Source organism: Pseudomonas fluorescens (genome assembly GCF_001623525.1).
Lineage (GTDB): Bacteria > Pseudomonadota > Gammaproteobacteria > Pseudomonadales > Pseudomonadaceae > Aquipseudomonas > Aquipseudomonas fluorescens_Q.
On the sequence record NZ_CP015225.1, the window covers coordinates 4901800 to 5017142 of the forward strand.

Genomic DNA, 115343 nt, shown 5'->3' on the forward strand with positions numbered 1-115343 from the left:
AGCAATCGACCATCGCCAACGTGGTTCGCAAGCTGGAAGAAAACGGCGCCCTGGCCAACACGATCATCGTGGCTGCCAGTGCTTCGGAATCTCCAGCGCTGCAATTCCTGGCACCGTACTCCGGTTGCACCATGGGTGAATTCTTCCGCGACCGCGGTGAAGACGCGCTGATCGTTTATGACGATCTGTCCAAGCAGGCAGTGGCTTATCGCCAGATCTCCCTGCTGCTGCGCCGTCCACCAGGCCGTGAAGCCTACCCAGGCGACGTGTTCTATCTCCACTCCCGTCTGCTGGAGCGCGCATCCCGCGTTTCGGAAGAGTATGTAGAGAAGTTCACCAACGGCGCAGTGACCGGCAAGACCGGCTCCCTGACCGCTCTGCCGATCATCGAAACCCAGGCTGGCGACGTTTCCGCGTTCGTTCCGACCAACGTGATTTCCATCACCGACGGTCAGATCTTCCTGGAATCGGCCATGTTCAACTCCGGGATCCGTCCTGCTGTGAACGCCGGTGTTTCGGTATCCCGTGTGGGTGGTGCCGCTCAGACCAAGATCATCAAGAAGCTGTCCGGTGGTATCCGTACCGCCCTGGCCCAGTACCGTGAACTGGCGGCATTCGCCCAGTTCGCTTCTGACCTGGACGAAGCGACCCGTAAGCAACTTGAGCATGGTCAGCGCGTTACCGAGCTGATGAAGCAGAAGCAATACGCACCGATGTCGATCGCTGACATGGCGCTGTCGCTGTATGCCGCTGAGCGTGGGTTCCTGACTGACGTTGAAATCGCCAAGGTCGGCAGCTTTGAACAAGCGCTGATTGCTTACTTCAACCGCGATCACGCCGACTTGTTGGCCAAGATCAACGTGAAGGGTGACTTCAATGACGAAATCGACGCGGGCATGAAAGCCGGTATCGAGAAGTTCAAGGCCACCCAAACCTGGTAAGCCGCAGCGGGAGTCGCAAGGCTCCCGCTTGCTAACCTGATAGGTGTTACATGGCAGGCGCAAAAGAGATTCGCAGTAAGATTGCGAGCATCAAAAGCACGCAAAAAATTACCAGCGCCATGGAAAAAGTGGCGGTCAGCAAAATGCGCAAGGCACAAATGCGCATGGCTGCTAGCCGCCCTTATGCGGAGCGCATCCGCCAGGTGATTGGTCATCTGGCCAACGCCAACCCGGAATATCGCCACCCGTTCATGATCGAACGCGCCATCAAGCGCGTCGGTTACGTCGTGGTGAGCAGTGACCGTGGTCTGTGCGGTGGCTTGAACACCAACCTGTTCAAGGCCCTGGTCAAGGACATGGCTGTAAACCGCGAACAAGGCGTCGAGATCGATCTGTGCGTGATTGGTAGCAAGGGTGCGGCTTTCTTCCGTAACTTCGGCGGCAACGTCGTCGCTGCTATCAGCCACCTGGGTGAAGAGCCGTCGATCAATGACCTGATCGGCAGTGTCAAGGTGATGCTGGATGCTTACCTGGAAGGCCGGATTGACCGTCTGTCCGTGGTATCCAACAAGTTCATCAACACCATGACGCAGCTGCCAACCGTGGAGCAATTGGTCCCACTGGTGGCGACCCCGGAACAGGAACTCAAGCACCACTGGGACTACCTCTACGAACCGGATGCCAAGGAGCTGCTCGACGGCTTGATGGTCCGCTACGTGGAGTCGCAGGTCTACCAGGCGGTGGTCGAGAACAACGCAGCTGAACAAGCAGCGCGGATGATCGCGATGAAGAACGCTACCGACAACGCCGGTGATTTGATCAGCGATTTGCAGCTGATCTACAACAAGGCGCGTCAGGCTGCGATCACCCAAGAGATCTCGGAAATCGTCGGCGGCGCTGCCGCGGTTTAACGGTTCAAATATTCAGAGGATCCAGCTATGAGTAGCGGACGTATCGTTCAAATCATCGGCGCCGTTATCGACGTGGAATTTCCACGCGACAGCGTACCGAGCATCTACAACGCGCTGAAAGTACAAGGCGCGGAAACTACCCTGGAAGTTCAGCAGCAGCTGGGCGACGGCATCGTTCGTACCATTGCGATGGGTTCTACCGAAGGCTTGAAGCGCGGTCTGGACGTTGTCGACTCTGGCGCTGCCATCTCCGTACCGGTCGGTAAAGCGACCCTGGGCCGGATCATGGACGTACTGGGTAACCCGATCGACGAAGCTGGTCCGATCGACACCGAAGAGCGCTGGGGCATTCACCGTCCTGCGCCATCCTTCGCTGAACAGGCAGGCGGCAACGACCTGCTGGAAACCGGCATCAAGGTTATCGACCTGGTTTGCCCGTTCGCCAAGGGCGGTAAAGTCGGTCTGTTCGGTGGTGCCGGTGTGGGCAAGACCGTAAACATGATGGAACTGATCCGTAACATCGCCATCGAGCACAGCGGTTATTCCGTGTTCGCCGGTGTGGGTGAGCGTACTCGTGAGGGTAACGACTTCTACCACGAGATGAAGGATTCCAACGTTCTGGACAAAGTGGCACTGGTCTACGGCCAGATGAACGAGCCGCCGGGAAACCGTCTGCGCGTAGCCCTGACCGGCCTGACCATGGCCGAGAAGTTCCGTGACGAAGGTAACGACGTTCTGCTGTTCGTCGACAACATCTACCGTTACACCCTGGCCGGTACCGAAGTATCCGCACTGCTGGGCCGTATGCCTTCGGCAGTAGGTTACCAGCCGACCCTGGCTGAAGAGATGGGCGTTCTGCAAGAACGTATCACTTCGACCAAGGAAGGTTCGATCACGTCGATCCAAGCGGTATACGTACCTGCGGATGACTTGACCGACCCGTCGCCAGCGACCACCTTCGCCCACTTGGACGCCACCGTCGTTCTGTCCCGTGACATCGCTTCCCTGGGTATCTACCCAGCGGTTGACCCACTGGACTCGACTTCGCGCCAGCTGGACCCGAACGTGATCGGCCAGGAGCACTACGACACCGCTCGCGGCGTCCAGTATGTGCTGCAGCGCTACAAAGAGCTGAAGGACATCATTGCGATCCTGGGTATGGACGAGCTGTCGGAAGCCGACAAGCAGTTGGTATCCCGCGCTCGTAAGATCCAGCGCTTCTTGTCGCAGCCGTTCTTCGTGGCTGAAGTCTTCACCGGTGCCTCGGGTAAATACGTTTCCCTGAAAGACACCATTGCTGGCTTCAAAGGCATCCTCAACGGTGACTACGACCACCTGCCAGAACAAGCGTTCTACATGGTCGGCGGCATCGAAGAAGCGATCGAGAAAGCCAAGAAACTGTAATCCCGGCGCCCGGTAACGGGCGCTAATTTAGGTTGAGGCAATCAGATGGCTATGACAGTCCATTGCGATATCGTCAGTGCGGAAGGGGAAATCTTCTCCGGTCTGGTCGAGATGGTGATTGCGCATGGTGAGCTGGGTGATCTTGGTATCGCTCTGGGTCACGCACCGCTGATCACTAATCTGAAACCGGGTCCGATCCGCTTGATCAAGCAGGGCGGGGAAGCCGAGGTGTATTACATCTCCGGTGGTTTCCTCGAGGTTCAGCCGAACATGGTCAAGGTCCTTGCCGACACTGTGCAACGTGCTGCCGACCTGGACGAAGCCTCCGCTCAGGAAGCCGTCAAGGCTGCCGAGAAGGCCCTGCACGAGCGAGGCGCGGAGTTCGATTACGGTTCTGCTGCTGCACGTCTGGCCGAGGCCGCAGCCCAGCTGCGCACCGTCCAGCAGATCCGCAAGAAGTTCGGCGGCTAAGCCGTCTGCTTTCTGTGCGATTGATTAAAAAGGGTAGCCTCGGCTACCCTTTTTTCTTTTCCCGACACTCATCATCTGGTCGCAGCCGCTGACCACCCAGGATTGGTAGCCAGTCATGTCTCTCGAAATCGTTATCCTCGCGGCCGGTCAAGGCACCCGCATGCGTTCGGCGCTGCCCAAGGTCTTGCACCCGGTCGCCGGCAATTCCATGCTCGGCCATGTTATCCACAGCGCCCGGCAACTTGATCCACAGCGCATTCACGTGGTGATCGGCCACGGTGCCGATGCTGTGCGCGAACGCCTGGCCGCCGATGACCTGAATTTCGTCTTGCAGGACAAACAACTGGGCACTGGCCATGCGGTGGCCCAGGCAGTGCCATTCATCACGGCGGATACGGTGCTGATTCTCTACGGCGATGTGCCGCTGATCGAAGTCGACACCTTGCAACGCCTGCTCAAGCATGTCGCGCCACAACAGTTGGGCCTGTTGACCGTCGAGCTGGACGACCCCACCGGTTATGGCCGCATCGTGCGTGACGTCGACGGCCAAGTGACCGCCATCGTCGAACAGAAGGACGCCAACGAAGCCCAGCGCGCGATCACTGAAGGCAACACTGGGATTCTGGCCGTGCCGGCTGAGCGCCTGGGTGACTGGATGAGTCGTCTGTCGAACAACAACGCCCAGGGTGAGTACTACCTGACAGACGTGATCGCCATGGCGGTCAGCGATGGACTGGTGGTCGCCACCGAGCAGCCGTTGGACGCCATGGAAGTGCAGGGCGCCAATGATCGCCGGCAATTGGCCGAACTGGAGCGCCACTATCAATTGCGCGCCGCCCGCCGCCTGATGGCCCAAGGCGTGACCCTGCGCGATCCGTCCCGTTTCGACGTGCGCGGAGAAGTCAGCGTGGGTCGCGATGTGGTCATCGATATCAACGTCATCCTCGAAGGCAAGGTTGTCATCGAAGACGATGTGGTCATTGGCCCGAACTGCGTGATCAAGGACAGCACCCTGCACAAAGGCGTGGTGATCAAGGCCAACAGCCATCTTGACGGTGCGATCATGGGTGAAGGCAGCGATGCTGGCCCGTTTGCCCGCCTGCGTCCAGGCTCTGTGCTGGAAGCCCGTGCCCATGTGGGTAACTTTGTTGAACTGAAGAATGCTCACCTGGGCGAAGGCGCCAAGGCCGGGCACCTGACCTACCTCGGTGACGCTGAAGTCGGCGCCCGCACCAACATTGGCGCCGGGACCATCACCTGTAACTACGACGGTGCCAACAAGTGGAAAACCGTGTTGGGTGAAGATGTGTTCATCGGCTCGAACAACTCCTTGGTGGCACCTGTGGATATCTCCAGCGGTGCGACCACGGCAGCCGGTTCGACCCTTACTCAGAATGTGGAAAAAGGCCAATTGGCAGTCGGACGCGCCCGCCAACGCAACATCGACGGCTGGAAGCGGCCGGAGAAAATCAAGAAGCCCTAAAGTTATCCACAATCCCCCTGTGGGAGCGAGCTTGCTCGCGATAGCGGTGTATCAGGTAAAGCAGCATTGCCTGACCAGGCCCCTTCGCGAGCAAGCCCGCTCCCACATTGATTTCATGATTTCTGAATTTTTCTTCTCCCGCCTTGACGATCTCCCTGCAATAGGTTTTGATTAGTTACGTTATCTTTCGAATCGAAACTTACCTCGCCATGTCAAAGCGCAACACACCACAACGACGTCACAACATTCTTGCCTTGCTCCAGGAGCAGGGTGAGGTCAGTGTGGATGAGTTGGCCAAGCGCTTCGAAACCTCGGAAGTTACGATTCGCAAGGATCTCGCTGCCCTGGAAACCAATGGCCTGCTGCTGCGTCGCTACGGTGGCGCGGTGCCGATGCCGCAGGAGTTGGTGGCCGATAACGGGCAAACCGTCTCCAAGTACAAACTGGCCATTGCCCGGGCCGCCGTGAAGCGGATCCGTGAACATGCGCGCATCATCATCGACAGCGGCAGCACCACGGCGGCCATGATTCCGCAACTCGGCCAACAGCCGGGCCTGGTGGTGATGACCAATTCCCTGCACGTCGCCAATGCCCTGAGCGAACTGGAGCATGAACCGGTGCTGTTGATGACCGGCGGTACCTGGGATCCTCACTCCGAGTCGTTCCAGGGCCAGGTGGCCGAGCAGGTCCTGCGTTCCTATGACTTCGACCAGCTGTTCATCGGCGCCGACGGCATCGATCTGGTTCGAGGTACGACCACCTTCAACGAACTGCTGGGCTTGAGCCGTGTGATGGCTGAGGTTGCCCGGGAAGTAATCGTCATGGTGGAGGCCGACAAGATCGGCCGGAAAATCCCCAACCTGGAACTGCCGTGGAGCAGCGTCCATACCCTCATTACCGATGATCGCCTGCCCGTAGAGGCCCGCGATCAGATTCAGGCGCGCGGCATTACTGTGATCTGCGCGCCTGTCAGCCAGGAGAAATAGCATGTGTGGAATTGTCGGCGCCGTTGCTGAACGCAACATCACAGCAATCTTGCTCGAGGGCCTCAAGCGTCTGGAGTACCGCGGTTATGACAGCGCCGGTGTGGCGGTGTTTACCAACGACGAGAAGCTCGAACGCATGCGTCGTCCGGGCAAGGTCAGCGAGCTGGAACAGGCGCTGGAAGCCGAACCGCTGCTCGGTCGCCTGGGCATCGCCCACACGCGTTGGGCCACCCATGGCGCGCCGTGCGAGCGTAACGCTCACCCGCATTTTTCCGGCGAGCTGGCGGTGGTGCACAACGGCATCATCGAAAACCACGAAGCCCTGCGTGAACAGCTCAAGGCGCTCGGCTATGTGTTCACCTCGGACACCGACACCGAAGTCATCGCCCATCTGCTCAACCACAAGCTCAAGGACCTAGTGGACCTGACCGTCGCCCTCAAGGCCACCGTCAAGGAACTGCACGGTGCCTATGGCCTGGCGGTCATCAGCACAAAACAACCTGACCGCCTGGTGGCGGCCCGCAGCGGCAGCCCATTGGTTATCGGCCTGGGCCTGGGGGAAAACTTCCTGGCGTCCGATCAGTTGGCGCTGCGCCAGGTCACCGACCGCTTCATGTACCTGGAAGAAGGCGATATTGCCGAAATTCGCCGCGACAGCGTGCAGATCTGGGACCTCGACGGCAATGACGTGGTACGTGAAACCGTCCAGTACCGCGACGGTGCCGATGTCGCCGACAAGGGCGAGTTCCGCCACTTCATGCTCAAGGAAATCCACGAACAACCGGCCGTGGTCCAACGCACCCTGGAAGGCCGCATGAGCCAGAACCAGGTACTGGTCCAGGCGTTCGGTCCACAGGCGGCCGAGTTGTTCGCCAAGGTCCGCAACGTGCAGATCGTGGCCTGCGGCACCAGTTATCACGCCGGCATGGTCGCCCGTTACTGGCTGGAGGAACTGGCCGGTATTCCGTGCCAGGTCGAAGTGGCCAGCGAGTTCCGCTATCGCAAAGTGGTGGTGCAACCCGATTCGCTGTTCGTCACCATCTCCCAGTCCGGCGAAACCGCCGACACCCTGGCCGCCCTGCGTAACGCCAAGGAACTGGGTTTTCTCGCCAGCCTGGCGATCTGCAACGTCGGCATCAGCTCGCTGGTACGCGAATCCGACCTGACCCTGCTGACCCAGGCCGGTCGCGAAATTGGTGTGGCGTCGACCAAGGCGTTCACCACGCAACTGGTGGGCCTGCTGTTGCTGACCTTGTCCCTGGGCCAGGTACGCGGCACGCTGGGCAAGGGGGTCGAGGCAACGCTGGTGGAGGAACTGCGGCGCCTGCCAGCCCGCCTGGGCGAAGCCCTGGCCATGGACAGCACCGTGGAAAAGATCGCCGAGCTGTTCGCCGAGAAGAACCACACCCTGTTCCTCGGGCGTGGCGCGCAATTCCCGGTGGCGATGGAAGGGGCCTTGAAGCTCAAGGAGATCTCCTACATCCACGCCGAAGCCTACCCGGCCGGTGAACTCAAGCACGGCCCGCTGGCCCTGGTGGACAACGACATGCCGGTGGTCACCGTGGCGCCGAACAACGAGCTGCTGGAAAAGCTCAAGTCCAACCTGCAGGAAGTGCGCGCCCGTGGCGGCCAGTTGATTGTCTTCGCTGACGAAAAGGCTGGCATGACCAATGGCGAAGGCACCCACGTGGTGCACATGCCGCACATCCACGACATCCTGTCGCCGATCCTCTACACCATCCCGCTGCAACTGCTGTCGTACTACGTCGCCGTGCTCAAGGGGACTGATGTGGACCAGCCGCGTAACTTGGCGAAGTCTGTGACGGTGGAGTGAGTCGTCTCCAAGAGCCAGGCCTCTTGGTGTCGGTTTGGAATAAAGTTTTTGCGTGGTCTGACGTCCAGGTCTGGACGTCAAGCCCCTTCAGGACACGGCATCCTCTGAGGGCTGGAGCTGTTCACCAGCATCCAATCAGAACACGTTTATAGAGTAATCAACGATCACCCGGGTTTCATCGAGGTCGCTGTCCAGTGCGCTCGAGCGGTTGGTAGCGTGGTGCACCTGGGTTCATCTGCTCGCTGCGTTTGGCACACTTCAATCGTTTGAGCTGTGCAATCTCGTGAGTCAGTTTCTCGATGATCTCAGCACATCCCTACGGTCCCTCACGCATAAATTGCCGTCTCTGTTCGGGTGGTAACTTTTCCGCTATGTCCAACAACATAACCTGAGCCGCCGTTTGCAGTTGCACGGTGGCTTCGCGTTGTTTGGCGAAGCTGGTTTGTACCTGCTGCCTATCGATGCTGTCGGCGCTCAGTTGGGTAAGTATTACCTGTCGGTTGCTGCGTGCTTGCGCCGCCAGCGTGCGCAAGCCGGGCGCGTGTTGGCTGATAACGGCGCGGACGTCCTGACGTTGCGCGTCGGGTAAACGCAGTACCTTGCCAATCAGTTCCCTCACCGGCTGGTTCTGCCCCAGGTCGGCGAAGGGCGCCGTGTTGGGGCGGCTTAGCAGCCAGCCGCCGAAAAAGGCGTTAGCTCCGAGGGAAAGCAGCAGGGCACCGCTCAGTAGCCAGGTTTTGTTCATAGCTCGTCTGTCCATAACAGGCCGCCCATGACGTGGGCAGCGATTTGCATATCGTCGTCGGTCGTAGGCGTCGCCCAGTGGCCGGCTAACACGCCCAGCACTGCGCACAAGGCCAGGCCGGCGATTTTCACTGGCCACCCATAGCGCCACCGTTGCACGGCGCGATACCACGGCTGGCGTTGCGGCTGAGCTGTGGCGGCTTGCACGATGCGTGCGGCTAAACCGTGGGGCGGGCGCGGGAGGGGTTGATTGGCCAGTTGCTGGCGCAGCTCGTCGTCGGCGTCGTTCATCGCTGTTGATCCTCGTGGCGCGGGCTCGAGCCTTTGGGCAGCCAGCGCCTTAGTTGTTGGCGGGCACGGCCGAGCAGGCCTTCCAGCGCTTTCGGGTGCAGGCCCATCAACGCAGCGGCTTGTGTGTTGCTGTGTTCGTCGAAGTAGCAGAGCAGTACCGCCATGCGTTGTTTTTCCGGCAGGCGTTGCACGACTTGTTGAATCTTCGCGGCTTCACGGGCGCGCTCGACATGAGCGGCGGTGTCGGCCTTGGGGTCGAGCAACTCGTGCAGCAGGCTGTCGATATCCTGCTCAGCACGATGTTTATGTCGACGCAGATTGTCCAGGCACAGGTTGACCACAATACGCTGCAACCATGTAGTGAACTGCGCCCGGCCGGGTTGCCAAATGGCGGCATGGGTCCATACCCGCGTGAACGCCTCCTGGGCAATGTCTTCGGCGTCGGTCTGCTGGGCAAAAAAACGCCGAGCAATGGCATAGGTGCGCGGCAGGTGACGCGCCACCAACGTGGTAAATGCATACTGATCGCCTCTGGCAATGGCGGTCATTAGCTGCTCGTCGGTGGGCGTCATGGCGTGGGCAGCGCCTTAAGGTGTGGGGGTGACGGTGATGCTGCCCGAGCGGGTATTGCCTTGGCTACCGGTTACACTGCGGTGAAGTGTGTTACTGACTTGATCATAGCTGTAACTGGCGTCACGGCTGAGGGTTTTGCCATCGGCGCCGGTAATCGTTTGCTGGCGATTTAACCCGGCACCACGCTGACCGCTGACCGTGGTTTGATAAGTACCGCTGTGGCCACGGCTGGTGGAAAAACCACCGCTGCGCTGGCGTTCAGCGGCTTCGCTGGCAGCGGTGCACAGCAAGGTCAGACACAATAGGGCAGGGACGGTGGTGAACAATGGACGGCGCATGGAAAACCTCGAGGTGCTGGGAAGGATCGAGGCTTAAACGCTGAACTGATCGAATCCCCTGCGTTTATTTTCGTTGTCTGTACCTCTGTCAAACGTGATCGTTTATCCGATTGCAAGCGAGTGTTGCCCGAGTCTTTCAGTGAGTGAGCTTTGGCAAACAGGGATTGCAGGAAACCGCTGGCCATCGTTGCATCTCGTTGATAGGCGCTACACGCAACGCGGCGCCAGTGCACTCGCCGTTAGCGGCCCAAGCGTTTAGCCACGTCGATATCCAGTCTCGCCATAAAGCGTTCAACCTCCTCGGTGTAGGCGCCGGGGGTGCCGAGCAGTTGGTTGATTTCCTTATGGGTCATGCCTAGCTCCAGCACGTTGACGCTGACGGTTAGCGCGGTGGCATGGGTGGCAAACAGGTGCGCCTGCTCGCAGGCCACGTCGCGCCGGGTGGAGCACACAGCCAGCATCGGCGCCGCGCCATTCGCCAGTACGTAGGACGGCGAGGTTTGTTGCCAGTAGGTGGGGTCGCTGCCGAAGGCTTCGTCGTAGAAGGGCATATGCCGCGCTTGCATGATCTTCTCCACGTCCAGTGCGGCGCTGTCCAATGCGACGGTGCCGAGCCACGGTTTGACGCCTTGTGCGGCTGCCAACGAGGGGGAGGCCGCCAGGAGCGCGACCAGATGCGCGCCGGCCGAATGGCCCATGACGATCACATGGTTCGCCGAGCCGCCCCAACTCGCGGCGTTGGCTTGCGTCATGGCTAGCGCCTTTGCCACTTCCTGGGCTTGTTGCAGGGGCTTGGTGTCCGGCAGCAGCGGGTAATTGGCGGAGACGAAGATAAAACCCTTTGCCACCCAGCGGCTGACCTTATTGCTCACCACTTGCTGGGCGTCTTTGTCGCCGGTTCGCCAGGCGCCGCCATGTACCATAAAAATGATCGGGGCATTGCTGGGCTTGGGGGGCAAGTAGACATCCAGGCGTTCCCGGTTGTTGGGGCCGTAGGGGAGATCTTTTAGTCGCGTAGCGCCGGCGGGGAGTTTCAGTGGGGCGCTGTCTTGCTGGCGTTCGGCGCGGCGCTCTTTGATGGCTTCCATCAAAGGACCAGCAAGGGCGATTTGCGACAGCAAGAGAAGGGCGCAGACGCGAAGGATTAATGACATACAAGGCTCCGAGTGGATAGGGCAGTGCTTATACGCTGTGGCCCACTTAACCCTGCGAATAATCACCAGCATTTGCGCTGGCCCGCTAAGCGCTACTCCAGAAAACAACGATCAAAAAGATAAACGTTGGCCGGCTTGAGGTTTTCCACCGTGCGTTGCGGGCGGCCGCCGTCGCCGCTTTTCTTGCGGCCAGTCTCCTGTAGGTAGCCCGCCTCGGTCATCTTCAGTAAACGCTGGCGCATGCTGGTCTTGAGCACCGGGCGATCGAGCACCACGGAGAAAATGCTCACCGCTTCCGGCGCGCTGAATTCCGGGCCCAGGAACATCAGCGGCAGGCTGCTGTAGAGGGCTTTGGACAGCAACCGCTCCTGGACGGCGGCCACCAGGCTGTTGTGATCGAAAGGGAGTTTGATCGAGGCGTCGGCGACATCCTTGAGAGGGAAAAAACCCTGGTGTTCGGCAAGCTGGACCGCCTCGCTGACAATCGCCAGGTAGAACGTTGACGATGACCAGCAGCGCGGGTCGCGGAACGCGTCGCCGACGGTGCCGACCTGTTCGATCCAGGCCAGCGGCATGCCCACTTTGCTTGAGCTTCGCAGGCGCTCCACGGCGTCGTTCAGCGTGAGATCTTCGACGTCACCATTGACCACGATCCCGGGCAGCGCCCAGTGACCGGCGAACGGCTCGGCTTCCCGGCGGTTCAAGAGGATTTCCAGCGCCTGGGTCTCCCGGCACAACCGCAGCACACAGAGGTCGATGGTGTGCAGATAGTCGCGCGCGGGGGCTGTGCTAGTGGGCATGTCGATTTCCGTGGGTCGCATAAAGGTCATAGTTTAACGGGTTCATGCCGGGAGCCATCCAGTCGGAGGGAAGCGGCTCGCCCAACGCCAGTCGTTCGCGAACCACCGTGCTGCGTACGTGGATCTTTTCCTCCACGCAAAGAATGGAAAAACGCTCCAGCAATTCCTGGCCGCGATAGAAGGTCGGCAGCCGATCCGCCACATCCCGGCCCACCACCAATGCAATCCGCTTGCCGTCCAGGGCCAGGCTGTCGGCGAGGTGGGCGAGCAGGGTGTAGCTGTAGATTGCGCCTTCAACGCCACGGGCCACGACCTGTTCCACCCGGCTTGCACGCACTTCGGCGCAGCACAGTGGCTGCACCTTTTCGACGATCGATTCCAGCCAGTTCAGGCGAACGTCATAGTCGACCATTTGTTTGCCGTAAGGATGCCGGAAGCTGGGGACCACCAGCACGCGTCTGGCCAGGCGTGAGGCCTCGATCATTACCTGGGCGTGACCGGCGTGCGGAGGATTGAAGGCGCCGCCATAAAGGGCAATCTCGAACATGGCACATTCTCTTTTGGTACATGACGTGTACTATATCAGCAAAATCTTTTTAGTGAAAACATGATTTGTGCTGAGCCATAGCCATTGTTAAGGAGAGTTCGTCAAAAATATTTTCTGTGAATGGCTTGTTATGAAAGTACACCTTATGTACTCTCGTCGCCATGAAGAGGAGAAACCCAGCATGAACAGCCTGACCCGGAAAACCGCTTCCTTCGATGTCGATGCGCAAAAGAGCTTTACGCCGCTATGCCCCGATGAGCTTCCGGTGCCGGGCGGTGACCAGATTGCCGGTGAGCTGAACTTCATCGCATCCCTGGCCAGCCTCCGCATCGGCAGCAAGGACGCCCATTCGCCCCTGGCGCCGTGGATGGTCGCCGATCACGCACAGATGTTCGTGCCGACCGGGCTCGAGCATGCCGATATCACCTGGGTCAGCCACTGCGTTCCCGGCACCGAAGGTTTCGCCCTGCTGGATCAACTGCCGAGCCCCTATGACTACGACTATTTCGTCTGGAAGGGTGTCGAGCCGGATTTGCACCCCTACGGCGCGTGCTACCACGACCTGCACGGCAAGCTGTCCACCGGGGTGATCGAGTACCTGAACGGCCTGGGTGTGCAGCAGGTGATTGTTGGCGGGCTGGCGTTGGATTTCTGCGTCAAGACCACCGCTCTGCAACTGGCCGCCGCTGGCTTCGAGGTGATCATTCACCTCCCGGCCTGCCGGGCCATCAGTGAGGAGGGGGCCATCCAGGCCATCCAAGACATGCAGCAAGCGGGGATTTCGGTGGCCTTGACCCGCGAAGAAACCATCCGCCTGGCAAACGCATAAGGAAGAGCCATGGACAGCGCATTCGATTCAAACAGCGGCACCATCCAGAGTCTTCTGGATACCGACTACTACACCTTCACCATGATGCAGGCGGTCTTGCACCAGCACCCGAATGTCGAGGTGGAATACCAATTCATCGTCCGCTCCAAGGAGCGCCTCGGTCACCTGATCCCGGACATTCGCGTGGAGTTGGAGAAGCTCGCCGGGCTGCAGCTGCGTGAGGGAGAGCAGCGGTTTCTGTTCAACAAGCGTTTTCGTGAGTACCTGACATCGGACTTCGAACAGTTTCTCGGCCTGTTTCGCTTCAATTTGCGCTACATACACGTTTCGGAAGTCGACGGCCAACTGCACATCCGCGTCCGGGGGCCGATGCTGCACTGCATCATGTTCGAGCAACCGGTATTGGCGATGGTCAGCGAACTGCGCAACCGCGAGAAATACCCCGAGGTCGAGTTGGCCGACGTCACCCGCAAGCTGTACCAGAAGTTCGAATGGCTGGAGAAAAACGCCAGCCGTGAAGAACTCGCCGAGTTTCGCGTTTCAGACTTCTCCACCCGGCGGCGGCTGTCGTTCAGGGCCCAGCGTGAAGTGGTGAATATTATGCGCAGCGATTTTCCTGGGGTCTTTGTCGGCACCAGTAACGCTCACTTGGCCTACGAGTTCGATCTCCCGCTGATTGGCACAATGGCTCACCAATGGCTGATGGTGCACCAGCAACTCGGGCGCTTGCGCGAGAGCCAGAACGCGGCGTTGGAAAACTGGGTGCACGAGTATCGCGGCCGGCTCGGCATCGCGCTCACGGACTGCATCAGCACCGACTTCTTCCTCAAGGATTTCGACCTGTACTTTGCCAAGCTCTATGACGGCCTGCGCCAGGATTCCGGTGACCCGATCGTCTGGGCGGACAAGGTGCTCAAGCGTTACCAGGAACTGGGCGTCGATCCGCGCACCAAGGACCTGATGTTTTCCGACGGCCTCAATTTCGAAAAATGCCTGCCGATCCTGCGCCATGTTCGCGGCAAGGCCAGATTCGGTTTTGGCATGGGCACCAGCCTGGCCTGCGATGTCGATGGCGTCGAACCGCTGAGCATCGTCATGAAACTGGTGCGGGTCCACGGCGAGCCGGTCGTGAAGTTCTCCGACGACCCGATCAAGAACGTCTGCGAGGATGCCTCGTTTCTGCGGTACGCCGCCCAAGTGTTCAACGTCGCCCTGATCAATCCACAGCTGGGAGCCTGATATGACTACGCTTGTGCAAGAACGCATTGCCCGGGAACTGGGCATCGACCGTCAACTCACACGGGGTGGCGAAGCAACCGAGATTGCCCGCCGCATCGAATTCATCAAGCAGATCTTGCGCGAGTCCGGTTGCAAGTCCCTGGTCCTGGGGATCAGTGGCGGCGTCGACTCTCTCACCGCCGGCCGCCTATGCCAGTTGGCCGTGGAGCAATTGCGAGAGGAAGACTACGAGGCGCGTTTTATCGCAGTCCGGTTGCCCTACAAGGCCCAGGCCGATGAGCAAGACGCCCAGGCGTGCCTGGACTTCATCCGGCCGGACGTGATCACCACCAGCAACATCGCCGCTTGCGTTGACGGGTTGATGGGCAGTATCGCCATCGATGGCTTGCAGCCTTCGGCCGAACTCACCGACTTTGCCAAAGGCAACGCCAAGGCCCGGGCACGGATGCTGGCGCAATACGCCATTGCCAATCTGAGCAATGGGTTGGTGGTTGGCACCGATCATGGGGCGGAGGCGGTGATGGGGTTTTTCACCAAGTTTGGCGACGGCGCGTGCGACCTGGCCCCGTTGTCCGGGTTGACGAAGACTCAGGTGAGATTGTTGGCCGATACGCTGGGCGCCCCCGCCAACCTGGTGCGCAAGGCACCGACCGCCGATTTGGAAGACCTGGCACCCGGTAAGCTCGATGAAGTGGCGTATGGCTGCAGCTACGAGGAAATCGATGGGTACCTGATGGGCGAAGTGGTATCGCCGCAGGCGCGACAGATCATTGAACGCGCCTACCTCAAGACGGCCCACAAACGCGCATTGCCCCGCGTCCCGCCTACCCGGTTGTGAATGAGCCTCAGATCTTGAAGGTGTTGACCATTTGTTGCAGGCGGCGTGACTGGTTTTCCAGTTCTGTGCAGGCCTGCAAGGTGGATTGCAAATTGCCGACCATTTCCTGGTTCAGGTCATTGATGTGGCTGATGTCGCGATCCAGATTGTCCACCACCGAGGTTTGTTCTTCGGTGGCGGTGGCTACCGACAGGTTGATCTCGTCGATTTCGCCGATGCCCATCAGCACGCGATTGAGTCGCTCGCCTGCGAGCCTGGCGGTAGTGACGTTGTCGTCGCTGTGACGCTGGCTTTCGAGCATGGCGCTTACGGCGCTGCCGGCACCTGCTTGCAGTTCCTCGATCATGCTGTGGATTTCCTGAGCGGACTGTTGGGTGCGATGGGCGAGCGTACGGACTTCGTCCGAGACCACTGCAAAACCGCGCCCGGCATCTCCGGCGCGGGCGGCCTCGATGGCAGCGTTAAGGGCCAGCAAGTTGGTCTGGTCGGAAATGCCTTTGATGACGTCGAGAATACGTCCGATCTTCAGCGTTTTCTCATTCAGGCTTTCGATGTCCTGGCGGGTATTGACCACCTGCGACGAGAGTTGCGACATGGCGCTGATACTGCGCTGCACCACCGACTGGCCTTCCTGGGTCTGATCCCTGGTATCAGAGGCGCGGCTTGAAGCATGAGCGGCGCTGCGAGCGATTTCCTGGGCTGCGGCCCCAAGCTCATTGATAGCCGTGGCGACGTTATGGGTCAGCGCCGCTTGGGTGTCAGAGCTTTTCAGGGATGCGTTTGACGCCTGGCTGACCTGTGCCGCCAATTGGGTGAGCTGGACACTGGACGCCAGGACTTCCCGGATCGACTGCTGGATACGTTCGACGAAGCGGTTGAACCCCCCGGCCATCATGCCGAACTCGTCCCGGGAGAGGCTGTGCAGGCGCTGGGTCAGGTCGCCTTCGCCATCGGCTATGGATTGCATGGCCGAGCCCATGCTGCGTAATGGTCGCATCAGGGCATTGATCAACAGGCCGAGCAAACCGACGGTCACCAGCATGGCGATCAATGTGGCGACCAACGCCGAAGCGCGAAACGCGTGGAGTACGGCGTAGGCCTTGTCTTTATCCACTGAAAGTCCGATGGACCAATGCAGCGAGGGTAGGCCGTTGATGGGTGTAAAAGTGACGATCCGCGTTCGGCCGTTTTCCTGCACTTCATTCAAGGCGCTGTTGATGCTCGGCGGGCCTTCGGGGAACGCTTGGGCGAGTGTCTTGGTCACTCGTGTGTTGTCCGGGTGCACCAGGATCTTGCCGTCGTCGCTGACCAGGAAGGCGTAGCCTATGCCGTTGAGGTCCACGGCATTGATGATTTTGGCGAGTTGCTCCAGGCTCAGGCTCGCGCCCAGCACACCCACGGCCTTGCCATCGACCTTGATCGGCGCCGCTTGGGTCATGATCAGGTAATCAATACCGGCACCGATGTAGGGTTCGGTCAGCACGGGTTCAAGGCTGCGAGCCGCGTCTTTGTACCAGGCGCGCTGGCGAACATCATACCCGTCGGGCATTACCCGCTCGGGATGGATAAAGAAACGACTGTCTTCAAGGCCGACGTAGCTGGCGATGAAGGTCTTTGTAATGATGTCCTGGGAGAGAATTGCGCCGATGGTCTGCGGGGTGGGATCGGCGGCGATGGTTTCGGCGGCACCTTCGATCAATAGGATGCGGCCGGCCAGCCAGCTGTCGAGGTTCGCGCCCAGCAACTGGCCGGTGGCCTGTAGGTTGCGGTGCAATGCTTCGCGGGTGCTGGCTTGCTGGCGATGGTCGTTGAACAACGAGAAAGACAGGAATACCGCCATCACGATGACGCAGGCACCCAGAAGAATCTTGTGGCCGAATTTCAGATTGATGCCCATGAGGAATTCTCGTCCGGTTTCTTTTTTATTGATGGAATCCCCGCAGGCTCAGGGCTGGTCGAAGATTTAATGAGCGGACAGATTTTGTCGAACTAGAAAAAACGATGGGCCATCGTGAGTTTTCTTGTGAGCCTGAAAGAGGTGCGAATGGAGTTTTCAAAGGGGACCTCGGGTCCCGAACGGAGTGGTCAAATGACACAGGCAATCGGCATCAAGGATCGCGTACGCATCAAGCACGTCGAAGTCCTCTCGGATGATTGGTACGTGCTGCGCAAGACCACCTACGACTACCTCGGCCGCAACGGCCAATGGCGCGAGCTGACGCGCGAGACCTACGACCGTGGCAACGGCGCCACCATCCTGCTGTACAGCAAGGCCAAGCAGACCGTGGTGTTGACCCGGCAATTCCGCTTCCCGGCCTTCGTCAACGGGCACGACGACTTGTTGATAGAAACTTGCGCCGGCCTGCTGGATAACGACGACCCGCACACCTGCATCCGCAAGGAAACCCAGGAAGAAACCGGCTATATCATCCAGGACGTGCGCAAAGTGTTCGACGCTTTCATGAGTCCGGGGTCGGTGACTGAGCGGGTGCATTTTTTCGTCGGCGAGTACTTCGATGAAGACAAGCAGCACGCAGGCGGCGGCCTGGAAGCCGAGGGTGAAGAGATCGAAGTGCTGGAAATGTCGCTCGATCAGGCCCTGGACATGATCGAGCGCGGTGAGATTTGCGACGGCAAGACCATCATGCTGTTGCAGTACGCCAAGTTGCATCGGTTGCTGGATTAGCCTTCAGGGCTGCCTGGGGACTGGCTTCACGTCTGCCAAACCGTTCACGGTAGGTGGAGGGTGGCAAACCCACAGCGTTGCGGAAGGCTGCGCGGAAACTTTCCACCGAGCGATACCCACAAGCCTGGGCAATGCTGGCTGTGTGCTGGTCGGTGCTTTCCAGCAGTTCCCGTGCCCGGTTGAGGCGCTCCTGTTGCAGCCAGGCCTTGGGTGCAAGGCCTGTCGTCTCGATGAAGCGTCGCAGGAAGGTGCGCTCGCTCATGGCGACGCGGGCGGCCATGTCGCCCACGCTGGGGGATTGATCCAGGTTTTCGCGAATCCATTGCAAAACACCGCTTAGTTCATTGCGTGGCGACTTGCTCACGGGCGCGACGATGAATTGGGCCTGGCCGCCGGTGCGTTGTGGGGCCATGACCAGGCGCCGGGCCACCGAGTTGGCGACGTGGGTGCCGCAGTCGCGGGCAATCAGATGCAGGCAGGCGTCGATGCCCGCCGCGCTTCCGGCTGAAGTGATCAATTGCCCGGCGTCCACATACAACACGTTCGGGTCGACGTTGATCAGCGGGTAGTGTTCGGCAAGCTCTTGGGCAAATTGCCAATGGGTGGTTGCGGTTTCGCCGTCGAGCAGGCCGGTGGCTGCGAGGACGAATACTCCCGAACAGATCGATAGCAAGCGTGCGCCGCGGGCATGGGCTTTGCGCAAGGCCTGCAACAGGGCTTCGGGAGGCGGCTCCTGACGGCTGCGCCAACCGGGAACGATGATGGTGCGTGCGGTTTCGAGTGCCTCGAGCCCGGCGTCGACGCCAATCTGCAGGCCGCCGAACGCACGCATCGGCCCCTGATCGACGGCCACGACTTGATGGGTGTACCAGGGAATGTCCAGTTCCGGACGCGGCAGGCCGAATATCTCCAGGGCGATACCGAATTCGAATACGCAAAGGCCTTCGTAGGCGAGGATGGCCACTGTTCCTGGAGGTGTCAGCATTTGGCGTAAAGCTACCGTTTATTGTCGTCTGCCGCACTGTAGCGGACTGTCCCGCCCTCCTACAATCGCTGGCAACACCCAGGCTGGCTGCGCCTTGTGACGGTGGCAGCAGCATGACCGATGTCGGCCCGGAACGGGTGGCTGCCAAGGCACGCCTTGTCAGTTTCCGTCGTTCCTCGGCTGCCGAACAACCGACAATCACGCGCATTCTTCTCCCCAATAGTTGTGGATAACGCTATGCGCGCTTTCAACACCGAGGTGGCCCATGACAGCCAGAAATGAATCCGGACAAGGCGTGGCTTTCGGGCTCGGCGCTACGCTGCTTTGGGGATCCTACCCGCTTTGGTACAAACCGCTGGCCGGGCTCGACGCGTACCATCTGCTGTCTTGGCGGGTGGTGTTTGCCGAGCTGTTTCTCGTTGCACTGGTCTTGCTGACCGCACGAGTCTCAACCTTGCGTTCCACGCTTAAGACGGTTCGCCCGGTCAACGTGCTGACGGTCTCTGCGGTATTAGGGCTGTGGTGGCTGATGTACATCTACGCAATCATGACGGGGCGAGTGCTGGAGGTTGCCTTCGGCTATTTCCTCAGCCCGATCATGAGCATGTTGGTGTCACGCCTGGTCTTCAAGGAACGCCTCAGCGTCTTGCAGACCTGGGCCATTTTCCTGGCCGTGGCGGGCGTGACGCTGATGGCGTTCGAGTTGCTGAACCTGCACTCCTTCCCCTGGATCGCCCTGGTCATCGGTTTTTGCTATTCCTTCTACGGCCTCTTCAAGAAGAAGGTCCCGGGCGACCCGGTGGTTATCCAGACGCTCGAGATCGCAGTCCTGCTTCCGTTTGCAGCGGTATTCCTGCTGCTGGCACAGGCCCACGGCGTGGGCCATCAATTCCTGCAGTCAGGCACTCGCGACCTGTTGCTGGTCGCCACGGGGCTGATCACGGTACTGCCCCTGTGGTGGTACAGCCTGGCCGCCAAGCAGCTGTCGATGATCGCGCTGGGCTTCCTGCAATTTGTGCCGCCCATTTGCAACTTCCTGTTGGCTGCGTTCGTTTATGGCGAGCCGGTTTCAGCATTGAAACTGGCGGCATTTTCGTTCATCTGGCTGGCGCTTGCGTTGTTTACCTGGAACTCCATCCGGGCCCAGCGTGCAGCGGCAGCCGCCAACGTGTCCGCGCAGTTGCGTACGGCATGACATACCCGCAGCGCTGTCACTTTCCGGGAATGGCGCAGGTTTTTCAGGATAAGGAATCGAAATGAAGAAAGTCGCCGTGGTGGGCTGCACCGGTGCAGTGGGCATGACCATGCTGCAATTGCTTGAAAATACCGATTATGAAGTGGTGTGCATGGCCTCTGGCCGTTCGGCGGGCAAGCGCCTGAAGGTGGGTCAGGTCGAGCACCTGATCGAAGCCTTTTCGGTCGAGGGGTGCGCCTCGTGCGATATCGTCTTCCTGTGTGTCTCCGGGGCCTTCGCCCTGGAGTATGGCGAGCGTCTGGCTGAAAATGCCTACGTCATCGATAACTCCTCGGCCTTCCGTTATCACCCGGCGATTCCGCTCCTGGTGCCGCCCATCAACGGTCAGCGTTACATGGGCGAAAAACTGATCGCCAACCCCAATTGCTCCTCGGCTATTGCGCTGATGGTGCTAGGGCCGCTGCATCAGGCCTTCGGGTTGGAGAGTGCGATCATTTCCACTTATCAGGCCGCCAGCGGTGCGGGGCAGCCGGCAATGCTGGAACTGCGAGAGAAAGCCAAGTCCTTCAGTGATTATGGCGACCGTGATGACAGCGAGCACTTCGCCCATAACCTGGCTTTCAACGTGATTCCCCAGGTCGATTCGTTCGAAGCCAATGGTTACACCCGTGAAGAAATGAAAGTGGTCTGGGAATTGCGCAAGGTACTCGATGAACCGACGTTGGCGATCAGCACGACCGCGGTCCGGGTGCCGACCTTGCGCTCCCATGCCGAGAGTCTCAGCCTGCGGTTCAACACACCCATCCAGTCGCTGGAGCAGGTGCGCGAGTTATTACGTAGCGCACCGGGAGTTGAAGTGGTGGATGAGCCCGAGTTCGGCGCTTATCCGATGCCCATGACCTCCACCTACAAGCATGCGGTGGAAGTCGGGCGGATTCGCTACAACCTGATCTATGGCGAGCACGGGCTGGACCTGTTCATCAGCGGCGATCAGTTACTGCGGGGTGCGGCATTGAACGCATTCGAAATCATGCAATTGATCAAGTCTTGATCAAGCACGAGCCGGACATTAGAACGCGCAGCCATGGCTGCGCGTTTTTTGTTCAACTGGATTGGGCCTCGCGGTCTTCCTGCATATCGTCCAGGTATTGCGGCTGGTCGGTCTGGTCCGGCAGTTCGGTCACGACGCTGAAGTCGCTGATCTCGATGGCGCCGACGCCATGACCGAGCAGATGGAAGGAAAACGCCTTGCGCTGCTGCGGGTTGTCGAAACGGAGGTTCATCACCAGCGGCTGGTCGGGTGTCACCGCCACGTCTGTCGGCAGGTCCATCGACACATCCTGCTCGAACTCCTTGGCCTTGAGGGAGATGTAGGCGGCATGGTCAGCGTCCACGGCGCGGATGGTCAGGCTGACGCGGGTCTGCGAACCCTTGGGCATTTCCAGGTACTGGGCACCGATCAGGTTGTCGGTCCAGTCGTTGGTGACCTGGGCCGGCAGCGGGATTTTATCCGTACTGCCGAATTGATAGTGCTGGTTCAAGGGAGTGCGCAACAGCGTCTGGTCCAGGGCCGTGGCCCGGGCGCCGATCAGCCTGGCGCGCTGGCCGCTGTATTGCCCGCCATAGGTGGCACGGTCGGCGATGAAGCCTTCGCTGGTGTAGTAACGGCAATGCTGGAGGAAATCGCACTCGGTGAACGTACCCTTGCCGTCGTGGTAGCGCAGCTTGCCGTTGGTGAACGACATGATTTCCCGACCCGTCGGGTAGTCCCTGAACATCGAGCGACCGGATAACGACGTGGGCACCGTAAAGCCGAAGTAATCGAGGATCGAGGCGGTCAAGTCGACGTGGCCGTAGGTGCCTGACTTGATCCGGGGCAACGGCTCCGGCGCCAGCGTCAGGTTGAATCCCCAGGACGAGGCCAGCCGCACGTCGTCGATGCCATGGGATTCGTCCGAGGTGATGACCACCAGGGTGTTGTCCAGGATGCCCTGGCGCTCCAGGCCCGCGAGGAAGTTTTCCAGGGCATCGTCCAAGTAACCTACCGCTGCCTGCTTGGCGGTGTCGTAGCGTTGCAGGTAGTCATCCGGCGCCGAGTAGGGCTGGTGCGTGCCCACGGTCAGCAGGGTCAGCATCCAGGGTTTGTCCGCTTGTTGCAGTTGCCCGACGTAGTCCAACGCGCCTTCAAAGAAGGTCTTGTCGTCCATGCCCCAAGGGAATTCCAGGTAGGCGGGGCGAGTGAACCACTCCATGCCCAAGGTCGTGTCGAAGCCGATGTGCGGCATGATCCGGTCCTTGGCCATGAACCGCAGGCCCGCGCCCTGGAGGAAATGCGTGGAAAAGCCGTTCTGGCGCAACTGGGCCGGCAGGCACGCCTGGTTGCGCTGGGTCTGGTTGAGCATTTCGACGCCTTTGGGCGTGCCGTTATCGAGCTTGTCGTAGTCGCCACACAGCATCGCGTAGAGGCCGCGAATGGTCTGGTGGCTGTGCAGGACGTAATCGGGTGTGTTCATGCCGCGCTCGGCCCAGGCACTGAGGTGCGGCATCAGGTTCTCCTGATAGCTGCTTTTCAAGGCCTGGCGGTTGGCCCCAACGTAGGCACCGGGAATGCCCTCCAGGGCGATGACCAGGACGTTGCGCGCACGGCCCGGTTCGGCCAACAGTCTGTTGCCATCGAGGTCCAGGCGGGTCAGCCCCTCCATCGGTGGGGCCGGGTCCACCGCATCGCCGTCGAGCCATTGCCGGGCCTGGTCCTGCCCGGCGGCGATACCTGCGGTGATGAGTTGGTGAGGCAGGTTGAACACGTTCCATTGGTCCGCCTCGCTGGGGCGCCAGGCTTGCAGCGCGCCGTGGCCCAACAGGAGCAACACGGGCACGGCCCAGGCGTGGCGAAGCAAGCGTGGCGCCTGGCGTGGGCGGCTGGTCCATTGAGTAACCAGCCAGAATACCAGCGCGGACAGCTGGAGCGCGGCCAGCCAGGGATGGGCGAAGCCACCGCTGCTGGAGTTTTCAACGAACTGTGGGTCGGTCAGGTAATGCACGTCCGAAGGATTGGGCATCCGCCCGACCGCACTGACCAATTCGATGCTGGCCAGGGTCAACGCGCTCCAAGCCAGCAATACCGGGAACGCCAGCCACCCGGGACGGCGATGGAGCAGCACGATCAGCAACCCGCCGATACCCAGGTCCGAGAGATAACCTAGCGGGTCGGACCAGCCCAGGGCGAGACGCAGGCCCATGGGGACGAGTAGCACGCAGCCAATCAGGGCGATGAGGGTGGCGCGGGGGTGGTTTAAAGCGCGGTAAAGAATATTCACAAGAAACAGGCCTTTCGTTGAAGCCAATCCATTGAACAACACACTCACCCTGTGGGAGCGAGCTTGCTCGCGATAGCGGTGTGCCAGTCCATAGGGTGTGTGACTGACTGACTGACTGACGCCATCGCGAGCAAGCTCGCTCCCACAGAAGGTTTCTTCCTTTGGTCATGAAATTGTCATGCAGAGGAATGGTACCAAGGGCCATTGCCCTTGGCCGAGCCAATGTCCCGGTGTCTGGCTGCGCTACGCTGTGGTTCACTGGCCCAGGCCTCTACAATGGCCGTGTAGCGCTGCTTTGAGACGCGCAGAAAACTTGTATCAGGATTTCTCATCGGGGGATGGATGGACAGGTTCCAGGAAATGCAGGTTTTCCTCGCCGTGGCCCAGGAGTCGGGATTTTCGGCGGCAGCGCGGCGCTTGGGGCTGTCGGCGGCCAGCGTCACGCGGGCGGTGGCGGCGTTGGAGCAACGCATCGGCACGCCATTGCTGGTGCGCACCACCCGCAACGTGTACTTGAGCGAAGCCGGCCAGCGCTTTCTCGAGGACAGTCGCCGGATCCTGAGCGACTTGCAGGAAGCCGAGGATTCAGCGGCCGGCAGCCACGTCCAACCCCGGGGGCAGTTGACGATTACCGCACCCGTGCTGTTCGGTCAGTCGTTCGTCACGCCGCTGCTGGTGGATTACTTGCATCGGTTCCCTGAGGTCAGCATCAACGCTTTGCTGTTGGACCGCACGGTCAGCCTGGTGGAGGAGGGCATCGACGTTGCCCTGCGCATTGGCGAACTGCCGGACAGCAACCTGCACGCCGTGCGGGTCGGTGAAGTACGGCGAGTGGTGTGCGGCTCCCCGGATTTCTTCGCACGCCACGGGCGGCCCCGGCATCCGGAGGATTTGGAGCGAATGCCCGTGGTGGCATCATCGGCCATTGGCCAGGTCAAAAGCTGGACCTTCATCGATTCAGGCCAACCGTTGGCCGTCCGGCCCGCGCCTCGGCTGGTGGTGACGGCCAACCAGGCCGCGATCACCGCCGCCTGCCAGGGGTTGGGGATGACGCGGGTCCTGTCTTACCAAGTGGCAGGCAACGTGGCGGCCGGGGAACTGGAAATCGTCCTGGCCGATTTTGAATTGCCGCCTCTGCCGATCCATGTGGTGTACCAGGGCGGGCGAAATGCGCCGGCGCGGGTCCGCAGTTTTGTCGATTTCGTCGTCGGTGCACTGCGCGAGCATCCGGCCTTGAGCGGTTGAAGCATTGTTTCGCTGGCTGAAACAATGGATTGCATTTCTGGGTGATTCTCTTGGTTTTGCCTGGAGCGGAAGATGACCCCATCGACGCCGTTGTGCTGATGGCGTCACTTCCTGCGGAGTCGACCATGAACCCTATCAAGCACTATCACTTCCCGCTGTCCGGCCATTCCCATCGTGTTCAATTGATGCTTTCGTTGCTCGGGCTACCGGTCGAAGAGGTCTTCGTCGACTTGGCCAAGGGCGAGCACAAACAGGCGGACTTCCTGGCGCTCAATGCGTTTGGCCAGGTACCGGTCATTGACGATGACGGCGTGGTGCTGGCGGACTCCAACGCGATCCTGGTGTACCTGGCGCACAAATATGGCAAGGGCCGCTGGCTGCCGACCGATCCTGTTGGCGCCGCCCGGGTGCAGCGCTGGTTGTCGGCGGCGGCTGGGCCGATCCATGCGGGCCCGGCCACGGCGCGACTGATCACCGTATTTGGCGCGGCCTACAACGCTGAGGACGTGATCGCCCGTTCCCACAACGTGCTGAAAGTCATTGATCAAGAGTTGAGCAACCGTGCTTATCTGGCGGGTGACGCTGCGACTGTCGCGGACATCGCCGGCTACAGCTACATCGCCCACGCACCGGAAGGCAATGTGTCGTTGGAGGACTATGCCCATGTGCGGGCCTGGTTGGCGCGGATCGAAGCCTTGCCCGGGTTCGTGGGCATGCCGCGTACGGTTGTCGGGTTGCAAAAGCATTCATGAGCCGTTGAATAGGCAACCCGCCCAAACAGGGAATCCATTGGAGGATCAGGCGTAGGAAAGCGCCTTTTCCTCCAGCAGTTCCTCGTATAGCCGCACCCACTTGCGGCCCATCTCTTCAGACGTGAACAACTGTCGGTAGCGGGCTTCGGCTCGGGCGCCCATGGCCTGGGCTTGTGCCGGGGTTTCCCACAGGGTGCGCATCGCCTCGCGAAAAGCTTCGGGATTGCTCGGTGGCACTACCAGGCCGGTTTCTTCGTGGACATTGATGTAGCTGGTGCCGGTGCCAATTTCGCTGGAGATCATCGGCTTGCCGAACATCGCGCCTTCGAGCAGCGAGATGCCAAAGGCTTCGGAGCGCAAGTGCGAAGGGAACACGATGGCATAACTCAATTCCAGCAGCGCGACCTTGTCCTCGTCCCCCAGGCGTCCGAGGAAATGCAGGTTGCGCAGGCCCAATGCCGCCGCCTGGGCATGCAGTTGTTTTTCCAGCGGGCCGGCGCCCACGATGACCACGGGGTAATCCACGCCTTTGAGGGCGTCGAGCAGAATGTGCAGGCCTTTGTAGTAACGCATCACCCCCACGAACAAAAAGAAACGCTCGCCCAGTTTTGCCTTCCACCCCGCCATGCGCTCGGCGTCAGGCTGTGGATAACTGGTCTTGTTCAGGCCGTAGGTGATGATCCGGGTCTTGGCGGGATATTCCTTGAGCACGTCGCTGGTATGAACATAGTTCGGCGACGCCGCGACGATGCGCTCGGCGCCGTCCAGAAAACGCCGCATCAAGGGGCGATAGAGCTTGAGCAGGTGCCGCTGGCGAACGATGTCCGAGTGGTAGGTCACGACGTAGGGTTTTTTCACGGCGGTGAAAAAATGCACCAGGTCCATGAACGGCCAGGGGAAGTGGTAGTTGATCACGTCCGCTTCGGCGGCCAGCTCACGGAATTTCTTGAACACGCTGTAGGAGAAGCCGGTGGACGCCAGTAGGAAGTCCAATCGCGCCTGATGAACGACATGTTGTCGGATCTTGATTGGCTCGGGCGCCGGCTGCCTGCTCAGGGCCAGCACGGTGTTATCGATACCCAACCGGTCAGTGCTGTCGCACAGCTGGAAAATGACCTGTTCGATGCCGCCCATTGAGTCGGGCAAATAGGTTTTGTAAAAGTGCAGGACTCGCATTCAACCTCCCAAGACCTGGCGATACGCTTGGGCGGTGACCTTCGCACAGCGTTCCCAGGAAAAAAGCGCCGCTTGTTGCAGCCCCGCTTCGCGACACGCTTGCCAGTGCTGGGGGTCTTCCATCAACCGGCCCATGGCATCGCGCATGCCTTGCGGATCGTCCGGCTCGCAGTAATTGCCGGCTGGCCCCGCCACCTCGGGCATCGCCGAGCAGCGGGTGGTAATCACCGGTGTGCCACTGGCCATGGCTTCAAGCACCGGCAGGCCAAAGCCTTCGTAGTAGGACGGGAAAATCAATGCCCGTGCCCCCGCCAATAGCTGGGCGACCTGTTCGTCAGGCAGGTAACCCGCCAGACAAACATGACCGCCAGCCAGGGCGTCTTTCAACTCATCATTGAGCTGTGCCTGTTGCCATCCGCTCATTCCTACGATGAACAAAGGAAAGGTCTGACGTACGGATTCAGGAAGCCCGGTGTGGGCACGCAGGGCCAGTGACAGGTTCTTGCGCGGTTCCAGGGTGCCGACACATAGGAAGTAACGGCCGTGCTCCAGGCCATGGGCCTTGAGTACGGTGTCGATGGCTGCGGGTTCGCGCGGATGGAAACGCGTCGACACGCCCAGCGGCGCGACGCGCAGGCGCTCGGCGGGGAGGCCGAAATGCTGTTGCGCTTCATCGGCGATGAACTGCGAAACAGTCATGATCAACTGCGCCTGTTCCACCGCCCGGGCCAGCCGTCGCTCGATTTCTTTCAGGCGCGCGGGTGGTTGCGTCTCGGGATAACGCACATGCGTCAGATCATGCAGGGTCATCACCGTCGGGCCGTCAAAGGCCAGCGGCCACAGGCTGGGGTCGTGATACAGGTCGATGGCCTGGGGACGGCCCTGGTCGAAGCGCTTCTGTTCCAGCCAGCGTCGCGCCTGATAGGCGCCCGGCACCCGCCGCAACAAGGGACTGAATCTCGAATAGCCAGGCGTGGGCGCTTGTGGTAGCTGCGAGTTCCAGCCCCAGCCGTGGAACAGCGATAACTGCACATCAGGCTCACGGGCCAGGGCGGTGGCCAGTTCCGACACGTATTGGCCGATGCCGGTGCGTGGCGCCTGGAGGATGCGTGCGTTGAGGGCTATCCGCATGCTGTTTCCCGGTCGACGATGACTTCGCTAACGTGGCTCTCGATCCGTTCTACCAGTTGCGCACTGGCTTGGCGCCAGCTCAGCCATTGCCAGTGATCCAGGTTGCGCCTGGCCGGGAATACCCCGGTATGTTCCATGTCGGTGACCAGGTCCGCCAGGCTTTGGGGTTCGTCGAGATCGAAATAGGCCATGAAATCACCGCCGATTTCCCGAAACACTTCAATGTCGCTGCCCATTGCCGGCAAGCCGCGCTGCATGGCCTCCACCAGTGGCAGGCCGAAACCTTCCACATAGGACGGGAACACCAGCGCAGTGGCGTGTCGATAGGCGTGTTCCAGGCTTTGGTCCGAGAGGTTATTGAACATGAATAGGCGGCTATTGAATTGTGCATGACGCTCGATACGTTCGATCAGCGCCTCGCACTTCCAGCCGATCTTCCCGACGATGCACAGCCGCGCCTGGGAACCGGCAGCCCAGGCCCGCTCGAATGCATTGAGCAGATAGGCGTGGTTTTTGCGCGGCTCGATGGTGCTGACCATCAGGAACACCGGCTCGGGGCGCTTGAACAACCGCAGCAACTTCGGGTCGACGGCGTGGGCGGCGTTAATCTGGTCCAGTTCGCTGCCCAGGTGGAAATAGTCGAACCAGCGTTCTTGTACCTGCTGCTCGCCAATGCGCCGGACCATTTCCTGGCGCAGCTGGTCACGGATAGTGGCGGAGATGGCGATGTAGCCGTCGGCGGTGCGGGCAATCCAGTCGAACCAATGGTTGAACACCTTGACCAGCCCGGCATCGCAGAATTGTGGATGAGACAGGGGGATCAGGTCGTAGACCACCGAGATGATCCCGACGCCATCGCGCTTGAGCTGTTCGGCCAGGGGGAAGATATCCGAGTGCCAGGATGAATCGAGCAAGATCAGTTGATCGCCGGCCCGATGCTCCAGCGGTACGCAACGCTTAGGCAGCTCTTGGCCTTTCAGGGCGCGGTCGAACAAACGTATCGGTATGCTCAAGAAGCCGAAGGCGAACAGGCGGCAGCCAATGTACAGGAGGCGACGGGCCCACAATGATCGGCTGAAGGGCCACTGCCGTGCGAGCGTCCGATGCCAGAACCAGAACAGGTTGGCCATCTGTTCCCAGCGTATCCTCAGGCTGACCAGATCCAGTTTATCGATCGACAGCGGGGCCAGGCTCTTGGCCTCGTATAATTTGCCCTGCAGCATGACCACGGGAATGCATTCACGCTCGCCATCCTTGGCCGGCAGTTCGCGAATTACATTGCGCACGACGCGCTGAATGCCGGAATTGATTTCCGGGTGTTCGAATACGTAGGTGCATTCCACCAACAGGCGGCTCATGGCAACTCCTTTTGCGGTAACGCCTCGACGGCAGTCTGGCTCGAACGCTGGATGCAGGTCTGGGCCTGGAGCCAGGAACAGCCGACGAAATCTTCCTGGCGATTATTGATCACGTGAAACACCAACCCGTAGTCGCGCCATTCGAAATTACGGTCCAGGTGCGAGTCCAGCCGCGACAGGCTGAGCGCAACGGAGTAATTGCCCTTGCCCAGGCGCATGTCGAAGCTGAAGCGGAAGGTGATCTGTTCGCCGGCCTTGAGGTCGGTCACGGCTTTGTCCTGGCGATGGGTATTGATGCCGTACATGGGCTGGCCAAGACGGTCCTTGATTAGGAAGCCCAGCACCAGCCGCTCGATGTCCTGGCGGATTTCAACCCGCACTTGCAACACCATCGGCTGGCCGATCTCGGCCACTTCCACCGGCTGTTCCTGACGGTTGAGCAGTTGTACATCGATGATGCCGGCTTCGCCGGTGCCGGAAATCGTGCGCACCTGGCCGTTGGCGAGCATTTCCTGGCGGACCACCTGGCCTTCGCGCTGGGCCAGCATCGCGTTGTAATAATCCATCACTTCTTCCGGCTTGCCGCGCATGGCCATGCGCCCATGTTCGAGCAGAATGGCGGTGTCGCAGATCGACTGGATCGCCGAGCGATCGTGGGACACGATCAGCAGCGTGGTGCCGGCCTTGCGGAAGCTGCGGATGCGCTCGAAGCTTTTGTGCTGGAAGTAGGCGTCGCCCACCGACAGCGCTTCGTCGACGATCAGGATGTCCGGACGCCGGGCGGTGGCGACGCTGAAGGCCAGGCGCATCTGCATGCCGCTGGAATAGGTGCGTACCGGCTGGTCGATGGCCTCGCCGATTTCGGCGAACCCTTCGATCTCGGGCATCAAGGCTTCGATTTCCTCCACCTGCATGCCCAGCAACTGACCGGCCATGAACGCGTTCTGGCGACCGGTGAAGTCCGGATGAAAGCCCATGCCCAGTTCCAGCAGCGCGGCGACACGACCTTGCAACTGGATGTGGCCGCAGGTGGGTTGCGTGGTACCGGTGATCATCTTGAGCAACGTGCTTTTGCCGGCACCGTTGACCCCGACGATGCCGACGGCTTCCCCGGGTTGGATCTCGAAATCCACGCCTTGCAGGATCCAGTGCAATTGATGACGCTGGCGGGAAAAGGGGATCAACCATTCGAACAGCCGGCTCCAGCGGTTCGGATACTGTTTGTAGGCCTTGCCCAGGCCACTGACGCGCAAATGTCCCATCAGAGTTCGTCCACCATTTCACCGCCGCGCCGACGAAACATGCGCAAGCCCAAGGTGCATAACAGCAGGCCGACCACCAGCAACGGCACCAGCGAGCTCCAGACCGGCCATTGGTTGTAGAGAAACAGGTTCTGGTAGCTCTGCATCAGGGCGGTCATGGGATTGAAGGCGAGCAGTTGCTGGATCGGCGGCGGCAGGATCGTCATGGGATAAACGATCGGCGTGAGCCAGAACCAGAATTGCAGGCAAATGCCGAACAACTGCCCGACATCACGGAAAAACACATTGAGGATCCCCAGCAGCATGCCCAGCCCGGCGGCGAACATCACCTGCAGGGCCAGCAGCGGCACCAATGCCAGCAAGGTAATGCCCGGCCAGCGCCCGGTGATCAACAGGAAACCGAGGAACAGCCCAAGGATGATCGCGAAGTTGATCCCGGCGTTGAACAGCACGATCACCGGCAGGCAGATCCGGGGGAAGCTGATCTTCTTCAGCAGGTTGGCGTTTTCCAGGAACATGCCCTGGCTGCGGGTGGTGATTTCCGCGAACAACCCCCAGGTCAGCAGCCCGGCGCAGAGGTAGACGCTGTAGGCCATGCCGTCTTCCACCCCGGGCAGGCGGGCACGCATGATGTGGGAAAAAATCACCGTGTAGACGAGAATCATCGACAGCGGGTTGAGCACTGTCCACAACGCGCCGAACAGCGAGTTGCGATAGCGCGATTGGAATTCACGCTTGACGCTGCCAAGGATAAAACCGCGGTAACTCCATAATGAGTAGTGCAAGCTCAGCAACATGAGTCAGCCCTGCCATAGTGATCTTCAAAGCGAACGATGTCGTCTTCCCCCAGGTATTCGCCGCTTTGCACTTCGATAATCACCAGATCGATCACGCCGGGATTTTCCAGGCGATGCTTGTGGCCGGCCGGGATAAAAGTCGATTCGTTCTTGGCGACCAGGTGCGAACCCGAGCCGTTGTTGGTGACCTTGGCCATGCCTTCGACCACCACCCAGTGTTCGTTGCGATGGTGGTGCATTTGCAGCGACAGCGATGCGCCAGGCTTGACCACGATGCGCTTGATCTTGAAGCGTGGACCCTCTTCGAGCACGGTATAGCTGCCCCATGGCCGGCTGACCGTACGGTGCAGGCGATAGGCTTCGTGATCCTTGTCCTTGAGTTGCCGGGCGACGCGACGAACATCCTGGGCGCGGTCGGCATGGGCCACCAGCACGGCGTCGGCGGTGTCGATAATGATCAAGTGTTCCACGCCCAGGGCGGCCACCAGGCGGCCGTCGCTCTGGACGAAGTTGTTCTGGCTGTCGATAAACAGGGCCTCGCCGGTGGCGCGGTTGTTTTGCGCATCGGCGGGCACCAGGCCGGCGACGGCGCTCCAGGAGCCGATATCACTCCAGTCGAATGCCGCGGGAATCACCACGACATTGGCGGAGCGTTCCATCAAGGCATAGTCGATGGAGATGTCTGGCATTTCGGCGAAATGCGCCGCGGACAATTCCTGCTGCACACACCCTGAGGTTTCCACCGCCGTACTGGCGGTGACACAGGTGCGTGCCTGTTCCAGCAGCTCGGGGGCGTGGGCTTGCAGCTCCGCCAGCAGGGTCTTGACCGAAAAGCAGAACATCCCCGAATTCCACAGGAAGCGGCCGCTTTCCAGATATTGCGTGGCGGTCTGCAGGTCGGGTTTTTCGACGAAGCGCACAACCTTGGCCGCGCCCTTGGTGTCCAGGGGCTTGCCCCGTTCGATATAGCCGAAGCCGGTTTCCGGCGTCGAGGGCAGTACGCCAAAGGTCACCAGGTGGCCGTTTTTGGCCAGTTCCACGGCGTGCGCCACGGCGGTCTGGAAGGCGGCCTCGTCCTGGATCAGGTGGTCGGCAGGCATGACTACCAGGATCGGATCGTCACCGTGCAGCGCCTGCACCGCGAGCGCGGCGGTAGCAATGGCCGGCGCGGTGTTGCGACCTGTCGGTTCGAGCACGAAGTGACCGCGATGACGCTCCAGGTGGGCGCTTTGATAGTGGTCGCGGCTCTGGAAGTAGTACTCGCGATTGGTGACGGTGACGATGTCGCCCCGGCCGTCGAACAACCCCGCGGCACGCCGATAGGTCTTGCCCAGCAGCGACTGGCCATCGGGTAGGAGCATGAAGGGTTTGGGGTGGCCTTCGCGGGACACCGGCCACAACCTCGTCCCGGCCCCGCCGGAGAGAATCACTGGAATGAGCACGGCCTACTCCTTGGCGACGCGTTTCATGTCCGCATCCATCATCATGCGGATCAGGGTGTCGAGGTCGGTCCTGGGCTTCCAGCCCAGGACGCGTTGTGCCTTGGCCGGGTTGCCGAGTAGCGTTTCGACTTCGGCCGGGCGGAAATACGCCGGGTCGATCTTGACGAAGTCACGGTAGTCCAGGCCCACGTGTTCGAAGGCAATCCTGCACATCTCGCGCACAGTGGTGGTGACGCCGGTAGCCACTACGTAATCGTCGGGGATGTCCTGTTGCAACATCAGCCACATGGCCTCGACGTAATCGCCGGCAAAGCCCCAGTCGCGCTTTGCGTCGATATTGCCCAGGCGCAGTTCCTGCTGCTTGCCCTGCTTGATGCGTGCAGCGGCGTCGGTGACTTTGCGGGTGACGAACTCGATGCCGCGTAGCGGTGATTCGTGGTTGAACAGGATGCCGCTGCTGGCATGCAGGCCGAAGCTTTCCCGGTAGTTGACGGTGATCCAGTGGCCGTACAGTTTCGCCACGCCATAGGGGCTGCGTGGGTAAAACGGGGTGTGCTCGTCCTGCTGTTCGGCCTGGATCAGGCCGAACATTTCGCTGGTGGACGCCTGGTAGAAGCGCGTATGCACGCTGAACTGGCGAATGGCTTCGAGCAGGTGGGTGACCCCCAGCCCGTCGACGATGCCGGTGGTCACCGGCTGGTCCCAGGAGGCCGCGACGAAACTTTGCGCGGCCAGGTTGTACACCTCGTCTGGCGCCGACTTGATCACGGCCCGTTGCACGGAGCAGGCATCGGCCATGTCACCGTCCAGGTAAACGATGTCCTGTTCGATACCCATCTCTCGCAGTCGCCAGCGCGAGTCGCTGCTGCGTCGCGCCACCAGGCCGTGGACTTTGTAACCCTTGTCGAGCAGCAACTTGGCCAGATACGCGCCGTCTTGACCGGTGATCCCTGTGATCAATGCACTTTTCATTCTTGTTGTACCCGTATCTCCCAGTCGGACAGGATCGCCCGCAAGGATTGTTGTGTTGTTGTTTCAGGCGTCCATCCGGTGGCCTGTCGTAGCTTGGCTGGGCTACCACAGACGCGACGCTGTTCTGCGCGGCGAAGACGCGCAGGGTCCTGGATCAGTTGCACGTCGACCTGGGCGATATCGCCCAGTTGTTCGATCAGGCTGCGAATGCTCTGCTCGCGGCCCGAGCAGATGTTGTAGACCTGTCCCGGGGCGCCTTTGTCCAGCAGGGCCAGGTAGGCCGAAATCACATCGCCGACATCGAGGAAGTCGCGGGTCACGTCGATATCGCCCACTTGCAGCCGAGCCGGTTGCAGGCCCAGCTTGATCCGGCTGATTTGCCGGGCGGCGCTGGCAATGACGAAGCTGTCCTTCTGCCCGGGACCGATGTGATTGAACGGGCGGGCCACCAGCACCGGCCAACCTTCGCTCATGCCCCATTGCAGGCTCAACAGTTCGGCCGACAGCTTGCTCACGGCATACGGGTTGCGGGGGGAGGGCAGTTGCAGTTCGGTAATCGGCAGGTGGTCTTCGCTGATCTGGCCATAGACATCACCGGAGCTGACATACAGGAATGTGCCGGTGAAACCCCGGGCCTTGAGGGCCTGGAGCAGGTTCAAGGTGCCCAGCAGGTTGATGTGCAGGGTGCGTGCCGGATCGCGGAAGGCTTCGGGGACAAAGGTCTGTCCCGCCAGGTGGATCACGGCGTCGGGAATCTCGGGCCAGAGGCCTTCCAGGGTCTTGGCATCCGTCAGGTCGTAGCGGGCAGCGACAGGCATCACCTGCCACGCCGAATCATGACCGTTCAGTCGAGATTTGAGGTGACGTCCAACGAAACCGCTGAGGCCCGTAACGAACAGACGTTTTTTCAAGCACCAGCCCCCTTCGACGGCTGCTTCGTCTAGCGCGAACTGAGTGGGAAATTTCCGTAAGATCGGGGAAAAATCACTCAACGATCGATCTGGAGAAGCGTTTGTTGTAGTTGTTTGGTTGCCAATCTGTGCCAATTTCGAGGTAATTTCAACAGTGCAAACCGTGACCGGTCAGTTCTCATATTTATAGCGGGTTTATTCTCGCCGAGCGGTTCACGAACCCTTGGTGGATGTGTTTAGAATGCCGCTCGTCACGTTGCTCCTGGTGCTGATCTTTGAGTCGGATCGCTAGGGCCGGACTACAAAAAAACAAGAACGAGACGGGTAGCAAGACGAACGACGCGTGGCGGCCCCGGGCCGGCTCGATGCGTGACTCGACCGTCATGAAGTGGGGCTGCCGGGATGGCGGCGCCATGATGGGATCCCATGAACTTCATTCTTTACTCGGACGTAAACGATCACTCCATCAGTCAGAGCCTCGGCCGCCCTGAGTACAGCTATTACTTCGTGCTCAAGGCTTATCGTCCCGTACTGGAAAGCCTGGGGCCGGTGCATGTGGTGTCGTCGGTCGCCGAGGTCGATCCGCTTTACCAAACTTTGCAGGCGGCTGGGCAGGACTGCTTGTTCCTTTCGTTCTCACCTCCGCACAAGACGCCGCTGGACCTGCTTTGTCCGATGGTCTGCGTGGTGGCCTGGGAGTTCGATTCGATCCCGGCCGAGCACTGGGACGACGACCTGCGCCATGACTGGAGCCGCACGCTGGCTCGGCATGGTCGAGTGATTACGCTGTCCAGCCACACGGCCGAGGCGATCCGTCGAACTTTGGGCGAGGACTTCCCGGTGTTGGTATTGCCCACGCCGCTGTGGGAGCGTTTCGCGGCGGTTCGTGAGCAACACCCAAGCTTGCCGGTGAACCCGGGAACGACCTTGCAGATCAAGGGCTGCATCATCGACAGCCGGCCCCTCGGGCTTTCGGCGGACGGCTTGATCGCGCCGATCATCGAAGAGGCGCCGGAGCCAGAACCGGAACCAGAACCGATCATCGAGTCAGTCATCGAGCCAACGCCCCTGACTTGGCGGCGGCGGGCATTCATTTCCCGCCATTACCTGCGTGAAATGATTCGTGCCTTTACTGGCAAGACCGAGCAGGGCCCTGTGTGGCTGTTCAAGCACAACCTGTTGTGCTGGTACCGCGAAGCGGTCCGCGACTTGATACCGGTGCCGATGCGCGTGGCGGTCAGCAGGATCCTGAGGGGGCCGACACCACCGCCGGTGATCGTCGAGGCCGTTCCAGAGCCTGTTCTTGCACCCATTCCAGAGCCCGCGCCACCGGAGCATCCCCAGGCCGTCCTGCCGGACACCAGCCAGATGGTGGAGACCGACGTCAGCGGTGTGGTGTATGTCAGCGTGTTCAACCCCGATGACGGTCGCAAGAACTGGCATCACTTGATCACCGCATTCTGTTGGGCCCTGCGCGACGTCGAGGACGCCACGCTGGTACTGAAAATGACTCAGAACGACCTGTCGACCTACTACGTCGAGCTGCTGACGCTGCTGTCCCAGCTTTCGCCATTCAGTTGCCGGGTGGTGGTGATGCACGGTTACCTGGAGGACGAACAATTCGCCCGGCTGTATGGCGCGGCGAGTTTCTACGTCAATGCGTCCCGCTGCGAAGGCCTGTGCCTGCCATTGATGGAGTTCATGTCCTGCGCCCGTCCAGTCATCGCACCGGACCACACGGCGATGCGCGACTACATCGACGCCGAGGTTGCCTTCATCGTCAAGTCCAGCCGCGAACCGACCATATGGCCGGAAGACTCGCGCATCTTGTACCGCACCCTGCGCCATCGGCCCGACTGGGGCTCGTTGAAACTCGCCTACCAACAGAGCTACGCCATGGCGAAGCACCAGCCGCAGGCCTACCAGGCCATGGCCGTTGCCGCGAACGAGCGGATGCGCCGCTATTGCGCGTTCACCCCGGTGCAGCAGCGCCTGGCGGATTTCCTGGCTGTGCCCGGCTGTGACGAAGGGCTGCCGTTGGTGCTCCAGGCAGGTACCGCCTCATGTTGATCATCATTTATTCGGAAACCAACCAGAGCAACATTCTGGAAAACCTCGGCAAGCCCGAGTACAGCTATTTCTTCGTGCTCAAGGAGTTTCGCCCGGTTTTGGAGCGGTTGGGGCGGGTGGTCGAAGTGACTCGGCCTGACGACGAGGTCGATCAGCTGTACGCCGATTGCCTGGGACGTGGCGAGGATTGCGTATTCCTGTCGTTCTCCCCCCCTCATCGTACCGCTGCCCACTACGCTTGCCCGACAATTGCGGTATTCGCCTGGGAATTCAGCACCATTCCTACCGAAAGCTGGCAGGGCGAGCCGCGGCACGACTGGCGGGTGGTCCTGGGCGCAACCGGCATGGCGATTACCCACTCCAGCTTCACCGTTAAAACCGTTCGTGAAGTGATGGGAGAGGACTTCCCCATCACTGCCATCGCGGCGCCGGTGTGGGACCGCTTTGCGGCGCGCGGCGCGGTGCTGGCCCAGCGGCCGACGGTGGATCACATGCGCCTGCAATTGCGTGGTCTGTTGATCGACAGCCGCGCCACCGACCTGCGGCCTTATGGTCCGCCGGCGCATCAGGCTGGTACGCCGCTGGTGCTGGACGGCCCGGCGCAGGATTGCGAGTTGCTCCTGGACGGTGTGATCTATACCTCTGTGTTCAACCCTTATGACGGCCGCAAGAACTGGAAGGACATGATCAGTGCATTTTGCGCGACGTTCCGCGACGTTTCCGACGCGACTCTAGTGCTCAAGCTGACGCATCACGACGTCACTGCCGCGCTTACCGACATGCTCCATCACGTCTACAAGAACCAGTCGTACCGCTGCCGCATCGTGCTGATCCATGGATACCTGGCGGACGCGGATTACGAGCGGCTGGTGGAAGCCACCCGATATGTGGTCAACAGTTCCTATGGCGAAGGGCAGTGCCTGCCGTTGATGGAGTTCATGTCCTGCGGCCGTCCGGCGATTGCGCCGCTGAACACGGCGATGGCCGACTACATCGACCACGACAATGCGTTCGTGGTGGAGTCGACCGAGGAGTTGACCGCCTGGCCCCACGACCCCCGGGCCGCGTACCGAACCCTGCGTTATGTCACTGATTGGGACTCGCTGTGTTCGGCCTACCGAGCCAGTTATGACGTGGCCAAAAACGACCCTGAGCGTTACCGTCGCATGTCGGCCCACGCCGTGCGCAGCCTGGAGAAGTTCTGCAGCCAGGCCAACGCCGAGCAGCGTTTACGGTTTTTTTTCGAAGCCATACCTGAGCGGCGTCGGAACGCGCAGGAGTCATGATCCGCCGATGGCTGACGGGGCTCAGGCCTGCGGTGGAACCTTCACCACCGCAGGCCACAGCCGTTTCGCCCCGGGATGCCGGCCTCTACGACGCGATGCTCAACGGCTGGTTTCGCAGTGAAACCGGCGAATTGCTCAAAGGCTTTGCCATCACGGCCGACGACACCTTGCTGGATGTCGGCTGCGGCGAAGGCGTGGCGACCCTGTTTGCAATGCGCCAGGGGGCCTCCGTGATCTTTACCGACAGCGAACAAGACAAGGTGCGTGAACTGGCCCGCCAGGTCGAGGCCCAGGCCGGTGCGCCTTTCCTCGGCCTGGTCAGCAACAGCCTGCCGCTGCCCCTGGCCGATGGCTGTGCGAACAAGATCGTCTGCATGGAGGTGCTCGAGCATATCCATGAGCCGGAGCCGTTCATGGCAGAACTGGTGCGCATGGGCCGGCCAGGGGCGCAGTACTTGCTCAGCGTGCCGGCATCGGTGGGCGAGCATTTGCAGCAAGGCATCGCGCCGCCGGGCTACTTTCAAGCGCCCAATCATGTGCAGATTTTCAGCGCCGAACGATTTGCCGCGCTGGTTGAGGAGGCCGGGCTGGTAATCGAGCATCGCCAGGCCAGCGGATTTTTCTGGGTCATGGGCATGATTTTCTTCTGGGCGAGCGAACAGGCGGCTGGCCGGGAACTCGAGGGTGCCGTGCGCGACCGTATCCAGGCGCCATATCCAGTGTTGATGGAGCGCTGGGCGAGCCTCTGGCAGGACTTGCTGACGCAACCCGACGGTCTGGCGATCAAACAGGTGCTGGACCGGTTCATGCCCAAGAGCCAGGTCATCATCGCGCGTAAACCCGGTCCTTTCTCCGAGAGCACTTCATGAGCAGCAAGCGGATCATGGATATCGAATTGCTGCGCGCCGTTGCGGTGATGGGCGTGCTGTTCCATCACCTGCAAGGCATGCCGTTTCCTGGCGGATGGCCGGGCCTGGCAGCCCTGGCCGACAGCTTCCAACTGTGGTGGGGCGTGGACCTGTTTTTCGCGATATCCGGGTTCGTCATCGGACGTAGCCTGATCCCGCAATTGCGTCGCTGCGACAGCCCTCGGCAATTCTGGATCGTCACCCGGGATTTCTGGATTCGCCGGGCGTTTCGCCTGTTGCCGGCGGCCTGGCTCTGGCTGCTGCTGGTGTTGTTCGCGGTGTTCTTCCTGAACCGTTCCGGCGCGTTCGGCAGCGTGCAGGCCAACCTGCAGGCGACCCTGGCTGGTCTCCTGCAGTTCGCCAACCTGCGTTTTGCCGATGCATTCATGCACTATGAATACGGCGCAAGCTTCGTGTACTGGACGCTTTCCCTGGAAGAGCAGTTCTATTTGATCCTACCGCTGCTGGTGTTTGTCTCGCGCCGCTATCTGGTCTGGGTGCTGTTGGTGGTGGTGCTGGTGCAGTTTTTCACCTGGCGGGCGCTGTGGCTGTCGGTGATCCGTACCGATGCCTTGGCGTTGGGTGTGTTGTTGTCGATCTGGAGCCTGCGGCCAAGCTACTGGCGGTTCGAGCCCACATGGTTGCGCCGCCCGCCCTTGGGGGGGCTGTTGGTGGTGGGCCTGGGCAGCGTGATGGCCTGGATCGCGACCGAGCACTTCAATTTGTCGTTCTATCGTCTCGGGGTCATTGCAGTGCTCAGTGCTGTGCTGGTTTGGGTGGCCTCGTATGATCGGGATTACTTGTTGCCTCGCAGCCGTTTTAAAACGGCGCTGACCTGGGTGGGCAGTCGTTCCTACGGGATCTACCTGATCCACATCCCGGTGTTTTTCCTGTTGCGCGAGCTGTGGTTTCGTTTCGCACCCTTGGGCTCGCCGGATCCGGCAAGCCATCCCTGGCTGGCCCTGGCCTGTGCCTTGTCGCTGATCGGGCTGTTGAGCGAACTCAACTACCGCTGGGTCGAAATGCCCATGCGCAATCGTGGCGCCCGACTGGTTGAACGCCTGGCCGCCAACCGAACCGTCCTTCCTGCCTCTGGAGCCCCGTCATGCTGAGCCTTTTGAAGAAACTCACCATGGGCACGCCCGCGCCCGCTGAGCCGATCGCCGACAAGGTCGACCCGTACATGCTCGGGTTGCACGATGCGGTGCTCAGCGGCTGGTTCAACCAGCAAACTGACGAGCTGTTCACCGGTTTCCCGGTGAGCCCTGGAGACACGCTGCTGGACGTGGGATGCGGCGATGGCGGTAACGTGCATTTTTGTGCGATGCGCGGGGCGAAGATCATCATCGCCGACATCGACGCGGCCAAGGTCGAGGCCACTCGCCAACGCTTGAGCGACACCCCTGCGCGCGAAGTCGAGTGCCACGTGACCGACTGCAACCCGCTGCCGATTGCCGATGCCACGGCCACGCGGGTGGTGTCCACCGAAGTCATCGAGCATGTCGACGACCCGGCGCAGTTCCTTGCCGAACTGGTACGGGTCGGCCAGCCCGGGGCGCTGTACCTGTTGAGCGTGCCGCACCCCAGCTCCGAAGACCTGCAGAAAGACATTGCCGCGCCGGAGTACTTCCGCAAGCCCAACCACATTCGCATCATCAGCGAAGAGCAGTTCAAGGCGATGGTCAGCGAGGCCGGGCTTACGGTGTTGAGCCACAGCCAATACGGTTTCTACTGGTCGATATGGATGCTGTTGTTCTGGGAGGCCAAGGTCGATCTCAGCAACGCCGACCACCCGTTGCTCAATCATTGGGCCGACACCTGGCAAGCGGTGCTGAACTCACCGCGTGGGGCGCAGATCAAGCAGGCGCTGGACGCGGTGGTGGCCAAGAGTCAGGTGATTATTGCGCGTAAGCCGGGTGGGCTTTCATAGCGCCTGTGGCGAGGGAGCTTGCTCCCGCTTGGGTGCGCAGCGCCCACCAAAAAGGGGTCGCTGCGCAACCCAGCGGGAGAAAGCTCCCTCGCCACAGGTGTTCGCCGGGATCCGGGTGGCGTAATCTGCCGGGCTTTATGGGTGGAAGGCTTCATGACTGTTTTTTTCCGGCTCTCCCTGGCCCTTGCCGTGTTGCTTTTGGGGGGCTGCGAACAACCTCCGGCCCCGGCCCTCGATCAACAGCTCTACATCTGGCAACGCCAATGGATCCCGGCCCACGCGCTGGCGCTGCGCCAAAGCCGGGGAGATTTTTCCACGTTGCGGGTGCTGGCGTTGCAGGCTTTTCCCGGGGCGGGCTGGAGCCGTGCGCGGATCGATCCGGCCTTGCTCAAGGCTGATGGCCGTCCGCTGATCGCTGTGATTCGTCTGGACGGTCAGCTCAAGGCTTTGGACCAGGACGAGGTGATCGCGCAGATCCAGCAGGTGCTGGGCGATTGGCAAGCCCAAGGCCTGACTCCGATAGGGGTAGAAATCGACCACGATGCGGGCAACGCGCGGTTGCCGGCTTATGGAAAGTTCCTCGGCCAACTGCGGCATGTCCTGCCGGTCAACGTGCGGCTGAGTATTACCGCGCTACCGGCCTGGCTCGACAGCCCGGCATTGCCTGGGTTGTTGGAAACGGTGGACAGCAGCGTGCTGCAGGTCCACGCGGTGAGTGACCCGAGGCAGGGATTGTTCGATCCGAAACAGGCCTGGCACTGGGCGCAACGCTGGAGCGATATCACCACACGGCCGTTTTATCTGGCCCTGCCGGCATACGGCGTGGCGCTGCTGACCCAGGAAAGTGGCGCGCCGGTGGTGGAAAGCGAAGTGCCGATCGATCGCGGTGGCGAGCGGCGGGAGTTGCTGGCCGATCCGCAACAAGTGGCCGGGCTTGCGGCAGATTTGCGTGCCGATCCGCCGAAACATCTCGCTGGATTGATCTGGTTTCGCCTGCCGCTGGCCGGCGACCGACGTGCGTGGAGCCTGATCACGCTCGGCGCCGTCGCCCGGGGAGATAACCTGGACAGTCGCTTGGCGTTGCAGTGGGGGGAGCAGGGTGGTTTGTACGATATCCGCCTGGTTAACCAGGGCAATCTCGACAGCCCCTGGCCCCAGCGCCTGACGCTGGCTGTCGGCGCGTGTGACGGCGTCGATGCCTTGGCCGGTTATACGTTGCAACAAACCCCCGGACTGCTTACCTTCACCCGCATTCAGGAAGGCCGCTTGGCGGCTGGCAGCCAACGGGCAATCGGTTGGGCGCGCTGTACGAAAATTGACCAAGGAGGTTTCAATGTTTACCCGTAAGTGGCCTCGTCACCTGCTGTGCCTGAGCCTTTGCCTGCCGCTGGGCCCGGTGCTGGCTTGCGGGCCGGATTTCCCGATGCGCCTGCTGGATAACCGCGCCCAGTCGCTGGCCGAATTACCCGAAGGCAGCTTTCGCTTCGAGGTCAGCCGCCTCGGCCAGGCGATTGCCGGGCTCAAGCCGGCCACCGAGGCGACACGCAACCCGGACTACAGCTATGACGACCCGCCTTCCTACGTTGAACAGCGCAACCAGGCCGAGCAGATCGGCCTGACCCCGCCGCAGCAAGCGGTGGTGGAGCGCCTGCGAGCCCTGACCGATGTTGACCAGGTGGCAGCCGAAGCGGCCAACCTGCCTGATGAGCTGCGCTTGTATGCGATTGGCGCGGCGGCTTTCAACATCGGTGAGCATCAGCGTGCTGTGGAGGCGTTCCAGCAATTGCTGGCGTTACCAGCTGACCAACGTCGGTTGCGCAGCACCTGGGCCGCATACTCCCTTGGCCGGGCGTTGTTCGCCGTGAGCACCGAGGCCGGCAGCGGCGACCCTGTGGTCTTGCAGGACCAGGCGCGAGCGGCGTTTCGCCTGGCCCGCGAGTTGAGCATTGCCGGCTTCAGCGATCCGCTGGAACTGGGCGTCGCCAGCCTTGGCGAAGAAGCCCGGGTGGCCTACACCGCTGACGATTGGGACAGTGCCATCGGCCTCTATGCGATCCAGAACCTGCAAGGGTCTCCGGTCGGCTACAGCTCGTTGCTGCAATTGGCCGGTGATTTGAGCGTCCAGCCGGATGAGCGTTTGAGCCAACTGCTCAAGACTCCGTTGGTGCAGCGATTGGTCACCGCCTACCTGCTCAGCCGCGTCGGCTGGTGGGACGGTGAAGAACCCTCGGGCGAGAAAAGGCTGTTCGAACTGTTGCAAGCCAGCGCCCAGGACAATCTGGACGATGCCGACCGTTTGGCGGCGGTGAGTTACCAGCACGGCGATTACGCCAGTGCCCAGGCTTTTGCGCAAAAGGCTGCCGACACCGGCCTGGCCTGGTGGGTGCGTGCCAAGCTGGCCTTGCGCGACGGCGACAAAGTGGCCGCGGCGGCGGCTTATGCCAAGGCTGCCCAGGCTTTCCCGAACGATGAATCCTGGGGCAGCCGGCGGACACCGGATTGGAACTTCGAGTCGGTGCAGCCCAAGTGCCGGGTCGAAGGTGAAAGCGCGATCCTGGCCTTGCAGCGCGGCGATTACCTGCAAGCCTTCGATCAGCTCTATCGCGGCCAGAGCAACTATTGGTACGACGCTGCCGCAGTCGCCGAGCGTGTGCTGACGGTGGATGAGCTCAAGCAGTACGTCGACGCCCAAGTTCCGGCGCCACCGGCGTTGAGTCAGGAGGATCGGGACAACTACGTGCCGCTGCCGGTGGCTGCGAGCCTGCGCAATCTGCTGGGTCGTCGCTTGCTGAGGGAAGGGCGCTTTGATGAGGCACCGGCTTATTTCGATAACGCAGACTTGCAGAACAAGGCCCGCGCCTATGGGCAATTGCGCCAGGACGCGGAGTCCAAATGGTGGCCAACCCGACGGGCCGAGGCCTATTTCAATGCGTCCTGGATGGCGCGCAAATGGGGCATGGAGTTGCTTGGCTATGAGATGGCGCCGGATTACGCCAGCCTGGGAGGCAATTACAGCCTGGAACCGGTTGAGCTGAAGGTCGGGCCGCTGGTGGCCGAAGGCGAAGTGCAACGCCAGCAGGCCAGCGCCGCGCAGCCGGATGTGCGTTATCACTACCGGTTCGTCGCCACGGCGCTGGCGAGCCAGGCGGCGGATCATTTGCCGCATACCAGCCAGGCGTTTGCGGCGGTGCTGTGCAAAGCGGTGGGGTACAACTCCAGCCTTGAGGAGCAAAGCGCGCTGTATCAACGCTATGTGAAGGAAGGTCCGTATGTGGATTGGGCCGGGGATTTCGGTCATCAATGCCAGGAACCGGACTTCAGCAAGGCGAACAAACGCTACGTGACCCAGGCCTTGGACCCGATGCGTTCGGCACTGCGACCTTACAAGGCCTGGTTGGAAGTGGGCGGGGCGGTGCTGGTGGTGGCAGTGGCGTTGGGATTGATCAGTCGGCGCCGGCGCAAGGCGCGGATGTCGGCTAGCTAACGGGCGAACACCGATTGTGGTGAGGTAGCTTGCTCCCGCTCGGCGGCGAAGCCGTCGTAGAATCGGCTGATGCGATTTGCCCGAAAATCGCGTCAGCCGATTTGGGGCGGCTGCGCCACCCAGCGGGAGCAAGCTCCCTCGCCACAGGTGTTCATTCCCGCTTTGCGTTGTTCCTACATCTGTGTCGCCATCCCCTCCACATCCATGGCCGCCTGGCGCAACGCCTCCGAGCGGGTAGGGTGTGGGTGGCAGGTCAGGGCGATGTCCTCGGCTGAGGCGCTGAACTCCATGGCCACGCAGTATTCACCGATCATCTCACTGACGCTCGGGCCTACCAGGTGCACGCCAAGGATCTCATCGGTGCGTTCATCGGCCAGGACCTTGGCGAACCCTTCGGTCTCATGGTTGATCTTGGCTCGGCTGTTGGCGGTGAAGGGGAACTTGCCGACCTTGTAGGCACGGCCTTCGGCCTTGAGTTGTTCCTCGGTCTTGCCGACGCTGGCCAGTTCCGGACGGGTGTAGATGACGCTGGGAATCAACGCATAGTTGACCTCGGCGGCCTTGCCGGCGATCTGTTCGATGCAGGCCATGGCTTCGTCTTCGGCCTTGTGGGCCAGCATCGGTCCGGACGTCACATCACCGATGACCCAGACGCCGGGCGCTTCGGTCCGGTGATTCTGGTTGGCGAGCATGCCGCGCTGGTCAGGGCTCAGCCCGACGTTCTCCAGCCCCAGTCCTTGCGTGTAAGGCCGACGACCGATGGCGACCAGCACGTAATCGGCATCCAGCGGCTGTGCTTCGCCGCCCGCCGCCGGTTCGATCTGCAATTGCACGCCGCTGGCCGAGGTCGTGGCGCCGGTGACCTTCGAACTCAACTTGAACTGGATACCTTGTTTAGCCAAGGCCCGCTGCAAGGTCTTGCCGGCCTCGCCGTCCACGCCCGGGCAGATGCGATCGAGGTATTCCACCACGGTCACCTGGGCACCCAGGCGCCGCCAGACCGAGCCCAGCTCGAGGCCAATGACGCCGGCGCCGATCACCACCAGATGCCGGGGCACCTCACCCAGGGACAAGGCGCCGGTGGAGTCGAGGATGCGCTGGTTGTCGATTGGCACGCCTGGCAGCGGCATAGGTTCCGAGCCGGTGGCGATGACGATGTCCTTGGCGCTGAGTTCGGTCTTGGCGCCATCGTCGCCGGTAACGATCACCTTGCCGGGCCCGTCGATGTGGCCCCAACCTTTGATCCAGTCGACCTTGTTCTTGCGAAACAGAAACTCGATGCCCTTGGTCAGGCCGGCCACGCTTTCGTCTTTCTGCTTCATCATCTGCGCAAGGTTGAGGGTGGGGCTGACTTCAATGCCCAGGTTGGCGAATTCCGCTCCCGTGGCGGCTTCGTACAGTTCCGAGGCATGCAGCAAGGCCTTGGAGGGCATGCAGCCGACATTCAGGCACGTGCCGCCCAGGGTGGCTCGGCCTTCGACACAGGCGGCTTTCAACCCCAACTGCCCGGCCCGAATCGCCGCGTTATACCCGCCGGGTCCGCCGCCCAGAATGATCACGTCGTAGTTGCTCATCGCTGCTCTCCTGCTTGGCCTGATAGAAAATTATGCTCGTAATATGAGCGTTTCCGCAGATTTCGGTCAAGGCTTAAGTCAAGAGGCCTGCGCTGGCCTTGTCATGAAGAATTCAAAACGGAAATTTCACAGGAATCGTTATAAGGTAACGGTATATAACGCAGCCTCAGTGGCATTTGTCCACGGGCCGGATTTTGATCGCCACGAGTGTTGGGGTGGTATGCAAGTCGATCTTGATGTCGAAGGGGCACAGGTGGCCGAATGGCCGCGTTTTCAGCAAGCGTCCTTCCAAGGGCGCCGCTTGAAGCAGATCGCCTTCGCCCTGGGAAGCGTGGCGGGTTTGGGGTTGGTACTGGCATTTTTTATCGGGGTGTTTTCGCCGCAATCGCTGTGGCCGGTTCTGCTGGTCAGCCAAGGTGCGGGACTCTTGGTGTTGGTAGCGGGTTTGCAATCGGCCTGGTGGGTGACGCAATGGCGTAGCAGGGCGCTGCTGCCAGCTGTGGATAACCTGCCTGTGGAAAACGAACCGGTTGATAACCTGGGTTGGTATGAGCGGCTGCTGGAGCGAATTGGCGCACGCGGGGTCGGTCTGCTGAAACAGATCGGTGCGCCTGCGTTGTGGCTGGCCGGTTGGTCAGTGCTGGTATTGCTGGGCCTGGAGCAAGCCTGGAACTTGCAACTGCCGGCTGCCGCCCTCGGTGTCTCCGCCAGTGTGGGGGCGGTGTTGTCGTTGTTGTTGGCATTCGGGCTATTAGTGTTCGAGCGGCAATTGGCCCAGCAATCTCCTGTGGAGTGGCCGGAAGCGCCGCCGCTGGCGCAACTGACGCGGGTGGCGATCATCGTGCTGGTGCTCGGCGCTTTGTGTTTGTTGTTCGTCGCAGAAACGTCCATTTGGCCGCTGCGCCTGGCCGTGCTGATGGGGCTGTTGCCGGGCGTGGTGGCGGCCGAGTTTTTGCTGCGTGCTGTGCTGTCGTTATTCATCCCGCGCCGAGACGCCCTGGAACCGACGCTGCTGGGCCGCAGTGTCATCGCCGATCTACTGCGCTGGCCGCCGCAACCGTTGCTGGCCTTGCAACATGAACTGCACAACCGTTTTGGCATCGACTTGCGCCAGATTTGGGCCTTCAGCTACATGCGCCGGGCTTTTTTGCCGGTGTTGGCGCTGGTGGTGCTGGTGGGCTGGTTGTTGACTGGCGTGCACGAAGTGCCGCTGCAGGGGCGTGGCATCTATGAGCGCTTTGGCAAACCGGTAGAGGTGTTCGGCCCGGGCTTGCATGTCGCATTGCCTTGGCCGTGGGGCAGGGTGCTCAACGTCGAGAATGGGGTTGTGCATGAACTGGCGACCAGCGTCGCGGAGAGTCGGGCAGTGGTCGAGGCTGAACCGGCGGAGGGACCGGCGCCGGCAATCGCCAATCGGTTGTGGGACGCCAGCCATGTGAACGACAAGTCCCAGGTCATTGCCAGTCGTCGTGCCGACCAGCAGAGCTTCCAGATCGTCAACATGGACGTGCGCTTTGTCTACCGCATCGGCCTGACGGACGCCGCGGCCTTGGCGGCGACCTACAACAGCGCCGATGTGCCGACGCTGATCCGCAGCACCGCCAGCCGCATCCTGGTGCATGAGTTTGCGTCGCGCACGCTGGATGGTTTGCTGGGGGCTGACCGTGTCAGCCTCGCCGATGAAATCGGTCGCGCCGTCCAGGCTGATTTGCAATCGCTCGATAGCGGTGTGGAAATCCTGGCGACCGTTGTGGAGGCGATTCATCCACCGGCCGGTGCGGCCAATGCCTACCACGGCGTGCAGGCGGCGCAGATCGGTGCGCAAGCATTGATCGCCCGAGAGCGCGGCGCGGCGGCCGAACAGACCAACCAGGCACAGTTGCAAGCCAGCGTCGCCCATGACCAAGCCACGGCCACCGCCCGGGAAATCAACGCAACCGCCCAGGCCGCCGACCTGCGCTTCAGTGCCGACCGCAAAGCCTACGCCACGGCGGGGCACGCTTTTGTGCTGGAGGATTACCTGGGCCAACTCAGCCAAGGCCTCGCCAATGCCCGGTTGCTGATTCTCGATCATCGCCTGGGCGGCAGCGGCAACGCGCCGACCATCGACTTGCGTACCTTCACGCTGCCGGCAGACCCTGCGTCGCCGCGTAACCCTGTCCCGCCAGGAGCTGCCCATTGAGCCAGTCCTCTTCACACGATCACCACGACCACGCTGGTCACGATCACGGCCATCCCGGTCATCAACATGGTCATCATCACCACCATCATGGCGATCCGCAGCAGGCCGGTCCGTTCCCGTGGCGGCGCATGGGTTGGGCAGCGTTGCTAGTGGCGTTTGCCGTCGCGGCGGCAAGCCTGGTGCAAGTGCGCTCGGGGGAGGCTACGGTCATCACCCGTTTCGGCAATCCGGCGCGGGTGCTGCTGCAACCTGGCTTGGGTTGGCGCTGGCCGGCACCGTTCGAGGCGGCGATTCCGGTGGACCTGCGGTTGCGCACTACGTCCAGCGGTTTGCAGGATGTCGGCACCCGTGATGGGCTGCGGATCATCGTCCAGGCCTACGTGGCGTGGCAGGTGCAGGGTGACCCGGAAAACGTGCAGCGTTTCATGCGCGCGGTGCAGAACCAACCGGACGAAGCCGCACGGCAGATCCGCACCTTCGTCGGCTCGGCGCTGGAAACCACCGCCGCCAGTTTTGACCTGGCGAACCTGGTTAACACCGATGCCAGCCAGGTGCGCATCGCCGATTTCGAAGCTCAGCTGCGTCAGCAGATTGATCAGCAGTTGCTCACCACTTATGGCGTGCGCGTATTGCAAGTCGGCGTTGAGCGCCTGACCTTGCCCTCGGTGACGCTGACGGCGACGGTGGATCGCATGCGCGCCGAGCGTGAAACCATCGCCACCGAACGCACCGCCATCGGCAAGCGCGAAGCGGCGCAGATTCGCTCCGCCGCAGAACGTGATGCGCGAGTCTTGCAAGCCGATGCCACGGTGAAAGCCGCGGATATCGAAGCGCAGTCGCGAGTAGAAGCGGCTGAGATCTATGGTCGGGCATACGCCGGCTCCCCGCAGCTCTACAATCTGCTCCGTTCGTTGGACACCTTGGGCACCATTGTCAGCCCAGGGACGAAGCTGATTTTGCGCACCGATGCGGCACCATTCCGTGTCCTGGTGGACGGTCCGGTTTCCGTGGACGGCAAAGGTGGAACACAACCATGAGTTTGGTTCCACGTGGAACAAACGAGTTATCCAGCCCGTGGATCCAGGCCGGACGCCTGGCATTTCTTGCGCTTTACGCCGTCACGGTGTTGGCGGCGTTGGCCTGGGTCTTTTCCAACGTGCGGCAGATTGATCCGCAGAATCGCGCGGTGGTGCTGCACTTTGGCGCCTTGGATCGCATCCAGAATGCCGGTCTTTTGTTGGCGTGGCCTCGTCCTGTGGAACAAGTCGTCTTGCTGCCCGCTGCGGATCGGGTGCTTGAGCGGCGGGTGGAGAATCTGCTGCGCTCGGATGCGGCCCTGCAGGCTGATCGTGTGGCCAGTTTCGCCACGCCGGTTAGCGATGCTTTGGCCGGCTCTGGTTATTTATTGACCGGTGATGCCGGCGTGGTGCAACTGGATGTGCGGGTCTTCTACAAAGTCACCGACCCTTACGCCTTCGTTTTGCAAGGTGAACATGTCCTGCCGGCACTGGACCGATTGGCGACCCGCAGTGCCGTGGCCCTGACCGCAGCCCGGGACTTGGACACCATTCTGGTGGCTCGCCCCGAACTGATGGGCAGCGACAACCAGGCGGCCGAACGCCGCGAACGCTTGCGTGGCGATCTGGTGCAGGGGCTTAACCGGCGCCTGGCTGACCTGGCGGCGACGGGGCAGGGGTTGGGCATCGAAGTGGTTCGGGTCGATGTGCAATCGAGTTTGCCGGGGCCGGCGGTGAGTGCCTTCAACGCGGTGCTGACGGCCGGCCAGCAGGCCGATAAAGCCGTGGCCAACGCGCGCACCGAAGCTGAAAAGCTCTCCCAGTCCGCTCGCCAAGACGCCGACCGTGCCGTGCAAGTTGCCCATGCCCAGGCCAGCGAACGACTCGCCAAGGCTTCGGCCGACACGGCCACGGTGCTGGGTTTGGCGAAGACCCAAGGCAGCGATCCACAAATGCTGCTGCGCCTGTATCGCGAACGCATGCCTGCCATCCTTCGCCAGGCTGGTTCAGTGACGACGGTCGACCCGAAAGACGATGCCCGTCTGATCATCCAGGGAGCCGGACAATGACCGCCCAAACCAGCGCTGCACCGATGTTGTCCTCGACGGAACAACGCATCGCCGCCCGGCAACTGACCTTGGCGATGCTTGCCCTCGGCTTGCTCGCATTGGGGCTGGTATGGCGCGGCTGGTCGCCAGAGCAGAGCGGTGTCAGCCAACTGCTATTGGGGTTCGCCTCGCTATTGGTGGCGGTGCCGGTGATGCGTTCGGCCTGGTACAGCTTGCGTTACCCAAGCCTGCACGGGATTACCGACCAACTCATCGCTCTGGCGATGCTCGGTGCCTGGGCCACTGGCGACCTGCTGACGGCGGCGTTGTTGCCGATCATCATGATCTTCGGGCATGTGCTGGAAGAGCGCAGCGTCATTGGCTCTCAGGAGGCGATCCATGCCCTTGGCCAACTGACCCGCAGCCAAGGTCGCAAGGTGCAGGCCGACGGTTCGATCATCGATGTCGACAACGCGACACTCCAGCCCGGCGATGTCGTGGAGGTGCGCGCTGGCGATCGAGTGCCGGCCGATGGTCGGGTGTTATCCGGCCAGGCCAGCCTCGACACCGCACCCATCACGGGTGAGTCGGTGCCGTTGGAGGCTGTGGTCGGCACAGAAGTCTTTGGTGGCGCGATCAATCTGGATGGCCTGCTGCGCCTGGAAGTGACCCGGACCGGCGAAGAATCAACCCTGGGCAAAGTCATCGCCCTGATGCAAAACGCCGAACGCTCCAAGCCACCCATCACTCGCTTGCTGGAACGCTACGCCGGCAGTTACCTGGTGCTGGTGTTGCTGCTGGCGGCGGTGACCTGGTTCGTGACCAACGATGCCCAGGCGATGCTGGCGGTATTGGTCGCCGCCTGTCCTTGTGCGTTGGTGCTTTCGGCGCCGGCCACCGCCATTGCCGGGATCGCGGTGGCGGCGCGCCACGGGATCCTGATCCGCAGCTCGGCCTTCTTGGAAGAACTGGCGGACCTGACGTCGTTGGTTGTCGATAAGACCGGTACTTTGACCTACGGCGTCCTGCGCCTGCAATCCATCGAACATGCCCAGGATGCTCCCTCATCGTTGCTGTTGCCTTTGGCTGCCAGCCTCGGTTCGGCCAGCAGTCATCCGGTCAGTCGTGCGTTGGCAGGGCTGGCGGAACAGGAAGACAGCCTGGCGCTGACGGACATCCATGAGCGCCAGGGGTTGGGGGTGGTCGCGATGACCGCCCAGGGCGAAGCGGCGCTCGGGCGACCGGAGTTGTTTGCACAACTGGGCATTCAAACGTCAGCGGTCCCGGAGCACGACGGCCCGATTGCCGGCCTGGCCCTGGACGGGCAGTTCCTCGCCTGGCTGTTGCTGGCCGACAGCGTCAAGCCGGAGGCACGGGTTGCCATGGCCGAGCTGCGCGAGCTGGGCCTGGGACGTCAGTTGCTACTGACCGGCGACCGCCAGAGCGTGGCCACGACCCTGGCCCGGGATGTCGGCATCGGCGACCTGCAAGCCCAGGCCCTCCCTGAAGACAAACTCAAACGGGTCATGGCCGAAATCGACCATGGGTTCCGCCCCATGGTGGTGGGCGATGGCATCAACGATTCCCTGGCGCTCAAGGCCGGAGTGGTGGGTGTCGCAATGGGCGCAGGCGGTGCAGACATCGCACTGGCGTCGGCAGACATCGTGCTGATCGGCAGCGACTTGCGCCGCCTCGGCACCTGCGTGCGATTGAGCCGCCAATGCAGGCGCACGTTGCAGGTCAACGTGATCATTGGCTTGGGCTGGACACTGGCAATCGTCGCCTTTGCCGCCTTCGGCTGGCTCGGTGCGGCGGGGGCGATGATCGCCGCGCTGCTGCATAATCTCAGTACCCTGCTAGTGTTAGGTAATGCGGGGCGATTGCTGCGGTTCCAGGAGCCACTCCTGAAAATCCAAGCGAAGGGAGCCGTTGGATAACCCTTGGCGAACTGTGCGTCACCCTTGCAGTCTCTGTTGGAGAGGGCGTACCCATACTGGCGTTACCCGGCACAAGGAGTGAATTTGGGACAGTGATAGAGAAAGGCTATAAATTCGATAGCCTGCTATTTTTCTATGATGGTCTACCCTCATTTCAGACGTCTGAAACAAGGGGGATTATTCATGCTCGCGCAACTTCCACCGGCCTTACAGAATCTGCATCTACCGCTTCGGTTGCGGCTCTGGGATGGCCATGAGTTTTCACTGGGTGACGACCCCAGTGTCACGATCGTGGTCAAGGACCCACAAATGGTCGCGCAATTCACCCATCCGAGCCTGGATGCGCTAGGAGCGGCATTCGTTGAAGGCAAACTGGAGCTCGAAGGTTCGATTCACGAAGTCATTCGTGTCTGCGATGAATGGAGCCAGGCCTTGGTCGAGGATGACGCCGACAACCCGCCGGTACGATCGCTCCACGACAAGGAAACCGACGCCAAGGCCATCTCCTATCACTACGATCTTTCCAACGCGTTCTATCAGCTATGGCTCGACAGTGACATGGCCTATTCCTGTGCCTATTTCGAGACGGGCAGTGAAACCCTCGAACAGGCCCAGCAAGCCAAATTCCGCCACTTGTGCCGCAAGCTGCGATTACAGCCGGGTGACTACCTGCTGGATGTCGGTTGTGGGTGGGGCGGCCTGGCCCGTTACGCGGCACGCGAGTTCGGTGCCAAAGTCTTCGGGATTACCCTGAGCAAGGCGCAGCTGGCACTGGCTAGGGAACGGGTCAAGGCAGAAGGCCTGGAGGATTCGGTCGAGTTGCAATTGCTGGATTACCGCGACCTGCCCCAGGACGGTCGTTTCGACAAAGTGGTCAGCGTCGGTATGTTCGAGCATGTTGGCCACGCCAACCTCGAGCAGTACTGCAAGACGCTGTTCGGCGCGGTGCGTGAGGGCGGGTTGGTGATGAACCATGGCATCACCGCCAAGCACACCGACGGTCGTCCGGTCGGTCGTGGCGCCGGTGAATTCATCGAGAAGTATGTATTCCCCAACGGCGAGCTGCCGCACCTGTCGATGATCTCTGCCGAGATCAGCGAAGCGGGGCTGGAGATCGTCGACGTGGAAAGCCTGCGCCTGCATTACGCGCGCACGCTCGATCATTGGAGTGAACGCCTGGAGGACAATCTCGAGGCCGCCGCGAAGGAAGTGCCGGAACAGGCGTTGCGGATCTGGCGTCTGTACCTGGCCGGCTGCGCCTACGCGTTCGCCAAGGGCTGGATCAATCTGCACCAGATCCTGGCGGTGAAGGCCCACGCCGACGGTAGCCATGAGTTGCCCTGGACCCGCGACGACATCTACACCCCTTAGAGAATCGGGGAAATAAGCCGGGCGATCCGCATGCCGATCTTTTGCAGGCGGTGGGTCTCCCGGCTTTCCTGTTTGTCGATTTCCACGGCTTGGGCGAAGTCCTGCTCAAGCATCTGCTCGACCTCGGTGGCGAACGGGATATCCACCGTGAGCAGCATGACTTCAAAATTCAAGCGGAACGAACGGTTGTCCAGGTTCGCACTGCCAATGGCGCTGATTTCCCGGTCGATCAACACCACTTTCTGATGCAGGAAGCCCGGTCCATAACGGAACATCCGCACACCGGCCCGTACCGCTTCAAACGCGTACAGGCTGGACGCTGCGTAGACGATCTTGTGGTCGGGCCGCGAGGGCAGCAGGATGCGCACATCCACGCCGCGCAGTACCGCCAGGCGCAAAGCTGCGAACACCGCTTCGTCGGGGATGAAGTAGGGCGTGGTGATCCAGACGCGTTCGCTGGCGGCGTGAATGGCCTCGACGAAAAACAGCGAGCAGGTTTCATAGGCGTCGGCCGGGCCGCTGGCCAGCAACTGGCAAAGCACGCCGTCGTCCGGGTAGCTGTCCGGCAGGATCAGCGGGGGCAGGGAACGGGCCGCCCAGAACCAGTCTTCGGCGAACGACTCTTGCATGCTCGCCACCACCGGCCCGCACACTTGCACATGGGTGTCGCGCCACGGCGCCAAGGGTGGTTTATCGCCCATGTATTCGTCACCGACGTTGTGCCCGCCGACGAACCCTTGCACGCCGTCCACCACCACGATCTTTCGATGGTTGCGAAAGTTGACCTGGAATCGGTTGAGCCAGCCGCTGCGGGTGGCGAACGCTTTTACGTGGACGCCACCGTCGCGCAAGGCTTGCACGTAGCGGTGGGGCAGGGAGTGGCTGCCAATGCGGTCATAGAGCAGGTACACGGCCACGCCTTCGGCGGCTTTCTTCAAGAGCAGCGAGTGCAAGCGTTGACCGAGGCGGTCGTCATGGATGATGAAGAACTGGATCAGCACGGCCTGTCGTGCCTGTTCGATGGCCTGGAAAATCGCCTCGAACGTGGCGTGGCCGTTGACCAGCAAACGCACCTGATTATTGGCCAGGCACGGTGTGCGTCCCAGTTTCGGCATGGCCCGTAACGAGGCATAGGCCTGGGAGGCGCGAGCGGTCAGGGCTTCTTCGACCCAGGGGCGCCAGTTCAACTCGGAGATTGCCTTGCGCATTTCTTCGTTGGCTTGCCGGCGAGCCTTGATGTAACCATCGAACGTGCTGCGGCCGAACACCAGGTAAGGAATCAACGTCAGGTAGGGAATAAAGGTCAGCGACAGGGCCCAGGCAATCGATCCTTGGGCGGTGCGCACCGTCAGCACGGCGTGGACGGCGGCAATGGAACCCAGGGTGTGGAGCAGCGCGATCAGGTAACCGAAAACATGCGGGCCGAAATAATCCATGGGGCAGCCTTGCTCCTGAAGTTTCAATGCTTAACAGACCATGTTCCGTGACGAATGTCGCTATTTAATTCACAGGTCCGGGCTCTGAACCGAAGCCGGCGGACGGCGTCTAACGGCCACTTGTCCTCTGGAGTTCGTGTAATGAATGTTCGTCTGCTGGGTGTGGCCTTGGCGATGGGTTTGTCGGTTCCGATGGCGGCTCAGGCGCAGATGCTCCAGCCGGGTTTGTGGGAATTGACCACCAGCAATATGAAGGTCGATAACCAGAACCTGCCGGACCTGCAACTGATCCTTGGCCAGTTGCAAACCCAGATGACCCCGGAGCAACGGGCGATGCTGGAAAAGCAGGGGATTACCATGGGGGGTAAAGGCATTCGCGTGTGCCTGACCCCGGCGCAGGTGCAAACCAATGACATTCCGCTGCAAGACCCGCAATCGGGTTGCAAGCAGCAGATCACCGAGCGCACCGGCAATCAGTGGAAGTTCCGCTTCAGTTGCCCGAAAGCCCAGGGTACTGGGGTCGCGACATTCCAGAGTGATCGTGAATTCACCACCAAGGTCAACGGCACGTTCAATGCCACCGGCATCCAGCAGAACGGTAGCCTCGACACTCGCGCGGTCTGGCTGGGGCAGGATTGCGGGACGGTCAAACCGAGGGCTTGAAGCTCATTTGAAGTAATCGCTTGGTGAGCCTGTGGGAGCCAGGCTTGCTCGCGATGCAGACAATTCGGTGAGTCGCCAAGGGCGTCACCGTTCATCGCGGGCAAGCCTTGCTCCCACAAATGCTCTAAGGCCGACTCAGCGCCTCGTACAACGTATTGAGGTTGTATTCGAACAGGCCGGTGAACGTGCTCGCCGGTCCGCTGGCGGCGAGTGCGTCGGAGTACAGCGTGCCGCCGATGTGAGCGCCGCTCTCGTCGGCGATCTGCTTGAGCAGGCGCGCGTCCTTGATGTTTTCCATGAACACCGCTTTGACTTTCGCCTGACGGATCTGGGTAATCAGCGCCGCGACTTCTGCCGCCGACGGTTCACGTTCGGTGGATAACCCCTGGGGCGCCATGAACTCGATGCCATAGGCCTGGCCCAGGTAACCGAATGCATCGTGGGACGTCACGATCTTGCGATTACCGGCAGGCAATGCGCCGAGCTTGGCCTTGGCTTCGGCGAGTAGGGCGTAGATTTTCTTCAGGTATGCCTGGCTGTTGCGTTCGTAGTCGGCCTTGTTGGCCGGGTCGGCAGCTTCCAGTGCCTTGGTGATGTTGCTGACATACAGCTCGGCGTTCGCCAGGTTGTGCCATGCGTGCGGGTCGGGGATGGTCTCACCGTCCTCATCCAGTGACCGGGGGATGACGCCACGGCTGGCGCTGATCACCGGGACGCTGGTTTCGGTGCTGGTCACCAGGCGGTCCAGCCACGGCTCGAAGCCCAAGCCATTCTTGATGATCAGTTTTGCCCTGAGCAACGCCTTGGCGTCGTCTGGGGTAGGTTCGTAGGTGTGTGCATCGGCGTCCGGCCCGACCATGTTGGTGATTTGAATATGCTCACCACCGACCTGTCGGGTCATGTCGGCGAGGATACTGAAGCTGGTCACCACCTGGAGTTTTTCGGCGGCGGACAGGGACATGGACAGCATCAGACTGATTAGCACGAGCAGTACGCGCATCGGGAAACACCTCATTGGGATGTGAGCAAGGGCGGGCGGCGCAGCAAACCGTGCACCGGCCCGAATACCACCGACAGCAGATACGACACGCCCGCCACCAGAACGATGGACGGTCCGCTGGGCAGTGAGTAATAGAACGACAACAGCAGGCCAAGCCAAACCGAGAGGCAACCGAGCAGCGCGGCGATCAGCATCAGCAGCGGCAGGCGACGGCTCCAGAATCGCGACGCGGCGGCCGGCAGCATCATCAGGCCGACGACCATCAACGCGCCGATGGCCTGGAAACCGATCACCAGGTTCAGCACCACCAAGGTCAGGAACACGCCGTGGGCCAAAGGGCCGAGACGACTGACGGTTTGCAGGAACAGCGGGTCGAGGGTATCGAACAGCAGCGGTCGATAAATCAACGCCATCGCCACCAGGCTGGCGCCGGAAACCCACAACATGCCGGTGAGTGTGGGGCCGTCCACCGCCAAGGCCGAGCCAAACAGCAGATGCAACAAGTCCAGGCGTTTGCCGGCCATGCCGAGGATCAACACGCCGGCCGCCAGGGAAATGGGATAAATCGCCGCGAGGCTGGCGTCCTCTCGTAGGCCAGTGCGCCGGGTAATCCAGGCGGCGAGCCCGGCCATGCTCAGGCCCGCGCCCAGGCCGCCCAGGGTCAAGGCCGGCAGGCTCACCCCGGCAAACCAGAAGCCCAGGGCGGCGCCGGGCAGGATGCCGTGAGCCACGGCGTCTCCGATCAGGCTCATGCGCCGAAGAATCAGGAACACCCCCAACGGCGCCGTGCTGCACGCCAACACCAGGCCACCCAGCAAGGCCCGACGCATGAAGACAAACTCTTGGAAGGGTTGCCAGAAATGCGTGGCCGCGAGCATCAGGCCACCCACGCATGGGGTTGTTGGGCGATCAAATCGACACTGCGGCCCAGCACGCAGCCGGTGTTTTTGATCAGCAGCGTATGGGGGACATGTTGGCGTACCGCTGCCAGATCATGACACACCACCACGATGGTCCGGCCTGCCGTGTGCCAGCGATGGATGTGTTTCCACAGTAGCGCCTGGCCTTGTTCGTCGAGGGCGGCGTGGGGTTCGTCGAGCAACAGCAAGGGCGCTTCGGCCAGGCTCAGGCGAGCGAGCAGGGCGCGTTGCAGCTCGCCTCCCGACAGCGCCATTAGCGGACGCTGCTCAAGGCCGTTCAATGCCCAATCGTCCAGTACGGTCTGCAGTAACTGTCTACGCATGGCTGGCGTGTGGCGATTGCCCCAAGAACCGGCCGCCACCAGGTCTTGCAAGTTGATGGGGAATTGCCGATCCAGATGTTGCTGCTGGGGCATGAATGAGACGCCACCACGTCGTGGAACATTCAAGGCGACTTTGCCGGCCAGCGGCTTTTGCAGCCCCGCGAGCACTTTCAATAGGCTGCTTTTGCCCGAGCCGTTGGCACCGATAATGGCGGTGAGGCTGCCTGCCGGTCGCTCCATGGCGAGGGGCGGGGTGAGGGGTTGTCCGGGGGCACCCCAGCGCAGTGCTTGGCAGTCGATCATGAAGCCTCCCGGGTCCAGCGGCTTTGCGCCACGGCGTCATGGGCATGAAGGCTTTCGGCGTGAACGACGCGTACATCCAGGGCGGTGATCTCCGATGAGCGGGCGAGGGCCGTGCTCAATCGCCGCGCGGCGTCTTCGCAGAACATCAGGTTTTGCCCGTTGGCCAGGGCGAAGGCTTGCTCATCGGCGCGTTTCACGGCGGTCTGCACGGCGGTGCCGAGGGCTGCCTCGGCTTGGTTGATGAACCACTGCAGCGGCAATTCGTCGACAGCGGCGTCCAGACGTAGAGTCAAAGTCGCCATGCTGCGCTGGCTATGCGGGGTGGCAACAATGCCGTTCGATGAGCCCAGCCAGGCGAGAATTTCGGCATGCTCAAGTTTCTTGTTAGCAAAGTCGTCGACAAATTGCTGTTGGATCAACTGCCGGGCAAGGGCTGCCGAACAAGGGCAAGTCGAGGAATAGGGGATCTGAATTTTCAGTTCCACGTGGAACATTGTGTTTTTTAACTGAGCTTCGATGCTCACCGGATAACCTTTCCAGCCTGCCAACGGGCTGATTAACGCCGGACGTTTGAGCAGTAGATTGGTATGCACGCTGAGCGAAGCCGCATGGGATAAGCCTTCATGGCTGTCGAGGAATTGCTCCAGGATTCGGCGCAATAGCGCTGGCGAAAGTGGCGTCTCTTCCAGCAACCCCAGCGCCAGATATAAACGCGACATATGAATGCCGCGTGCCTCGCTGTCATCGAGGCTCACACCGGCGTCGACCGTTGCGCTGAGGCGCTGGCCATCAATCAACACCGGCGTTGCGATACCACACATGCCTACCCAATCAAGGGGCAGGGTTTGATGTGAAACCTGCGCAGCCACATCGGGCAGCGTTAACGCATTCATGGTCAAGGCCCATCGAAGGTTAAAATTAGATGTTATAGTATAACAGTTAATTTCAAGAAGCCTTTTCCATGAAAGGAGTTTCATCTCCCTGAATGTTCACGTTCCACGTGAAACATTAACGCGATGAATCCTGGCATCCGTTCATGCGGCCGCATGTAAATGCGCCGGTGCTACCGCCCGAGCTGGAAAAACGATTGAGGGTTGTCCAGCCCACACGCTGGCTGTATCCAACCCAACTTTCCCCATCCGACGCCAGTCCGGTAAAGAACGTGAGCTGACCGTAACGGCTGTTCGTTTGCGCCCAATAGCGGCGAGTGGTGGCTTCAAAACCACGTAAATAAATAGTGTTTCCAGCCGTCGCAACGCTATAGGCATTGCCTTGCATATCCACACACGCCAGCAAATTCGCGCTACGGGTGCAGTTTGCCAAGAGCGGACTCTGGGCCGCAGCGCCTGACGCCCACAGCAACAATGAGCCCGCAAAAACAAATTTCAGAGGATTGCGCATGAATGGATCTCAGACCAATGAGGAGCGGCGGGGCTGGTTGAACTGCGTTGTTATACTATAACATAAAGACAACCAAGCCCTGAAAACGAGCCGTCATCGAAGCGGCCGCCCGATGAGGATATACCTGATGCCCAATCGTCTTCCCGTAACCGTGCTTTCCGGATTCCTCGGTGCCGGTAAAAGCACACTGCTCAACCACGTTTTGCGTAATCGCGACAATCTACGAGTTGCGGTGATCGTCAACGATATGAGCGAGATCAACATCGATGGCAGCGAAGTCCAGCGAGATGTCACCCTGAGTCGTTCCGAAGAAAAACTGGTGGAAATGAGCAACGGCTGCATCTGCTGCACGTTGCGCGAGGACTTGCTCAAAGAAGTCGGGCAACTCGCCAGGGAAGGGCGTTTCGATTACCTGCTGATCGAATCCACCGGTATTTCCGAACCGTTGCCAGTGGCGGAAACCTTCACGTTTCGTGATGAAGAAGGCCGAAGCCTGGCCGATGTGGCGCGACTCGACACCCTGGTCACGGTGGTCGATGGGGTGAATTTCCTGCTGGATTACCAGGCTGCCGAAAGCCTGGCGTCACGGGGCGAAACCCTGGGTGAGGAGGATGAGCGCTCGATCACAGACCTGCTGATCGAACAAATCGAGTTCGCCGACGTGATTCTGATCAGCAAGATCGACCTGATCAGTCAGCATGAGCGGGAAGAGTTGACGGCGATTCTGCAGCGTCTCAACGCCCAGGCGCAGATCATTCCGATGGTCATGGGGCAGGTGCCACTGGGCAGAATCCTCGACACAGGCCTTTTCGACTTCGAACGCGCCGCCCAGGCACCTGGCTGGCTACAGGAACTGCGTGGCGAGCATGTGCCAGAAACCGAGGAATATGGCATCGCCTCGACCGCTTACCGAGCACGCCGGCCATTTCATCCCGAGCGGTTCTTCAATTTTATCGACCGTCCGTGGCCCAATGGCAAACTCCTGCGCTCCAAGGGGTTCTTCTGGCTGGCCAGCAAACCTGAAGAAGCGGGCAACTGGTCCCAGGCTGGCGGCTTGATGCGACATGGCTTCGCCGGGCGCTGGTGGCGGTTCGTGCCGAAAAACCAATGGCCCCAGGATGAAGAGAGCACAGCGGCGATCATGAAGAACTGGCTGGCTGCCACAGGCGATTGCCGTCAGGAGCTGGTCTTCATTGGTCAGGACATTGATTTTGGCCAACTCGCCGCTGAACTGGACGCTTGCCTGCTCACCGATGCGGAAATGGCCCTCGGGGTCGAAAATTGGCGGCTGTTGCCGGATCCGTTCGGCCCGTGGCATGACGAGGTCGCGGCGTGATGCTGGCGCCCAGTCTGAAAAGGGCTACGCAGGCACGACAGGTCCAAGGTGATACGCCAGGGGTACTCACGCAGATCCTGGACGACGGCACCAACCTGGCGATCTGGCAGCGTCAGCTTCCTGCGCACATCAGCGATTTTGCGGCCATGGTGTTGGCGATGGACCAGTCCTTGGCCGAATCACGCGTGCTTGAGTTGCCGGAGGAAGACTCGCAGCCGGCGTTGCAGGGCCTGGCTGCAGGTTTCAGCGACCTGCAAGGCTATGAAGGCTTTATCGCCGATGTCTCCTGGCTCGTCAGTGCATTTGCCTGCCTATTGGGTGCCCAACGTGTCGGCCTGCGCCTGCGCACGTTGGACAAGGCGATGTGCCCACGTTTCCACGTTGACCACGTACCGGTGCGGCTGCTGACCACCTATGCGGGTGTCGGCAGCCAGTGGCTCGAGGAAGGTGTCATGGACCGTCGACGACTGGCCGAGCCTGAGGCTGAGCCCAGTGACCCACGCGTGATCCAGCAGTTTCGTTGCGGTGATGTGGGTTTGCTTAAAGGCGAAAAATGGCGCGGTAACGAAGGCCTTGGCCTGATTCATCGATCACCGGAGCCGGCGCCGGGAGAGCGTCGATTGATTCTAACGCTGGATTGGCTGGCTTAAGGCTTGAGCCAGGTGCCTTGGCTTTGCCCTTCGCAAAATGGCTGCAGGTACGCGGCATCGGTCGCCACGCCGTAATAGTGAATATCCTGGCGGTAAGGCATATTGGCGACCTGGGCGTTGCTGCAGATGCCGAACGCGCCGCCAGGGCATTGATCGACGTATTGCACCTCGACTTTCTGGCCGGCAAGGTTTGGCTGGCAGAAACCATCGGCAAACAGCTTCTGCGGGATGTTGCGGTTCTGCTGGCAGACCTTCACATCCAGCCGTTCCGCCTGACTGTGCACCACACAGGCCTGGGCCAGTGCCTGGTTGGAAGTCAGTGCCAGTAACAACCAGCCGATCATTCGCATATTCACCTCCATCGAAAGTCGTCGATTATGTTGCAGCACATTCCCACCCATGTCATCGCCGGTCCCTTGGGCGCCGGCAAGACCAGCCTGATCAGGCATCTGCTGGCGCAGCGCCCGGCCAATGAGCGCTGGGCGGTGCTGATCAATGAGTTTGGCCAGATCGGCCTGGATGCCGCGTTGCTGACCCAGGCTGGCGATGGTATCGCACTGGGCGAAGTGGCCGGCGGCTGCTTGTGCTGTGTCAACGGTGCGCCATTTCAGATCGGTCTTGGGCGTTTGCTACGTAAGGCCCGGCCGGATCGGCTATTCATCGAACCCTCGGGCCTGGGGCATCCGGCACAGTTGATGCGACAACTGAGTGAAGCGCCATGGCTCGGTGTGCTCGCGGTGCAACCCTGTGTGCTGGTGCTGGATGCCCGGGCGATGGCGGACGGCAAGCCTTTGCCCGACGCGCAGCAACAAACCCTGGCGGCTGCCGGACTGCTGGTGCTGAACAAGTCCGAGTCCCTCACACAAGCCGATCGTGAATGGCTGACGGCGCAGTTGCCAGGGCGTGCGTTGTACTGGACGCAACAGGCTGCGTTGCCGATCGATCGATTGCCAGGCCTTGCGGCTCGGGGCAGTGGGGCTGTGGATAACTTGAATCTACCAAAGCGCTTGGGCCAGATGCCGGCCATTTGGTCCGACCCGACGCTGCCGATCTGCTTGTATCAGCAGCAGGACGGTGGTTGGAGTATTGGTTGGCGCTGGCATCCCAGCCAGCAATTCGACGCAGCGGCATTGACGCGATGGCTACAAGGCCAAGACTGGAAACGGGCGAAAATGGTTATCCACAGCGTCGACGGTTGGATTTCAGCCAATGCGCTGGAAGGGGCGGTGCTGGGTTGGCAAGCCAGTGAGTGGCGCCAGGATTCTCGGATCGAGCTGATTTTCGATCAGGTGCAAGATGTCGATCGCCTGCAGGCCGAGCTGGCGAACTGTCGGTGTCGCTGAGTCAACGCTGTTTCAAGGCTTCCACTTGTTGTGTTCCTGGCGCCACTGGCTCAATTCGATAACTTCAGCCCTGGGCCTGGTCTGGGCCGGTTCGATGGGCGCTGGCGGTGTTTCTTCAAAGGGCATCGGGTAGGGCGCCAGCTCTATGTGTGCGCTGTGGGCACCAAATTGGGTGATGCTGCCCGAATGGCGGCTTTCGCCGGTGACGGTGAACTCGAAGGTGTAGACGCGAGCCAGGCGTCGCCGACCATTGGCGTCCTTCATGAAGCCGATTTTTTTTAGCGCCACGTTGCCGTCCAGCAGTTCGATCTTGAGGTTGGTGCAATGCTGCATGACCCTCGCCAACGCCCGTTCGCGCAAGCCATGGTTGTGCCACAGCCAGGCGCCGCCGGTAGCCAGCAGCATCAGCACGAAGATGTTTCCAAGGGTCAGCATGAACGAAGTGCTCCAACAAGTTGCTGTCAGCTTAACTGCCTCGCCGGTCTGTCGTACAGGCTGCGTTTAGTCGCATACTGCGCGGCTTGAATTTCAATCGTTTTACGGAAACTTCCCGCATGAAACGTACGCCTCATCTGCTTGCCATTCAGTCCCACGTGGTGTTCGGTCACGCTGGCAATAGCGCCGCGGTGTTTCCGATGCAGCGGGTCGGCGTGAACGTCTGGCCGCTCAATACCGTGCAGTTTTCCAATCACACCCAGTACGGCCAATGGACCGGTGAGGTGCTGGCGCCGGAGCAGATACCGGCATTGGTAGAAGGCATTGCCGCTATCGGTGAGCTGGGGCATTGCGATGCGGTGTTGTCCGGTTACCTGGGCAGCGCGGCTCAGGGGCGGGCGATTCTGACGGGTGTGGCGCGGATCAAGGCCGCCAATCCGAAGGCGCTGTACCTGTGTGACCCGGTTATGGGGCATCCAGAGAAGGGCTGTATCGTGGCGCCCGAGGTGAGTGAATTTCTCCTGGAAGAAGCCGCTGCCGTGGCGGACCTCATGTGCCCGAACCAACTGGAGCTGGACAGTTTTTCGGGACGCAAGGCGCAGTCTTTGCTCGACTGCCTGGCCATGGCCCGGGCGTTGCTGGCCCGTGGACCGAAGGCGGTGCTGGTCAAGCACCTGGCCTACCCTGGCAAGCCGGATGACAGCTTCGAAATGCTGTTGGTGACCGCCGATGGCAATTGGCACCTGCGCCGTCCGCTGCTGGCTTTCCCGCGCCAGCCGGTGGGTGTGGGTGACCTGACCTCGGGGTTGTTCCTGGCGCGGATACTATTGGGGGACAGCCTGGTGGCGGCACTCGAATTCACCGCGGCGGCGGTGCATGAAGTGCTGCTGGAAACCCAGGCCTGCACCAGCTATGAGCTGGAACTGGTCCGTGCCCAGGACCGGATCGCCCATCCACGGGTGCGGTTCGAGGCTGTGCCAATCAGTCTCTGATCAATGCAGCCCCTTGTGGGAGCGAGCTTGCTCGCGATGAGGGCATCACATTCAACATAGAGGTTGGCTGTGACATCGCCATCGCGAGTAAGCTCCCACATGTCGGTTAAGGCCCGTCTGCCTTGATGTCCTGATAACGCTTTTCCAGCTCCTGGCGAATCTGCCGGCGTTGCTGGGCTTGTTCGTAGCGGCGTTTTTCTTCGCTGTTTTGAGGCTGCAAGGGCGGCACGGCTGCGGGTTTACGCAGGTCATCCACCGCAACCATGGTGAAGAAGCAACTGTTGGTGTGGCGCACCGAGCGTTCGCGAATATTTTCGGTCACGACTTTGATGCCCACTTCCATCGACGTGTTGCCGGTGTAGTTCACCGATGCCAGGAAGGTCACCAGTTCGCCGACATGAATCGGCTCACGAAAGATGACCTGGTCAACCGACAGGGTCACCACGTAGCGTCCAGCGTAGCGGCTGGCGCAGGCGTAGGCGACTTCGTCGAGGTATTTGAGCAAGGTGCCGCCATGGACATTGCCAGAGAAGTTGGCCATATCGGGGGTCATCAACACCGTCATCGACAGCTGGGCGTTTCCGGGTTCCATAACGTACTCACGGTTCAAGGCAGCAATTCGGGAGTGCACCTCTGCGGGTGCTGGTGGGTGGCCTGCAACAGGTCACCATGTTTTAAAAACCACCGATATCGGGACGCTGCGCCTGTGGTTGCCGTCACGCGCCGATGGATCTGTTTCCATATATTGCACCGTCTTTTTGTCGGAAGTCGCGGTGTTACCCTTCAAAAGCCCGTTGCGAGGGCAATTCCTACAGAGGAAACGGATTTCTCCAGCTCTGCAGTGCGTCATTTGAACAGGGAGCCCCGACATGCATGCCATCAGTTTCATTCAAGACTTGGCGATCATCATGATGGCTGCGGGGCTGGTGACCGTACTCTTTCATCGTTTCAAGCAACCGGTGGTACTGGGCTACATCGTGGCCGGCTTCATCATCGGCCCGCATACGCCGCCGTTCGGTTTTATCCACGACGAAGACACGATCAAGACCCTGGCCGAGCTCGGGGTGATCTTCCTGATGTTTTGCCTGGGCCTGGAGTTCAGTCTGCGCAAACTGTTCAAGGTCGGGGCCACCGCCTTCATCGCGGCGTTCCTCGAAATCGTGCTGATGATCTGGATCGGTTATGAAATCGGCCGCTGGTTCGAGTGGAGCACCATGGACTCGCTGTTCCTCGGCGCGATCCTGGCCATTTCCTCCACCACCATCATCGTCAAGGCCCTCAACGACCTGAAAATGAAGAACGAGCGCTTCGCGCAGCTGATTTTCGGGGTGTTGATCGTCGAGGACATTCTGGGCATTGGCATCATCGCCTTGCTGTCGAGCATTGCCGTCAGCGGCACCGTGAGTTCCGGCGAGGTGTTTTCCACCGTGGGCAAGTTGTCGTTGTTCATGATCGTCGCGTTGGTCATCGGCATTCTGCTGGTGCCAAGGGTGCTGGCCTACGTGGCGAAGTTCGACAGCAACGAAATGTTGCTGATTACCGTGCTGGGCCTGTGTTTCGGCTTCTGCCTGCTGGTGGTGAAGCTGGAATACAGCATGGTGCTCGGGGCGTTCCTGATCGGTGCGATCATGGCTGAGTCCCGGCAACTGCTGAAAATCGAGCGGCTGGTGGAACCGGTGCGCGATCTGTTCAGCGCGATCTTCTTCGTCGCCATCGGGCTGATGCTCGACCCGGCGATATTGCTGCAATACGCCTGGCCGATTGCGGTGATCACGGGTGCAGTGGTGCTCGGCAAGATGTTGTCCTGCGGCCTCGGGGCCTTTATCGCCGGCAACGACGGACGCACCTCGCTGCGCGTTGGGATGGGCCTTTCGCAGATCGGCGAATTCTCCTTCATCATCGCGTCGTTGGGGATGACCCTGCAGGTCACCAGCGATTTCCTCTATCCGGTTGCGGTCGCCGTCTCGGTGTTGACCACACTGCTGACGCCGTACCTGATCCGGGCCGCCGACCCGCTGTCCGTCAAGTTGGCGACGATCATGCCGCTACGGTTGACGCGGGTGCTGGGGATGTATGGCGAATGGTTGCGCAGCATCCAGCCCCACGGTGAAGGAGCGATGATGGCGTCGATGATCAGGCGGATTTTGCTGCAGGTTGGAGTCAATCTGGCGCTGGTCATCGCGATTTTTGTCTCGAGCGGTTATTTCGCCGAGCGAATATCGGCTTACCTGCAAGCGTGGATCAGCGACCCGAGCTGGCACAAGGCATTGATCTGGGGCGGGGCATTGCTGGTGTCGCTACCGTTCCTGATCGCCGCCTATCGCAAGCTCAAGGCGCTATCGATGCTGCTGGCGGAGATGGGCGTGAAGACGGAGATGGCTGGCCGCCACACCCAGCGCGTGCGTCGGGTGATCGCCGAAGTGATCCCGATTCTCTCGTTGCTGGTGATTTTCCTGCTGTTGGCAGCCTTGTCGGCCAGCATTTTGCCGACCAACAAGTTGCTCGTACTGATCGCCGTGGTGGCGACTGCCGTGGCGGCACTGCTCTGGCGCTGGTTCATCCGCCTGCATACGCGGATGCAGGTGGCCTTGCTTGAAACCCTGGACAACCATAAGGAGTCGTCCGGGCATTGACCGGCCATGGGGCTCAGCTTTCCAGCCAGACGTCCCGCGCCCAGTGCCAGACCGATTCCCAGGTTTCTTCGGCGATCAGCTCTTCGTCGGCCTGCCACAGCACCACAGTGCCGTCTTCTTCGACGCAATAGTAATCGTCGCCGTCCTGGCATATCGGGATCAGGCTGCGGTCGACACCGGCATCCCAGGCATTGGCGGCCACATCCGGCAGGTAGGTGTGGGATTGTGGATCGGTGACGGTCACCGGCTCCAGGCTGCCATAGACGACATCGCTGACGGTCAGCAAAAACTCCCTGAAGACGAATGGAATATCGATGAACAGCTGCTCTTCGATCTCTACCAGCAAGTCTTCGTCGGGCAACTCCAGCGGGACCGGTACGGGCTCGTTGGCTTCACGCAATTGTTCGATGATTTCTTCCACGTCCGGGGATCCTCTTTCTCGATGGCGCGGTTTTATATGGAGCGGTTTATACAGTAGCTCGCTATAGATGCAACCGCGAAATAGAAAACCCCGGCCTGAGCCGGGGTTCTTTTATTTCAACATGCAAAACGGGCAAAGGTTCAACCGTTCTGGCGGATACCGGCCACCAGCCAAGGCTGGTCATCGCCCTGGGCACGTTCCATGTTCCAGCTTTCGCTGAACGCTTCGCCCTTGTCGAAGCGAGAATCCTTCGACACACCGCTGAAGGTCAGGGTGGCGATGGTCTTGTCGGCGCGATCGTCGACGCCGTCCAGCTGCACGTGCAGATTGTCGATGTAGGTGGACTGGAAGCCATCACCCAGCTCGGCCCGCTCGCGCTTGAGGAACTCCAGTAGTTGCGGAGTCACGAACTCGGAGATCTTGTCCATTTCGTTCGCGTCCCAATGCTGCTGCAGGGCCATGAAGTGGTTGCGCGCGGCTTCGATGAAGCGTTGCTCGTTGAACCAGGCCGGCGCATTGATGACCGGACGAGCGGCCGCAGGCGCTGCCGAACCGCCGAAGATCGAACCACTGGCAGCAGGCTGCTGGTTGAACACCTCACGCTGCATCGGCGCATGGCCGGCTGGAGCGAATTGCTCCTGCTGCTTGCGACGACGAGCGGCAATGAAGCGGAAGACCAGGAAGGCGATGACCGCCATGATCAGGATGTCGAAGATCTGCATGCCCTGGAAGCCGTCGCCCATGAACATGGAGGCGAGCAGGCCACCGGCGGCGATGCCGGCCAGGGGGCCGAGCCAGCGCGAAGCACCGCTTGCCTTGGTGGCAGCGCCCGCGGCACCGGCAGCACCTGCGGTGGCAGCGCTAGAGCCGGCGGCAGAGGACGGCGCCATCTGGCTGGTCTGGTGAGTCGGGGCTGCCCCCGAGCTTTTACCACCGCCAAAGCGCTTGGCGGCATTGGCGTCGATGGCCATCGTCAGGCCAATGCACAGCGCCATGGCGATGCTAAGAAAACGTTTCATATAAAGGCATTCCCATTTGTGGATAGCACGCGGGCCATGTTGCACAGGTGAAGTGTTGCTGGCTAGCGGCAGAGTGTTTCGGGCTTTTGCGTGACAGGTTAGGTTCAGCTTCAACCGCGCAAGAGGGCTTGTTCGATTTGGGCTGTAGGAAAAGTAAATAAGTTCGGTCGGAAACTAATGTGGGATGGGAGAAATACTTGTGGGAGCAAGGCTTGCCCGCGATAGCGATCGGTCTGACGCACCTGTGTTGAATGTGCCACCGCCTCGTGGGCAAGCCTTGCTCCCACAGCAAGGTGCTTCTTACGAAATCTTTAGATCGCTTCCAGCTTGGCATACCCCAGCATCAGCCACTTGCTGCCTTCGCTGAAGTTCACCTGCACCCGCGCCTGGGCGCCGGCACCCTCGAAGTTGAGGATCACGCCGTCGCCGAATACCGAATGCCGTACGGTCTGGCCGAGGCTGAAGCCGGTTTCCGGGATGTCGCTGCCGCCGAACAGGCTGCTGGTGCTTTGCTGCTGGCCGCCACCGAACGGACGGCTGACACTGTTGGACAGCCGCACTTCCTGGATCAGGCCCTTCGGTACTTCACGTACGAAGCGCGACACCTTGTTGTAGGTCTCGCTGCCATACAAACGTCGGGTTTCGGCGTAGGTCAGTACCAGATTCTGCATGGCGCGGGTGATACCGACGTAGGCCAGGCGCCGTTCCTCTTCCAGGCGTCCCGGTTCTTCCAGGCTCATCTTGTGGGGGAACAGGCCTTCTTCCATACCCACGAGGAACACGTAGGGGAATTCCAGGCCTTTGGCGCTGTGCAGGGTCATCAGCTGGATGCTGTCTTCATGTTCGTCGGCCTGGGTGTCGCCGGCTTCCAGGGAGGCGTGACCCAGGAAGGCCGACAGCGGTGTCAGGTCTTTGTCTTCTTCGGTACTTTCGAAGTTGCGCGCGGCGCTGACCAGTTCTTCAAGGTTTTCCACCCGGGCCTGGCCTTTCTCGCCTTTTTCCGCTTCGTGGTAGGCGATCAGGCCGGACTGCTCGATGACGGTCTGGGTCATCAAGTGCAGCGGCATTTCCCCGCACTTGGCGGCCAGGTCCTCGATCAGGTCCATGAAGGCCTTCAGGGCGCCAGCGGCGCGACCGGTCATGCCTTTGTTGACGACCAGTTGGTGCATGGCTTCCCACATGGACACATGGCTGTGGCGCGCGTGATCGCGAATCGCTTCAACGGTTTTTTCACCGATGCCCCGTGTTGGCACGTTGATCACCCGTTCCAGGGCCGCGTCGTTGCCGCGTCCTTCGATCAGGCGCAGGTAGGCCATGGCGTTCTTGATTTCAGCACGCTCGAAGAAGCGCTGGCCGCCGTAGATACGGTACGGGATCCGTTCGCGCAACAAGGCTTCTTCCAATACCCGCGACTGGGCGTTGGAACGGTACAGGATGGCGATGTCGCTGCGGGCGAGGCCGGTTTTCAGCGCGCTTTCGATGGTTTCCACCACGTAGCGGGCTTCATCGTGTTCGTTGAAGGCGGCGTAGAGATTGATCGCTTCGCCTTCGCCGCCATCGGTCCACAATTCCTTGCCCAGACGCCCGGTATTGTTGGCGATCAGGGCGTTGGCGGCCTTGAGGATGCCGGCGGTGGAGCGGTAATTCTGTTCCAGACGGATGACTTCGGCGTCCGGGAAGTCCGCCGAGTACTGGTGAATGTTTTCGATCTTGGCGCCGCGCCAGCCGTAGATCGACTGGTCATCGTCACCCACCACCATCAGGCTGTCGCCGCCCTTGGCGAGCAGGCGCAACCAGGCGTATTGCACGGCGTTGGTGTCTTGGAATTCGTCCACCAGTACATGCCGGAAGCGCTTCTGATAGTGAGCCAGCAGACCTGGGTGATCGCGCCACAGGTCCAGCGCCCGTAGCAGCAGCTCGGAAAAATCGATCACCCCGGCACGCTGGCACGCCGCCTCGTAGGCCTCATAGATGCTGCGCATGGTCGCCAGGAACAAGTCGCCGCTGGCCTGGATGTGCTGCGGGCGCAGGCCTTCGTCTTTCTGGCCGTTGATGAACCACTGGGCCTGACGGGCCGGCCAGCGCTGCTCGTCCAGGCCCAGTTCGCGGATTACCCGCTTGACCAGGCGTTGCTGGTCGTCGCTGTCCAGGATCTGGAAGGTCTGGCTCAGCCCGGCCTCCTGCCAATGCGCCCGCAACAAGCGGTGTGCCAGGCCGTGAAAGGTGCCGACCCACATGCCGGCAGGGTTGATGCCCATCAGTTGTTCGATGCGATGGCGCATCTCGGCCGCGGCCTTGTTGGTGAACGTCACCGACAGGATCGAATGGGGCGAGGCGTTCTCGACCTGGATCAACCAGGCGATACGGTGCACCAGCACTCGGGTTTTACCGGAGCCGGCACCGGCCAGGACCAACTGACGACCCACGGAGGCAGCTACGGCCTGACGTTGGGCATCGTTGAGGGAGTTCAGCAGAAGGGAGAGATCATCGCGCATCGGGGCATTCTAGGGGGCGGCGTCATCCCGGGCAAACCGAGCTTTGCATCAGCCGATAAAAGACCGCTTGATGATGACCGGTGGGTCATGGGCTACAGGCGTTGGCGGGACTCGCTCGAAAGGGGCGCCACCCAATGAAACAGCGACTTTTTTCCGTTTTTTTATGAGCTGGGGCAGTGTGGGATGCCCCGTGGCTTGTGTATGCTCGGTGCTTGTTTCGGGTTCTCCACGCTCCACTGAATAAGAACAAAAACAGTGCCAATAACCCTCAATTCCGATCCGGCGGGTCCCTGTGTGGAGCCGCGGGTCATCTGCAAGCAGTACGCCATGGAGATGGCGGTCGAGCGCACACGTCTGTTGTATCAAGGCTCGCTGCTGCCTACGCTGTTCATGCTGCTCAATGGTCTGGTCTGCGCCGCGCTGTTATGGGAGCCGCGGCGCTATTTCCTGGTCAGCGTCTGGCTCGTCTGGTTGTTGTCGCTGGTGGCCTTACGGGTGATCCAGGTGGCGGCTTTCGATTCGGCGATGCCGAGCCGCCAGGCACACCCGATCTGGTTGCGTATGTTTTTGCTGGGCTCGGCGATGACCGGCCTGACGCTGGCTGGGGCCGGTATCGCGCTGGTCCCGGCTGACAGTTTCCAGCAGCAGGCCTGGGTGTTCGGCCTGATTGGCGCGGCCGCCCTGTCGGCCAGCGTGGCTTACGCGGTGAGCCTTCCCGCATTCCTGTCCTTTACCTTGCCCTGCCTGTTACCGGCCATCGGCTACCTCTTCTGGGGCGGCGACGAGCAGCAACGCGGGTGGGGCTGGCTTGGGCTGATCGTGCTGGTCTCGCTGAGCGTGGTCGCCTGGCAAGTCAACCGCTTGATCCAAAGCGGCCTGTTGCGGCGCTTCCAGAACCAGGCGCTGATCGAGCATCTGCAGCAAGCACAAACCCGCAGCGCCCAGCTCAACGACGCGCTGGCCCGGGAGGTGGAGCAACGTCGTTCTGCGGAGGAAAAACTGCGAGCGGCCCAGGTTGGCCTGGAGGCGCGGGTCGCGCAGCGCAGTCTTGAACTGGAGGTCGCCAGCCAGGCCCTGAGCAAGAGTGAGGCGCGTCTGGCCCTGGCGCTCAAGGCCAGTGAGTTGGGGTTGTGGGATTGGAACCTGCAGACTGACGAAGTCCATCACACTCAGCTCAAGGAACTCTTCGGCCTGGAGCCCGAATACATCACGGCGATGCTCACTCACCTCACTCCGCGCCTGCACCCTCAAGACCTGCCGGCGCTCAAGCGGGCCTTGGTCGAACACCTCAAGGGCCGAAGCGAGGATTACCAGATCGAATACCGCGTGCGTCACGGCGATGGCCACTGGGTCTGGATCGAAGACCGCGGTCGGGCTGTGGAGCGCAGCGTCAGCGGACGGGTGCTGCGTATGGTCGGTACCCGGCGAGACATCAGCACCAGCAAGGAACTCGAGCAGCAACGGCAACTGGCGGCCACAGTGTTCGAAGCCGCCAGCGAAGGTATCGTGATTTTCGACCCCCACTACGTACTACTCGCTGCCAATCAGGCGTTCACGCGGGTCACCGGTTTCAATATCGATGACATGCTCGGGCGCAACGTGGTGGACCTGCCGTGCAGCCGCGATGCGCGCCGGCACTACCCCGTCATTCGCCAAGCGCTCAAGCAGCACGGCACCTGGCAGGGCGAGTTGGTGGAGGCGCGGGCCAACGGCGAGCTGTATCCGCAATGGCTGCAACTGAACGTCGTGCGCAATGCGCGGGGAAATGTCAGCCATATCGTGGGCTTCTTCGCCGATCTTTCGGCGCGACGCGAATCCGAAGAGCGGATGCGCTACCTGACCCATTACGACGAATTGACCGGGCTGGCCAATCGCTCGCTGTTTCGTGAGCGCCTGCACGAAGCTCATCAGCGTGTGCGCCAGGGCGGACGGCGCAGCCTGGCGTTGCTGCATATCAACCTGGACCGTTTCAAGTTGCTCAACGACAGCCTCGGCCATGACATCGCCGACCAGTTGCTGCAGAAAATGGCACGACGCCTGATCAATGCGCTGCCCGAGGCGGATACCATCGCGCGGCTATCGGGCGATGAGTTTGCGGTGTTGTTCGATGCCTATGGCAACCTTTCGAGCCTGGCGCGGGTGGCGACTCGGCTGGCCGCCAAGCTGCGTGTGCCACTGACCATAGAGGGCCATGAACTGGTGCTCAGTGCCTCGATCGGCATCAGCCTGTTGCCCGACAACACGCGAGAAGTTGCCATGCTGGTCAGCCAGGCGAACATGGCCATGCAACATGCCAAGCATTTGGGCGGCAACAATTTCCAGTTCTACACCGACAGCCTCCAGGCCAGCACGCTGGAGCGCCTGCAACTGGAGAATCAGCTGCGCAAGGCCTTGGAAGAGCAGCAACTGAAGGTTTTTTATCAGCCAAAACTGTGCCTGGCGACCGGACGCCTGAACGCCGCCGAGGCGTTGGTGCGTTGGGATCATCCGGCCATGGGTCGGGTACCGCCGGGGGATTTCATTGGCCTGGCCGAAGAGACCGGGTTGATCGGGCCGATCGGCGAATTCGTATTGCGCCAGGCTTGTTGGCAGGCATGCGAATGGCAGCGCCAGGGGCTCGCGCCGATCAGGGTGTCCGTCAATCTGTCGGTGCATCAATTGCGCCAGGGCAAGCTGGTCAGCCTGGTGCGACAGGTACTGGAGGAAACCGGACTGGCGCCTCAATACCTGGAGTTGGAACTGACCGAGAGCCAGTTGCTCGACAGCGTTGAACACATCATCGCTACGTTCCAGCAATTGCGTGACCTTGGGGTCAAGCTGGCGATCGACGATTTCGGCACTGGCTACTCATCCCTGAGTTATCTCAAGCGCATCCCGGTGGATTACGTGAAGATCGACCAGGCGTTCATTCGCGGGCTGGGTGAGGGCAGCGTGGATGCGGCAATTACCCGGGCAATCATTGCCATGGCACATGGCTTGTCGCTCAAGGTCGTGGCCGAAGGCGTTGAGCGGCAGGAGCAGCTCGAATTCCTCAGGAGTGAACGTTGCGATGAGGTTCAAGGGTATCTGGTCAGCCGGCCGGTGGAGGCTGAAGGGTTGGCTGGGTTGTTGCGGGCGCAACACCTGGTTGAATGAACCTGAACCACGACGATATCTTTCCGTCAGACAATGAAGTCGTCTGACGGAAAGTTATCGGTTCTACGCTTAGTTAGTTACTAGCACTTCATCGATGTGGTGCAGTAACTGGCCGTCGAAAAAGATACTGACGCCAGTGACGTTGGAATTGCCCAGCTCTTTATATTCAACGAACTTGTCTGTCAGTGCCGGCAGTGAAACTCCGTCGGAATGTTCAAGTTTCAATTCCAGTCGCAGGTCAAAGGACTTGTCCTGTAGGTCGCTGCGTACCAGCGTCGGGGTAACGCCGCTATTGGCTACAGTGACCGTGCCAAAGGTGCGGAAAGACGCCGAACCTGGCATGCGGTCGATTTGTGCGGTCCAATCTTTAGTCGTGATTTTCATAATAGTAACTCCTGTAGTTAAGTTGATTGCGTCCTGCGGGAGCCAATATATCTACTTTGCCTGAATAGTGTCTGCTCAACTTGTAAGGAGAAATGAGTTATCGATCGCTTACTTGGTTCCCTCTTAAGATTTACTGTCTGTAGTTGCAGGGATATATTGTTGGAGGGGGCAAGTTATTGGGTGGTTGGCTAATGACCGATAGACGATTTCCCCTGCGTTGCAAGCTCAGGACGGACCTGGAAACCAGTGGATCGGCAGCGTTGAAGGTTTGCTATGCGGCACAAGCTGCTACATCGAGGGATCCTCGGCCAAAACCAAGGGGCAGCGAGGCAATCCAGTTACGTTTTGGACGGGCAAAAAGCCAATTCTTGTAGTATAACTACAAGCTTGCTACATCCCGGCACCTGCCCATAACAAGAGTCCAGCCCCTTGAACCTGTTGCAACACATCGCCCAGTCACGCCACTTGCTGCGCAAGTCGGAGCTGAAAGTCGCCGATCACGTATTGCTTGATCCGGCGGCCGTGATGCATAGCTCCATGGCCGATCTTGCCCACAGCGTCGGCATCAGCGAACCGACCATCGTGCGTTTCTGCCGAGCCATCGGTTGCTCGGGTTTCCAGGACCTGAAACTCAAGCTGGCGCAAAGCCTCGCCGCCGGTGCGAGCTTCGGTCAGTTTGCGATCCACGAAGACGATTCAGTGGCGGACTACAGCCTGAAAATCTTCGACACGACCCTGCATACGCTGATGGAGGTTCGCGAGAAGCTCGACCCGGTGGCGTTGCAAAAAGCCGTCACGGCCATGTCCCAGGCCCAGCGTGTCGAGTTTTATGGCTTCGGCGCGTCGGGCGCGGTAGCAGCCGATGCCCAGCACAAGTTCTTCCGGTTGCTGCTGACGGCTGCAGCCTATTCCGACCCGCACATGCAGGCCATGTCAGCGGTGACCTTGAAACCCACCGATGTGGCGATCTGCATTTCCCAGTCGGGACGTTCCAAGGACTTGCTGATCACCGCCAACCTGGTGCGCGAAAGCGGCGCCTCACTGATCACCTTGTGCCCGAGCCAGACGCCATTGGCGGAACTGTCCACGGTGAACCTGGCCATCGACGTGCATGAAGACACCGAGATCTACACGCCGCTGACCTCGCGCATCGCCCACCTGGTGGTGATTGACGTATTGGCGATGGGCGTCGCCATGGCTCGTGGTCCAAGCCTGGTCAACCACCTCAAGAGTGTGAAGCGCAGCCTTCGCAGCTTGCGGCTGTCGCCCAAGTCGGTGAAGGCGTTGGATGACTAAATCCCAAGTCAGTAGGGCAAGCGCTCTTGTGGCGAGGGGATTTATCCCCGTTGGACTGCGCAGCAGTCCCAAGCTGTCCTCAGGGGTATCTATTTGAAGTGGGGGCTTCTCGGGAGGACTGCTTCAGCCCAACGGGGATAAATCCCCTCGCCACAGGCTTACCCTCCAAAAGATCCCATCGCCCGAATTCATCGTTCTGTAACCCCCGCGCCGCCAAACCGTCATCCCGCGCCGTCATCGTAAAGCTCCCGTATACGTCTTGGGAGTCTCGACATGACCCAGTCCTACGAAGAACGCAGCGCCGTCAAAACCCGTCGTCAGCAGGAAGACCAGCGCCGCATGGCGTTCCGTCGTGCCATCGAAGACCGCTATGAACAGCGCCAGCTCCTGGCCGAAATCAGCGAATTTCCTGACGCGGCAGAGTTCAATTACTGGCAGGCAACGCCGGCGGCTTCCCGTCGAAGCGCTCAACCAGGCCGATGATCTGAGCGCGCTCACCGCGAACGAACGCCAGGAAGGCGTGAGCCACCGGTGACAGGCGTTTGGCCCGGGCTTGCACCAGGCACCAACTGCGATACAGCGGCAACTCCTCCACCGGCAGCTCGATGAGTGCGCCGGACGACAATTCCCGGCTCACGGCGTGGCGCGTCAACAGTGCCACGCCCAGCCCGGCCACCACGCACTCGCGCTGGGCCTCCGCCGAGGCCACTTCCAGTGTCTGGGTGAAATGCACCCGTTTCTCCTTGAAATACTCCTCACAGGCCAGCCGCGTGCCTGATCCCGGCTCACGCAGCAGTAGCGTATAGGGCTCCAGGTCCTGCAAACGCAGCGGGCCCATGTGGCACAGCGGATGATCCGGCGGTGCCACGGCCACGATTGGATTGTTGAGGAACGGTAGGAATTCCAACCCCATGTCCTGAGGCACCATGGACATGATCACCAAGTCGTCACGGTTGTCCGAGAGCCGACGGATGACCTGGCCGCGATTGACCACCGTGAGGTTCAGGTTGACCTCTGGATGCTGGCGCTTGAACGCGGCGAACAGGTGCGGGACGAAGTACTTGGCGCTGGACTCCACCGCCAGCTTCAATTGGCCTTGCAGTGAGCCCTGCATGTCCGAGAGCTGCATGTCGAGGTTTTCCAGGCGCCCGAAGATGTCCCGGCTGGCGCGTTGCAGCGCTTCGGCGGCCTCGGTCATGTAGAGTTTTTTGCCTACATACTCAAACAGTGGCTGGCCAATCAGCTCTTCAAGGGATCGAATCTGTAGGCTAACGGCTGGTTGTGTGAGAGACATTTCATCAGCTGCACGGCTGTAGGACCTCAGGTCGCACACCTCGTTGAAAATCTGCAATTGACGCAATGTCATACGCATCAATGACTTACGCATTTTCTAAGCACTCTCGACGGGGACGATTAGCACAACTATAAGTCTTTGCTTATGCATGACCCAATAAATATTCATTTTTGTTAATCAACAGCCAGGACTAGTGTGGGGCTGCGACCAATTGTTACATCTGGTCACGCGTCGGCCTGGACCCCAGGCCGTGGTATCACCGGCTCAAGGGAACCTCCAATTGATAACAAAGATCCTGATCGCCAACCGTGGTGAAATTGCCGTTCGAATCGTGCGCGCCTGCGCCGAGATGGGCATTCGCTCGGTCGCGGTCTACTCCGACGCGGACCGCCATGCGTTGCATGTCAAGCGTGCGGACGAGGCCCACAGCATCGGCGCCGATCCGCTGGCCGGCTATCTGAACCCGCGCAAACTGGTGAACCTGGCAGTGGAAACCGGCTGTGATGCCTTGCACCCCGGCTACGGTTTTCTCTCGGAAAACGCCGAACTGGCAGACATCTGCGCTGAACGCGGAATCAAATTCATTGGTCCGTCGGCGGAAGTGATTCGCCGCATGGGCGACAAGACCGAAGCGCGCCGCAGCATGATCAAGGCCGGTGTACCGGTCACGCCCGGCACCGAAGGCAACGTATCGGGCATTGAAGAAGCGCTGACCGAAGGTGATCGGATCGGTTACCCGGTGATGCTCAAGGCCACGTCCGGCGGCGGCGGTCGTGGTATCCGTCGCTGCAACAGCCGCGAAGAACTCGAACAGGCCTTCCCGCGGGTCATTTCCGAAGCCACCAAGGCATTCGGTTCGGCGGAAGTGTTCCTGGAAAAATGCATCGTCAATCCCAAGCACATCGAAGCGCAGATCCTCGGTGACAGTTTCGGCAACGTGGTGCACCTGTTCGAGCGTGATTGCTCGATCCAGCGCCGCAACCAGAAACTGATCGAGATCGCGCCCAGCCCGCAACTGACGCCCGAGCAGCGCGCCTACATCGGCGACCTGTCGGTGCGCGCGGCCAAGGCCGTGGGCTACGAGAATGCCGGCACCGTGGAGTTCCTGCTCGCCGAAGGCGAGGTGTACTTCATGGAGATGAACACTCGGGTGCAGGTGGAACACACCATCACCGAAGAAATCACCGGTATCGACATCGTTCGCGAACAGATCCGCATCGCGTCCGGGCTGCCACTGTCGGTCAAGCAGGAAGACATCGTGCACCGGGGTTTTGCGTTGCAGTTCCGTATCAACGCCGAAGACCCGAAAAACAACTTCCTGCCCAGCTTCGGCAAGATCACCCGCTACTACGCCCCTGGCGGCCCGGGTGTGCGCACCGACACGGCGATCTATACCGGCTACACCATTCCGCCGTTCTACGATTCGATGTGCCTGAAACTGGTGGTCTGGGCGTTGACCTGGGAAGAAGCGATGGACCGTGGCCTGCGGGCCCTGGATGACATGCGCCTGCAGGGGGTCAAGACCACCGCCGCGTATTACCAGGAAATCCTGCGCAACCCGGAATTTCGCAGCGGTCAGTTCAATACCAGCTTCGTGGAAAGCCATCCGGAACTGACCAACTACTCGATCAAGCGCAAACCCGAAGAGCTGGCCCTGGCCATCGCCGCCGCCATTGCCGCCCACGCAGGCCTGTAAGGAAAGTATGACCATGTCCAAGAAGATCTTTGTTACCGACACAATCCTGCGCGACGCCCACCAATCGCTGCTTGCCACCCGCATGCGCACCGAAGACATGCTGCCGATCTGCGACAAGCTCGACAAAGTCGGCTATTGGTCGCTGGAAGTCTGGGGCGGCGCGACATTCGATGCCTGCGTACGCTTCCTGAAGGAAGACCCGTGGGAACGTCTGCGCCAACTGCGCGCGGCACTGCCCAACACCCGTCTGCAAATGCTGCTGCGCGGCCAGAACCTGTTGGGCTATCGCCACTACAGCGATGACGTGGTCAAGGCGTTCGTGGCCAAGGCCGCTGTCAACGGCATCGACGTTTTCCGTATTTTCGATGCGATGAACGACGTGCGTAACCTGCGGGTCGCCATCGAAGCGGTGAAGGCCGCCGGCAAGCACGCCCAGGGCACCATCGCCTACACCACCAGCCCGGTGCACACCATCGACGCGTTCGTGGCCCAGGCCAAGCAGATGGAAGCCATGGGTTGCGACTCGGTGGCGATCAAGGACATGGCCGGCCTGCTGACCCCCTATGCCACTGGCGAGCTGGTCAAGGCGCTGAAGAGCGAGCAGTCGCTGCCAGTCTTTATCCACTCCCACGACACCGCCGGCCTGGCCGCGATGTGCCAGCTCAAGGCGATCGAAAACGGTGCCGATCACATCGACACCGCGATCTCCAGCTTCGCCTGGGGCACCAGCCATCCCGGTACCGAGTCGATGGTTGCGGCCCTTAAAGGCAGTGAGTTCGACACCGGCCTGGACCTGGAACTGTTGCAGGAAATCGGCCTGTACTTCTACGCCGTGCGCAAGAAGTACCACCAGTTCGAAAGCGAGTTCACCGCGGTGGACACCCGCGTCCAGGTCAACCAAGTACCGGGCGGGATGATCTCCAACCTCGCCAACCAGTTGAAAGAGCAGGGCGCGCTGAACCGGATGAATGAAGTGCTAGCGGAAATCCCGCGGGTGCGCGAAGACCTCGGCTTCCCGCCGTTGGTGACCCCGACCTCGCAGATCGTCGGTACCCAGGCGTTCTTCAACGTGTTGGCCGGTGAGCGCTACAAGACCATCACCAACGAAGTGAAGCTCTATCTGCAGGGCGGTTACGGCAAGGCGCCAGGTTCGGTGAACGAGAAATTGCGTCGCCAGGCCATCGGCAGCGAAGACGTGATCGATGTGCGTCCAGCCGATTTGCTCAAGCCGGAAATGACCAAGCTGCGCGGTGAAATCGGTGCGCTGGCCAAGTCCGAAGAGGACGTGCTGACCTACGCCATGTTCCCGGACATCGGTCGCAAGTTCCTGGAAGAGCGCGAAGCCGGCACCTTGACTCCGGAAGTGCTCTTGCCGATCCCTGAGGCGGGTAGCGTGAGCTCGGTGGGCGGTGAAGGCGTGCCGACCGAGTTCGTCATCGACGTTCACGGCGAAACCTACCGCGTCGACATCACCGGGGTGGGCGTCAAGGCCGAAGGCAAGCGTCACTTCTACCTGTCCATCGATGGCATGCCCGAAGAGGTCGTGTTCGAACCGCTCAATGAGTTTGTCGGCGGCGGCAGCAGCAAGCGCAAGCAAGCCACTGCGCCGGGCCACGTCAGCACCACCATGCCCGGCAACATCGTCGATGTGCTGGTCAAGGAGGGCGATGTGGTGAAGGCCGGTCAAGCCGTACTGATCACCGAAGCCATGAAAATGGAAACCGAAGTGCAGGCGGCCATCGCCGGCAAGGTCACCGCGATTCATGTGGCCAAGGGCGACCGGGTCAACCCGGGCGAGATCCTGATCGAGATCGAAGGCTGAGTTAACAGCCTCGATACACCGTTTTAACCTCGGGGGGGCATGTGCTCCCCTTTTTTTTTGCCTGTCAGAACATCATCCGCCACTGCCCCATCAGCGCACCGTTGTGGTTGTCCTGGCCGGTTTCACCCTTGTAGCTCACCCCCAATGTGTGTCGTGGCGAAACGGCCAGGTCCAGTCCGGCTTCCAGCAGCAAGCTGTCCCGGTCCAGCTCGATGCCCTCGACGGTATAGGTCATGCCGCCGTCGACCAGACGTTGCCGGGAGCTGCCTCGGACGTCGCCATAGAGGTGTTTCCAGCCGACATTCAGGCGCGGCGTCAACCGCGCTCCCTGGTCAAGAACGAAAGGGCGGGCGAGGTGCAGGCCCAGCTCGCTGGTGTAGTGGTCTTGGGTCTGGCTCTCGAACTGCAGCGCCGCGTCGCCACCTTTCTCCTTGAAGTGATCGCGTTGGTAGTGCTGGTAGCCCAGTTGGACGTAGGGCTCGATATCGAAATGCCCGACGTCCAGGTTGTAGCCGACTTGCCCGAAAACCTGCTGCGTGTTGGCGTCGTAACGACCTTTGAGTCGATCGCTGAAACCGTTGAAAGCCACGTGGCGCTTGGTGCTGCCGTCGTGATCGCCATACACCGCGCCCAGGCGTAGCGCCAGCGGCCCATCCTGACGCAAGGCATAGGCGCCGACATGCCAACTGTCGAGCCGGCCCTCGAATCGATGGCCGTCCAGCCGCGTCTCGCTCTTGGCGCCGATGATTCCTATGCGCCAAGTCGGGTTGATCGCCCAGTCGGTTCCCAACAGCAAACCTGTTGTCGAGTGCTTTAGCGCGTAATCGTCCAGATGCTTACCGACGCGGCCACTGTTGCCGATGGCCTGGACCCAGACCTGCCCATTGCCATGGGCGCCCTGCGAAGTGTTCTGGCCCATGGCCGCGAGCATGCCGGTGCTGATGGGCGCGACACTGCTCAGGGTAGCGTTGCCCAGGTCGGCGGTGTCGTAGCCGCTCAACTGGTCGAGGGCATCGGCGGCGGTGACCAGGTTGCTGCCGAGCAGGGCGTTGATGGCGGCGTTGGGTTTCGCGACGGGGATGTTGTGCGGCAGGCTGGTGGGTTTCGGTTCAATGCTGGCGACTGGCGACGCTTGGCGGGGGCGTTGTGCCGGATCATCGACTTTTGCTTGGGTTGTAGGTGCCTCAGCAGCCGCTCCATTGTCGACAGGCTTGGGCGGCAGTGGCGTGGCCGTTTGCGGTTCTTTGATACTGCCGGCGAGTCTTTCTGCATTTTCGTTCTTTGCTGCAGCGTTGAGTGGAACGCCATTGCGCGCATACGTCAGGCCAACCTCCGTCCCGCTGTAGTGCGGGGTCGCGGTCATGAAGGGGAGATTGTTGATGATCGTGCCGAACGCCCCCTCGATCTGCTTCGCACGGATCACGGTGTGCTCGCTTGTGCCCATGTCCTCAACCTGTACGGCGTCGATTCTCAGGGTCGCATCGTTCAGCGTCGCAGTGCCTGCGACATTGATCGTGGCGCTGGCGCCCGCAGCATCGATGCCGTAGATCAACTCAGCGCCTTTCAACAGTTCAAGGTTTCCGCTGATCGAGGGTGCACCGACTTCAGGACCGACCTTCAGCTGGCCTGCCACGCTCAGGAACCCTACAGATCCGTTGCCGCTGAAGCTGGCCTTCTCAAGTACATGGACTGCGCCATTCACGGCACCTGAGTTGCTCATGCCTGCGTCTTGCTCGACGATCACGTTGTTGGCGACAACGCCCTTGTTATCGAACGTACCGAGAACCCCGATTTGTCCGTCGATATGGCCGGTGTTGATCAACGTGGTTTCCGGCTCGATCACTCCCCAGCCAGTGAAATTCCCGGTGTGTTCCCATTCGCCTTTTGCGACATGCAAAGCCTCAAAGTTATGGGCTCCTTCCAATTTTCCACCTTTGCTGGCTTCCAATCGCAGCATGTTGGTTCCTCCGCCACCATCAACAGCGCCGTTGAACTTCCCGCGTCCGCCGACGAGGGCCAGATCGTTGGTGTCATCCAGTTTCTCTACGCCTTTGTGGGGCTTGGTGACTTTGGGCGATGTGGTATCCACTGCTTCGGCGAACGTTTTGAGTTGAGCTTGCAAGTCGGCTGTTGTCTTGGGGACGACGGGCGGATCAGCAGGTTGCCCTGCCATCGAAACGTCGGTGCAACCGAGCACCAGGGCAATTGTCAGGGCCAGGCGTTGGGGTGGGTATAGGTGTTGGATAGACATCGAATGCGGCCTCTCATTAAAGGAGTCCGCACTTTAAAAATTCAGCCGGGAGGGCGATGCCAGCCATCTCCTGGCCGTCGGCAAGACACGACAGATCGAATCTGTAGGCTGTGGGTCGGGGGGGCAGCGTATCGTCGTGCTGGCTTCCATGACAGAGAGCTTTGCCCTACAGCATCCTCGGAAATGTCGATTTGACCAGCCGTGGTTTCTCAGCTGCGCTTGAGATACGCCTTCCCATAATGCCGCTCCATCCGCGCCTGGATCAGTTCCAACGCAATGGACATCAACCAATAGATAATCGCCGCCGTCGTCAGCATCTCGATATAGCGATAGCTGGAACGACCATAGGACTGCGCCAGGAACATCACTTCCCAGACGCCCATCACCGAGATCAGGGAGGAGTCCTTGAGCATGGAGATGAACTGGTTGGTGGTCGGCGGGATGATGGTGCGCATGGCCTGGGGCAGGGTGACGCGCCAGAAGATCACGGTTTCGCTCAGGCCCAGGGCGAGGGAGGCTTCGCGTTGGCCGTGGGGGACGCCGAGGATGCCGGCGCGGAAGATCTCGCTCAGGTAGGCGCCATAGTTCAGCGACAGCGCGATGATCCCGGCGGCGATGGCGCCCGGGACCACGCCCAGTTGGGGCAGGCCCAGGTAGATCAGCAGGATCTGGATCAGCAGCGGCGTGCCGCGAAAGAATGACGCGTAGAAACTGGCAATGCCGAACGCCACCGCGCTGCTGGACAGCCGCGCCAGAGCGGTGATGAAACCCAGCAATGACGAGGCGACGATCGAGCACAGGCACAGGAACAACGTCAGCACCGCGCCCTGCAAAAAGCCATTGGGCGCCAGGTGCACACCTAGCAGGTTCGGCAGTTTGTCGAGGATGATGGAGAACTTCAGGTCGAAGCTCAGGAAGAAACTCGCGAACAGCACCAGCATGGCCGCCCAGGTCAGGTACAGCCGGGTGCGAAAACCGAAGATTTTTTGCAGGCGAGACTCAGCCACCGTTGGCGGTGGCTGAGGGGGTGGAAAAGAAGTCATTGGGTGATGTCGGCGCCGATCCATTTTTGCGAGAGTTTGCTCAAGGTGCCGTCTTGTTTCAACTGGGCGAAGACTTCACGCACCTTGTTGTCCCACTGGGCATCGCCTTTTTCGATGGCCACCGAGTTCGGTTCGGAATAGAGCGGTTCGCCGGCCAGCTTGAAGCGCTTGTCTTCGGTCAGGCGCGGCTGTGCGGTCACCAGGTTGGTCAACACCGCGTCCAGGCGCACCCCGGCGCCCAGGCCGAGGTCTTGGAACGCCACGTTATCGGTATCGTACGGGGCGACCTGCACGTCCTCGAAGGGATAGCTCAGTTGGGTATCCTCGGCGCCTTCGATCACCAGGTTCTTGTTCAGGTAACTTTCATAGCTGGAGGCGCTGGTGAGGCCGACTTTCTTGCCGCTCAAGTCCTTGGCGCCGTGGATACGGTCATCCTTGGCGTTGACCACGATGACGGCTGGGGAGGCGTAGTACTGCACCGGGAAATCGAAGACTTCGGCGCGGGCCTTGCTCGGGGTCATGGAGCAGATGCAGATGTCATAGCGCCCGCTCCAGTGCCCGGCCGCGATTACGTCCCAGGAAGGGGTTTCCAGGCGCAGCTTCACGCCCAGTTTCTGCGCCACGGCCTTGGCCACGTCGACGTCGAAACCGTCGAGCTGGTTCTGATCGTTGAGGAACGAGAAGGGCGGATAGCTTTCCATCAACACGCCGACCAGTTCTTTTTTCTGTTCGATGCGATCGAGCGTGGCGCCGGCGAACGCCTGCGACGAGGCGGCCAGCAGAGTCAGGCCCAGGGCCAGCAATGGTTGTAATTTCACGTGAGATCCCTGGGGTAGAAAAATAAGTTGTAGTGAACTGAATGGTGCGTATTAAATAGTTATAAGAACAACTCCGGTAGTGAGTATTTTTCATAAGCTTATGAGTGAATCGCATATGGGCGCAGCAACGACAGTCATTCTCGATGGCGGCATGGGCCGCGAACTGCAACGCCGTGGCGCGCCGTTCCGGCAACCCGAGTGGTCGGCCCTGGCCTTGAGCGAAGCGCCCCAGGCGGTAGAGGCGGTGCACGCGGCTTACATCGCCAGCGGCGCCAGCGTGATCACCAGCAACAGTTATGCCGTGGTGCCGTTCCATATTGGCGAGGCGCGTTTCGCCGCGGAAGGCCAGGCGCTGGCCGCCCTGGCTGGAGAGCTGGCGCGGCGGGCGGTGCAGGCTTCGGGCAAGGCGGTACGGGTGGCCGGGTCGCTGCCGCCGTTGTTCGGTTCCTATCGCCCAGACCTGTTCGACGCTTCCCGCGCCAGTGAACTGTTGGCTCCCCTGGTGACCGGCCTGGCGCCCCATGTTGACTTGTGGTTGGCCGAGACTCAAAGCTCTACCGTCGAAGCGCGGGCGATTCACGCCGGGCTGCCGCAGGACGGCAAGCCGTTCTGGCTCTCGTTCACGCTGAAAGATGAAGACACCGACGAAGTGCCGCGCCTGCGCTCCGGCGAACCGGTGGCGGACGCGGCGGCGGTCGCGGCCGAGCTGGGCGTCGAGACGCTGCTGTTCAACTGCAGCCAGCCGGAAGTGATCGGCGCGGCTGTTGATGCGGCGCGAGAAACCTTCAAGCGGCTGGGGGTGAAGATCCACATCGGTGCCTACGCCAACGCCTTTCCGCCGCAACCGAAGGAAGCCACGGCCAACGACGGACTGGATCCGCTGCGCGAAGACCTCGATCCACCGGGGTATCTGCAGTGGGCGGCTGACTGGCAGAAGCGCGGGGCGAGCCATTTGGGCGGCTGCTGCGGGATCGGGCCAGAGCATATTGCGGTGTTGGCGCAACAGCTACCCTGATTGGCTGGAATCTTTTCGGGTCGTGGGACCCCTGTGGCGAGGGAGCTTGCTCCCGCTGGGCTGCGCAGCAGCCCCAAGATTTTTGCGGTCGCTGCGCAACCGAGCGGGAGCAAGCTCCCTCGCCACGAATGAATCTCTGCAAGCAGCACCCCAAAGGTGCTGGCTGAGTGCAGGGCTTGGAGGACATCCCGGCTTACGCTTTTCTCCGAGCCTGCCAGCCACCCCTATACATATGTATGTCATTTCCGGTCGAACGGCGCGATAGGGTCCCAGTCCTCATCACAACCGGGACACTTCAATGCCTGTCTTCTCCGAACATGAACCTAGCGCGCCGTCGCCTCTTCCTGCCGCGCGCTTGAAACCCATCAGCCTGTTAGCCAACGGGGTTCGCTTTCAACCGCATGTATTCGCCGATCAATGGCTAGGTCAATGGGGCCTGACTGGCGATGCGCAGGTCAACGTCACGTATCAAGAAGTCGAGACTATCGACTCGGCCGCCGTCACCCAGAGCACCTCGGTGCCTTTGCGTGACGCCGTGACCCAAGGCTTTCTGATCGCCCATCAAAGCCGCGGATCTTCCTCTGGTCACTCCCCGCGCGAGGGCTGGATTTATCCCCACATCAGTCACATGTCCCTGGACTTCACGGCGCTGCGGGTCAACGGCAAGGCCCTTGCGCCAGACGTCCTGCAGCAATTGCGCGCCGGCATTGCACCCGGCTACCAGGGCATCGGCCAGCCCGTCATGACTGAGGTGGATGCCCAGGGCAATCTGCTCGGTGCCCGTGAAAAGGAACAGGCCAGGCAATTGGCGTTGCTGGACACCAATCAGGTGAAACTGGCGCGCTTGTTTGCCGCTCTTCCAACGTTCGACTCGGTGCTCAAGAGCCTGCTGGCCAGCCGGATCAAGGCGAAGATCCCGCAGAAAAAATTCCGTGGATCGCTGCTTCAAGACATCGACCCGGATCACTGGTACGTGAATCACTTTACCGTTGACGCGACGGGCAGCCGTTCATTGACCTCGTCGCAGCGTTTTTCCGACGTGATGCTGGACTGCCTGGTGACGGATACACCGCCCACTTACGCGGTCGGCAGCGTCGGGTTCTTCAGTCGCCCAGACTCGGTGGAGGAGGCCGACAGCGTCTTTGCCAGCCCGCTGGACACGAAAACGGCAGCGACCCTGGAGGCCGTGTTCTATATCGCCCAGCCCACCGGCAATGAAGAATTGAAACAGCAATGGCGCGACGATCTCACGCGCTTTCGTAACAGCAGCGGCGCAGACGTTCTCGATACGCCAACCCCGGCGTCCACCACGCACGCGGCACTCGCTCATCTGCTGTCCCGACGTTTTTTGCATTTCTTCGACCTGTACAGGATCGATCGCGATCCAGGCACCCAATCGAGCCCGGACGCACGAACCCGGCAGGCAGAGGAAGATCGCCTGTTGGACCTCATCACCACCCATCCTTCCATGGCCGACAGAAACCGCTTGCTGCGGGCCCCCATTCCCCATGTCTACGCCGTCATGCTCGATATGGGCACCGCAGCGCCGAAAAAATGGCCGGCGGCGATGGTGATCAAACGGACCGATCAACCCTATCTGTTCCTGTACTCCCTGGAAGGCGGAATAAAGCGATTCAGTTCTGTCCAAGACCTGATCAATAAAGTGAGCCCCATCTACGAAGGGCAGAAACGTGCGATCCGGGATATTGCCTCTGAATTGTCCGGGTCTGTGTTTGAAGTGGCGGCAGATGACCTGTTGCAGATTCAAAGTACTGCCCTGGAAAGGTATTTGAATGCTCCGGGAAACGAGACGGTCGCTTTGACGGCTTTTGCCCTGAACGTTGAGGATGCGCTGGACTTGCCCATGTTGTCGCTGGCCGGGCCGCTGGCGGTCCGTCAGGAAATCCTGGTTGAAAACAGCCGTGGCGATTTCTACAAGACCGCCACGCGTACGGAGAAATCGACCTATCGCAGCCTGGAAACCCAGGTCTTGGAGGCGGCCTATCAGTTGGGCAGTAGCGATATCCAGACCTTGTTGCAGTTCACCCGCCAGAAGGTCAAGGAGTACCTGCAAAAAACCGTGCACCCCGGCATCGATCCCGACCCTGACCAGAGCCTGGTCACGTTTTTCTATGGCCAACGCGCCAATCCAAGGCAGTCGCGCAGCACCAGCCTGACCCAACTGTTGCTCGACAACCTGCGCCCGGCTCAATACCCGAACGGCATGCGCGAAGTGTTGAGCGTTTACCTGGTCGATGAGGACGGCCAACGCATCCGGAATCCGGCCAACGGCTATTTCATCACGTTGACCGGGCGCGAACTCGCGCGGATGGTGACGAGCATCGATGCCGGTGGCAGTTATCAAGCCATGCTCAAGGAGGAGATGAATAAACCGGACTATAAAAAGACTTGGCAGACCGCGTACCTCGCCAATTTGAAATTCAAAGGCTACGAGGCCTCGCTCAAGGGCGACGAGGTGTTCAAGGCCAGCCTGATCGATAAGGCTTTCAATCCTCCAAAACCGGCAAAGAAGCTCGCCCTCTGGCTCGACGCCGTCCTGCGCTCGCCATCAGCCGCGCGTCGCGCACCGGTCATGGGGCGCGCGGTGCACGTCTACGGTCTTTTGCTGGGTGGCAGCATGGCGGCGGGCGGGCAGCAGGCCAGGCAGAGCAATGCGACCAGCATCGATGGCGCGCTGATCTTTTCCGATCAGGCGGGGCCGGATATCAAGGGCACCGTTGGCGTTTATTTCCCGGATGCGCCCGAGGGGGAAGACTTCCATGAGTTTGCCGATCTGAGCGATGGCATTGCGCAGCTGTTGCCCCGTGAGGACTGGCAAGAATATTTCCGGGCGCGCATTTCCACCAGCAACCCGGTAGAGATCAAGCGGACACTGGGGCAGCAGGGTGGTCGTCCATTGATTCGCGGCGCGTTGATCACCGGCGACCTGTTCGAGGCGCTGCATCGAGCGCACGTGTACTTTCACAGCGCCCATGCCGATCACCGCTCCAATAGCAACCGGGATGTTCGCCATCAAACCTATGGCCGGTTCGGACAGATGGTGATCGAGATTGTCCTGGAGCTGGCCGGACTGTTCCTGGCGCCCGGTATCCAGATGCTCAAGAGCGCCATCAAGACCGGTTTGCTGATATTCAGGACCGGGGCCATTCCGCTGAACTTGAGAACCCTGGCGCTGGTGCACACCATAGCGAACCACGGTGGATGGCGCCTGTCCGCAGGCGTGGCGGTACCCACGCGAAGCCAGTCGTTTTTCCGCGCGGTGACGGCACGCCAGAGTCCGGAGGAGGCGCTGACCGGATTGCCGTTGGATAGCGCGATCTACGGCCGTTATGCCGTGGCGGATACCTCGGTGATACAAGGTCTGGCAGCGGACGCCCGGGGCTTCTATCGTGCGACGGTCAGTGACGTGGCGACAGGGCGCGTGACTGCCCGCCCCGTGTACGTACGCCAACCCGATGGCACGGTGTTCCGCGTGCACGACGCGACGAAACTGAACGCGACCGATGCCATTCTGGTCGACCCGATAACGGGATTGAGCCTGCGCTCCAGTGGGGTGATGAGAAGTACCGTGGCGCGGACGTCCGATGGCGAATGGCGTGCCGTAGGATTTGGCCGGGGCGGTGGAAAACGGCCGGGGGATTTGAACCCCCAGCCAGGCCCTTCGAAACCCAAGAAAGCGGCCATCTCGTCTACCGCGCTTTCCTCGTTGGTGCGCACGCCAGGCCGTTGGAACAACCAGCTCATGGACCTGGTTCCGTCAATCATGACGCGTCTGCGAAGTTGGCCACAAAACCGCAGCTTGCTGATTCTCAACGAACAGACACCTGAGCATGTCTGGTCGGTGCGCTTTACCCCCGGGCAAGACGAAACCATCTATCCGGCGAGCAACCATCCGGACAGGACCGACACCGATGTGGTCCTGAGCCGCCCGACCCAGGACCATTACAGCCTGGTGTTGGGGGAGGAGGTCGTGGAGATCCCTGCCGACGGCGATTGTTTCTTCAATGCCGTCACCCGCGGGCTGAATGAAGGACAGGCCCAGGAAACGTTCTCGATGCAAGGCTTGCGAAATGAAGTGGCCGACTACATCGACCAGCATCCACAGATCGAACAATACGTGGCACCGCCACCCACTGGGACACAAGAGGCGCTCTTCGAGAATGCGTCTTCGCTGGACAACCTGTTGGGTTCGGCGGCGGTGCTCGATCTCACCCGGATCGTCTATGGCGCGCCCAACCCGCATCGCCTGTTCCAACCCACCTTGCGCTACCTGGAGTTGCATGCGAACAGTTCGGTGCGTACGGCGATCACGGCCAATCCGGCCTCCAGATTGCCAACCGAAATCCTCCAACAAGTCGGACGCCTATTGTCGCAGCGGCCGCCGGCGAAATTGGTGGCCAGCGTTTATGCGCCGTATTCCGGGGAAGAGCGACAAACCATGCAGCAACTGTTCGAGGATCTCTTGGTGGGGCCCGTTGAGCCTGAACTGATCCAGAAGCTGCTTGATGACCAGTTCCTGCTGATCACCCCTGACGTGGCCCATATCCTGCTGGAGTACGGCGTGACCGCAAGGCAACTGGTCAATCACCATCCCAATAACAGTTCGGCTTATATCCTGTATGACGAAGCGCTGCACGGGCATCTGGACGAAGACCAGATTGAAGCCCTGCTCGATGGGGCCTACCTGGTCAATAGCGACGATCTGGATGATGCCAAGAGTCTGTTGGTGGCCGATGCCGGCAAGTACGTCGATGATACTTCGGAGCTGTTCGATCATTTCATTTACACGGACAGGGCCGATAGGACTGTCAATTTGTTCAAGACCGCTCTCGGGCGTTTTCCCGTCTTGCTGAGACGGGCGAATTTTCTGTTCAGGTCGCCGATCATCGCGCATAACCTGGGCGGTTTGTTGCGGGTCGGCGAAGTGGCCCGGTGGCTACGTAACCCGGCCTTGTCCGATAGGCGTTTCCAGCTTCTTGCGGAGTATGCGAGCACCCGCTACAGCGAATTGCAGCGCACCGAAAGCATCGATGTCGACTGGATGCAGTTGTTTGACGACCGGAACCTGCACAACATTGTCATGCATCAAGAGGAGCTGGCGGATTTCCTGGAATTTCTGGGAGGCGCGTGGGGGAACATCATGGACAATGACATCCCCGCGGTCGCAAAACTGTTCAGCTTTGCGGGGCAGCCGCCGTCCAACGCCAGGGTTGCCCTGTTATTCGAGACCCCGAATCTGTGGAGCTCTCTGCAGAAACTCCGAAAGGATTACGCCAGCCAGATCTGGGCCGACCTGATCGGGCCGCACTTCAGCGACGCCACCATCCGAAAGACACTGGCCGAACCCCGGGCGCTGAATTCCGAGTTGCATCTTGCCCTGGCCTTGAGAGGCAGCCTTGCACCGGAAGAATTCCGCGCAAACCAGATTATCCAGCGGCTGCTGTCCATCGGCCAACGGCGGGCCCAGCAGTATCTGTACAACTTCGATTTCCCGACCGATCGCCTGGGCCATAGCCGCCTGGATTTTGCCGTGTATGTGGAAAGTCACCTGGCCATTCCGGACTGGGCCTGGCAGTACGCAAGGCGGGGCGTAACCCCGGAATCACTCAAGAAGATTGGTGAGGTGAAGCCTAAACCGGAGTGACGGTGAGGTGCTCGTGATGGTCGGACGGTGATGTTGATTGTGCCGCCGCCATCGCGAGCCTGCTCGCGATAGCGGCCCCTCAGTCACCCACAACCGACGACCGACACTCCACCAACCCCAGCACCTGCCCACCCTCGCGCTGGTTCTCCTCACTCAGCCACCGCTCGAATCCTGCCCCAATCGCCGGCCATTCCGAGTCGAGCATCGAGTACCACGCGGTGTCGCGGTTCTGCCCCTTGACCACCATGTGCTGGCGGAACACGCCTTCAAAGGTGAACCCCAGCCGTTCGGCGGCGTATTTGGAGCGGGCGTTGCCGTTGTTGCACTTCCATTCCAGGCGGCGATAACCCAGGGCGAAAGATTCCTTGGCCAACAAGTACACCGCCTCGGTGCTCTTCGGCGAACGCTGCATCGGCGCGCCGAAGGTCACGTGGCCGATCTCGATGCGACCCTGGGCCGGGACGATGGACATCAGGCTGAGAATGCCCTGCACGTCGCCACTGGCGCGGTCGATCACGCTGAAGAAGTACGGGTCGGTATTAGCCGCATGATTGTCCAGCCAGGCATCGAAAGCGCCGCGGTCCTTGAACGGGCCGTAAGGCAAGTAATCCCAGAGCTTCGGGTCGGCCCCGGGACCTTCAAGGGCTTGCCACAGGCCGTCGGCATGGCGGGCCGGGTCGAGTTTTTCCAGGCGGATGAAACGCCCTTCGATCAGTTGCGTAGACGGCGCCGGGACACCTTTCCAATCGGCGAGTGAAGTCGACATGCTGCGCTCCTTACAGGGCTTTGCGAAATTGAATGAAGCCAGGACGTTCGGCGATGCGCTCGTAGAGCTGGATCGCGGTGGCGTTGGTTTCGTGGGTCAACCAGTGCACCTTGCAGCAACCATCGGCCTTGGCCGTGCGGTAGACGAACTCGATGAGCTGGCGGCCAATACCGGTGCCGCGGCTCTGTTGCGTCACCAGCAAATCTTGCAGGTAGCAGGAGTTTTCGATGCTCCAGTTCGAGCGATGGTAGATGAAATGCACCAGGCCCACCGCCGTGTCGCCATTCCAGGCCAGGGCGCCGTGGGTTGGCTCGCGGTCGTCGAGTAAACGCTGCCAGGTGCTTTGGCTGACCGCGTCCGGCAATTCGGTGTTGTAGAAACGCAAGTAGGCCTGCCACAACGGCAGCCACGCGGCGTGATCGTCTGCGCTGACGAGGCGGATTTCAATCTGGCTCATATTCACTCCTTGGACGATGGATCAGGTATCAGCCGCGCGAGCGTCTGGTCCTGCGGGTCGGGGCTGGCGGCGAGGCCGTTGCGCACGCCAGCGACATCCGCCGGGCTGCGGTTCTGGCTGAGTTTGCGTTTGCCCTCCAGGCGCTGGATCGGCAGGGCGAAGCCGACGATGGCCTTGAGCATGCTGTCGATGTACTCGGCCGGTGCATCGTCGATTGTCCACGGCTGGGCGCGACCGCTTTCGTGGCGATCGGTGAGGGCGCCGACCAGGTCGCGCAGACGATGAGGGTCGCTGAACACCTCGGCCGTGCCGTAGGCGTGTACCGCCACGTAGTTCCAGGTCGGCACGACTTTGCCGTGTTCGGCCTTGCTGGGGTAGAAACCCGGGCTCACGTAGGCATCGGCCCCGGCGAAGATCACCAAGGCTTCGGCGCCGGCTTGCAGGTCGCGCCATTGTGGATTGGCCCGGGCCAAGTGTCCGTAAAGGCTGCCATTGGGGCCTTGCTGGGTGTCCAGCAACAGCGGCAAGTGGCTGGCCTGCAAGCCGTGTTCACCGTGCGTGATCAATACGGCCAGACGGCAATCATTCATCATGCCATGCAGTTGGGGCAGGTCTTCGACGGCAGAGGCTTTTGGGTTGTACATGACGATTTTCCTTGGCGAATGCGAGCATCCTAGGCAGGCTATTGGTCTGTTGTAAGAGCCACTTATGACCAATTCGATAGGTCCATTTGCGAGGATCATCATGAACACCGCCGTGCCCCCCCTGTCGTTCAACCCCGCCGGAATCGAACTGGACCGCCGTCAGGGGCTCAGTCGTCAGCTGTATCAGGCATTACGCGCCCGGGTACTAGACGGGCGCCTGGCCAGTGGCACGCGTCTGCCCGCCAGCCGTGACCTGGCGGCGGCCTTGGCGATTTCCCGCAACAGCGTGGTGCGGGCTTACGACCAGCTCTATGCCGAGGGCTTCATCGAAGGGCGCGTGGGCGATGGGACTTATGTGGCGAAACTGTCTTCGACGACACTGCCGCTGAAAAACATATCCACAAAAGTATCCACAGGGTTTTCAACAGGCTTACCCACAGCCTTATCCACAGATTGGCTCGATTTGCCTGTGGGCCCATCCAGTAAAGTTATCCACAGCGATGCCTTGAACCGCGTCGAAAAACACCATTTGCCCCAGCCGCCCAGTGGCCCACCCAAGGCGTTCAGGGTCGGCGTTCCGGCGTTCGATTTGTTCCCATTCGACGTCTGGGCCAAGCTGAATGCGGCTTTCTGGCGCAAGCCGGATCTGCAGCAACTGTGTTATGGTGACGCGCAAGGTGACGCACGCTTGCGCGGCCTGATCGCGGCCTACCTGCGCAGCTCCCGTGGCCTGCACTGCACCGCTGAACAAATTGTGATCACCAGCGGCGCGCAGCAGGGCATCAGCCTTTGTGCACAGCTGTTGGTGGACCCCGGCGACGTCGTGGCTGTGGAAAACCCGGGCTACCGCGCGGCCGGGCATGCGTTCGCCGTGGCCGGTGCCGACGTCAGAGGCGTACCGGTGGACGGTGACGGTCTGGACTGCACGGTGCTCGGCTCGTTGAATGACTGTCGGCTGGCCTATGTCACCCCTTCGCATCAATACCCGACCGGGGTAGTCATGAGCCTGCCGAGGCGACTGGAACTGTTGGACTGGGCCGAGCGCAATAACGGCTGGATAGTCGAGGACGACTATGACGGCGAGTACCGCTACAGCGGCGCGCCGCTGGCGCCGTTGGCGGCGCTGGATCGCCAGGGGCGCGTGCTGTACGTCGGCACGTTCGGCAAAGTCGCGTTCCCGGCCTTGCGCCTGGGCTACCTGGTGTTGCCGCCGGGCCTGGTCAATGCGTTCGCCCGCCGCCGCGCGGTGGATGTGCGCCATTCGGAAGTCAGCACCCAAGCGGTGATGGCCGAGTTCATGGCCGCCGGACATTTCCAGCGGCACATCCGGCGCATGCGCCGCGCTGCGCTGGCCCGGCGTGACGCGCTGTTGGCCGGTTGGCCGAAATCGTTGAACGGCGTCGGCGCCATGCCCACGGTCGTCGCCGGATTGCACGTCACGGTGCCGGTGGACAACATCGAGCGCGAGCGCGAGCTGATCGCCCGGGCCACCGAAGCCGGCGTCGAGGTCAATGGCTTGAGCAGCTACTGGTTGCCTGCCACTGCCCCGACGCAGGTACGGGCGGGGCTGGTTCTGGGGTTCGCGGCGGTCCCGCCAGCGACGATCGATGCCGCGCTGGCGCGTCTGGCGAAGGCCTGGCCGACATGAGCGCCGGGCGTCGACAGACGCCTGGCTTTGTCCGTCACGACAGTCGTTTTGGAAAGAACACCTCCTTGGCCTGGTCCACGGCGATTTCGCTGCGGTAAAGATCGATCAGTTGCCGCTGGGTCAACTCCTTGGTCGAGTCGGCGGCCCGGCCCAGGCTGACTTGTTCCGGTGTTTTCAAACGCGCCGACAGATAAGCATGGGCAGGCGCCCAGTCAGTGGAATAACGGAAGTCGGCGAACCACAGCGTTTTGTTCTCTTTCAGGTCCTTGATCTCGTACCGGTCCAGATAGCCATAAACAGGACCTCGGAGGCGTTGCCGGTTCTTTTGCCGAGTGATGGAAATCTGGTTCCGGCTTTTAAGCCATATCAAGCCACTCATGGTCGGTGGCCGTTGTTTGATGACCTTGAGGATGCCTTCGAACCCTTCCTCATAAAGGGTCTTGGACGCCTGCTTGAGTGCTTTGCGGGTGGACTCGGCCAACTGCCGCTCTTGGGCCGACACACCCACCGTTTCGTTAGAGGCATTGTCCAGCGCCTTGGTGATCGCCACGGCGACTTTCTCCATGCGGCCTGCGTGTGCATTCAGAATCATCCCGATGCCGGTGGGTGATCGACTGGGTTTGTTGGCGTATTCCTGGATTTGCGTCTTGAACGCTGCCAGCCCGTCAATCAGGGCCTTGCCCTTGGTGATGCTGGTTGCCAACGCAGGAACGGGCGCCGGCGTTTCGGCGATGACGTGAGGCACCCACTCACCGGTTTCCTTGCGATGAAACGTGGCAATGATTTTTTCTGAAAGCGGGTTTTTCACATCGACCCAGCCCGTCTCTTCCTTGGTTTTCGAGAGCCGGGGTTCGCCACTGACCAGACCCCAGAAACGCGCCCTGATGAACTTTTTCCGAGGCCGGGGGCGCTGCTCGTACGGGTTGCCGAGGCTGCGCCGGTTGCTTCGCTCATCGAGGGCCCAGGCCAGGTGACGGACTGCGCGCTTCTTGGTCTGGCCAATCTGCTTTATCAGTCGATTGAGTTCTGCCGGGCGCACACTGGCCTTATATTCATCGCCCAGGTATGCGAGATGTTCTTCGATGGCGGTGAACTGTTCCGTCAGGCTGCCAAATGCATCGATCTGTTCGTCCAGCCTGATCACACTTCGCTCCTCGATGGCGTCGTGCAGGCTTTGGAACGCAACCGTAATGTTATCGACCACTTGGTTGAGATCTGCCCACCCCTCAGGCACGGTGTGGATGCTGTCGAGCGACAGGCAGAGGTGGCGATACATGTCCAACTGGATCAGGCGGATCGCATCGCTTTTGTAGGCCGGCATTTTCCCGCGGTGCTGGCGCAGGAATTCAAAGCCTTCGCGCCCCTGCTTCTTGAGTCGGTAGAAGCGGGTCTCCATGTAATCCAGGCGCTCGATCATGTCGTCACCGACCCGGATCATGGCATCGGCAGCATCGACGTGTTGCTGCTCGATTTCCTCGATCGTCGAAGTGGCCATGTCCAGGGCTTCTCTCAGGGCGGGGGTGAAGCGAGCCTTCAGCGCGTCTATTTCCTCGAACGTAAAATTGATCTGCGCGTTCAAGTAGCCGAGTCGGACTTGAGGCGCGTCGGGCCTTGATTGAAAGACCGGCCATTCGGTCAGGATCTTCAATGCTTCTTCGTAGCTTTCCCGTTGGGTCTTCAACGTACTCAAATAGATGATGCGTTTGAGCTCCTTGGCAGAGCCGGACGCCTTACCCAGCTCCTTGGCATCCATGGTCAGCAACTTCTGGCCTTCGATTTTCTTTTCTTCGAAGCGAGTCAACTGGGCCAGCAGCTGAGTGCCACGGCGTCTGGCATCGGCGATGACCTCCTGCCGGGCACCTTTCGATCCACTCCCGCGCAGACGCAGGCGCGTGTCGACATGCCATTCGCCGTGGGCATGGCGCATCAGCGCCGGGCCTGGGTGGGAGGGGTCTTTTTCGTCGACGATGGACACATGGTCCCCTTCAACCTTTACCTTGAACCACTTGTCGGCCATTTTGGCGAACCAGTCATCGCCCTGTTGGTAGAGGCCCTTGAGCGGGCCTTCGCTCTTGAGCTGTTCGGCGTGCTCGGGCTTGTTGACGCTCAAGGGCCTGAGCAGCTTGGCATGCTCGCCGGACTTGCCCGCCAAGGCGCCACTGGAATGAATGGTGTCGTAGTGCTCGGCGGGCAGCCTGGTGTCCTTGGGCGGTATGAATTGCTCGATGATGGGCGCAGGCTTGGCCAGTTTTTCCAGCTCGGGCACGACCGGGGGGGCTTCTGTCACGCGGCTGCCAGTATTCTCCCGGGCGCGCTCGATGGCGTGTGCGGTAATCGCCATGGCCATGTTCAGCAACAGGTCGACAAACGCTTCCCACGTGGCTTGGCTGCTGGTTTCTTCGTCGCCTTGTGTCATCGTTTCAACGTCGTCGAGGATTTGCCAAAGCCAGATGGCGGTGCCTGCCGCAGCCCCGAGGTAGGGCAGGGCCAGGTTGAAAATCAACCAACTGGCCTGTTTGAAGGTTTCCCAGCGGTTCTCGCTATTGGACACAGACTGACGGTCGGCGAGGGCGGTCAAGGCCTCGGCATTGGACCTGAACAACCGCGGCAGGAAATCCGCCCCCAGAGTCTGGTTGCTCAAGCTGACGGGGGCGCTGTTGGTCCACGAAGAGAAGGGGTCGGTGGCGAATTCGACGATCATCCAAGGCGAGGGGATCGGCCCGGAAAAGAGGTATCGGCTGTAGTTCTCGCGTACTCCGTCGGGCAGCCAGGCCAGCACCGATTGACGCAAGGAGGGCGTCTGCCGGATGGCGTAGATCAGATTGCTCGGCGTCGGATACTGGCACAGCTGCGGTTCCAGCAGCGGGCGATAGAGTACGCAGGGACCTGCATCGAAATCCTGCGGACCGATCACGAACATGTTGGTCACGACATCCCCCGCAGAGCCCTGGGACTGGCCGGAGACGAAAGCCAGCTCGCGCATGACGATCGTCTGCCCGTCGACCTTGCGCTCGGCTTCGTCGGTCTCCATCACGGCGGCGATGTAACGGTAGCCGCGCTCGTCGATGTTGCAATCGCCGCGAATCTTGCTCTCCAGCGCCAGCATGGGTAACTGGATGCGTAGCTGAGCCGTGTAGAGATTTTCCCGGCGGGTCGATTCGACGGTATCGCCCAGTAGCTTGCTCTTGACCAGTTCGGGATAAACGCGACCGATGTCGACCTTGGTCACCAGATTTTCGACGTAATCGACCGTCATCCATCCGGGCAGCTTGTCGCCGTCGAGAGACCGGACCACCTTGTCGCCAAGGGGCAGCGCAATCAGGTTCTGTAGCGCCAGGTCGACGAGGTTGAGCCGCGTGATCTCGATTTTGCCGGGAACAACGAAGGTGCCCCAGACGACGGGGCTGCGGATTTGCAGTTCGATCCGTTGCGGGTCGAGCGTCGCGGCGTCGGCATGCTCCGATTGCATCTGTTGTTTCAACGCGTTCAGCGCATAGTGTTTGATGGGGGGAATATCGTCCAGGTAGGTCTTGCCGGCATGGGAGCTGCTCAGCGCGGACAGGTTCTTCATGTGTTGGGCGAACAGGATCTGGTCGGACGTCGATGCTTGCTGGAGCCAGTCAGGCATCTGCTTCTCGTACCAGGCCGCATCAGGACCGGTGTCGGTCTGTGTTCCACTGAGGGCGGGCTGCTCGCTGTCGTCGGCCATGAACCCTTTCAGGATCTCGGGAGAGCCCAGGATCTGTACCTGGGTGGCAATCAAGCCGCAGGCCTTGTGATCGAAAATATTGCCTTCGGGCTCAAAGAAGCGCCACTGGATCCTCTTGCCCTCCACGTTGCCCAGATGATCAGGCAGGGTCTGCTCCAATGCTTGCAGCGAGTCGAACTTCTCGTAGCTGCGACGCAGCGAGTAGGCGAGGATGGTCTGTTTTTTTTCGACGGTTCCGATCAGCACCACCAGGGAGTTGTCGACCATGCGTGTCAGCTTGTCGCCATCCACCTCATCGATGTCGATCAGGTACGCATGGGTGTCATAAGGGTCGTTGGCCTTGCGGTCCTGCAGGTCGGGGTACAGGAACAGTTGCCTGGCCATGGCACAGTCGGAGTCCGTCCAGCCCTTGACCTGCTTAACGTCCCAGAGTCTGTGCAGCAGGCTGGAGAGCTCATGCCAGCGCGGCGGCGCGGTGCCGATCGTGGCGTTCCAGTACACCAGTTGCTGTTCCTGGCAGGCGGACACCATGACGGGCGCGAGTTCATTGATCAGGCTGCCGATCTGAGCGATGCGCACCGGCAGGTGCACCTCGGGGGTCGTCAGTGGCAGGTGGGTCAGAAAGTGAAAGCCCTCTATCAGCAGCGTCGCATAGTCCTCATTCATCCGTGCCGCCAGCATGTTGCTGAGTGTCTGGTAACGCGTGGGCCGCTCAACGATCTGGCCGTCGACGATTTCCCAGTCCGGTTCACCGATCACAGTATTGTTCGGGTCCAGATGCAAATGGGGATAGAGCTTCTTGAGCGCACTGCGCAGAAGGGCGGCGGCTACCTCCGGCGAGGTCGGGCCGGCGAGTAACTGGTTGAGCACCGCGTCGCCAAGGCTGGCGTCGGGCGCGGCGGGTGTAGGGGTTAAGGGTTGGGTCATCTGAGTCTCCCTGTCTCGCGATACATGGCATGCCCAAAGCCGAACGCTTCGGGAACGCCATGCTAGGGCGCGGCAAAACAGGGAGGGTGGTAACTATGTATAGGGCGCAGTGTCAGCCCGGGTGAGAGGCCACCCTATCCCCGGGCCAGACAAACTCTTTGCTACAGGCTGCGCTACTGCCCGGATTTGATCCGCGTCCAGGCCCGTGTCCGTGCCCGCTCGGCATCCCTCGGTAACGGCTGCAAGGTATAGAGCGTGGTCATCGCCGCCTCGGTCGGGTACAGGTTGGGGTTGTTGCGGATCGCCGGGTCGACCATGTCGGTCGCGTCCTTGTTCGGGTTCGGATAGCCGACAAAATCACTGACCGGCGCGATCACCTGCGGTTGCAGCAAATAGTTGATGAAGGCGTAGGCGTCCCCTGGGTTGGCGGCGCCCTTGGGAATGGCGAGCATGTCGAACCAGATCGGCGCCCCTTCCTTGGGCAGGCGCATGTCCACCGTCACACCGTTCTTGGCCTCCTTGGCGCGGTTGGCCGCCTGGGAAAAGCTGCCGGAGTAACCCACTGCCACGCAAATGTCGCCGTTGGCGATGTCGGCCATGTACTTGGACGAGTGGAAATAGGTGATGTGCGGGCGAATCTTCATCATCAGCGCTTCGGCCTTGGCGTAGTCCGCCGGCTTCTTGCTGTTGGGGTCCAGGCCCAGGTGCTGCAAGGCCAGGGGCAGGATCTCCGACGGCGAATCGAGCAGCGCCACGCCGCACTGCTTGAGCTTGCTGATGTTCTCTTCCTTGAAGATCAGGTCCCAACTGTCCACCGGCGCGTTGTCGCCCAGGGCGGCCTTGACCTTGTCCGGGTTGAAGCCGATCAGGATGGTGCCGTACATGTAGGGCACGGCGAACTTGTTGCCCGGGTCGTTGGCTTCGATCAGCTTCATCAGCTTGGGATCGAGGTGGTTCCAGTTCGGCAGCTTGCTGCGGTCCAGGGGCTGGAACACCCCGGCTTCGATCTGCTTGGCCAGGAACACGTTGGACGGCACCACCACGTCATAGCCGGAGTTACCCGTCAGCAACTTGGCCTCCAGGGCCTCGTTGGTGTCGAAGATGTCGTAGACCAGCTTGACCTGGCTGTTCTGCGCCTTGAAATCCTCCAAGGCCTTGGGCGTGATGTAGTCGAACCAGTTGTAGACGCGCAAGGTGCGCTCCTCGGCCTGGACAGCGCCGCAAAGCAGCGCGGCGCACACGGCTGGAGCCATAAAACGCTTGAGTCTGTTCATGCTGTGATTCCTCATGGGGCGCTTTGGAAACCTTCAAGAACGTTCACGGCATTGATGCCGATTTCTGCCACCGCGTAGCCGCCTTCCATCACGAACAGCGTCGGCTTGCCGAGCGCCGCGATGCGCTTGCCCATCGCCAGGTAATCCGGGCTGTCGAGCTTGAATTGCGAGATGGGGTCGTCCTTGAACGTGTCGACACCCAGGGACACGACGATGACATCGGCGTCGTAACCCCGGATTTGCCCGCAGGCCTGCTCCAGCGCCGCGCTCCAGGTGTCCCAGCCGGAGCCGGCTGGCAAAGGGTAGTTGAAATTGAAGCCCTCGCCGTCGCCCTCGCCCTGCTCGTCGGCATACCCCAAAAAGAACGGAAACTCCGCCTCGGGGTGACCGTGGATCGAGGCGAACAACACGTCGCTGCGCTCATAGAAAATCGATTGGGTGCCGTTGCCGTGGTGGTAATCCACATCCAGGATCGCGACCTTCTGATGGCCCTGGTCGAGAAAGGCCTGGGCGGCGATGGCGGCGTTGTTCAAGTAGCAATAACCACCCATCAAATCGCCAGCGGCGTGGTGCCCTGGCGGCCGGCACAACGCAAAGGCACTGCGCGCCCCGCGCTGGATCTCCGCCTGGGCGGTGAGGGCCACTTGCGCGGCGCTGTAGGCCGCCTGCCAAGTACCGGCGGTAATCGGCGCACCGCCGTCGAAGCTGTAATAACCCAACTGGCCGTGCAGGCTCGTGGGGATGACCGAACGCAGCGTTCGCGCCGGCCAGGTGAAGGGCAACAAATCGCCGTCGCGGTTGTACTTGGCCCAACGGTCCCAGGCGCCTTTGAAGAATTCCAGATACGCCGCGCTGTGAATGCGCTGGATCGGCCCCAGGCCAAAATCCTGCGGCGCCTCCACCGGCCCCAGCCCCCGCGCCTTGACCCGCTCCAACACATGATCGGCCCGGGACGGCATCTCGAAGCAGGGCATCAATTGCCCATCCATCAACTCGCAGCGCCCGTGGTGCAGGTGGTGATCGTCTGAGTAGATCGTCAGCATGTTTTTGTTCTCCGCAAGGCTGATTCGGTTGCTCACAGTCTTGCGGCGCGCGACGTTTCAGAGAACGGCAGGAGAGGCCAAAAGGGGATCGAAATGGCCAAAAGGTTTGACCGTAAATCGCCCCTTGTTGGCGCGGGTGTGCGCGGGGTTGGGGCATGGGCTGTTTCGATGGCGACGCAGTGATCTTGTGGCGAGGGAGCTTGCTCCCGCTCGGCGGCGTAGCCGTCGCAGGTCGGTGAATGCGGTGTGCCCGGAAGAGGCTGGCTTAGGACGTTTGGAAAAAGTAGCAGCGATCAGACTGCTCAGGGCGAGGGTGGGAGAGTAAATAAATGACCGGTCCCTCCGGAGAGACCGGCCATTCAGTGCATCTTTTCAATCATTGGGGCTTGATGGCGGGAAGCGAGAGGGCGGCACGAATTTCGTTCAAGGACTCGTAGAAGTCCTTGGTGATTCCGAACAGCCCTTTGCGAATCTCGTGAATCAGAGCCTCGTCCTTTTGCTTGGCGATTTCGATGAACAGGGCAAACGTTAAGGAGATGCCCCGTGGCAGTCGCATGTAACCCTTATTTACAAGCTGCTGGGCGCGCAGTTCAAGCAATGGGAGGTTCCCTTTAAACACGGCATCCACTTTATCGATGCTATCCAGCTTCAGTTTGGTGCTGAGGTAGCGGTCGTACTGGATGGTGTGCTCGCTTTCATACCACTCTGAAAGAATCTCGATTCCGAATTTTTTTGCCAGCTCGGCATCCATCGCCGAAACCAGCAAATTCGACCGGGCATAGGTGGAGATGTAGTTGTAAAACTCCCGCTCCAAGGTCTCAAGGATCAGGGCGTTTTTCGATTTGCCAAGGGTATTGGCAACGGCGGCGATGGTCTTGTCCAGGCTGCTGCTTAGATTGCGCAGCGTGTAGGAGACCGTTTCGGCCTTTTCAGCATCAGTCATGGCAATGATTCCGGTAACCCTCCTCGGAAGTCGAGGAGGTGAAACCATGCTCTCCTAAAAAAACCATTTGGTCAACGATGGTTAAAATTATTTTAAATGGTTCTTTTTGTGGGTTGTCGAATCTCGCGAGTTTGGGACATTATCCCCCGGCACGCAGCGCTGCACGAAGCCACACAGCGCAAAAGACCAAGTCGCTAACCATCCCGAGGTGTGCGCAGAACGGACACCCACCGCCAACCTCCTGTGGGAGCGAGCTTGCTCGCGATGGCGGCATCACATACATCCCCGGCCTGAAGGCGTACGCAGTTCATGACCAGGAAGCGTGCTCCCGCTCGGCGGAGCAGCTGTCGTTCAGACGATGGAATCGAGATCCAGCGTATAGGGTTTACCGATCGCATACCCATGGGCACCGCGGATCAATTCACCGTCGTCATCCAGGGTTGGTGCCATCGCCAGTTGCTCTGCCACTCTATTCTCCGGGTGTGCCTGCCAGCGGGCCAGGTTGTGTGCCAGTTGCTCGGGTTGTTCCACCAGGCTTCCGTAAACGTCCTTTTCGCTGACCGACGCGGTGCGCAGCGTCGCCAGGCGCGCGCGGGTGTTGTGCAGCTTGTCGACCTCACGGATGAGCGCAATGTTGATGGCGCTTTCGCTACGCCCATTAGGCGCGCGCTGTCCTGCCAGGTAGCGCTCTTCATCGCGCAACTGTTGGGTAATCCGTGTCAGCGCATGATCGATCCATTCATATTCGCGTTTTGTCGCCAATGTGCTTCCCTCGATTTGCGCTTCCTGCCAGCGGCGCAAGGTCGCCCAGCAAGCGGGAATGTAGCTGGGGACCATGAAGTGATCACCGGTCTGGATGAGTTGGGCGAGTAAGGACGGGCGGTCCGGCAGGCCATGTTTATGCTCGAGGGCCACTTCGCAGGCGGCGTGTTGGGTGATGGTGTCGCAATGGGGCATCCACAGGATCGAAGACCGCTCCTTGCGATCGAACTCCACCGGCAGGAAGTGCCGCAAGATGCCGTGGTGTTCGTAGGGCTCGCCCGTCAGGTTGGTGATGCCCGCCACGAACACGGAAAGGCCGACTGGTACATTGGCGAATGTAAGGGCCAACCCGGTGCCATAAACACCGCTCTTGGTATTCATCCAACTGCCGGGGACGCTGGGTATCGGGTCGTTGTGGTTGACCATTCGGTAGTGCACCAGGGCTGCGGCGTTTTTTGTGAAGGTGGCGTCGGCGGCGCGGGGTGCGCCGTAGGTGTAGAGCTGGAGGGTGTAACCTTCCGGTCTACGCCGCAGCATCTCTGAAAGTAGTAACGCCACCGCTCCTCCCAGGCTGTGACCGCAGATCAGCAGTTTTTGCCCTGCATAAAATTTTTCCAGATAGCTCGTCACGAAGGCCGCGGTTTTTTTTGCTGCACCATAGAACCCTCGATGTACCTGGCCGACACCTTCTTCAAACGGCACCTGAAGCGCGTCCGCATCCCGCAGGAAGTCGGCGGACTGCTGGGTGCCACGTACTGCGATCAGGACCAACTCGTTATTGTGGATGATGTAGGCCTGGGTATCAGTGCCTTCTTCCTTGTCGGTATCGTCGAGAAAATGGACTTTGGCCGGATGTTCCTGATGTACACCCAATTCCGGATCGTTGACCGCGTAGAGGGCCGGATCGAACGGTACGATCTCCAAGCGTTTGGAGTAGGGCACGTCTTCATACAGTGGGTAGTAGGGTTTTGACTGCTCCGGATAGAACTCCCCGAGTTCTTCGAACTTGGCCAATGCGTCCGCGAACCAGTTGCCCACGCTTGGTTGCTCGGTGAAGCTCACCGGCGTTTTTATCGGAGCCTTGTCAGGTGTCTGGCCGAAGGGGCAATAGGTCAGGGTCGACATGAGCGCCAATTGATACAAGTTCAGCGCACAGAATTCGGGGGAGGTGGACAGCATGGGTCGCAAGGCGCGTAACGGGCGAACTTCCAGCACCGTGTGTTTTTGCGGCATCAGGGCCACACCGAGTTTGCCATGCTCGCCCATCAGCCGTGACGGTCCTGCAGGAAGTGGGTAATGGCGGTACACCTCGGGGGGCAAATGTGCGACGTGTTTGACCAGGTGCCGTACTTCCACCTGGAAGAAATCGTCTGCGCAGGCTTGTGCGGGATTGTCCCGGGTGCGTGTGGCGTTTGGGTTCAGGTAGCGGGTCTGCTCGGCGCGGACTTGTAGTTCGGTGATTTGGAGGGGGTAGTGGGGTCTTGTTTGTAGAAATGAGTAGATATCTTCAAACCCCTGATACTTCTGAGCAAAAAGCAGGACAATCGGTCCCGCATGGTGGTTGGTAACCTTGCCAACACCCATGACATCCAGGTTGCCAGGGTATTCTTGTCCTTCTGAATCGATAGCGACATAAGCCAGCCCTGCATAAGGCTCGCCAGAGCCAAACTCATCGACGAGCTGAAAACTGCTCCACTTACCCCCCACAGGGCAGGTCAGATTGCGATGGCTCAGCCGTGACTCCAATTCTTTTTGCAATGACGTCATACGCGAATCTCCTTATTCCGTACAACCGGGGTAAATAGTGCATTTCTGTCCGTCGGGCATTTGAAAACCGCTGAAGTCCTGGTAATTGCCATAACAAAATGCGTATTGGTCCTCAAAGTGTTTGCCCATGCAGCGTTTCCAACCGTTAGGCACCTTCACCCAAGTGTCACCAATGGCGGGTCTTTCCTCGTCCGCCAATTTGATCTTCATCCTCACGGTCTTACCCGGTAGTTGGTCAAGGGTGTACGCCGCGAAAGGACGCCCACGCCCCAGCTCGCCCTGCGGGTTGGTTTTTTTGCAGTCGAGGATTTTTCTGAGAATGCGGGGCTTGCCTGAGGTACGGAATAACCACTGGCATTGGCCGTAAAAAGAGCTTTCACCCGCTTCGCTGAACGTGCCTTTGTATTGCGTTTCCAGCTCATCGCGAATAACGACGTTGGCCGTATCTTGACTGATATCACTCCAATCCTTGCCGTAGGCGGAGTTGATTTCGAGCTCGATGCGATTGATCACCAGCGGGCAACCCATACGGGTTCGGCGGATAATGATTTCGGAATCAGCTTTGTATGCCTTGCGCCACTCCCTATTGAACACCGGCGCCTTGTTATACCGGGTCTCGACGGTGCAGGTTTCGCCTGGGGCGGGCACGTAGTACACCGCCGCCTGGTAGGCAAAGTCAGGCGGCAAATCTGCCGTAAAAGTAAACGTGTTCGGCTGTGTGTTGGCACAACCTGCCGTCATCGCCAGGCCGCTCAAACTTGCAATGTACAAAGCGTGTTTCATGGCGGCGTATCTCCCTGCCAAAACGCTGCCGTCAGGCGCACCCGTTCAAAATGCTCGTCGGGGCTTTCAACTGAACGTACTTGCCAGTACGGCGCCAGCGCCTGGGCGGGTGTTTGCAGGCGCTGGGTCAGTAAAAACTCCAACTGCTCGGGCGCCTGCCAATGCCAGGCCTCGGCCTGTTCGAGCGTGGCACGCAACCACGCCACCGGGTCCTGTTGCTCGGCCAGAGAGGCGAAGGCCTGGACATGCTCGGCCAACAGGAAGCGGCGGGCATTGAGGAGGCGTGTCTGCATCGCTTGCTGCGGGGTAACAGGCACCTGCAGCCAAAGAGGCGAATCGGGTAGCGGATATGCCCCCGGAGCCGGGTTATAGGTGCTTGCCCAGCAAGTGCCCTGCCAATAACAGACACTGATCGCTGGCCCGAGATAGGCCGGATAGGCTTCAACAGGCAGGTGCTTGAGCGCCCGGGCCAAGACACGGTTGTCATGGAAGCGGTACAGCGCCTGATGGGGGCGCTCTCCGATGATCAGCCGTTCACGCCAGTGTTCCACCAGCGTTGGCAGGCCCTCTTTGGGAAGGCTGGCGAGCCATCCCCAGCGGCTGTCCGACCGGTCGATCAATTCATTGATGTGTTCGTCGCCGGGCCGATCGAAGGTGAAGACAAAGGGGCCGGCGTCAGCGAGGTCGGAGACCGGCGTTTGGCTGTATACGCTCAGGTACTGGTCGGGGCGACTGCTCTTGAGCAATGCCTGTCGCGTGTGGTGCTCATTTTCTGAGTCCAGGACGACACACAGGGTGTGGCCGAGGCGGTGTTGTTCGATCAACCATTGATGGGGGAGTGAGCGAGTCATGCGGCGGCGATTCCCATTGGGCAGAGGCCCTCGCGGCAGGCCTCGCAGATCGGACAAAAGTCCAATCCCGCTGCTTTGCTGGCCGTTATCAGAGCGCGTTGAGTGGGGGCGAGTATTGGGGCTGGAGCCGCCAAGGGATCCGTCAAGCCAGGCGTGAAAGATGAAGCGGTAGCGCCGGCCATGGGGGCGCCGCCGAGTTGGATTTCACTGCTGCTATAGATACCGCTGTGGTTGATCAGGATGTGCTGGCCCCCGGCTTTCAAACTGAGAGATGCACCTGCTTCAAGGACCACATGAGCGCCGGCCTTGATATGTATTTGCTGCCCGGCTTCGACGGCCAGTGTCTGATCGACACAGGTATGGCGGTTGGCGACGCGCAGGTAGTCATTGCCTTCGACCTGGACCGTACGGTCGGCGGCGGTGGTCCGATGTTCCTCGGCGTGCAGGGCGGTGATGCTGTTGCCCCTGACGGTCTCCCGCCGCTCGTTGCCAATCTCCAGTCGGCTGTCGTTTTCGATCTTCTGTTCCATGTCACGCTGGGCCCGCAGATAGATCAGCTCCTGGCCAGCGCGGTCTTCCAGGTGCAGCTCGTTGAAGCCTTTGTTGCCTGGCGAGCTGCAAGAACGAAATACGGTGCGGGTCTTGTGCGCAGGCAGTGGGTAGGGCGTAGCGTTGGCGCTGTTGGTCAGGCATCCACTGATCAAGGGCTTGTCGGGATCACCTTCGATGAAGGTTACCAACACCTCCATGCCCACCCGCGGAATCGTGACGCCTCCGTAGCGGTTGCCCGCCCAATTGGAGGCGACTCGTAACCAACAGCTGCTGCCGTCGTCGAAGTCCCCCGTCCGATCCCAGAAAAACCTGACTTTGACTCGGCCATACAGGTCGCAGTGGATCTCTTCACCCTTGGGTCCTGTGACGATTGCCGTCTGGCTGCCCCATACACGTGGCTTTTGGTAAACCCGTTGCGAACGAAAAGTCGCATCCCAAGGCGTGGCAACGAAGTGATTGCGATAGCCCTGATTGAAGTGATCTGCAGTCCTGCCAGTGTCGCTGGGGGGGATTTCCTCCAGCACCTGCGGCTGTTTGCCTTCGTGATGCACTTCGGTCAGGAGCCATAGATCATTCCATTCCTGACGAGGGTGCCCGCTCAATGTCAGGAAGTGCCCCGTCGTCAGTGCCGGCTGATCACTCTTTCCTTCGGCCTGGCGGTAGTCGATGCGATGGCGTTCCAGGGCTCGCCGGCTCAATAACCTGCCGCGTTTTTCCTGGGTAAAGTCGCCCGGATAATCATAGGCCTCCAAGTCTGGTCGGATTTTTTCGATGCCGGGCTGACAGCTGCTCTCCAGCAGGAATGTCGACTTCTTGAAATCGTAATCACGGCGCGTGACGCGGCTGGTCCGGGTCTCCAGTCGCAGGCCAAATCGATGGATAACCGGCTCGTCGTCAACCATGCCGCTGCCGTGTTTATAAACAGTGCGGTGTTCAAGTCGGGGAAATACGGTCTGGTCATCACCAAATACCAGGTGATGGCCCGATTCACTGTGTTGGAAATGATAATGCAGGCCTTCTTCATGACACAGGCGCTCAATGAAGTGCAAGTCGGATTCGCGATACTGCACGCAGTAGTCACGAGGCGAATAACTTGCACTTAACTGGAAGCGATGGGCATCGGTGAGAATACCGTGCTCCTTGAGGATCGATGTGATGATCTGCGGCACACTGACGTGTTGAAAAATGCGTTGGTTGGTGCGGTGTTCCAAGTAAGCCAATCGTGGAACCAGTCTTATCTTGTAATGCGTCAAGCGTTTTCCGGTGTCTCCTTGTACAACACGATAGATCAGCCCGTGAACACCGCTTCCCTGTTTGTTGAATGCAAGAAATGCCTGCTGGTTTAACAAGCATTCCAAGTCGATATCGCTTTGTTCGCTGATGAGTTCGATTTCAAACGAATAAGGTGTGCTAATGGCTTCGCAGCCTTCGAAGGCTAATACTTGGAGGTCATGTTCGAGGTCAGGAATTGTGAGATGAAAGTTTCGCAAATCAGGGGTATGGAACATTCGCAGGTCCTTGGGCGTTGGCTTTGGCTCCTGATCACATTGAAGCAGTCTTGATGGGGAAACGTGCAGAGAGTCGTAAAAAAAGAAAAGGATGTAGGAGTTCTCTTCGCAGCAAGTAGGGACTTGAGAATGAAATGATTTGAAGTGATTTTTAGTTGGCTCGATGGAGTTTGGAGCTTGACAGAAAAAAATCTGTATTGGGAGTTTCAGTATGGCTAATTTTTTGAAAAAAAAGGAAAGGTCCTACTTTTTTATTTTTAAAGCTTTGGCATTCTTCGCTGCGTTCCGCTGGTTGGAGGTGTGAGTTTTGAGTTGTGCCGGATTGCATTTGGTGAAACTTCCTACAAGCGAAATCGAATATTTACCTTGAATAACCATATTGCCAAAACTGCCCATGTCACAAACTGAATTTTCTTAACAGGGTCGTGAATGTCGTATTCCGGAAAGCTGTCCGCCCATTATCTGGCTCTCGCCAAAGCGCCCATCTCCAAAGAGCGTTTTGCGGGTGCGGACGTGCGTTTTTCGAATGAATACGAGGCGTTGGAAAGTGAGCTGGGCAAAGCCCAGTCGATGCACGAAAGCGGTCAGGTCGACTGGCTGAAGATCCGTGAAGGAAGTGAAGTGCTACTGCGTAGCCAGTCGAAGGACTTGCGGGTGGCGGCCTGGCTGGTTTGGGCGCTGTATCAGCGCGAATCTTTCCAAGGGCTGCTGGCAGGTCTCAGTCTTTTGCACCACTTGTGTAAAAACCATTGGCCCGACATTCATCCGATCAAAAATCGAACCCGTGCCGCCAGCATCAATTGGTTGGTGCCTCGCCTGGAGCAGGCGTTGGGTGATGACATTGCGATCAAGGAGCAACTGCCGCTGTTCCGCCATCTGACAGAGCAACTTGAAGGACTCGATACCGTTTGCACCGCCCACTTGGGTGATGACGCGCCTTTGCTGCTCCCGTTGTGTCGGCGTCTCAACACGATGATCCAGCGTGCCACTGACAACCTGCCGCAGGCGGGTGCCATTGGGACGGTAGTGGCTCAGGTGAAGCAAGTTGCTAGCCAACTGCTCATGCCTGGTGCTCCGATTGAAAACGAAAAAGAAGCCCACAAGGCCCTGCGTGCCCAGCAGGAGAACGCGGGATCGTTATGCAGCTGGTGGCTCAAACAAAAAGCTACCGACGTTCGGGCCCTGCGCCTGAATCGTACGTTGACCTGGCTGACCATTGACGTCATGCCCGAGCGCAACGCCGAGCAGATCACGCAGCTGCGTGGGGTGCCGGCGGACAAACTCAAGACTTATCAGGACAGTCTCCACCAAGGCGATTACGCGAACCTGTTGGTGGAGATCGAGGCCAGCCTGGCGAAGGCACCGTTCTGGCTCGACGGTCAGCGGCTTGCCTGGGAGTGCTTACAAGGGTTGAACGCCGAGTTGGCCATGGGGGAAGTGGAGGTTCATTTCGCGCTATTCATCCAGCGCCTGCCGGGGGTTATCGAATTGCGCTGGCATGACGGTACGCCGTTCGCCGATCCCGCCACGCGGGCGTGGATCGCGTCCCAGGTCATGCCTCACCTGCAAAAACCTGGCACGGCGCCCGAAATCGATACCACCCACAACGATGCGCCTTGGGAACTGACGCTGGAAGAGGCCCAGTCGATCCTGTCCACGGATGGCCTCAAACCCGCCGTCCAGTTACTCAAGCAAGGCATGCAAAACGCTCGTGGGGCACGCGAGTGTTTCCTCTGGCGGTTCGCGATGGCTCGCTTGTGCTTCTCGGCGAGGAAATACGAACTCGCGAAAGTCCAGCTCGAGGTCCTCGACCAGACATTGCAACACGCCGGCCTGAATACCTGGGAGCCCACCCTGGAGTTGCAGGTGCTGCATTTGTTGCACAGCTGCTGCGAGTTATTGCCTCAGAACCACGTCATACGCGAGTGCAAGGAAGAGACCTATCGCAGGTTGTGTCACCTCGACCTGGAACGGGTCATTGAATAGGCCTTCGGGTCAAAAATTGTCAGGAGAAAGTCATGGCCAAAGAAGGCTCGATCGCCCCCAAGGAACGCATCAACGTCACCTTCAAACCTGCCACCGGCGGTGCCCAGGAAGAAATTGAACTGCCGTTGAAACTGTTGGCGATCGGTGATTACACCCACCGCAGGGATGAACGCAAGATCGAGGATCGCAAGCCGATTGGTATCGACAAGATGACCTTCGACGAAGTGTTGGCCAAGCAGGAGCTGAACCTGACCCTCAGCGTACCGAATCGTCTCCAGGAAGAAAGCGAAACTGAAGAGCTGGCAGTACAGCTGCGTGTGAACTCGATGAAGGATTTCAATCCGGCGAGCCTGGTCGAGCAAGTGCCGGAGCTCAGCAAACTGATGGAGTTGCGTGACGCCCTGGTGGCGCTCAAAGGGCCATTGGGTAACGCGCCAGCGTTCCGCAAGGCCATCGAAGGCGTACTCGGCAATGACGATTCCCGCCGCCGCCTGCTGGATGAGCTGGGTCTGAACTCCGCAGCGAAGAACGCTTGATTATTTCAGCCAAGGAAGCCGAGACATGAGTACTCATGCCCTACAGCAGCAAAGCCCGGACAACGCTGATTACAGCATTCTTGAGAACATCATCGCCCAGACTCGCCTGACCCCGGACGATGACGCCTACGACATTGCCAGGCGAGGCGTGTCTGCGTTCATCGAAGAGTTGCTCAAGCCGCAAAACAGCGGCGAGCCGGTCAAGAAGGCCATGGTTGATCGCATGATCGCCGAGATCGACGCCAAGCTCAGTCGCCAGATGGACGAAATCCTCCACCACCCACAGTTCCAGGCCTTGGAGTCGGCATGGCGCGGTTTGCAGTTGCTGGTGGACCGCACCAACTTCCGCGAAAACATCAAGATAGAAATGCTCAACGTCTCCAAGGACGATTTGCTGGACGACTTCGAGGATTCGCCAGAAGTCATGCAGTCAGGCCTTTACAAGCATATCTACACCGCTGAATACGGTCAGTTTGGTGGGCAGCCGGTGGCGGCGGTCATCGCTAACTACTTCATGTCGCCAAGCTCGCCGGACGTGAAGTTGATGCAGTACGTGTCCAGTGTCGCCTGCATGTCCCATGCGCCGTTCATCGCCGCGGCCGGTCCGACATTCTTTGGTCTGGAAAGCTTTACTGGCCTGCCGGACCTGAAGGACTTGAAGGACCACTTCGAAGGTCCGCAGTTCGCCAAGTGGCAGAGCTTCCGTCAATCGGAAGATGCTCGCTATTTTGGGCTGACCGTACCGCGCTTCTTGTTGCGCACCCCCTATGATCCGCAAGAGAACCCGGTCAAGTCATTCGTCTACAAGGAAACCGTTGCCAATAGCCACGAGCACTACTTGTGGGGCAATACGGCATACGCGTTCGGTACGAGACTGACCGACAGCTTTGCCAAATTCCGCTGGTGCCCGAATATCGTTGGCCCCCAAAGCGGTGGCGCGGTTGAAGACCTGCCGTTGCACCACTTCGAAAGCATGGGTGAGATCGAAACCAAGATCCCGACCGAAGTGCTGGTGTCCGACCGACGCGAATACGAGTTGGCCGAGGAAGGCTTCATCTCCCTGACCATGCGCAAAGGTAGTGACAATGCCGCGTTTTTCTCCGCCAGTTCCGTGCAGAAGCCGAAGTTCTTTGGTAACGGCGCCGAGGATAAGCATGCCGAGCTGAATTACAAGCTTGGCACCCAGTTGCCCTACATGATGATCGTCAATCGACTGGCTCACTACTTGAAGGTTCTACAGCGCGAGCAACTGGGGTCATGGAAGGAGCGCACGGACCTGGAGCGTGAACTCAATAACTGGATTCGCCAATACGTGGCCGACCAGGAGAACCCTAGCGCCGAAGTTCGTGGCCGCCGTCCGCTGCGCGCAGCGAAGATCATTGTCAGCGACGTTGAAGGTGAACCAGGTTGGTATCGCGTAGGCCTGAACGTACGGCCTCACTTCAAGTACATGGGGGCCGATTTCACGCTGTCGTTGGTTGGCAAGTTGGACAAGGCGTAGGCGCCTCATGATGTATGGCAGCCTTTTCGAGCGCCTGGCCGGTGATTTAGATACGCGCGCGGGTTTGAGTCGTGAGATGTGTGTCGTGACATCGGTGGCTGCGCATCTGGCCAAGATGCTCAGCACCCGGGCGGGTAGCGTGCAGACGCTATCCGATTATGGGCTGCCGGATCTTAATGACACGCGCTTGAGCCTGCACGACGCAGGAAGCCAGGCCCGCAAGGCGATCGAGGCGTTCATCAAGGTCTACGAGCCACGCCTCAGGAACGTCTGTGTCGTTTCAATACCAAGTCATGCCGATCCGCTTCGCCTGTCCTTCAGCATCGACGCTTTGCTGGATGTGGAGGGGGTCAGGCGACAGGTCAGTTTTTCCGCGTGCCTGGACGGCAGCGGTCAGGTCAAGGTCAGACAAGGATAGCCATACATGTCGTTCAATCATTACTACCAGAGCGAGCTGACGGCACTCCGGCAGCTGGGTCGACATTTCGCCGAACGTAACCCGGCGTTGGCCCCCTTTCTGGGGCAGGCCGGACGGGACCCGGATGTGGAGCGCCTGCTGGAGGGGTTCGCATTCCTGACCGGGCGGCTGCGCCAGAAGCTCGATGACCAATTGCCGGAGCTGAGCCATTCGCTGATGCAGCTGTTGTGGCCGAACTACATGCGGCCATTGCCGGCCTTCAGCATCTTGCAGTTCGATCCACTACAGCGGTCCGGCCCCGCACTGCGGGTGGAACGTGATACACCGGTCGAAAGCAAGCCTGTACAGCAGGTGCGTTGCCGTTTCCTGACGTGTTACTCAACCGAAGTGCTGGCGCTTGATCTGACCAGGTTGAGTTATTCAGTGAAAGGGGATGGGTCGCTGTTGAGCCTGCGCCTGGAGATGTGTTGCGACGGTCATTTGGGCGAACTGCAACTGAGCCAATTGCGTCTGCACTTGACCGGCGAGCGTTACATCAGCCAGATGCTCTACCTCAGCCTCTTGCGTAACCTTGAAGGTATCGAGCTGATCCCACTGGACGGCTCCGGCGATGCCCTGCGGGCTACAGATGGCAGCCCTATGATGTTCAGGATGCCAGCCGATCGTGTCCAGCCGGTAGGGTTTGCTGAAGAGGAAGCGCTGATCCCGTATCCGCTGAATACCTTTCGCGGCTATCGCTACCTGCAGGAATACTTCGCCTTCCAGGACAAGTTCCTGTTCGTCGACGTCAATGGCCTGGACGTGATCAACGCTGCTCCGCGCGGCAGCGTCGAACAGATGCGGGGTCTGGAGCTGCGCTTCGATATTGGCAAAAGCGGTATCCAGCGGATGCGCCCGACACTGGACAACATAAAGCTTCACTGCACGCCGATCGTCAATCTGTTCAAGCATGACGCCCAGCCAATCCGCCTGGACAGCAAACAGGACGAATACCTGTTGCTGCCGGCCGATTATGCCCAGGAGCATTGCGGCGTGTTCTCGGTCGAAAGTGTCACCGGCTGGAACCCTGGCGGCTTGGGTTATCAGGCCTATGTGCCGTTCGAATCCTTCGAGCACGATTCAAGCTTCGATGTGCCCCACAGCCGACCCTACTACAGCGTTCGTCAGCGCCCTTCATTGCGGCACGGTGGCCTGGACACCTGCCTGGGCTTCGGTGTCCGGCACACTCACCCTCATGAAACCCTGTCGATCGAGTTGATGTGCACCAACCAGAACCTGCCGCGCCAGCTCAAGTCGGGTGACATCGACCAGCCTGGTGAAAAAAGCCCTGAGTCGCTGAGTTTCCGCAACATCGGGCCGGTCACTTCGAGCTTCGCTCCCCCGCTCAATCGCGATTTCCTCTGGAAGCTGATCAGCAACATGTCACTCAACTACCTGTCGCTGGCGGACGTCAATGCGCTCAAGGTGATTCTCGAAACCTATGATTTTCCGCGCTACTACGACGAGCAGACAGAGAAGGTCAGCAAGCGTTTGCTGGACGGGCTCAAGTCGATCAGGCACCAGCATGTCGACCGCCTGCATCGAGGCTTGCCAGTTCGTGGCTTGCGCACCGAACTGACCATCGACCCCCAGGGCTACATCGGCGAGGGCGACCTGTTCGTCTTCGCTTCGGTTCTCAACGAATTCTTCGCGCTTTATGCCAGCCTCAATTCGTACCACGAACTGCGGGTGAACAGCACACAAGGAGAGGTCTATCAATGGACACCCCGCATGGGCCAGCAGCCGCTTCTATAAGCGTGCTGACGCAAGGGATACGCGAGTACTCGCTATTTCAGGCCGTGTTGTTGGTCGTTGATCGACTGCGCGAGGCTCACCCAGACCTGGATGATGAGGCGCTGTATGACCGGCTGGAGTTCCAGGCCAACCCAAGCCTGGGGTTCCCCGCCAGCGACATCGATCGTGTGGAGTTTTTTGAAGAGCGCGGCCAGGTGCGAGCGCGCCTGAGCATGAACCTGATCAGCCTGGTAGGGGCAGGGTCACCGCTACCGGCGTTCTATGGT

The 115343-nt window shown here is 60.4% G+C and carries 94 protein-coding genes (2 of these 94 only partly in view); 47 read left to right on the forward strand and 47 right to left on the reverse strand.

From position 1 onward, the window contains the following. From atpA to glmS, 7 genes are all read left to right on the forward strand, one after another. Positions 1-941: the 3' portion of a F0F1 ATP synthase subunit alpha gene (atpA, locus tag TK06_RS21105; RefSeq protein WP_017129296.1), read on the forward strand. It extends 604 nt beyond the left edge of the window; only the last 941 of its 1545 coding nucleotides appear in the window; the start codon falls outside the window, past its left edge; the stop codon is at positions 939-941. 50 nt (positions 942-991) lie between these two features. After that, on the forward strand, positions 992-1852 hold the full coding sequence (gene atpG, locus TK06_RS21110) for a F0F1 ATP synthase subunit gamma (RefSeq protein ID WP_063323660.1): 861 nt from the start codon (positions 992-994) through the stop codon (positions 1850-1852). 27 nt (positions 1853-1879) lie between these two features. Continuing rightward, positions 1880-3256, forward strand: coding sequence for a F0F1 ATP synthase subunit beta (gene atpD, locus TK06_RS21115; protein ID WP_014340987.1), 1377 nt, complete (start codon positions 1880-1882; stop codon positions 3254-3256). A gap of 45 nt (positions 3257-3301) precedes the next feature. Beyond that, a complete protein-coding gene (locus TK06_RS21120; RefSeq protein WP_003207087.1) occupies positions 3302-3727 on the forward strand; it encodes a F0F1 ATP synthase subunit epsilon in 426 nt (141 codons plus the stop codon). Between the two features lie 115 nt (positions 3728-3842). After that, entirely contained in the window at positions 3843-5210 is a 1368-nt protein-coding gene (glmU, locus tag TK06_RS21125; RefSeq protein WP_063323661.1) for a bifunctional UDP-N-acetylglucosamine diphosphorylase/glucosamine-1-phosphate N-acetyltransferase GlmU, read from the forward strand. Positions 5211-5419: 209 nt separating this feature from the next. Next, the gene (locus tag TK06_RS21130) at positions 5420-6196 is read left to right on the forward strand and encodes a DeoR/GlpR family DNA-binding transcription regulator (RefSeq protein WP_060739917.1); all 777 of its coding nucleotides are present in this window, start codon (positions 5420-5422) and stop codon (positions 6194-6196) included. A 1-nt stretch (position 6197) separates the two neighbouring features. Then, the gene (gene glmS, locus TK06_RS21135; protein WP_063323662.1) at positions 6198-8030 is read left to right on the forward strand and encodes a glutamine--fructose-6-phosphate transaminase (isomerizing); all 1833 of its coding nucleotides are present in this window, start codon (positions 6198-6200) and stop codon (positions 8028-8030) included. Between the two features lie 316 nt (positions 8031-8346). Here glmS and TK06_RS21140 read toward each other — a convergent pair whose 3' ends face one another. The 7 genes from TK06_RS21140 to TK06_RS21170 form a co-directional block, all read right to left on the reverse strand. Then, positions 8347-8775 carry a periplasmic heavy metal sensor gene (locus TK06_RS21140; RefSeq protein WP_063323663.1) on the reverse strand — a complete coding sequence of 143 codons (429 nt, stop codon included), beginning with the start codon at positions 8773-8775 and terminating at the stop codon, positions 8347-8349. Further along, positions 8772-9065, reverse strand: coding sequence for a hypothetical protein (locus TK06_RS21145; protein WP_063323664.1), 294 nt, complete (start codon positions 9063-9065; stop codon positions 8772-8774). Before TK06_RS21145 ends, TK06_RS21140 begins: the two co-directional genes overlap by 4 nt. Further along, positions 9062-9637, reverse strand: a complete 576-nt coding sequence (locus TK06_RS21150) for a sigma-70 family RNA polymerase sigma factor (RefSeq protein ID WP_086936689.1) — start codon at positions 9635-9637, stop codon at positions 9062-9064. Before TK06_RS21150 ends, TK06_RS21145 begins: the two co-directional genes overlap by 4 nt. Before the next feature lie 15 nt (positions 9638-9652). Further along, a complete protein-coding gene (locus TK06_RS21155; RefSeq protein ID WP_063323666.1) occupies positions 9653-9976 on the reverse strand; it encodes a hypothetical protein in 324 nt (107 codons plus the stop codon). 239 nt (positions 9977-10215) lie between these two features. After that, positions 10216-11130 (reverse strand): alpha/beta hydrolase, encoded by a 915-nt coding sequence (locus tag TK06_RS21160; protein ID WP_063323667.1) that lies wholly within the window; start codon positions 11128-11130, stop codon positions 10216-10218. 92 nt (positions 11131-11222) lie between these two features. Then, positions 11223-11930, reverse strand: coding sequence for an NUDIX hydrolase (locus tag TK06_RS21165; protein WP_063323668.1), 708 nt, complete (start codon positions 11928-11930; stop codon positions 11223-11225). Next, the gene (locus TK06_RS21170; protein ID WP_063323669.1) at positions 11920-12477 is read right to left on the reverse strand and encodes an adenylyltransferase/cytidyltransferase family protein; all 558 of its coding nucleotides are present in this window, start codon (positions 12475-12477) and stop codon (positions 11920-11922) included. The genes TK06_RS21165 and TK06_RS21170 overlap by 11 nt, the downstream gene beginning before the upstream one ends. A gap of 181 nt (positions 12478-12658) precedes the next feature. On the opposite strand from TK06_RS21170, the gene TK06_RS21175 reads away from it, so the two are divergent. The 3 genes from TK06_RS21175 to nadE are packed head-to-tail and all read left to right on the forward strand — an operon-like array spanning position 12659 to position 15383. After that, positions 12659-13306: a nicotinamidase gene (locus tag TK06_RS21175; RefSeq protein WP_063323670.1), complete on the forward strand. Its 648-nt coding sequence runs from the start codon at positions 12659-12661 to the stop codon at positions 13304-13306. A gap of 9 nt (positions 13307-13315) precedes the next feature. Further along, positions 13316-14545, forward strand: coding sequence for a nicotinate phosphoribosyltransferase (pncB, locus tag TK06_RS21180; protein ID WP_063323671.1), 1230 nt, complete (start codon positions 13316-13318; stop codon positions 14543-14545). Position 14546: 1 nt separating this feature from the next. Next, positions 14547-15383: an ammonia-dependent NAD(+) synthetase gene (nadE, locus tag TK06_RS21185; protein WP_063323672.1), complete on the forward strand. Its 837-nt coding sequence runs from the start codon at positions 14547-14549 to the stop codon at positions 15381-15383. 7 nt (positions 15384-15390) lie between these two features. On the opposite strand, the gene TK06_RS21190 is transcribed toward nadE, so the two are convergent. Further along, a complete protein-coding gene (locus tag TK06_RS21190) occupies positions 15391-17280 on the reverse strand; it encodes a methyl-accepting chemotaxis protein (protein WP_063323673.1) in 1890 nt (629 codons plus the stop codon). A 192-nt stretch (positions 17281-17472) separates the two neighbouring features. On the opposite strand from TK06_RS21190, the gene nudK reads away from it, so the two are divergent. Beyond that, positions 17473-18069: a GDP-mannose pyrophosphatase NudK gene (gene nudK, locus TK06_RS21195; protein WP_063323674.1), complete on the forward strand. Its 597-nt coding sequence runs from the start codon at positions 17473-17475 to the stop codon at positions 18067-18069. Here nudK and ftrA read toward each other — a convergent pair. Beyond that, entirely contained in the window at positions 18026-19054 is a 1029-nt protein-coding gene (ftrA, locus tag TK06_RS21200; RefSeq protein ID WP_063323675.1) for a transcriptional regulator FtrA, read from the reverse strand. The genes nudK and ftrA overlap by 44 nt on opposite strands. A gap of 265 nt (positions 19055-19319) precedes the next feature. Here ftrA and rarD point away from each other — a divergent pair, with 265 nt between their 5' ends. Next, positions 19320-20249, forward strand: coding sequence for an EamA family transporter RarD (gene rarD, locus TK06_RS21205; protein WP_086936690.1), 930 nt, complete (start codon positions 19320-19322; stop codon positions 20247-20249). 61 nt (positions 20250-20310) lie between these two features. Further along, positions 20311-21300 (forward strand): aspartate-semialdehyde dehydrogenase, encoded by a 990-nt coding sequence (locus TK06_RS21210; protein WP_063323677.1) that lies wholly within the window; start codon positions 20311-20313, stop codon positions 21298-21300. 52 nt (positions 21301-21352) lie between these two features. Here the strand turns inward: TK06_RS21210 and TK06_RS21215 are convergent, their stop codons facing one another. Then, positions 21353-23566 carry an LTA synthase family protein gene (locus TK06_RS21215; RefSeq protein WP_063323678.1) on the reverse strand — a complete coding sequence of 738 codons (2214 nt, stop codon included), beginning with the start codon at positions 23564-23566 and terminating at the stop codon, positions 21353-21355. Positions 23567-23908: 342 nt separating this feature from the next. On the opposite strand from TK06_RS21215, the gene TK06_RS21220 reads away from it, so the two are divergent. Beyond that, a complete protein-coding gene (locus tag TK06_RS21220; protein ID WP_063323679.1) occupies positions 23909-24811 on the forward strand; it encodes a LysR family transcriptional regulator in 903 nt (300 codons plus the stop codon). A 125-nt stretch (positions 24812-24936) separates the two neighbouring features. Beyond that, entirely contained in the window at positions 24937-25563 is a 627-nt protein-coding gene (locus TK06_RS21225; RefSeq protein WP_063323680.1) for a glutathione S-transferase family protein, read from the forward strand. Positions 25564-25608: 45 nt separating this feature from the next. Here the strand turns inward: TK06_RS21225 and TK06_RS21230 are convergent, their stop codons facing one another. The 8 genes from TK06_RS21230 to TK06_RS21265 are packed head-to-tail and all read right to left on the reverse strand — an operon-like array spanning position 25609 to position 34612. Further along, complete coding sequence (locus TK06_RS21230; RefSeq protein WP_063323681.1) at positions 25609-26739, reverse strand: glycosyltransferase family 4 protein; 1131 nt, start codon at positions 26737-26739, stop codon at positions 25609-25611. Next, positions 26740-27870: a glycosyltransferase family 4 protein gene (locus TK06_RS21235; RefSeq protein ID WP_063323682.1), complete on the reverse strand. Its 1131-nt coding sequence runs from the start codon at positions 27868-27870 to the stop codon at positions 26740-26742. Beyond that, positions 27861-29228 carry a glycosyltransferase family 4 protein gene (locus tag TK06_RS21240; protein WP_063323683.1) on the reverse strand — a complete coding sequence of 456 codons (1368 nt, stop codon included), beginning with the start codon at positions 29226-29228 and terminating at the stop codon, positions 27861-27863. Before TK06_RS21240 ends, TK06_RS21235 begins: the two co-directional genes overlap by 10 nt. Further along, complete coding sequence (locus TK06_RS21245) at positions 29225-30490, reverse strand: ABC transporter ATP-binding protein (RefSeq protein WP_063323684.1); 1266 nt, start codon at positions 30488-30490, stop codon at positions 29225-29227. Before TK06_RS21245 ends, TK06_RS21240 begins: the two co-directional genes overlap by 4 nt. Beyond that, a complete protein-coding gene (locus tag TK06_RS21250) occupies positions 30490-31287 on the reverse strand; it encodes an ABC transporter permease (protein WP_063323685.1) in 798 nt (265 codons plus the stop codon). Before TK06_RS21250 ends, TK06_RS21245 begins: the two co-directional genes overlap by 1 nt. Then, on the reverse strand, positions 31278-32729 hold the full coding sequence (locus TK06_RS21255) for a mannose-1-phosphate guanylyltransferase/mannose-6-phosphate isomerase (RefSeq protein ID WP_063323686.1): 1452 nt from the start codon (positions 32727-32729) through the stop codon (positions 31278-31280). Before TK06_RS21255 ends, TK06_RS21250 begins: the two co-directional genes overlap by 10 nt. A gap of 3 nt (positions 32730-32732) precedes the next feature. After that, positions 32733-33701 carry a GDP-mannose 4,6-dehydratase gene (gene gmd / locus TK06_RS21260; RefSeq protein ID WP_063323687.1) on the reverse strand — a complete coding sequence of 323 codons (969 nt, stop codon included), beginning with the start codon at positions 33699-33701 and terminating at the stop codon, positions 32733-32735. Then, positions 33698-34612, reverse strand: a complete 915-nt coding sequence (locus TK06_RS21265; protein ID WP_063323688.1) for a GDP-mannose 4,6-dehydratase — start codon at positions 34610-34612, stop codon at positions 33698-33700. The genes gmd and TK06_RS21265 overlap by 4 nt, the downstream gene beginning before the upstream one ends. Positions 34613-35038: 426 nt before the next feature. Between TK06_RS21265 and TK06_RS21275 the strand changes: the two genes are divergently transcribed. From TK06_RS21275 to TK06_RS21305, 7 genes are all read left to right on the forward strand, one after another. Then, positions 35039-36682: a glycosyltransferase gene (locus TK06_RS21275; RefSeq protein WP_063323690.1), complete on the forward strand. Its 1644-nt coding sequence runs from the start codon at positions 35039-35041 to the stop codon at positions 36680-36682. Continuing rightward, positions 36676-37968: a glycosyltransferase gene (locus tag TK06_RS21280; RefSeq protein ID WP_063323691.1), complete on the forward strand. Its 1293-nt coding sequence runs from the start codon at positions 36676-36678 to the stop codon at positions 37966-37968. The genes TK06_RS21275 and TK06_RS21280 overlap by 7 nt, the downstream gene beginning before the upstream one ends. Beyond that, entirely contained in the window at positions 37965-38837 is an 873-nt protein-coding gene (locus tag TK06_RS21285) for a class I SAM-dependent methyltransferase (protein ID WP_063323692.1), read from the forward strand. Before TK06_RS21280 ends, TK06_RS21285 begins: the two co-directional genes overlap by 4 nt. Continuing rightward, positions 38834-39988 (forward strand): acyltransferase family protein, encoded by a 1155-nt coding sequence (locus TK06_RS21290; protein WP_063323693.1) that lies wholly within the window; start codon positions 38834-38836, stop codon positions 39986-39988. Before TK06_RS21285 ends, TK06_RS21290 begins: the two co-directional genes overlap by 4 nt. Beyond that, complete coding sequence (locus tag TK06_RS21295) at positions 39982-40806, forward strand: class I SAM-dependent methyltransferase (protein WP_063323694.1); 825 nt, start codon at positions 39982-39984, stop codon at positions 40804-40806. The genes TK06_RS21290 and TK06_RS21295 overlap by 7 nt, the downstream gene beginning before the upstream one ends. A gap of 153 nt (positions 40807-40959) precedes the next feature. Next, a complete protein-coding gene (locus TK06_RS21300) occupies positions 40960-42153 on the forward strand; it encodes a DUF3142 domain-containing protein (RefSeq protein WP_063323695.1) in 1194 nt (397 codons plus the stop codon). Beyond that, complete coding sequence (locus TK06_RS21305; protein WP_063323696.1) at positions 42140-44290, forward strand: hypothetical protein; 2151 nt, start codon at positions 42140-42142, stop codon at positions 44288-44290. Before TK06_RS21300 ends, TK06_RS21305 begins: the two co-directional genes overlap by 14 nt. A 173-nt stretch (positions 44291-44463) precedes the next feature. Here TK06_RS21305 and lpdA read toward each other — a convergent pair whose 3' ends face one another. Further along, positions 44464-45864: a dihydrolipoyl dehydrogenase gene (gene lpdA / locus TK06_RS21310; protein WP_063323697.1), complete on the reverse strand. Its 1401-nt coding sequence runs from the start codon at positions 45862-45864 to the stop codon at positions 44464-44466. 220 nt (positions 45865-46084) lie between these two features. Between lpdA and TK06_RS21315 the strand changes: the two genes are divergently transcribed. The 5 genes from TK06_RS21315 (at position 46085) to cfaB (ending at position 53419) form a co-directional block, all read left to right on the forward strand. Next, entirely contained in the window at positions 46085-48046 is a 1962-nt protein-coding gene (locus TK06_RS21315; protein WP_063323698.1) for a protease modulator HflK, read from the forward strand. Continuing rightward, complete coding sequence (hflC, locus tag TK06_RS21320) at positions 48043-49083, forward strand: protease modulator HflC (protein ID WP_063323699.1); 1041 nt, start codon at positions 48043-48045, stop codon at positions 49081-49083. Before TK06_RS21315 ends, hflC begins: the two co-directional genes overlap by 4 nt. After that, positions 49080-50132: a protease modulator HflK gene (gene hflK, locus TK06_RS21325; RefSeq protein ID WP_063323700.1), complete on the forward strand. Its 1053-nt coding sequence runs from the start codon at positions 49080-49082 to the stop codon at positions 50130-50132. The genes hflC and hflK overlap by 4 nt, the downstream gene beginning before the upstream one ends. After that, entirely contained in the window at positions 50129-52048 is a 1920-nt protein-coding gene (locus tag TK06_RS21330; RefSeq protein ID WP_063323701.1) for a heavy metal translocating P-type ATPase, read from the forward strand. Before hflK ends, TK06_RS21330 begins: the two co-directional genes overlap by 4 nt. Positions 52049-52231: 183 nt before the next feature. After that, positions 52232-53419 (forward strand): C17 cyclopropane fatty acid synthase CfaB, encoded by a 1188-nt coding sequence (gene cfaB, locus TK06_RS21335; protein WP_063323702.1) that lies wholly within the window; start codon positions 52232-52234, stop codon positions 53417-53419. Here cfaB and cls read toward each other — a convergent pair. Further along, on the reverse strand, positions 53416-54855 hold the full coding sequence (cls, locus tag TK06_RS21340; RefSeq protein WP_063323703.1) for a cardiolipin synthase: 1440 nt from the start codon (positions 54853-54855) through the stop codon (positions 53416-53418). The genes cfaB and cls overlap by 4 nt on opposite strands. A gap of 141 nt (positions 54856-54996) precedes the next feature. Here cls and TK06_RS21345 point away from each other — a divergent pair, with 141 nt between their 5' ends. Then, on the forward strand, positions 54997-55518 hold the full coding sequence (locus tag TK06_RS21345; RefSeq protein ID WP_063323704.1) for a DUF3617 domain-containing protein: 522 nt from the start codon (positions 54997-54999) through the stop codon (positions 55516-55518). Between the two features lie 124 nt (positions 55519-55642). Here the strand turns inward: TK06_RS21345 and TK06_RS21350 are convergent, their stop codons facing one another. The 5 genes from TK06_RS21350 to TK06_RS31110 all read right to left on the reverse strand — a co-directional run bounded on the left by TK06_RS21350 (position 55643) and on the right by TK06_RS31110 (position 59465). After that, entirely contained in the window at positions 55643-56518 is an 876-nt protein-coding gene (locus TK06_RS21350) for a metal ABC transporter substrate-binding protein (RefSeq protein WP_060739954.1), read from the reverse strand. Positions 56519-56529: 11 nt separating this feature from the next. Further along, on the reverse strand, positions 56530-57396 hold the full coding sequence (locus TK06_RS21355) for a metal ABC transporter permease (protein ID WP_063323705.1): 867 nt from the start codon (positions 57394-57396) through the stop codon (positions 56530-56532). Next, a complete protein-coding gene (locus TK06_RS21360; RefSeq protein WP_063323706.1) occupies positions 57396-58064 on the reverse strand; it encodes a metal ABC transporter ATP-binding protein in 669 nt (222 codons plus the stop codon). Before TK06_RS21360 ends, TK06_RS21355 begins: the two co-directional genes overlap by 1 nt. Further along, positions 58061-58957, reverse strand: a complete 897-nt coding sequence (folE2, locus tag TK06_RS21365) for a GTP cyclohydrolase FolE2 (RefSeq protein WP_063323707.1) — start codon at positions 58955-58957, stop codon at positions 58061-58063. Before folE2 ends, TK06_RS21360 begins: the two co-directional genes overlap by 4 nt. Positions 58958-59072: 115 nt before the next feature. After that, positions 59073-59465 carry a glutamine synthetase gene (locus TK06_RS31110; protein WP_086936691.1) on the reverse strand — a complete coding sequence of 131 codons (393 nt, stop codon included), beginning with the start codon at positions 59463-59465 and terminating at the stop codon, positions 59073-59075. 127 nt (positions 59466-59592) lie between these two features. Here TK06_RS31110 and zigA point away from each other — a divergent pair, with 127 nt between their 5' ends. Further along, a complete protein-coding gene (gene zigA / locus TK06_RS21370) occupies positions 59593-60801 on the forward strand; it encodes a zinc metallochaperone GTPase ZigA (protein WP_063323708.1) in 1209 nt (402 codons plus the stop codon). Beyond that, a complete protein-coding gene (locus TK06_RS21375; protein ID WP_063323709.1) occupies positions 60801-61451 on the forward strand; it encodes a DUF1826 domain-containing protein in 651 nt (216 codons plus the stop codon). Before zigA ends, TK06_RS21375 begins: the two co-directional genes overlap by 1 nt. Here the strand turns inward: TK06_RS21375 and TK06_RS21380 are convergent. After that, positions 61448-61801 (reverse strand): hypothetical protein, encoded by a 354-nt coding sequence (locus TK06_RS21380; RefSeq protein ID WP_063323710.1) that lies wholly within the window; start codon positions 61799-61801, stop codon positions 61448-61450. The genes TK06_RS21375 and TK06_RS21380 overlap by 4 nt on opposite strands. Positions 61802-61828: 27 nt before the next feature. Here TK06_RS21380 and TK06_RS21385 point away from each other — a divergent pair, with 27 nt between their 5' ends. Further along, positions 61829-62794 (forward strand): CobW family GTP-binding protein, encoded by a 966-nt coding sequence (locus TK06_RS21385; protein ID WP_063323711.1) that lies wholly within the window; start codon positions 61829-61831, stop codon positions 62792-62794. A 12-nt stretch (positions 62795-62806) separates the two neighbouring features. Here the strand turns inward: TK06_RS21385 and TK06_RS21390 are convergent, their stop codons facing one another. Beyond that, a complete protein-coding gene (locus tag TK06_RS21390; protein ID WP_063323712.1) occupies positions 62807-63229 on the reverse strand; it encodes a DUF3301 domain-containing protein in 423 nt (140 codons plus the stop codon). Between the two features lie 119 nt (positions 63230-63348). On the opposite strand from TK06_RS21390, the gene pdxY reads away from it, so the two are divergent. Further along, complete coding sequence (gene pdxY, locus TK06_RS21395) at positions 63349-64221, forward strand: pyridoxal kinase PdxY (RefSeq protein WP_063323713.1); 873 nt, start codon at positions 63349-63351, stop codon at positions 64219-64221. A 106-nt stretch (positions 64222-64327) separates the two neighbouring features. Here the strand turns inward: pdxY and TK06_RS21400 are convergent, their stop codons facing one another. Next, the gene (locus TK06_RS21400) at positions 64328-64813 is read right to left on the reverse strand and encodes an acyl-CoA thioesterase (RefSeq protein WP_003206993.1); all 486 of its coding nucleotides are present in this window, start codon (positions 64811-64813) and stop codon (positions 64328-64330) included. Between the two features lie 277 nt (positions 64814-65090). On the opposite strand from TK06_RS21400, the gene TK06_RS21405 reads away from it, so the two are divergent. Further along, entirely contained in the window at positions 65091-66854 is a 1764-nt protein-coding gene (locus TK06_RS21405) for a cation:proton antiporter (protein WP_063323714.1), read from the forward strand. Positions 66855-66867: 13 nt separating this feature from the next. On the opposite strand, the gene TK06_RS21410 is transcribed toward TK06_RS21405, so the two are convergent. The 3 genes from TK06_RS21410 to uvrD all read right to left on the reverse strand — a co-directional run bounded on the left by TK06_RS21410 (position 66868) and on the right by uvrD (position 70789). Continuing rightward, positions 66868-67275: an SMI1/KNR4 family protein gene (locus tag TK06_RS21410; RefSeq protein ID WP_030139083.1), complete on the reverse strand. Its 408-nt coding sequence runs from the start codon at positions 67273-67275 to the stop codon at positions 66868-66870. A gap of 140 nt (positions 67276-67415) precedes the next feature. Then, complete coding sequence (locus TK06_RS21415) at positions 67416-68294, reverse strand: Tim44 domain-containing protein (protein WP_063323715.1); 879 nt, start codon at positions 68292-68294, stop codon at positions 67416-67418. 311 nt (positions 68295-68605) lie between these two features. Next, entirely contained in the window at positions 68606-70789 is a 2184-nt protein-coding gene (gene uvrD, locus TK06_RS21420; RefSeq protein WP_063323716.1) for a DNA helicase II, read from the reverse strand. A 261-nt stretch (positions 70790-71050) separates the two neighbouring features. On the opposite strand from uvrD, the gene TK06_RS21425 reads away from it, so the two are divergent. Then, positions 71051-73924, forward strand: coding sequence for an EAL domain-containing protein (locus TK06_RS21425; protein ID WP_063325196.1), 2874 nt, complete (start codon positions 71051-71053; stop codon positions 73922-73924). Positions 73925-73993: 69 nt separating this feature from the next. On the opposite strand, the gene TK06_RS21430 is transcribed toward TK06_RS21425, so the two are convergent. After that, a complete protein-coding gene (locus tag TK06_RS21430; protein ID WP_063323717.1) occupies positions 73994-74308 on the reverse strand; it encodes a hypothetical protein in 315 nt (104 codons plus the stop codon). Positions 74309-74737: 429 nt separating this feature from the next. Between TK06_RS21430 and hexR the strand changes: the two genes are divergently transcribed. Continuing rightward, positions 74738-75604, forward strand: a complete 867-nt coding sequence (gene hexR, locus TK06_RS21435; protein ID WP_003187110.1) for a transcriptional regulator HexR — start codon at positions 74738-74740, stop codon at positions 75602-75604. A gap of 273 nt (positions 75605-75877) precedes the next feature. Next, a complete protein-coding gene (locus TK06_RS21440) occupies positions 75878-76087 on the forward strand; it encodes a PA3496 family putative envelope integrity protein (protein ID WP_063323718.1) in 210 nt (69 codons plus the stop codon). On the opposite strand, the gene TK06_RS21445 is transcribed toward TK06_RS21440, so the two are convergent. Continuing rightward, positions 76029-76991 (reverse strand): LysR family transcriptional regulator, encoded by a 963-nt coding sequence (locus TK06_RS21445; protein WP_013694598.1) that lies wholly within the window; start codon positions 76989-76991, stop codon positions 76029-76031. The genes TK06_RS21440 and TK06_RS21445 overlap by 59 nt on opposite strands. Positions 76992-77178: 187 nt before the next feature. Here TK06_RS21445 and TK06_RS21450 point away from each other — a divergent pair, with 187 nt between their 5' ends. Further along, entirely contained in the window at positions 77179-78594 is a 1416-nt protein-coding gene (locus TK06_RS21450) for an acetyl-CoA carboxylase biotin carboxylase subunit (RefSeq protein ID WP_063323719.1), read from the forward strand. A 13-nt stretch (positions 78595-78607) separates the two neighbouring features. After that, positions 78608-80416 carry a sodium-extruding oxaloacetate decarboxylase subunit alpha gene (gene oadA, locus TK06_RS21455; RefSeq protein ID WP_063323720.1) on the forward strand — a complete coding sequence of 603 codons (1809 nt, stop codon included), beginning with the start codon at positions 78608-78610 and terminating at the stop codon, positions 80414-80416. 64 nt (positions 80417-80480) lie between these two features. Here oadA and TK06_RS21460 read toward each other — a convergent pair whose 3' ends face one another. From TK06_RS21460 to TK06_RS21470, 3 genes are all read right to left on the reverse strand, one after another. Continuing rightward, on the reverse strand, positions 80481-82667 hold the full coding sequence (locus TK06_RS21460) for an autotransporter outer membrane beta-barrel domain-containing protein (protein WP_063323721.1): 2187 nt from the start codon (positions 82665-82667) through the stop codon (positions 80481-80483). Between the two features lie 209 nt (positions 82668-82876). Then, positions 82877-83710 carry an amino acid ABC transporter permease gene (locus TK06_RS21465; protein WP_063323722.1) on the reverse strand — a complete coding sequence of 278 codons (834 nt, stop codon included), beginning with the start codon at positions 83708-83710 and terminating at the stop codon, positions 82877-82879. Then, positions 83707-84528, reverse strand: a complete 822-nt coding sequence (locus TK06_RS21470; RefSeq protein WP_063323723.1) for an ABC transporter substrate-binding protein — start codon at positions 84526-84528, stop codon at positions 83707-83709. The genes TK06_RS21465 and TK06_RS21470 overlap by 4 nt, the downstream gene beginning before the upstream one ends. 115 nt (positions 84529-84643) lie before the next feature. Between TK06_RS21470 and TK06_RS21475 the strand changes: the two genes are divergently transcribed. Both TK06_RS21475 and TK06_RS21480 read left to right on the forward strand, forming a co-directional pair. After that, entirely contained in the window at positions 84644-85543 is a 900-nt protein-coding gene (locus tag TK06_RS21475; RefSeq protein ID WP_063323724.1) for a homocysteine S-methyltransferase family protein, read from the forward strand. A 298-nt stretch (positions 85544-85841) separates the two neighbouring features. Next, positions 85842-91208 (forward strand): OTU domain-containing protein, encoded by a 5367-nt coding sequence (locus TK06_RS21480; RefSeq protein WP_063323725.1) that lies wholly within the window; start codon positions 85842-85844, stop codon positions 91206-91208. Between the two features lie 79 nt (positions 91209-91287). On the opposite strand, the gene TK06_RS21485 is transcribed toward TK06_RS21480, so the two are convergent. From TK06_RS21485 to TK06_RS21495, 3 genes are read right to left on the reverse strand one after another with little or no spacing between them, the layout of a single operon-like run. After that, complete coding sequence (locus TK06_RS21485; protein ID WP_063323726.1) at positions 91288-91974, reverse strand: GNAT family N-acetyltransferase; 687 nt, start codon at positions 91972-91974, stop codon at positions 91288-91290. 10 nt (positions 91975-91984) lie between these two features. Further along, positions 91985-92431, reverse strand: coding sequence for a GNAT family N-acetyltransferase (locus TK06_RS21490; RefSeq protein ID WP_063323727.1), 447 nt, complete (start codon positions 92429-92431; stop codon positions 91985-91987). A 2-nt stretch (positions 92432-92433) separates the two neighbouring features. Continuing rightward, entirely contained in the window at positions 92434-93075 is a 642-nt protein-coding gene (locus TK06_RS21495; RefSeq protein WP_063323728.1) for an FMN-binding negative transcriptional regulator, read from the reverse strand. 100 nt (positions 93076-93175) lie between these two features. Between TK06_RS21495 and TK06_RS21500 the strand changes: the two genes are divergently transcribed. Continuing rightward, positions 93176-94723 (forward strand): PLP-dependent aminotransferase family protein, encoded by a 1548-nt coding sequence (locus TK06_RS21500; RefSeq protein WP_063323729.1) that lies wholly within the window; start codon positions 93176-93178, stop codon positions 94721-94723. Positions 94724-94757: 34 nt separating this feature from the next. On the opposite strand, the gene TK06_RS21505 is transcribed toward TK06_RS21500, so the two are convergent. The 8 genes from TK06_RS21505 to TK06_RS21540 all read right to left on the reverse strand — a co-directional run bounded on the left by TK06_RS21505 (position 94758) and on the right by TK06_RS21540 (position 108842). Further along, positions 94758-99359 (reverse strand): dermonecrotic toxin domain-containing protein, encoded by a 4602-nt coding sequence (locus TK06_RS21505; RefSeq protein ID WP_063323730.1) that lies wholly within the window; start codon positions 99357-99359, stop codon positions 94758-94760. A 173-nt stretch (positions 99360-99532) separates the two neighbouring features. Then, positions 99533-100633, reverse strand: a complete 1101-nt coding sequence (locus tag TK06_RS21510) for a polyamine ABC transporter substrate-binding protein (RefSeq protein ID WP_063323731.1) — start codon at positions 100631-100633, stop codon at positions 99533-99535. Positions 100634-100644: 11 nt separating this feature from the next. Further along, on the reverse strand, positions 100645-101676 hold the full coding sequence (locus TK06_RS21515; RefSeq protein ID WP_063323732.1) for a histone deacetylase family protein: 1032 nt from the start codon (positions 101674-101676) through the stop codon (positions 100645-100647). 376 nt (positions 101677-102052) lie between these two features. Next, complete coding sequence (locus tag TK06_RS21520) at positions 102053-102619, reverse strand: hypothetical protein (RefSeq protein WP_063323733.1); 567 nt, start codon at positions 102617-102619, stop codon at positions 102053-102055. A 351-nt stretch (positions 102620-102970) separates the two neighbouring features. Next, on the reverse strand, positions 102971-105148 hold the full coding sequence (locus tag TK06_RS21525) for a lipase family protein (protein WP_063323734.1): 2178 nt from the start codon (positions 105146-105148) through the stop codon (positions 102971-102973). A 12-nt stretch (positions 105149-105160) separates the two neighbouring features. Then, entirely contained in the window at positions 105161-105931 is a 771-nt protein-coding gene (locus TK06_RS21530; protein ID WP_063323735.1) for a hypothetical protein, read from the reverse strand. After that, a complete protein-coding gene (locus TK06_RS21535) occupies positions 105928-106782 on the reverse strand; it encodes a DUF4123 domain-containing protein (RefSeq protein ID WP_063323736.1) in 855 nt (284 codons plus the stop codon). The genes TK06_RS21530 and TK06_RS21535 overlap by 4 nt, the downstream gene beginning before the upstream one ends. Further along, on the reverse strand, positions 106779-108842 hold the full coding sequence (locus TK06_RS21540) for a type VI secretion system tip protein VgrG (protein WP_063323737.1): 2064 nt from the start codon (positions 108840-108842) through the stop codon (positions 106779-106781). The genes TK06_RS21535 and TK06_RS21540 overlap by 4 nt, the downstream gene beginning before the upstream one ends. A 429-nt stretch (positions 108843-109271) precedes the next feature. Here TK06_RS21540 and tssA point away from each other — a divergent pair, with 429 nt between their 5' ends. The 6 genes in view from tssA to tssG are tightly spaced (at most 32 nt apart) and all read left to right on the forward strand, a layout consistent with a single transcriptional unit that may run on beyond the window. Continuing rightward, complete coding sequence (gene tssA / locus TK06_RS21545; protein ID WP_063323738.1) at positions 109272-110828, forward strand: type VI secretion system protein TssA; 1557 nt, start codon at positions 109272-109274, stop codon at positions 110826-110828. Positions 110829-110860: 32 nt separating this feature from the next. Further along, complete coding sequence (tssB, locus tag TK06_RS21550; RefSeq protein ID WP_063323739.1) at positions 110861-111364, forward strand: type VI secretion system contractile sheath small subunit; 504 nt, start codon at positions 110861-110863, stop codon at positions 111362-111364. Positions 111365-111389: 25 nt separating this feature from the next. Then, positions 111390-112865: a type VI secretion system contractile sheath large subunit gene (tssC, locus tag TK06_RS21555; protein ID WP_063323740.1), complete on the forward strand. Its 1476-nt coding sequence runs from the start codon at positions 111390-111392 to the stop codon at positions 112863-112865. Positions 112866-112872: 7 nt separating this feature from the next. Beyond that, positions 112873-113283: a type VI secretion system baseplate subunit TssE gene (gene tssE, locus TK06_RS21560; protein ID WP_063323741.1), complete on the forward strand. Its 411-nt coding sequence runs from the start codon at positions 112873-112875 to the stop codon at positions 113281-113283. A 6-nt stretch (positions 113284-113289) separates the two neighbouring features. Next, a complete protein-coding gene (gene tssF, locus TK06_RS21565; RefSeq protein WP_063323742.1) occupies positions 113290-115077 on the forward strand; it encodes a type VI secretion system baseplate subunit TssF in 1788 nt (595 codons plus the stop codon). After that, positions 115041-115343: the 5' portion of a type VI secretion system baseplate subunit TssG gene (gene tssG / locus TK06_RS21570; RefSeq protein ID WP_063323743.1), read on the forward strand. 702 nt of this gene lie beyond the right edge of the window; the window shows 303 of its 1005 coding nt (coding positions 1-303); its start codon is at positions 115041-115043; its stop codon lies off the right edge, out of view. Before tssF ends, tssG begins: the two co-directional genes overlap by 37 nt.

Bases quoted from the DNA above. Each gene is read 5' to 3' on its own strand.
- TK06_RS21495 (WP_063323728.1), bottom strand. From the start codon at position 93,075: ATGTACAACCCAAAAGCCTCTGCCGTCGAAGACCTGCCCCAACTGCAT.
- TK06_RS21210 (WP_063323677.1), top strand. From the start codon at position 20,311: ATGAAGAAAGTCGCCGTGGTGGGCTGCACCGGTGCAGTGGGCATGACC.
- TK06_RS21285 (WP_063323692.1), top strand. From the start codon at position 37,965: ATGATCCGCCGATGGCTGACGGGGCTCAGGCCTGCGGTGGAACCTTCA.
- nudK (WP_063323674.1), top strand. From the start codon at position 17,473: ATGACACAGGCAATCGGCATCAAGGATCGCGTACGCATCAAGCACGTC.
- TK06_RS21440 (WP_063323718.1), top strand. From the start codon at position 75,878: ATGACCCAGTCCTACGAAGAACGCAGCGCCGTCAAAACCCGTCGTCAG.
- ftrA (WP_063323675.1), bottom strand. From the start codon at position 19,054: ATGCTGACACCTCCAGGAACAGTGGCCATCCTCGCCTACGAAGGCCTT.
- glmS (WP_063323662.1), top strand. From the start codon at position 6,198: ATGTGTGGAATTGTCGGCGCCGTTGCTGAACGCAACATCACAGCAATC.
- tssC (WP_063323740.1), top strand. From the start codon at position 111,390: ATGAGTACTCATGCCCTACAGCAGCAAAGCCCGGACAACGCTGATTAC.
- zigA (WP_063323708.1), top strand. From the start codon at position 59,593: ATGCCCAATCGTCTTCCCGTAACCGTGCTTTCCGGATTCCTCGGTGCC.
- TK06_RS21350 (WP_060739954.1), bottom strand. From the start codon at position 56,518: ATGCGCGTACTGCTCGTGCTAATCAGTCTGATGCTGTCCATGTCCCTG.
- TK06_RS21170 (WP_063323669.1), bottom strand. From the start codon at position 12,477: ATGTTCGAGATTGCCCTTTATGGCGGCGCCTTCAATCCTCCGCACGCC.
- TK06_RS21475 (WP_063323724.1), top strand. From the start codon at position 84,644: ATGGGCGCAGCAACGACAGTCATTCTCGATGGCGGCATGGGCCGCGAA.
- pdxY (WP_063323713.1), top strand. From the start codon at position 63,349: ATGAAACGTACGCCTCATCTGCTTGCCATTCAGTCCCACGTGGTGTTC.
- TK06_RS31110 (WP_086936691.1), bottom strand. From the start codon at position 59,465: ATGCGCAATCCTCTGAAATTTGTTTTTGCGGGCTCATTGTTGCTGTGG.
- TK06_RS21520 (WP_063323733.1), bottom strand. From the start codon at position 102,619: ATGACTGATGCTGAAAAGGCCGAAACGGTCTCCTACACGCTGCGCAAT.
- TK06_RS21140 (WP_063323663.1), bottom strand. From the start codon at position 8,775: ATGAACAAAACCTGGCTACTGAGCGGTGCCCTGCTGCTTTCCCTCGGA.
- gmd (WP_063323687.1), bottom strand. From the start codon at position 33,701: ATGAAAAGTGCATTGATCACAGGGATCACCGGTCAAGACGGCGCGTAT.
- TK06_RS21380 (WP_063323710.1), bottom strand. From the start codon at position 61,801: ATGCGAATGATCGGCTGGTTGTTACTGGCACTGACTTCCAACCAGGCA.
- TK06_RS21315 (WP_063323698.1), top strand. From the start codon at position 46,085: ATGCAAGTCGATCTTGATGTCGAAGGGGCACAGGTGGCCGAATGGCCG.
- TK06_RS21490 (WP_063323727.1), bottom strand. From the start codon at position 92,431: ATGAGCCAGATTGAAATCCGCCTCGTCAGCGCAGACGATCACGCCGCG.
- TK06_RS21390 (WP_063323712.1), bottom strand. From the start codon at position 63,229: ATGCTGACCCTTGGAAACATCTTCGTGCTGATGCTGCTGGCTACCGGC.
- TK06_RS21480 (WP_063323725.1), top strand. From the start codon at position 85,842: ATGCCTGTCTTCTCCGAACATGAACCTAGCGCGCCGTCGCCTCTTCCT.
- rarD (WP_086936690.1), top strand. From the start codon at position 19,320: ATGACAGCCAGAAATGAATCCGGACAAGGCGTGGCTTTCGGGCTCGGC.
- TK06_RS21245 (WP_063323684.1), bottom strand. From the start codon at position 30,490: ATGGGACATTTGCGCGTCAGTGGCCTGGGCAAGGCCTACAAACAGTAT.
- TK06_RS21165 (WP_063323668.1), bottom strand. From the start codon at position 11,930: ATGCCCACTAGCACAGCCCCCGCGCGCGACTATCTGCACACCATCGAC.
- TK06_RS21290 (WP_063323693.1), top strand. From the start codon at position 38,834: ATGAGCAGCAAGCGGATCATGGATATCGAATTGCTGCGCGCCGTTGCG.
- tssA (WP_063323738.1), top strand. From the start codon at position 109,272: ATGTCGTATTCCGGAAAGCTGTCCGCCCATTATCTGGCTCTCGCCAAA.
- TK06_RS21375 (WP_063323709.1), top strand. From the start codon at position 60,801: ATGCTGGCGCCCAGTCTGAAAAGGGCTACGCAGGCACGACAGGTCCAA.
- tssE (WP_063323741.1), top strand. From the start codon at position 112,873: ATGATGTATGGCAGCCTTTTCGAGCGCCTGGCCGGTGATTTAGATACG.
- uvrD (WP_063323716.1), bottom strand. From the start codon at position 70,789: ATGCGCGATGATCTCTCCCTTCTGCTGAACTCCCTCAACGATGCCCAA.
- lpdA (WP_063323697.1), bottom strand. From the start codon at position 45,864: ATGAGCAACTACGACGTGATCATTCTGGGCGGCGGACCCGGCGGGTAT.
- TK06_RS21240 (WP_063323683.1), bottom strand. From the start codon at position 29,228: ATGAGCCGCCTGTTGGTGGAATGCACCTACGTATTCGAACACCCGGAA.
- TK06_RS21145 (WP_063323664.1), bottom strand. From the start codon at position 9,065: ATGAACGACGCCGACGACGAGCTGCGCCAGCAACTGGCCAATCAACCC.
- TK06_RS21330 (WP_063323701.1), top strand. From the start codon at position 50,129: ATGACCGCCCAAACCAGCGCTGCACCGATGTTGTCCTCGACGGAACAA.
- TK06_RS21360 (WP_063323706.1), bottom strand. From the start codon at position 58,064: ATGATCGACTGCCAAGCACTGCGCTGGGGTGCCCCCGGACAACCCCTC.
- nadE (WP_063323672.1), top strand. From the start codon at position 14,547: ATGACTACGCTTGTGCAAGAACGCATTGCCCGGGAACTGGGCATCGAC.
- oadA (WP_063323720.1), top strand. From the start codon at position 78,608: ATGTCCAAGAAGATCTTTGTTACCGACACAATCCTGCGCGACGCCCAC.
- TK06_RS21385 (WP_063323711.1), top strand. From the start codon at position 61,829: ATGTTGCAGCACATTCCCACCCATGTCATCGCCGGTCCCTTGGGCGCC.
- TK06_RS21280 (WP_063323691.1), top strand. From the start codon at position 36,676: ATGTTGATCATCATTTATTCGGAAACCAACCAGAGCAACATTCTGGAA.
- TK06_RS21505 (WP_063323730.1), bottom strand. From the start codon at position 99,359: ATGACCCAACCCTTAACCCCTACACCCGCCGCGCCCGACGCCAGCCTT.
- cls (WP_063323703.1), bottom strand. From the start codon at position 54,855: ATGGATTATTTCGGCCCGCATGTTTTCGGTTACCTGATCGCGCTGCTC.
- TK06_RS21295 (WP_063323694.1), top strand. From the start codon at position 39,982: ATGCTGAGCCTTTTGAAGAAACTCACCATGGGCACGCCCGCGCCCGCT.
- TK06_RS21130 (WP_060739917.1), top strand. From the start codon at position 5,420: ATGTCAAAGCGCAACACACCACAACGACGTCACAACATTCTTGCCTTG.
- TK06_RS21300 (WP_063323695.1), top strand. From the start codon at position 40,960: ATGACTGTTTTTTTCCGGCTCTCCCTGGCCCTTGCCGTGTTGCTTTTG.
- TK06_RS21445 (WP_013694598.1), bottom strand. From the start codon at position 76,991: ATGCGTAAGTCATTGATGCGTATGACATTGCGTCAATTGCAGATTTTC.
- TK06_RS21120 (WP_003207087.1), top strand. From the start codon at position 3,302: ATGGCTATGACAGTCCATTGCGATATCGTCAGTGCGGAAGGGGAAATC.
- pncB (WP_063323671.1), top strand. From the start codon at position 13,316: ATGGACAGCGCATTCGATTCAAACAGCGGCACCATCCAGAGTCTTCTG.
- TK06_RS21235 (WP_063323682.1), bottom strand. From the start codon at position 27,870: ATGCGGATAGCCCTCAACGCACGCATCCTCCAGGCGCCACGCACCGGC.
- TK06_RS21535 (WP_063323736.1), bottom strand. From the start codon at position 106,782: ATGACTCGCTCACTCCCCCATCAATGGTTGATCGAACAACACCGCCTC.
- TK06_RS21465 (WP_063323722.1), bottom strand. From the start codon at position 83,710: ATGACTTCTTTTCCACCCCCTCAGCCACCGCCAACGGTGGCTGAGTCT.
- TK06_RS21510 (WP_063323731.1), bottom strand. From the start codon at position 100,633: ATGAACAGACTCAAGCGTTTTATGGCTCCAGCCGTGTGCGCCGCGCTG.
- folE2 (WP_063323707.1), bottom strand. From the start codon at position 58,957: ATGAATGCGTTAACGCTGCCCGATGTGGCTGCGCAGGTTTCACATCAA.
- TK06_RS21430 (WP_063323717.1), bottom strand. From the start codon at position 74,308: ATGAAAATCACGACTAAAGATTGGACCGCACAAATCGACCGCATGCCA.
- TK06_RS21160 (WP_063323667.1), bottom strand. From the start codon at position 11,130: ATGTCATTAATCCTTCGCGTCTGCGCCCTTCTCTTGCTGTCGCAAATC.
- TK06_RS21405 (WP_063323714.1), top strand. From the start codon at position 65,091: ATGCATGCCATCAGTTTCATTCAAGACTTGGCGATCATCATGATGGCT.
- tssB (WP_063323739.1), top strand. From the start codon at position 110,861: ATGGCCAAAGAAGGCTCGATCGCCCCCAAGGAACGCATCAACGTCACC.
- cfaB (WP_063323702.1), top strand. From the start codon at position 52,232: ATGCTCGCGCAACTTCCACCGGCCTTACAGAATCTGCATCTACCGCTT.
- TK06_RS21190 (WP_063323673.1), bottom strand. From the start codon at position 17,280: ATGGGCATCAATCTGAAATTCGGCCACAAGATTCTTCTGGGTGCCTGC.
- TK06_RS21150 (WP_086936689.1), bottom strand. From the start codon at position 9,637: ATGACGCCCACCGACGAGCAGCTAATGACCGCCATTGCCAGAGGCGAT.
- TK06_RS21175 (WP_063323670.1), top strand. From the start codon at position 12,659: ATGAACAGCCTGACCCGGAAAACCGCTTCCTTCGATGTCGATGCGCAA.
- atpD (WP_014340987.1), top strand. From the start codon at position 1,880: ATGAGTAGCGGACGTATCGTTCAAATCATCGGCGCCGTTATCGACGTG.
- TK06_RS21525 (WP_063323734.1), bottom strand. From the start codon at position 105,148: ATGACGTCATTGCAAAAAGAATTGGAGTCACGGCTGAGCCATCGCAAT.
- tssF (WP_063323742.1), top strand. From the start codon at position 113,290: ATGTCGTTCAATCATTACTACCAGAGCGAGCTGACGGCACTCCGGCAG.
- glmU (WP_063323661.1), top strand. From the start codon at position 3,843: ATGTCTCTCGAAATCGTTATCCTCGCGGCCGGTCAAGGCACCCGCATG.
- TK06_RS21220 (WP_063323679.1), top strand. From the start codon at position 23,909: ATGGACAGGTTCCAGGAAATGCAGGTTTTCCTCGCCGTGGCCCAGGAG.
- TK06_RS21275 (WP_063323690.1), top strand. From the start codon at position 35,039: ATGAACTTCATTCTTTACTCGGACGTAAACGATCACTCCATCAGTCAG.
- TK06_RS21400 (WP_003206993.1), bottom strand. From the start codon at position 64,813: ATGGAACCCGGAAACGCCCAGCTGTCGATGACGGTGTTGATGACCCCC.
- TK06_RS21230 (WP_063323681.1), bottom strand. From the start codon at position 26,739: ATGCGAGTCCTGCACTTTTACAAAACCTATTTGCCCGACTCAATGGGC.
- TK06_RS21415 (WP_063323715.1), bottom strand. From the start codon at position 68,294: ATGAAACGTTTTCTTAGCATCGCCATGGCGCTGTGCATTGGCCTGACG.
- TK06_RS21485 (WP_063323726.1), bottom strand. From the start codon at position 91,974: ATGTCGACTTCACTCGCCGATTGGAAAGGTGTCCCGGCGCCGTCTACG.
- TK06_RS21500 (WP_063323729.1), top strand. From the start codon at position 93,176: ATGAACACCGCCGTGCCCCCCCTGTCGTTCAACCCCGCCGGAATCGAA.
- TK06_RS21540 (WP_063323737.1), bottom strand. From the start codon at position 108,842: ATGTTCCATACCCCTGATTTGCGAAACTTTCATCTCACAATTCCTGAC.
- TK06_RS21250 (WP_063323685.1), bottom strand. From the start codon at position 31,287: ATGTTGCTGAGCTTGCACTACTCATTATGGAGTTACCGCGGTTTTATC.
- TK06_RS21530 (WP_063323735.1), bottom strand. From the start codon at position 105,931: ATGAAACACGCTTTGTACATTGCAAGTTTGAGCGGCCTGGCGATGACG.
- TK06_RS21155 (WP_063323666.1), bottom strand. From the start codon at position 9,976: ATGCGCCGTCCATTGTTCACCACCGTCCCTGCCCTATTGTGTCTGACC.
- atpG (WP_063323660.1), top strand. From the start codon at position 992: ATGGCAGGCGCAAAAGAGATTCGCAGTAAGATTGCGAGCATCAAAAGC.
- hflK (WP_063323700.1), top strand. From the start codon at position 49,080: ATGAGTTTGGTTCCACGTGGAACAAACGAGTTATCCAGCCCGTGGATC.
- TK06_RS21305 (WP_063323696.1), top strand. From the start codon at position 42,140: ATGTTTACCCGTAAGTGGCCTCGTCACCTGCTGTGCCTGAGCCTTTGC.
- TK06_RS21225 (WP_063323680.1), top strand. From the start codon at position 24,937: ATGAACCCTATCAAGCACTATCACTTCCCGCTGTCCGGCCATTCCCAT.
- TK06_RS21345 (WP_063323704.1), top strand. From the start codon at position 54,997: ATGAATGTTCGTCTGCTGGGTGTGGCCTTGGCGATGGGTTTGTCGGTT.
- TK06_RS21355 (WP_063323705.1), bottom strand. From the start codon at position 57,396: ATGCTCGCGGCCACGCATTTCTGGCAACCCTTCCAAGAGTTTGTCTTC.
- TK06_RS21460 (WP_063323721.1), bottom strand. From the start codon at position 82,667: ATGTCTATCCAACACCTATACCCACCCCAACGCCTGGCCCTGACAATT.
- TK06_RS21515 (WP_063323732.1), bottom strand. From the start codon at position 101,676: ATGCTGACGATCTACTCAGACGATCACCACCTGCACCACGGGCGCTGC.